Genomic DNA, 113,275 nt, shown 5'->3' with positions numbered 1-113,275 from the left:
CTTCGAAATGCCCTTCAGTTCAAGACGATGCGCCATGGAGCTCCGACCGGCGAGAAACCGGGATCCGTTATTGCACCGAGTTTACGCAGGCGCAAAGCCTGCGCAATCCTGGTTCATGTTTTGCCCAAGAAGTTGAACGACGAGCTCGGCCGCGACCATCGCGGCGATCACCGCCGGCCGCTTGTCGCGCACCGCCGAGCCGCCGATCGGCAGGACGAGCCGCCCGATCCGCTCCCCTTCCCCGCGCTCGGCCAGGAAGCGGCGGAACTTCTCGCGCTTGGTGGCCGAGCCGATCATGCCGACATAGGCCGCGTCCGCGCGCGCGAGCGCGGCCGCCGCGATCAGGAAGTCCAGCCCGTGGTCGTGGGTCATCACCACGAAGGCGGAGGCCGGCGGCGCGCCGGCGACCTCGGTCTCCGGCAGCGCGGCGCGGCGAGGCTCCACCCCGCCCGGCAGCTCGGCCAGGCGCTCGGCGCGCGTGTCGACCACCAGGGTGCGCAGCGGCAGGGGCTCCAGTGCGCGCGCGGTCGCCTGTCCGGTATGGCCGGCCCCGAAGAGATAGACGTGCGGCCAGGCGCGGCGCGCCGTCGCGTCCGCCCGCTCCAGCCGCTCCAGCATCGCCGACGTGCCCCGCTCGAGGCCGAGCACCACGCGCCCGCCGCAGCACTGGCCGATGGCGGGCCCGAGAGGGATGTCGAGCCGCCCCTCGCGCTCGCCCGCGGCCAGCATCCGGCGCGCCTCGGCGATGCCCTCCATTTCCAGCGCGCCGCCGCCCACCGTGCCGAACACGGCCCCGGCGGTCACCAGCATCGCCGCGCCAGGCTCGCGCGGGGTGGACCCCTCCGCACGCTCGACCCGCACCACGATCGCCGGCTCGCGGGCGGCCAGCGCGGCCCTGAGATCGGACAGCAAACTCAAGGCTCCCGCACCGCCCGCACGGCGGCGAGGATCCGCTCGGGCGTCGCGGGCGCGTCGAGCTCGGGAAAGCGCCGGCCCTCGCCGGCCGCCAGCACGGCGTCGCCGAGCGCCGAGAACACCGACAGCGCCAGCATGAAGGGCGGCTCGCCCACGGCCTTGGAGCGGAAGATCGTGGCGGCGGGGTTCCGGCCCCGGTCCCACAGGCGCACGCGCAGGTCGTCCGGCCGGTCGTTGGCGGTGGGGATCTTGTAGGTGGAGGGCGCGTGGGTGCGCAGCCGCCCGGCCTTGTCCCACCACAGCTCCTCCATGGTCAGCCAGCCCATGCCCTGGATGAAGCCGCCCTCGATCTGCCCGAGGTCTAGCGCGGGGTTCAGCGAGCGGCCGACGTCGTGCAGGATGTCGGCGCGCAGCAGCCGGTTCTCGCCGGTCAGCGTGTCGATCACCACCTCCGAGCAGGCCGCGCCGTAGGCGAAATAGTAGAAGGGCCTGCCGCTGGCGCTCTCGCGGTCGTAGGCGATGCCGGGCGTGGCGTAGAAGCCGGTGGACGACAGCGAGACGCGCGCGAGGTAGGCCTCGCCCACCAGGTCGCGGAAGCGCATCTCCTTCGTCCCCACCCGCACCCGGCCGGGCGCGAACTCCACCGCCTCGCGCGCCACGTCGTAGCGGCCGACGGCGTAGTCGATCAGCCGTTCCTTGATCGTGCGGGCGGCGGCCTGCGCGGCCATTCCGTTGAGGTCGGAGCCGGACGAGGCCGCCGTCGCGGAGGTGTTGGGCACCTTGGCGGTGGTGGTGGCGGTGATCTTCACGTCGGAGACGTCGATCTGGAACTCCTCGGCCACCACCTGGGCGACCTTGGTGAAGAGGCCCTGCCCCATCTCCGTGCCGCCGTGGTTGAGGTGGACCGAGCCGTCCTTGTAGACGTGGACCAGCGCGCCGGCCTGGTTGAGATGCGAGGTGGTGAAGGAGATGCCGAACTTCACCGGCGTCAGCGCCAGCCCCTTCTTGAGGACCGGGCTCGCCGCGTTGAAGGACGCCACCGCCGCGCGCCGCGCCCGGTAGTCGCTGGACGCCTCGAGCTCGTCCACGATCTCGGCGACGACGCAGTCCTCGACGGCCATGTGGTAGGGCGTCGTGCCGGGGGTGGGCGTGCCCATCGCGGCGTAGAAGTTGCGCTTCCTCACGTCCAGCGGATCGAGCCGGAGATCGAAGGCGATGCGGTCCATCGCCCGCTCGATCGCCACCATGCCCTGCGGCCCGCCGAAGCCCCGGAAGGCGGTGTTGGAGACGGTGTTGGTCTTCAGGCGCCGCGAACGGATGCGCACGGCCTTCAGGTCGTAGGCGTTGTCGGCATGGAACATCGCGCGGTCGGCGATGGCGCCGGACAGGTCCTTGGAATAGCCGCAGCGCACAGCCTGGAGGAACTCGGCGCCGAGGATGCGCCCCTCCCCGTCGTGGCCGACGCGGTAGTCGGTCCGCATCTCGTGCCGCTTGCCGGTCATCTCCATGTCGTCGTCGCGGTCGAGCCGGCACTTGGCCGGCCGTCCGGTCCGCACCGCCACCATCGCGCACACGGCGGCGAACAGCGCCGGCTGCGATTCCTTGCCGCCGAAGCCGCCGCCCATGCGGCGCACCTCGATCGTCACCGCGTTGTCGGGCCGTCCAAGCGCCTTGGCGACGTTGTGCTGCACCTCGGAAGGATGCTGCGTCGAGGAGCGCACCAGGACGTCGCCGTCCTCCCCCGGGATCGCATAGGCGATCTGGCCCTCCAGGTAGAAATGGTCCTGCCCACCGGTCTCCACGCGCCCGCGCACGACGTGCGGCGCCGCGTCGATCGCGCCGCCCGCGTCGCCGAGCCGCATCTCGTGGGCGGGAAGAAGGTCCTCGCCGGCCTCGTCGGCGGCCGCCAGCGCCTCATCGATCGAAAGCGCGGGGGCTGCCGCGTCCTCGTAGTCGACCCGCGCGAGCGCCGCGGCGCGGCGCGCGGTGCGAAGGTCGGGCGCGGCCACGGCGAAGATCGGCTGGCCGACGTAATGGACGTGGGTCTCCGCGAAGATCGGATCGTCGCCGAACACCGGAGAGTAGTCGTTGACGCCGGGCACGTCCCCCGCCCCCAGCGCGCAGACCACGCCCGGCGCCGCGCGTACGGACGCGAGGTCGATCCGCAGGATGCGCGCGTTGGCGCGCGGGCTCATGGCGATGAACACCTGCAGCGTGCCCGGCAGCTCGGGCTCGTCGTCGATGTAGCGCGCCTCGCCGGTGACGTGCTTGGGGCCGCTGTCGTGGTGGATCGGCTGGCCGACCCCGCCCTGGAGACGGGCACGCGGGGCGGGGCGCCGCTCGTCCGGCGCCGCCGCCGGGTCCAGCGTCCCCGCCTCGCCGCGGTCCTGGATGCGCGTCTCGTCCATCACGCGACCTCCCCGATGCGCGTCGGAACGCCCGCGAGCTGGAGGCGGAAGCGCTCCAGGCAGGCGGCCGCGGCCGCGAGGCGGTAGTCGGTGGTGGCGCGCATGTCGCTCAACGGCCGGAAGTCGCCGGCGAGGGCTTCGGTCGCGTCCCGCACCGCCGCCGCGTCGAAGGGCCGACCGACCAGCGCCGCTTCGGCGCCCGCGGCCCGCTTCGGCGTGCCCGCCATGCCGCCGAAGGCGAGCCGCGCGCTGGCGACGCGCCCGTCGGCGAAGCCGAGCTTGAACGCGGCCAGCACCGCCGAGATGTCGGAATCCATCCGCTTGGAGATCTTGGAGGCCGAGAACCGGTCGTCCGGCTTCAGGAGCGGCACCTCCACGGCGACCACGAACTCGCCCTCGCGGCGGTCCTGCCGGCCGTATTCCAGGAAATAGTCCTCCAGCGGCAGGCGGCGCACCGCCTCGCCCTGGCGCAGGTACAAGGTGGCGTCGAGCGCGATCAGGGCGGGGGGCAGGTCGCCGATCGGCGAGCCGTTGGCGATGTTGCCGCCCACCGTGCCGGCGTTGCGCACCTGGCAACCGGCGAAGCGGCGCATCACCTCGCCGAGGTCGGGATGCAGCTCGGCCAGCCGTGCGCGCGCCTCCGCATGGGTGACGGCGGCGCCGAAGAACAGGCTTTCCGGCCCTTCCTCGACGTGACGCAGGTCGTGGACGCGCGAGACGTCGATCATCGTCTCGAAGTCGCGGTGCTGCTTGGTGACCCAAAGCCCGACATCGGTGGCGCCGGCGACCAGCGTCGCGGCCGGATGGGCCGCATAGGTGTCGGCGAGCTCGTCGACATGCGAGGGCGCGAGCCATGCGGCGCCGCCCGCCTCGTAGCGAAAGACGCCCGCCCCCCGCAGCGCCGTCAGCGCCTCGGCGCGTGCCGCGTCCTCCCCCCGGGTGTCGGGCGTCGGGCACCCGGCGAGATCGAGCCCCGCGTCCACGATCGGGCCGTAGCCGGTGCAGCGGCAGAGATTGCCCGACACCGCGTCCTTCACGGACTGCCGGTCCGAGAGGGCGCCCATGCGCCAGCCGGCATAGAGCTGCATCGCGAAGCCGGGCGTGCAGAAGCCGCACTGGCTGGCGTGCCGCTCCACCATCGCCCGCTGCACGGGATGGAGCCCTTCGGCGGACGCGAGGTGCTCCACCGTCTCGACCGAACGGCCGTGCAGCGCCGGCAGGAACAGGATGCAGGCGTTCATGGAGCGGCGGCGCAGCCCGCCCGCTCCGTCCGGCTCCTCCACCAGCACCGTGCAGGCGCCGCAATCGCCCTCGGCGCAACCTTCCTTGGTGCCGGTGAGGCACTCGGTGCCGCGCAGGTACTGCAGGACGGTGGTGGTGGGCGCCAGTCCCTCCACGGCGCGCTCCTGCCCGTTCAGGATGAAGCGGATCGGCGCCATCAGCTTCCCCGATAGGTGGAATAGCCGAAGGGCGAGAGCAGCAGCGGCACGTGGTAGTGCCGGTCCTCCGAGATGCCGAAGCGGATCACCACGTCGTCCAGGAACTTCGGCTGGGCCGGGGCGACGCCCTGCGCGTCGAAATAGGGGCCGCAGAAGAAGGTGATCTCGTAGGTCCCGTGGCGGAACGCGGCGCCGTCCAGGAGCGGAGCGTCGCAGCGCCCGTCGTGGTTGGTGCGACCCTCGCCCGCCAGTTCCCGCCGGTCGCCCTCCAGCCGATGCAGGACGAGTTCCAGGTCGCGCGCGGGCACGCCGCGCGCCGTGTCCAGAACATGCGTCGTCAGCCGGCCGGAGCCGGGTTGCGTGTCAGCCATGGGGAGAGGATCCGTTCCGTTTTCGGGCATTCGACTGTCCAGTCTGCACCTGTTCGCGCGGCGACGTCCAGCGGAAAGGTTGGAGGCGTTCCACGCGCGACGCGCTTGGCAAGCGCCGCCCGGAGCGCGTATCGAGACGAACCGAACGCGACGAGCCGAGGCCAGCCCCATGACCACGCCCTACCCTCGCGACATGCGCGGCCACGGCCGCCACGCTCCCGATCCGCAATGGCCCAACCCCGGCGGGTCGGGCCCCGCCAAGATCTGCGTCCAGTTCGTGGTGAACTATGAGGAAGGCGGCGAGAACGCCGTGATCCACGGCGACAAGGCGTCGGAGGCCTTCCTGTCGGAGATCGTGGGCGCCGCGCCCTGGCCCGGCCAGCGCCACATGAACATGGAATCGATCTACGAGTACGGCGCGCGCGCCGGCTTCTGGCGGCTCTGGCGGCTGTTCACCGAGCGCGCCATGCCGGTGACGGTCTACGGCGTCGCCACCGCCCTGGAGCGCAGCCCCGAGCAGGTGGCGGCGATGCGGGAGGCCGGCTGGGAGATCGCCTCGCACGGCTTGAAATGGATCGACTACCGCGACCACGCCTGGGACGCCGAGCGCGCCGACATGGACGAGGCGCTGGCCCTCCACGAGGCGGTGACGGGCGAGGCGCCGCTCGGCTGGTACACCGGCCGCTCCTCCGAGCACACGCTGGAACTCGCCGCCGAACGCGACTTCCTCTACGTGTCCGACACCTATGCCGACGACCTGCCCTACTGGCAGGAAACGCGATCGAAGCCTCTTCTGGTCCTGCCCTACACGCTGGACTCCAACGACATGCGCTTCGCCACGCCGCAGGGGTTCAACACCGGCGAGCACTTCTTCTCCTACCTGAAGGACGCCTTCGACGCGCTCTACCAGGAGGGCGAGGCGGGCGCCGCCAAGATGCTCAATGTCGGCCTCCACTGCCGGCTCGCGGGGCGTCCCGGCCGCTCGGCGGCGCTGGCGCGCTTCCTCGACTACGTCCGGTCGAAGCCGGACGTCTGGGTGGCGACGCGCGCCGACATCGCCCGCCACTGGCGGGCGCGCTTCCCCTATCGCGAGACCATCGCCCCGAGCCGCATGGAGCGCTCCGTGTTCCTCGACCTGTTCGGCGGGATCTACGAGCATTCGCCGTTCCTGGCGCAGCGCGCCTACGACCGGGGCCTCGGCCGCGCGCACGACACGGCCGAAGGGCTCGCGGCGGCGCTCGCGGTGCAGTTCCGACGCGCGACGCGCGAGGAGCGGCTCGGGGTCCTGCGCGCCCATCCCGACCTCGCGGGCCGGCTCGCGCTGGCCGGAGAGCTGACGGCCGAATCCTCGGCCGAGCAGGCCTCGGTCGGGCTCGACCGGCTGACGCCCGACGAGCTCGCCCGCTTCACCGACCTCAACGCCCGCTACCAAGCCCGCTTCGGCTTCCCCTTCATCGTGGCCGTGCGCGGCCTCACGAAGGACGACGTCCTCGCCGCCTTCGAGGATCGGCTCGGCAACGACCAGGAGACCGAGATCCGCACCGCGTGCGCGCAGGTCGAGCGGATCGCCCGGCTGCGCCTCGACGCGATCCTCGGGTCCGGCGCATGAGCGCGCGCACCATCCGCCCCCGGCCGCTGACCGCCGAAGCCTTCCGGGCGTTCGGCGAGGTGATCGAGCCCGACAACTGCACCGAGATCCGCCTCATCAACAACGGCACCACGACCCGCTTCCACGATATCGCGCCGGTGGACGTTTCGGGCGGCGGCGGCCATGCGCTGATTTCGATCTTCCGCGGCAAGCCCTTCGCCCTGCCCTTCCGCGTCGAGATGCTGGAGCGCCATCCGTTGGGCAGCCAGGCCTTCATGCCGCTGGAGGGGCGGCCCTATCTCGTGGTGGTCGCACCCGACGCCGGCGGGCGGCCGGGCGAGCCGGCGGCCTTCCTGGCGAGCGGCTCGCAGGGCGTGTCCTACGCGCGCGGCACCTGGCACCATCCGCTGATCGCGCTGGACGAGCGATCCGACTTCCTGGTGGTCGACCGGGGCGGCTCGGGCAGCAACCTGGCGGAGTTCCTGCTGGACGAGCCGGTGCTGGTGGAGGGCTGACGCGCCGGGACGCTTGACGCCCGGCGGCCGCGCGACATGTCCGCCGTGCCCGGCCAGGGTTCCACGGCGTCGCACGGATGCCGGGCCCCGCGCCCCGGCGAAAGGACGCGCGATGCCGACGAGATCCTCCCGAACCTTCCTGCGCGTGATGACCTGGGTGGTCGGGCTCTGCGGCGTCGCCCTTCTCCTGGGCGGCGGCTGGCTCGTGGCGGTCGGCGGCTCGTTCTACTACGTGGTCGCCGCGCTCCTCTTCCTGACCACGGCCGTGCTCCTCCATCGCGGCCGCCCGGAGGCGCTCAGCGTCTTCGCCGTGCTCGTGGTCGGCACCCTGATCTGGGCGCTCTACGAGGTCGGCTTCGACTGGTGGCCGCTGGCCGCGCGCGGCGACGTGGTGTTCGTGATCGGCGCGCTGCTGCTCCTGCCGTGGGTGGCGCGCCCGCTTGCCCGCCGGACCGTGGCCGACGCGCTGGACGGGCGCGGGGCCGCCCTGTCGCCGGTGGCGGGGCACCGCGCCTTCCTGGCCGCCTCGCTGCTGGCGGCCGTCGCGGTCGCCGCCACGTCCTGGTTCACGGACCTCCATCGCATCCGGGGCGAACTGCCCGGCACGCGGCTCGGGGTCGGCGACGGCGGCGTCGCCGAGGGCGACTGGCTCGCCTACGGCCGCAGCCAGATGGGCCAGCGTTACTCGCCGCTCACCGACGTCACGCCGGACAACGTGTCCTCGCTCCAGGTCGCCTGGCATTTCGAGACCGGCGACGAGCCGCAGCCGGGCGATCCGGAGGAGACCACCTTCCAGGTCACGCCGCTCAAGATCGGCGAGCGCCTCTACCTCTGCACGCCGCACCAGAACGTCATCGCGCTCGACGCCACCACCGGCGCGCAGGTCTGGCGCTACGACCCCGTGATCCAGGGCGAGCTGGCACTCCAGCATCTCACCTGCCGGGGCCTGTCCTACCAGAGCGCCGAGGCGGCCGCGGCGGCCGCGCCGCAGGCCGCCGCACCGGCGGAGCCCGCCTCGCCCAGCCAGCCTGCGGCATCCACGGCGCCGCAGGGCACCGCGAGCGAGCTGGCCGCCGGCGGCGGGCTCACCGCCCCGCAGGAGGACGCGGCGACGCCCGGCGCCTCCGACGGCGCACCGGTGGACGAGACCGGCGGCAGTGCCGATCCCGGCCTGCCGGTGGCCGCCGCCAACGCCCGCACCGCCACCTGCGACGACAAGCTCTTCATGCCCACCGCCGACGGACGGATCGTGATCCTCGACCCCGAGACCGGCGCGGTCTGCGCCAACGCGGGCGGCGGCGACGGACAGATCGACCTCTGGGACCGCATGCCCAACGTCAATCCGGGCTCATACTATTCGACCTCTCCGGTGATCGTGGCCGGCAACAGCGTGATCGTCGGCGGCACGGTGCTCGACAACGTCTCCACCGCCGAGGCCTCAGGCGTGATCCGCGCCTTCGACATCACCACGGGCAACCTCCTGTGGAACTGGGATTCCGGCAAGCCGAACGACACGCAGCCGATCGGGGCCGGCGAGACCTACACGCCCAACAGCCCGAATTCCTGGTCGATCATGAGCGCCGACGAGGCGCTCGGCCTCGTCTACGTGCCGCTCGGCAACCAGCCACCGGACCAGTGGGGTGCCAACCGCTCGCCCGAGGTCGAGGCGTATTCCTCCTCGATCGTCGCGCTCGACATCCGCACCGGCCAGCCGCGCTGGCACTTCCAGACCGTGCACCACGACCTGTGGGACTACGACGTGCCCGCGCAGCCGAGCCTGATCGATCTTCCGATCGGCGACGAGATCGTGCCCGCGCTGGTGCAGCCGACCAAGCAGGGCGAGATCTTCGTGCTCGACCGGCGCACCGGCGAGCCGGTCATGCCCGTGGTCGAGCGGCGCGCGCCGGGCGGCGCCGTCCTCCCCGACCGCGCGGCCCCGACGCAGCCGAAATCGGCGATCTCCTTCGATCCGCCCCCCTTGCGCGAGCGCGACATGTGGGGCGCCACGATGTTCGACCAGCTCGCCTGCCGCATCGCCTTCCACGGGCTGGCGTACGGCGGCCGGTTCACCCCGCCGTCGCTGGACGGGTCGCTGATCTATCCGGGTAATTTCGGCGTCTTCAACTGGGGCTCGGTGGCGGTGGACCCGGCGCGCGGCGTGATGTTCGCGACGCCGACCTACCTCGCCTTCACCTCGCGCCTCGTGCCCCGGCCCGACAGCCGGACCCTGGTGGTGAACGACAGTCAGCCCCAGGGCGCGCTGCCCGCCCTGAACGAGAACTTCGGCGCGCCCTACGCGATCGAGCTCGGCCCCTTCACCTCGGCGCTCGGCCTGCCCTGCCAGCAGCCGCCCTGGGGCTATGTCGCGGGCGTCGACCTGACGACCGGCGAGACCGCGTGGATGCACAAGAACGGCACGACGCGGGATGCCTCGCCGATCCCGCTGCCGTTCCGTATGGGCGTGCCCAATCTCGGCGGTCCGATGATGACGGCCGGCGGCGTGGCGTTCCTGTCGGGCACGATCGACGACTACGTGCGCGGCTACGACGTGACCACGGGCGAGGAGCTCTGGAAGGCGCGTCTGCCGGCCGGCGGCCAGGCGACGCCGATGACCTATCGCGGCGCCGACGGGCGACAGTACGTTCTGGTGGTCGCGGGCGGCCACGGATCGCTCGGCACCAAGCGCGGCGATTCGGTGATCGCCTACGCGCTGCCCTGAGCGCGGCCTTCGATGAGCGTGCACCGCGCGGCCGGCGAGGGGTTCAACCGGACCGCGGACACCTACATGCGCGGCCGCCCGGACTATCCGCCGGCGTTGGACGAATGGCTCGCCGCCTCGCTCGGGCCGGGTCGCATCGCGGCGGAGATCGGGGCGGGCACGGGCAAGTTCACCCCGCATCTGGCGCGAACGGGCTGCGAGGTCGTCGCGGTGGAGCCGGTGGAGGCGATGCGCGCGGCGTTCTGCGCACATCACCCCGGCATCCGCGCGATCGAGGCGGTGGCGGCCGACCTTCCCTTCCCGGATGGCTCGATCGACGCCGTGTGCTGCGCGCAGTCCTTCCACTGGTTCGCGACGCCGGAGGCGATGGGCGAGTTCCGACGGGTGCTGAAGCCCGGCGGTTCGCTTCTGCTGGTCTGGAACGTGCGGGACGAGACGGTGCCGTGGGTACGCGCGCTCGGCGAAGTGGTCGACGCGTGGGCCGACGACGCGCCGCGCTACGGATCGGGCGCGTGGCGGGCGATGTTCCCGGCGCACGGGTTCGCGCCGCTCGAGGAAACGCGTTTCGCCCACGCGCATCGCGGCGCGGCCGAGCACGTGATCCTCGACCGGTTCCTGTCGGTGAGCTTCGTCGCCGCGCTGCCGGCGCCGGAGCGCGAGACGGTCGCAGACCGCCTCCAGGCCGTGATCGACGCGACCCCGGATCTCGCGGGCAAGAGCGAGGTGACGATGCCCTACGTCACCAGCGCCTTTCGCTGCCGGCGCCTCTAGCGTTTCTCAGGCGAAGCGGCGCGCGGCTTCGCCGTGCTCGCGGCGCAGCCGCGCGAGATCGAGGCCGACCGGCATCCCGTCCACGACGCGCCAGCGCCCTGCCACCATCACGCGGTCGGCCCGCGTGGCCCCGCACAGCACGAGCGCGGCGATCGGGTCGTGCGCCCCGGAGAAGCGAAGCTCGTCCAGCGTGAACAGGGCAAGGTCCGCCTGGGAGCCCACGGCGATCCGCCCGATGTCCGTGCGTCCGAGGCAGGCGGCCGAGCCCTCGCTCGCCCAGCGGATGGCGTCGCGCGCGGTGACGGCGGAGGCGGAGCCGCGCCGCAGGCGATTGACCATCAGCGCGTGGCGGACCGCCTCCATCATGTTGGAACTGTCGTTGGAGGCCGAGCCGTCGACCCCGAGGCCGACCGGGCTTCCGGCCGCCTCCAGCTCCGCCGTGGGACAGAAACCCGAGGCGAGCACCGCGTTGGAGGTCGGGCAATGGCAGACGCCGACGCGATGCCGGCCGAGCCGTCGGCATTCCTCCGTGGTGAGATGGATGCCGTGGGCGAGCCAGGTGCGAGGCCCGAGCCAGCCGACCTCCTCCAGGTAGTCCACCGGCCGGCAGCCGAAGCGTTCCTCGCAGAAGCGGTTCTCGTCCTCGGTCTCGCCGAGATGGGTGTGGAGCCGGCAGTCGAACCGCTCCGCAAGCCCGGCGCTCTTCTCCATCAGGCTCTTGGTCACGGAAAAGGGCGAACAGGGCGCCAGCGCCACCTGCACCATCGCGCCCTCGCCCGGCTCGTGGAGCGTCGTCAGCAGCCGTTCCGAATCGGCGAGAATCTCGTCCTCGTCCTGCACCACGGAATCGGGCGGCAGGCCACCGTCCTTCTGCGACAGGTTCATGGAGCCGCGCGTCAGCGTCACGCGGATGCCGAGGGCCCGCGCCTCCTCGGCCTCGACGTCGATCGCATCGCCGAGCCCCTGTGGGAAGAGGTAGTGGTGGTCGGCCGCCGTGGTGCAGCCGGACAGGAGCAGCTCGGTCAGCGCCAGGCGCACCGACAGGCGGAAGCTGTGCGGATCGAGCCTCGCCCAGATCGGATACAACGCCTGGAGCCAGGGAAACAGCTCCTTGTCCACCGCCGCGGGATGGGCGCGGGTCAGCGTCTGGTAGAAGTGGTGGTGCGTGTTGACGAGGCCCGGCAGCACCACGTGGGCGAAGGCGTCGAAGGTCTCGTCCACGGGCGCGGCGGGCGCGCCGCCCGACGCCACCAGCTCCGCGATCCGGCCGTCCTCCACCACGAGCCCGCCCTCGGCGCCCGGCGCGTGGACGGCGAGCGGCGATTTCAGGAACAGGCGCGCCATCGCTCAGGCCGCCACGTGGCGCGCCGGGAGGCCGCCGGTGGCCGCCAGGAAATCGAGGATGTCGTCGAGGCCGACGCGCCGCGACAGGTCCGCGAACACGGTGGGCAGCCCCTTGCGGCCGCGCTCGGCATCCGCCGCCATGCGCGCGAGATCGGCCCCGACATGGGGCGCGAGGTCGGTCTTGTTCACCACCAGGAGGTCCGAACGCGTGATCGCCGGGCCGCCCTTGCGCGGAATGTCGTCGCCCTGGCACACGGAGATGACGTAGATCGACAGGTCCACGAGGTCGGGCGAGAAGGTCGCGGCGAGGTTGTCGCCCCCCGATTCCACCAGCACGAGATCGAGGTCGGGGTGGCGCGCGCGCAGGTCCGCGATGGCGCGAAGGTTCAACGAGGCGTCCTCGCGGATCGCCGTGTGCGGGCAGCCGCCGGTCTCGACGCCGACGATCCGGTCGGCCGGCAGCGCCTGCCGGCGCACCAGCGCCTCGGCGTCCTCCACCGTGTAGATGTCGTTGGTGACCACGCCGATCGACCAGCGTTCGCGCGCCGCCAAGCAGATCTTCTCGCAGAGCGTCGTCTTGCCCGAGCCCACCGGGCCGCCGATCCCCACCCGCAAGGGCCCGTTGCGGCGAAGCGAGGTCACGGCCGTCTCGATCGTGGTCATGTGCGAAATAGCCTCGTTTCCAGGGTTTCGTGTCGCATCGCCTGAATGTCCGACAGGATCGCCGCCGAGCCGAGGTCGTCCGGCGTCGAGGCGCCGGCGCATCGGGCCACCCGCTCCAGCACGGGCTCGAACGCATGCAGGATCGCCACCGCCTCGCGCTGGCCGAGCGGCACGAGGCGCACGCAGACGCTGAGGAGATTGGCGGCGAACGCGTGGGCGAAGGCCGCGCAGGCGGCTTCGAGCGGCACGCGCTGTTGCGCGGCAAGGGCGCCGACCCCCACCGGATAGGGCATCGCCGCCCCCCGTCCCGAGCCCCAGGGCGCGGCCGCCGCAGCGAAGGCCGCCCCGAGGTCCGCGGTTTCGCGGCGGCGCTCGGCCGAGCCGGACAAGGCGGCCGCAAGGTCCGCGAGCTCGGTGAGGTCCTCGTCCCGCCCCGCCGCCGCCGCGCGGTGGGCCGCCGCGAGAAGCACCAGGTCGTTCCAGCCGCTGCCGTATTCCAGCAGCGTCGCGATCCAGTCGTGACAGCCGGGCGAATCGCGCAGGAGCCCGCCCGCGATCGCCGCCTCCAGCCCGTGCGAATAGCCGAAGGCGCCAACGGGGAAGGCCGGCGACAGCCAGGTCTGAAGCTTCACCAGCGCCGCGAGATCGCAGGTCCCCGCCGGCGGCGGACCGTCAGTCATGCGCGTGGTGATGGCCGCCCGCATAGGCGCCCCCCACGGGGTCGAACGCCGCCTCGACCTCGTGGACATCGGCGCCCAGCCCGCGCAGCATGTCGGCGATCACGTGGTCGCGGCGCAGGAGGATGCGCCCGTCGCGGATCTGGCAGGGCAGATGCCGATTGCCGATCTGCCAGGCGATCTGGAGAAGGTGGTCGGCGTCGCGTCCCCGGACGCTGAGCAGCGGTTCGGGCTTCGCCCGCACCTCGACCAGGCGCCCGTCCGACAGGACGATCGCGTCGCCCTCCACCAGGAGACGCGCCTCGGGCAGATCGAGCAGGAAGGCGATGCCGCCGTCCGACACCATGGCCATCCGGCGCCGATGGCGCTGCGCCTCGTCCAGCGTGATCGTGTCGTCGGCCGGAGCGTCCCAACGGCCCCGCTCGCGGATCTGTCCTGCCTCGATCAACCGCGCGGCCCTTTCCTGGATTGTTGGCATTCGGCGACCGGCGCATCGCCCTTGGTGACGTCGAGGAGGCTGGCTTCGGTCCCCTTGGACCACCAGACCTGCGCGCCGGCCGCGTATTTCGCCCCCGATGCGGAGATGACGCCGACGAAGAGGCGCCGGCTGGGCCCCGCCTCGACCAGCGCGAGGTCGTTGTCGGGAAGGTTCACGTATTCCACCTCGCGGCGCACGCCGTCGGAGCACTCGTAGGCGAAGCGCATGCGCTCGGGCGCGCCGGGCAGGTCGAGCGTCAGCGGGTCGGCCTTGGCGCCGGCAACCAGCGCGGTCAGCGCCGCGGGCAGGATCAGGGCAGTCTTCATTCGCCGTCAGGGTAGAAATCGGGAAGGAGGATGTCTTCCAGCCGAAAGGGGCAGGATTGCGGGAAGGCGTCTCCGGGAAGATCGGCCCCGGACGCAGCGAGGGTCCCGGCGCGCGCGAATTCTTCCGCCAACACCTCGTCGGGATAGATTTTCAGGCTCGGGCTCCCGGTCATTCGCCGATGCAGCCGACGGCGCTGCTCGGCGATCGCGCCCTTCCGACCGCCGGACCTGAGGGACGGCTGGCAGGTCCCTTTCGGGAAATGCGGAAGCGGGACGTTCCTCCGGCTTTCGATCTCGCCGCGCCGGAGGGCGCCGAGGCTCTCGAGTTCCTCGGCCGTGTCGCGCCGGTCGATCGAAGCGTACGTCCGCGCGCGCGGCTTCGCCGCCTGGTTCTGCGTCCAGACGTTGGCGTCGCGTTCGTGAAGCGGGGCGTCGGCGACGTGCGGCTTGGCCATGCAGCGACCCTAGAACAGGAAGTACCGCTGCGCCATCGGAAGGACCTTGGCGGGCTCGCAGGTGAGAAGCTCGCCGTCGGCGCGCACCTCGTAGGTTTCCGGATTCACCTCGATGTGCGGCGTCCGGTCGTTGAGGATCATGGAGGCCTTGGAGATGCCCGACCGGGTGTTCTCCACCGCCAGGAACGTCTTCTCGCAGCCGAGCTTCTCGCGCAGCCCGTCGGCCATCGCCGCGCCCGACACGAAGGTCACGCCGCTGGCGCCCACGGCCTTGCCGAAGGCACCGAACATTGGCCGGTAGTGCATCGGCTGCGGCGTCGGGATCGAGGCGTTGGGATCGCCCATCGGGGCGGCCGCGATCGTGCCGCCGAGCAGCACCATGGCCGGCTTCACGCCGAAGAAGGCCGGATCCCAGAGAACGAGATCGGCGCGCTTGCCGACCTCCACCGAGCCGATCTCCCGCGACAGGCCATGCGCGATGGCCGGGTTGATCGTGTATTTCGCCACGTAGCGTCGGGCGCGCAGGTTGTCGTTGTCGCCGGTTTCGCCCGGCAACGCGCCGCGCTGCCGCTTCATCTTGTCGGCGGTCTGCCAGGTGCGGATCACCACCTCGCCGACCCGGCCCATCGCCTGGCTGTCGGAGGCGATGATGGAGAAGGCGCCGATGTCGTGGAGGATGTCCTCCGCAGCGATCGTCTCCTTGCGGATGCGCGATTCGGCGAAGGCGATGTCCTCGGGGATCGAGGCGTCGAGATGGTGGCACACCATGAGCATGTCGAGATGCTCCTCCAGCGTGTTCACCGTGTAGGGCCGGGTCGGGTTGGTGGACCCCGGCAGGACGTTGGGCAGGCCGCAGACGCGGATGATGTCGGGCGCGTGGCCGCCGCCCGCGCCCTCGGTGTGGAAGGCGTGGATGGTGCGCCCCCGGAAGGCGTCCACCGTGTTCTCCACGAAGCCGGATTCGTTCAGCGTGTCGGTGTGGATCATCACCTGCACGTCGTGGTCGTCGGCCACCGAGAGGCAGCAGTCGATGGCGGCGGGCGTGGTGCCCCAGTCCTCGTGCAGCTTGAGCGCGGCGGCACCCGCCTTGACCATCTCCACCAGCGCCTGCGGCTGGGAGGCGTTGCCCTTGCCCGACAGCGCGAAGTTCATCGGAAAGGCGTCGAGCGACTGGATCATGCGGGCCAGGTGCCAGGGGCCGGGCGTGCAGGTGGTGGCGAGCGTGCCGTGGGCGGGGCCGGTGCCGCCGCCGATCATGGTGGTGACGCCGGAATACAGCGCCTCGTCGATCTGCTGCGGGCAGATGAAGTGGATGTGGCTGTCGATGCCGCCGGCGGTGAGGATCTTGCCCTCGCCGGCGATCGCCTCCGTGCCCGGGCCGACCACGATGGTGACGTCCGGCTGCGTGTCCGGGTTGCCCGCCTTGCCGATCGCCGCGATGCGCCCGCCCCGCAGGCCGACGTCGGCCTTGTAGATCCCCGAATGGTCGAGGATCAGCGCGTTGGTGATCACCGTGTCGACCGCCCCTTCGGCGCGCGAGCGCTGCGACTGGCCCAAGCCGTCGCGGATCACCTTGCCGCCCCCGAACTTGACCTCCTCGCCGTAGGTGGTCAGATCCCGTTCCACCTCGATCAGGAGATCGGTGTCGGCCAGCCGCACGCGGTCCCCGGTGGTCGGCCCGTACATGGCGGCGTAGGCGGGACGAGAGATCGAAGTGGACACGGCTCCTCCGGCGACTTGCGGTTGCGCCGCACAAGACTAGGCCGCGCGCGCCGGCTTGTCTGCCTCCCGCCGCGGGGTCACCGAGCTTTTTTGCGCGCCGCGCGTTGCCCTTCGGAAACCGGGAGAACACGATGCCATTCCGTCCGCACGCCGCCGCCGTCGCCCTGGCGGCCTCGCTCGCCGCCGAGGCCGGCGCCCAGCCCTTCGATCCGGGGCCGCCGGGCATCTCGGTCGGCCAGTCCATGTCGGGGGCGCCGATCGCCGGCTATCGGCCGCCGTCGCCCCCGCTCGCGATCCCCAACGCTCCGGTGTTCGGCGACACGGTTCAGGAGCGGGCCTACGGGCGCGACTACGACGATTCGTACCTGCACCCGCGCATCGTGCGCCCGGATGCCGACGGCACGTCGTCCCGGCTCCGCGCCGCCGAAGGGCGCTCCACCATCGAGCCGGACACGGCCGGGGACTTCGCCCGCTCGGACGGATCGGTGATCAACCGGAGCGGCGTGACGCGGCCGATCTCGCCACCGCGCCGGGCCCGGATCGTGCGGGAGGCGCGCTGATGCAACTTAAGCCTCCGCTCAGACATTTGCCCCTATAGCGGACGGGATGTCTGCTCCCGTTTCACGGCTGCGCGCGCCCGACCCGGCGCGGTCGCTCAACCGAAAGGCCCGCCCCATGCGCCGCGCTCCGCTGTTCCTCCTTGGCCTCGCCGCCCTTCTGGGCCCGTCCCTCGCGGTGCCCGCCGGGGCGCAGTCGCTCGGCGGCGCATCGAACTCGGTCGGCTCGTCGGGCAGTTCCAGCACAAGCAGCAGCTCCACCAGCACGCCGAGCCTCGGCGGGGCGAGCAACGCGATCGATTCCTCGGGCGGCGTCGGCTCCAGCGCCACCAGCACGCAGCAGCGCGCCACGGCGGGCTCGGGCACGCTCAACTCGATCAACGCCGACGCGGCCGCACGCACCGGCGACGTCGGCTCGGCCACCACGATCGGAAACGCCGGCACGACCGGCGACACGGTGGGTGGAACCACCTACGGGCAGTCGGGTGCGGGATCGGCCGCGCTCTACAACATCCCCCGCGCGCGCGTGAACGTCGATCTCGGCGCCATCCGGGCCGCCTTGCGCATGGGCCCCAACGCGACCCCCGACGCTCGCGGATACTGACGGCGCAAGCGGGCGGGACCTTAGCCCTCCAGCGGCCCCGAAACCCGCGCGTTGAACCCATGAACGCGCCGGTCGCCCGCGAAGGCGATCAGCCGCACGTCGCGGGACTGGCCGGGCTCGAAGCGCACGGCGGTGCCGGCGGCGATGTCGAGCCGCATGCCGCGCGCGGCGGCACGGTCGAAGTCGAGCGCCGGGTTGGTCTCGGCGAAATGGTAATGCGAGCCGACCTGGATCGGCCGATCGCCCGTGTTGGCGACGCGCAGGCTGAGGGCGTCGCGCCCCTCGTTCAGGACGATCTCGCCCTCGCGCGTCAGGATCTCGCCTGGAATCATCGGTACCGGCCCGTCTGGATGCTTCGCCTCGGCCCGGGATCATGGAGCCGCGACACGGCCCTGTCAAAGTCGGTGCCTCGCTCGCAACGGGCGCGCAACACCGAGCACCGGCGACGACACCGGATCGAAACCCGCGCCTGCTAGTTTCCGGTCCCAGACAAGCTGGTCATCGGCGGCGGGCAAGCGCCGACCGACAACAGAACCGGCGGCACAGGGACCGACGAACGATGAGACCCAAGCTGACGGGAGCGGCCATCCTGGCCGTGGCGCTGCTGGCGACGGCGGGCACGGCGATACCGGCCGGCGCGCCGGAACCCTTCCAGGTGCGCACCGTGACCATGAACGGCACCAGCGGGCCGGCCTACTACTCGCACATGTCGCGCAGCTACCGGTTCGTGGTCGGCGCGCCCGCCGGCGAGATCGTCGCCATGGCGCCGGCGGATCCGCTCAGCGAATCGGCTCGTGCACGGTGACGAGCTTGGTGCCATCGGGAAAGGTCGCCTCGACCTGGATGTCGTGGATCATCTCGGCGATGCCCTCCATCACCTGATCGCGGGTCACGACATGGGCGCCGGCCTCTATGAGGTCGGCCACCGAGCGCCCGTCCCGCGCGCCCTCCACCACGAAATCGGTGATCAGGGCGATCGCTTCCGGGTGGTTGAGCTTGACGCCCCGGTCCAGGCGCTTGCGCGCGACCGTCGCCGCCATGGCCACCAGGAGCTTGTCCTTCTCGCGCGGGGTCAGGTTCATGAGGATCGGTTCCGATTGGGGACTGCGGTCAGACGGACCATACAAGCGGCAGTGGGGATTGCGCCAGCAGCGCGACGGCCGGCCAGAGACGTTTTCTGAGCGCGTAGCCGTCGGCCGCCACGAGGCGCGCGACCACGAGCCCGTCCACGAGGCTGGCCCCCTCCCCCTCCCGCAGCTCCCCGCGCAGTCGCCGCAGCATGGCGCCGGGTTCCGGTCCCTGCCAGACCAGGGTCGAGAAGGCGCGCGCGCCGCCGAGCGTGCAGCCCCGCGCGGTCAGGGCGCCGATCGCGCCGCCGAGCCTCAGGTTCTCCGCCAGGACGAGCCGGCCGTCCCGGCGGATCCGCCACCGGTCGACGATCTCGCCTTCCGTCACGGTCTCGCCCATCGCCGCGCGCCCGAGGATCACGCTTTCCAGAAGCAGGAAGCGGCTATCGGCCGCCGCGTCGAGCGTCAGCCGGCGCGCGAGGCGCCCGCCGTCGAAGAGGATGGTTTCCTGCGGCAGGTAGGACAGCGTGCCCCCCTGCCCCAGCCGCATCGTCAGTTCGACCTCCGCCGCGCCGCCGCTCGACCGGTAGATCCGCTCGCAGGCCTGGGTGGTCACCGTCAGCGCCGCGCCGGCCTCCAGCTCGAAGCCGAGCGCCAGCCGGTCGCCGCCGGTGAGGCCACCGGCGGTGTTGATGACCACGGCCTGGCACTCGTCGGACGGCAGGCGCGGAAAGCGCAGCTTCAGGCATCCGGCCTGATGGAGGCGACGGATGCCGCTGCGGGCCCGCTGGCCGCGTCGCGACGCCCCGACGAGGGCGCTCGCCTCGCCTCGGGCACGCTGGAGCGGCGGCGTCGCGGCGCTCGACGCGCCCGTGGGACGCGCGGTCTCGATGACGGCGTCGCCCGCGCCGTGGCTGGACGGCGTCACTGGGCGGCTTCGACGAATCCGGCCTGTTTCTCGTGCGCCACCTCGCGCCCCGGCACCGTGCCTTCGGCAAGCCGGCGGCCGGCCACGGCGAGGTCGGACGGCCCGGCCACGAAAACGCGCGTCGCGGGATGCAGGAGGCCGACGAAGCCGGGGTCCACGACGCCCGCGGCGGACACCGCCTCGATGGTGGAGCCCGTCGGCAGGTCGATCTGCTTGATGAGGCAGAGCGAGGCGGCCTCGATCCGCCCGGCGAGCCAGGCCGCGAGACTGTCGGACGTGGTGCTCCAGGTGTGTTCGATCTCGTCGGCGCGGAACACCAGCTTGGCCGGCATCCAGACCGGGATCATCCCGTCGGCGTGCGCGGCGGCGATGGCCTCGATCGTCGCGGCGGGACGAAGCCGCGTTCCCAGGCTCGTCAGCGCGTGGCCGAACTGCTCCATGCCGAGGAGCGCCATGCGGTGCGCGGCGTCGTCGTCGTAGCCGATGCGCGTCTGGTACTGGCGCACGAGCTTGGCGAAGGGACCGCCGCCCGGCACCACCACGAGGCGACGCGTCGACTTCTCGATCGCCTCGACCCACTTGCGCAGGTCCGTGGAGGCGATCGAGCTGCCGCCGAACTTGACGACCAGGACGTCCTTCATTTCCGGCGACTCCCAACTCTGCATTTCGGCACGCTTCGGACCAGGGTCCGTTGCGCCCCATTTTGAACAAGTTTTCTCCCGCTTGCAAAGTTCCCCGTCACACGCGCGTGAAAACCGCGATCAGGCCGAGTGCACCGCACCCTTGGCGCGTCGGATCTCGATGCCCACCGCTTCCGGGCCGAGATCGAGCTTCTCCACGCGGACCATCACCTCGACCAGACGCGGGTCGGCCAGGAGTTCGCCCGCCAGTTCCTCGGCCAGCGTCTCCACCAGGTCGGTGTGCCCGCGCTCGCAGAGGCGGCGCGCGGCATCCATCACGATGTCGTAGGAATAGACCTCGCCGATCGCGCGCGGGACCCCGGCGCTCGGACGCCGGACCGCCGCCTCCACGCTGAACCGGAGGCGCTGGGCACGGTCGCGCTCGAAGCCGTAGGCGCCGACGCGGGCCGAGAGCACGAGGTTGGTCATGCGGATCAGGTCGGTCGGGGCGCCCGGCGACGGCTCGGGCGGCGGCTCGAGCATCCGGCGCGCCTCGGCGAGCGCCTCGGCGTCGAACCCTTCCACCACCAGCGCGTCGGGGTTCAGTGCGGTGAGGCGCGGCAGGTCCGGCAGCTCCAGCGCCCCGCCGAACCAGCACTCGACGCCGGCCGCGTGGCAGGCCGCGACCTGGTTGGCGAGAACCTCCAGCGACAGGGCCCGCAGCAGCGGCCGGCCCGGATCGAGAAGGAGGATGGCGACGCCCTCGCGCCGGAAGTCGGCCGGGTCGGCGGGCGCCTCCACGCTGCGGACGCGGCGCGGCTCGGCCGGCAGCGCCTCGTCGGCCGCCACCGCGAACAGCGTCTGCTCGCCCGTCTCGCGCAGGCGGTCCGGCACGCCCAGGGCGGGTCGGTCACGCCGGGCCGGGGCGAGCACGTAGTCCGCGCCTCCTTCGAGGGCGCGGCGGGCCTCGTCCGGCGAGGACACGAGGGCCGCCAGGCGGCACGAGGCGCGAGCGCTCATTCAGCCGCGCCCGAAGGCCTTGAAGGCTACCGTGGTGAACGTGTCGGACACGCCGTCCAGCACCTGGAGCCGCTCGGTGACGAAGTGGCCGATGTCGCGGCCGGCGTCCAGGTAGAACTTGGCGATGAGGTCGTACTGGCCGGAGGTGGAGAACACCTCCGAGATTTCCTCCACCGTCTCCACAAGGGCGCAGGCGACGGCGTAGGCCTTGCCGGGCCGACACTTGAACTGGACGAAGATGGCTTGCATGGGGACCTCCGGCTCGTGCCTATCAGAGCGACGCGCCGCGCGTCAAAGCGCGACGCGCCGGACGCGAGTTCGTCAGGCGCTCACCAGGCGCGCCAGGCGCCCCGAGGCGTCCGCGAGGCTGGCGACCACGTCGAAATGGTGCGTCCCCGCGATCTCGCTCGCGGCGATGCGGGCGCCGAGCCCCGCCCAGGCGGAAGCCAGCGCATGGGTCTGGCGCCGCAGCTCGGGCAGTTCGTCCGCCCCCACCACGGCCTCGATACGGCAGTCGTGGACGGGCTCCAGCAGCGCCGGGCTTTCCGCCTGCGCCTCGCGCGCGTCGATGCGCAGGATGTCGTTCATGCGGGTGCGGCGGATCGGCCGCAGGTCCGACAGACCGCTGACGGGTACCACGAGGTCGATGCGCGACATCGCCGACGCCGGCAACGGAGAATCGCTCGCGATCATGCGCGCCACAAGATGGCCGCCGGCCGAATGTCCGACGAGGCGGATCGGCCCGTCCACCGCCTGGCTCGCGTGGAGGACGGCGCGCGCCACGTCCTCGGCGATCTCGGCAAGGCGCGCGGCGGGCGCCAGCCGGTAGCTCGGCACCGCCACGGCATAACCGTTGTCGCGCGCGCCGCGCGCCAGGTGCGACCAGACGGACTTGTCAAGCGCCTTCCAGTAGCCGCCGTGCACGAAGACCACGAGCCCCTGTGGCCGGTCCCGGTCGGGCCGGAAGAGGTCGAGCCTGTGCCGCGCGTCGGTTCCGTAGACGATGTCGAGCTCGGCCCGGCCCCGCGCCCCGGCCGCCTCGCGGAACGCGGCGGCCTGCGCCCCGAACTCGCCGATGAAGGCCGAGGACCCGGCGACCGCGGCCGAATTGTCGTAGGCGGCGTCGAAATCGGCGACCGGCGTCCAGAATGTCGTCATCGGGCACTCCGATCCTCGGGCGGGCTGGGCACCCGTTCTAGCGGAGACGGGCGCCGGCCAGAAGGCCCGGCGCCCCCGCCGTCAATCGACGAAGGCGCGTTCCACCACGTAGGTGCCCGGATTCGCGTTGGAGCCCTCGGCGAGGCCGAAGCGCTCGCACATGGCGGCCGTGTCCTTGAGCATGGCCATCGAGCCGCAGATCATGGCGCGGTCCTCGGCCGGGTCGATCGGCGGCACGCCGAGATCGGTGAACAGCTTGCCCGTCTCCATCAGCGTGGTGATGCGCTCGCCCTTGTGCTCGCCCTCGCGGGTGGCCGAGCCATGGTACAGGAGCTTGCCGCCGGAAATCTCCGAGAGAATCTCGTCCGTGCGCAGCGCCTCGACCAGTTCCTCGCCGTAGTGCAGTTCGGCCAGCGTGCGCGTGGTGTGGGTGAGGATGACCTGGTCGAACTTCTCGTAGGTCTCCGGGTCGCGGATCGTGCCCGCGAAGGGGGCGATGCCGGTGCCGGTCGAGAACAGGTAGAGCCGCTTGCCGGGCAGAAGCGCGTCGAGCACCAGCGTGCCGGTCGGCTTCTTGCGCATCAGCACCGTGTCGCCCGGCCGGATCTTCTGGAGGTGCTCGGTCAGCGGACCGTCGGGCACCTTGATCGAGAAGAACTCGAGCTCCTCGTCCCAGGACGGGCTGGCGATCGAATAGGCGCGGAACACCGGCTTCTCGGCGTTGGGCAGGCCGATCATCGCGAACTCGCCGGTGCGGAAGCGGAAGCTCGCCGGGCGCGTCATGCGGAACTTGAACAGGCTGTCCGTGTAGTGCTTCACCTCCGTCACCGTCTCGGCGAAGACGTTGGCGGGGATCGGAAAGCTCGGCGCGCCGGAAGCCGGGGCCGCGGTCTCGGCGGTGGCAGTCATGATCGGACCTTCGGGCAAGAGGACGAAATTCGCTCGGGAGATAGAGCCTGACGCGGCGCAGCAAAAGCCCCGCGATGGTGGTCGGCCCCGGTTTGCACGACGGGCGCCCCCGGTTGAAGGGACGAATTTCTCAAACCGTGACTTCGCGCGGAATTTTCGCCGCCGTGCCGAACACCCGGCGGTAGCGCTCGATGTCCTCCGGCCTGCCGGTGGCCTTGGCCGGATTGTCCGACAGCTTCACCGCCGGGCGCCCGTTCGCCTCCATCACCTTGCAGACCAGCGAGATCGGATGGAGGCCGAGGTTCTCCTCCGGCGCCACGCCCCGGAAGTCGTTGGTGAGGTTCGTGCCCCAGCCGAAGCTCATGCGCACGCGCCCGTCGAAATGGCGGTAGGTCTCCTCGATAGTGCCGATGTCCATGCCGTCCGAGAAGACCAGCAGCTTGTCGCGCGGGTCGATGCCCTTGGAGCGCCACCAGTCCATGATCGCCTCGCCGCCCTCGATCGGCGGGGCCGAATCGGGGCGGAAGCCCGTCCAGTCGCCCACCCAGTCGGGCGCGCGCTCCAGGAAGGAGGCCGTGCCGAAGGCGTCGGGCAGCACCACCAGGAGGTTGCCGCCGTACCAGCTCTGCCATTCCTTCAGCACGCGGTAGGGCGCCTCGCGCAGGTCCGCCTCCGTCTCGGCGAGGGCGGCGGCCACCATGGGCAGCTCGTGCGCGTTGGTGCCGATCGCCTCGAGGTCGGCCTCCATCGCCAGAAGCACGTTGGATGAGCCGATGAAGCGGCTGCCCAGCTTCTCCTTCAGCGCCTCCACGCACCAGCGCTGCCACAGGAAGGAGTGGCGGCGGCGCGTGCCGAAGTCGGAGATGCGGATCGCCGGCAGCTTGTCCAGCCGCTCCACCTTCTCCCACATCTTGGCCTTGGCGCGGGCATAGAGGACGTCGAGCTCGAAGCGGCGATAGCTCTTCATGGCCGAGCGCGAGCGCAGCTCGTTGATGATGGCGAGCGCCGGGATCTCCCACATCATCGTGTCGGTCCAGCGACCGCGGAACATCAGCTCGTACTGCCCGTCGCGCTTGGCCAGCTCGTAGGGCGGGAGCTGGAAGTCCTTCAGCCACTCCAGGAAGGCGGGGCGGAAGATCTGCCGTTCGCCGTAGAACGTGTTGCCCGCCAGCCAGATCATCTCGCGCTTCGAGAAGCGGATCGAGCGCGCGTGGTCGAGCTGGGCGCGCAGCTCCCCCTCGTCGACCTCGTCGGCGACGCGCACCGTCCGGGTGCGGTTGATGAGGCGGAAGGTGACGTCCGTCTCGCCGTGCAGGCCCCAGATCATCTGGAGCATCAGGAGCTTGTAGAAGTCCGTGTCGAGCAGCGAGCGGACGATGGGATCGAGCTTGAACGTGTGGTTCCAGACCCGGGTGGCGATGTCGATGGCGACCATGATTCGTCTGGCGTCCGCTGGCGGTCGTGTGGCGACCGACCCTTAACCGAACGGCGGTCCGCAACACAAATTCTCGCTATCCCTCTCGGCGATGCCGCGAACTTCGGCATGCCCTGTTTTTCATCGCCACGACTCGTGCTCTAGTCTCCGGAACGGCACGAGGGGAAGGGGCGACGGCAATGGACGGGACAGGAGCGGCAGTCCATCCGGTGGACCGGCGACCGGAGGCGCGCCGCCTGTGGCCGCTGGCCGCGCAGCACGTGCTGGTGATGTATGCGGGCGCGGTCGCCGTGCCGCTGATCGTCGGCCGCGCGCTGCAGCTCTCGCCCGAGGACGTCGCCTTCCTGATCTCGGCCGACCTCTTCGCCTGCGGGATCGCGACGCTGATCCAGAGCCTCGGCATGCCGGGCGCCGGCATCCGCCTGCCGGTGATGATGGGCGTCACCTTCGCTTCCGTCGGGCCGATGCTGGCGATGGGCGCCGCGCCCGAGGTCGGGCTTCTCGGCATCTACGGCTCGGTGATCGCCGCCGGCGTCTTCGGCATCCTCGCCGCGCCGCTGATCGGGCGGGTCCTGCCGCTGTTCCCACCGGTGGTCACCGGCACGATCATCCTGGTGATCGGCATCTCGCTGATGCGCGTCGGCATCAACTGGGCGGGCGGCGGCCAGCCCTTCCTGACCCAGGTGATCGAGGGGCAGCGCGTGCAGGTGCCCAATCCCGACTACGGGGCGCCCGGCGGCCTCGCGCTGTCGGTCTTCGTGCTGGCCGTGATCCTGGCGCTCCTGCGCTGGGGGCGCGGCTTCGTCGCCAACGTCGCGGTGCTCCTCGGCATCGTCGCCGGCGCCGCCGTGGCGACACTGACCGGGCGCATGCGCTTCGACAAGGTGGCGGAGGCCGAGTGGTTCGGCCTGATCCTACCCTTCCATTTCGGCATGCCGCAGTTCCACCTCGTCCCGATCCTGACCATGTGCCTGGTGATGATCGTCGTGATGATCGAATCGCTCGGCATGTTCCTGGCGCTCGGCGAGATGACCGGCCGCGCGCCGGACCGCCGCGCGATCGTGCGCGGGCTGCGGGCGGACGGCGTCGGCACGCTGATCGGGGGCGTCTTCAACACCTTCCCCTATACGTCCTTCTCGCAGAACGTCGGGCTGGTGGGCGTGACCGGCGTCAAGTCGCGCCATGTCACGGCGGCGGGCGGGCTTATTCTCCTGGTGCTCGGCCTGACGCCGAAGATGGCGGCCGTGGTGGAGGCGGTGCCGACCGTGGTGCTGGGCGGCGCGGGCATCGTGATGTTCGGCATGGTGGCGGCCACCGGCATCCGCATCCTGTCCGGCGTGGACTTCCACGCCCGGCGGCAGAACCTCTTCGTGATCGCCGTCTCGGTCGGCATCGGGATGATTCCGCTCGTGGCGCCGGGGTTCTTCCACCACATGCCGCGCGCGCTCCAGCCGCTTCTGGAATCGGGCATCCTCCTGGCCGCGATCGCGGCGGTTCTCCTGAACCTCCTGTTCAACCGCGTTTTCACGCAGGCCGAGGCGCGCGCCCATTCGGCGGGCACGGCGGGGGCCGCCGAGCACGTCTGACCCTTCGTCATCGCCTCGCCCGATTTGCGGCCGACCCCCTCTCCTCGCCGCGCAACGGAAGGGGAGCGACGCACGCATGAGGTTCGACGCCATCACCGCCGCCCTGGCGCTCACGCTCCTCGGAGCGGGGGCTCCACCGGCGCGAGCCGAGTTCCGCCTCGGCCTGCCCGTGACCTGCACGATCGGAACGGACTGCTTCGTCCAGCAATGGCCGGACATGGACGCCGGTCCCGGCGCAAGCGACCCGTTCTGCGGCATGGCCGCCTATGACGGGCACGACGGCCTCGACATCCGCCTGCGCTCCATGGCCGACGTCGCGCGCGGCGTCGCCGTCGTGGCGCCGGCGGCCGGCACGGTGAAGGGCGTGCGCGACGCCATGCCCGACCGCCTGATCGGCCCGACCCAGGCAGGGCGCGACAGCGTGAAGGGCGTCGAGTGCGGCAACGGCGTGGTGATCGACCACGGCGACGGCTGGGAAACCCAGGTCTGCCACCTCCGGCGCGGCAGCGTGGGCGTGAAGACGGGCGACAGGGTGGAGACCGGCGCCCGGCTCGGCGAGATCGGCGCGTCGGGCGCCGCCGAGTTTCCGCACGTGCACCTGTCGGTGCGCCGCAACGGCGAGAAGATCGATCCGGCCACGGGCCACGCGGTGGGATCGGGCTGCTCCACCGGACCCGCCTTCGCGGGCACGCTGTTCCAGCCCGAAGCCGTGGCCGCCCTGGAGAAAGGGCCGACCGGCGTCCTCGGCCTCGGCCTCGCCGGCGCCCCGGTGGACTACGGCCGGCTCGTGGTGGACGGCGCGCCGCCGGCTCCGCCGGCGGGCGGGGACGCCGCCATCGTCTGGGCCTGGGTCACCAACCTCCGGAAGGGCGACGCGCTCGCCTTTCGCATGGTGGCGCCCGACGGCACGCCCTTCTTCGAGGGATCGAGCGCGCCGCTGGAGCGCAACCAGGCCGTCTACTCCGCCTTCGCGGGACGCAAGCGACCGCTCCTGCCCGGCCGCTGGACCGTGTCGGTCGAGGTGATCCGCAACGGCGAGGCCATCGCCTCGCAGCGGCGCGAGGTCGAGGTCGCCGGCTGAACGTACAGGTGGCGGCCGGCCGTTGCGTCGCTTTCGCTTCGACACGGCTCCCGTCCTGTTGCATCCTCGGCGTGGGCCAACCACCGGAGGGACCGCCGATGTCCGCGCAACGCTTTTCGAGGGCCGGCCGCGCCGGCGTCCTGACGCTCTGCGTCCTGCAGACGGCGGCCGCGCTCGCGGCCTCTCCAGCGCCCGTGGCGGGCGAGAACGGCATGGTCGTCACCGCCCAGCGGCTGGCCAGCGAGGTCGGCGTCGAGGTGCTGAAGGGCGGCGGCAACGCCGTGGATGCGGCGGTGGCGGTGGGCTACGCGCTGGCCGTCACCTATCCGACCGCCGGCAATCTCGGCGGCGGCGGCTTCATGACCATCCGCCTGCGGGACGGACGATCCACCTTCATCGACTTCCGCGAGCGCGCGCCGGGCCGGGCGACCCGCGACATGTATCTCGACGCGAACGGCGATCCGGTGGAGGGCCTGTCCACGGACGGCTATCTCGCGGTCGGCGTGCCGGGCTCGGTGGCCGGCTTCGAGCACGCGCGCGAGCACTACGGCACGCGCGAGCGCGCGGCGCTGATCGCACCGGCGATCCGGCTCGCCTCCGAGGGCTTCGCGCTCACGCAGGGCGACGTCGCGAGCTTCGCGGACGCCAACGCCGACCTCGCCGAGGACCCGGCGGCCGCCGCGATCTTCCTGAAACCCGGCGGCGTCCCGTTCCGGGCGGGCGAGCGGCTGGTGCAGGCGGACCTTGCCGGGGTGCTGCGCGCCGTGTCCGAGCGCGGACCGGACGGCTTCTACCGGGGTCTGGCCGCGCAGGCGATCGTCGAGGCGAGCCGCGCCAACGGCGGCATCCTCGAGGCGTCGGACTTCGAGGGCTACAAGGTGCGCGAGCTGGAGCCGATCCGCTGCGACTACAAGGGCTACGAGATCGTGTCGTCGCCGCCGCCGAGTTCGGGCGGGGTGATCATCTGCGAGATCCTGAACATCCTGAAGGCCTATCCGATCGCCTATACCGGCTTCGGGTCCGCCGCCACGGTGCACCTGATGGCCGAGGCCATGCGCCACGCCTATGTCGACCGCAACTCGGCGCTGGGCGACCCGGACTTCGTGGACAATCCGGTCGAGATGCTCCTGTCGGAGGAGCACGCCGCCGAGATCCGCGCCCGGATCGACCCGAACCGCGCCGGCGTCTCGGCCGACCTCAAGCCCGCCGGCATGGGGGAAAGCCACGAGACGACGCACTATTCGATCGTGGACCGGGACGGCAACGCGGTGGCCGTGACCTACACGCTGAACGGCTCCTTCGGGGCGCGCGTGGTGGCGCCGGGCACGGGCGTCCTTCTCAACAACGAAATGGACGACTTCACCCAGAAGCCGGGCGTGCCGAACCTCTACGGGCTGGTGCAGGGCGCGGCCAACGCCATCGAGCCGGGCAAGTCGCCTCTGTCCTCCATGAGCCCGACCGTCGTGTCGCGCGACGGCGAGCCGCTGATGGTGATCGGCAGCCCCGGCGGCTCGCGCATCATCACCATCACGCTGGAGGCCATCCTCAACGTCGTGGAGCACGGGATGGACATCCAGGAGGCGATCGACGCGCCGCGCATCCACCATCAGTGGCAGCCCGACCGCATCACGATCGAGCCGCACGCCCTGTCGCCCGACACGATCGCCCTTCTGGCAGCCAAGGGGCACAAGGTCGCCGAGGATCCCGACTGGCCCGTCTGGGGCCAGGCCGCCGGCATCCTGATCGGCGGTCCGAGCCTTGCGGAGCGCGACCCCGACCGGCCGGAACGCTTCTTCGGGGCGATCGACAGCCGCGCCGGCGCGGGCGCGGCGATCGGCTACTGAGCCCGGCCGGGCCGCCGGGCGCTCAGGCGCCTCGCGAAGGACATCCGAGCGGCGCGGCGCCGCCGGCCACCGGTCCCTGCGCCGCCCCGTCCTCGGCGCGCGCGCGCGCCAGCACCCAACCGGCCGCCACCGCCAGGACGGTGTAGCCGAGAAGCTCCGCCGTCTCCTCCAGGAAGGTGCTGAGATGGGCGACGCCGCCGAGGCTCGGCACGCCGTCGAAGACGGCGCCCGTTCCCACGAGGAGTGCCGCCAGCGCGAAGGGCCAGCCGCGCAGGCTGAGGCCATAGGACAGGATGGCCGGCCAGAAGCGGAACCGAAGGGCCGCATAGGGCAGGACCAGGACCGCCAGCACCAGCGTCTCGTGCCAGCGGAACATGCCGGAAGCGAGATAGCGGGTGATCGGGCCCGTCACCGGCAACTCGAGCTCGCGCAGGAGGAAAACCGCATAGAGCAGCGTCGCCAGGAAGGCGGCCAAGCGCTCCGGCCCCCGCAGTCCGAGCGCGGCGGCACCCGAGAACACGACGGCCGCCATCAGCATCGCCTCCTGCGTCCATTCCAGCGGGCCGTTCTCGCCGGAAGCGAGGTCGAGGCCGAGAAACGGCACGGTCGCGAGCGCACAAGCGAGCACGAAAAGGAGGAGCCCCGCCAGCAGCCCGGCGAAGCTCTTGGGAAAGTCCAGATGGTTCATGTCACCCCCGCATCGTGGGCGCCACGCTAGGGGCACGGCGGTCGAATGTCATCCCGTATGACAGATCGATGAATAGCCGCCCATGCGCCTTCCCGGCCGATGCCGCCGAACGCGGTCGTCGCAGACCTCTACCGCAATGCAGCCATGCGTTTTTTGCACTACAGCAATCGGGCGGACGGGTCTATGTTTCAACCATCGGAGCACCGGACGAAGCGTCTACGAGACGCCGGCCAGCCACTCCAGAGTTTCGCGGCGGCCAACCTCCTCCCAACGGCCGCAGCGGATCGAAGTCCGCGATCCTCCTCCCACGCGGACTTTACCCATGACGCCCTGCCGGTCCTCCCCCGGCAGGGCGTTTTTTTTGGCCTGTTCGTGCTCGGGCGATCGGCGGCGGAAACCCCAACGACGAAAACGGGGAGGCGACCGGACCGGCCCCTCCCCCTCACTTATCAGCCGCTTCGTCGCGCGGGTCAGCTCAGGCGCGCCTTCGCCCCTTCCGCGAGCGTGTCGAGGATCATCGCGCAGGAGGTGGCGCCGGCGTCCAGCACGCCGCGCGAGCGCTCGCCGAGCCGGCTGGCGCGGCCGATCCTCGCCACGAGGTCGATCGTGGAATCGCGCCCCCGTTCGGCGGCAGCGCGCAGCGCGTCCAGCGCCTCGGCGAAGGATCGCCCGTCCGCGGTCGCGGCGTCGAAGGCCTCCACGGCCGGCACGAACGTGTCGAGCAGCGTCTTGTCGCCCACCTCGGCCGAGCCGATCGAGCGGACCCCGTCGAGCCCCTTGCGGAGCATGGCCGAGAACAGGGCAGCGTCGATCCGCTCCTGCCCCTCGATGCCTTCGGCGAACTCGGTGAAGGTCATGCCGTAGAGCGGCCCCATGGAGCCGCCGATCTCGCCCATCAGCACCTCGCCGAGCAGCGCCAGCGCCTCGGCGAGCGAGGCGTCGCGACCGGCCAGGCGCTCGGCCGCCATGCCGAACCCCTTGGCCATGTTCACGCCGTGGTCGCCGTCGCCGATCCGCCCGTCGATCTCGGACAGATAGGCCTTGTTCTCGATGATCCGGGCGGCCATCGCCTCGACGATGGCGCCGCCGCCGGCATTGGGAAAGCTCTGCATGCTCGGGTGCTCCTCTCAGGCCCGGAAACCGGGCGCGCGCGCCTCGGCGTCCAGAAGACGCTTGAGCTCGTCGTCCAGCGCCAGGATCGTCAGCGTCGCACCCACCATCTCCAGCGAGGTGAAGTAGTTGCCGACATAGGTCCGGTACACGGACAGGCCGCGGTCCTCGATCTCCGACGCGATCATGTCGTTGAGGATGTAGAGCTCGTTGAGCGGCGTCGCGCCGAGGCCGGAAACCAGGACGGCGACCTCGGTGCCGGCGGCCAGCGCGTGGTCGTCCAGCACGATCCGCGCCATCTCGCGCGCCACCTCGGCGGCCGGCTTCAGCGGCTCGACGCGGATGCCGGGCTCCCCATGGTGGCCGATGCCGACCTCCATCGTGCCCGGCTCAATCTGGAAGTTCGGATGGCCGACGGCGGGCAGCGTGCAGGGGCCGAGGCCGACGCCGATCGAGCGGCAGTTGTCAATGGCCTTCTGCGCGGTGGCGCGCACGTCCTCGAGGCTCGCGCCTTCGGCCGCCCTGGCGCCGCCGATCTTCCACATGAAGATCTCGCCCGCCACGCCGCGGCGCTTGGCCCGCTCCTCGGCCGGCGCCGAGCACACGTCGTCGTTGGCAACCACCACGGCGACCTCGATCCCGTCCTTGGCGGCCAGCTTCTGCGCCATCTTCACGTTCATGTTGTCGCCGGCGTAGTTGCCGTAGAGACAGACGACGCCGGCCCCGCCGCTCGCCTCCCGGATCGCGTCGTGAAAGCTCTTGGCCGTTGGCGAGGAGAACAGCTCGCCCACGGCGACCGCGTCCACCAGCCCCGCCCCGGCATAGCCGATGAAGGCCGGCTCGTGGCCCGACCCGCCGCCGGTGACGACGCCCACGCGCCCGCTTCTCGGCGCGCCGGCCGCCACCACCACGCGCCGGTTCGTCTCCGACAGGCGCACGAGGTCGCGATGGGCCTTCACGAAGCCGCGGACGGTGTCGTCCACCACCTGGTCGGGGTCGTTGATGAAGCGCTGCATGGGCGTGGTCCGTTCTGAAGGGGAAGCGGGAAGGTGGGGAACGTCAGAGGATCGTGTAGCCGCCGTCGACCACGAGGTCCGCGCCGTTGACCATGGCCGCCGCGCCCGAGGCGAGGAACACGGCCGCCGCCGCGATCTCGTCCGGATAGGCGAAGCGACCGGTCGGGATGCGGCGCTTGGCAGCCTCGCCCTTCTCGCCGGCCCAGGCGGCCTTGCCGAGCTCGGTGAGAACGACCGTGGGCGAGATCGTGTTGGCGGTGATGCCGTGGCGGCCCCATTCGGCGGCAAGCGTCTTGGTGAGGCCGATGACGCCGAACTTCGAGGCGCAATAGGCGACGTGCTCCTCGATCGCGACCGTGCCGGCCTGCGAGGCGAGGTTGACGATGCGCCCGCCGCGCCCGGCCGCGATCATGCGCCGCCCGGCGGCCTGCGACACCAGGAACGTGCCCTTGAGGTTGATCGCGATGGTGCGGTCCCACTGGTCGAGCGTCAGGCTCTCGGCCGGCGCGAGCGCCACGATGCCGGCGCTGTTGACCACGATGTCGATCGCGCCGAAGGCCGCCTCCGCGGCGCCCACGGCCTCCTCCACCGAGGCGGGGTCGGCCACGTTGCAGAGAAAGGCCCGGGCGTCGGGCAGTTCGGCGGCGGTCGCCTCGGCGGCCGGCAGGTTGTTGTCGAGAAGCGCGAGGCGCGCGCCCTTGGCGGCGAGAGCGCGTGCGATGGCCTGGCCGATGCCGGAGCCGCCGCCCGTGACGAGCGCGACCTTGGCCGCCAGCGAGAAGTCGAGATCGATGGAAGGGGCGTCGCTCACCGGACGGGCTCCTGGAACGGGGGAAGGGAATGGGGGGGCGGCGGCAGGCGATGCGGCCGCCGCCCCCGTCGCGACTACTGGCGCGACTTCAGGAGCTCGTCGGCGTTGTCCGTGGTCACCGGCGTCCAGGGCACGAGATAGGTCTTGGCCTTGCCGTCTTCCCAGCCCATCGACGGATACTGCTGCCAGATCGGCGACTGCGGCTCGTAGTCGGCCTTGACCGCCTTGATGGCGATGTCGAGCGCCCCTTGGGCCTGCGCGTTGGCATCCTGGAGGATCGAGGCCATCTCGCCGGCCTTCACGGCGTTGATCGCGTCGGTCACGCCGTCGATGCCGGCGATGGCGAAGTCGCCGACATCGAGGCCGGCGGCCTTGATCGCCTCGATCGCGCCGAGCGCCATCTCGTCGTTCTGGCCGATCACGCCGTTGATCTGGCCCGGATGCGAGGTCAGCCAGTTCTCCATGAGGGTCTGCGCCTCGGCGCGCGACCAGTTGCCGGTCTGCTGCTCCAGCACCTTGACGTCGGGGCAGGCGGCGAGCGCCTTCTCGTTGCCCTCGAGGCGCTGGATCTGGCCGCTCTGGCCGATCGGGCCCTCGATGATCACGAGGTTGCCCTTGCAGCCCATCTTGTCGAGCACAGCCTTGGCCTCCAGCTCGCCCGCCTCGACGTCGTTGGAGCCGACGTAGGAGGTCAGGAGATCGGAGTTGACGCGGGCGTTGGAGCCGACCACCGGGATGCCGGCGTCGACCGCGGCCTGCACGGGCGCCGCGCCCGCCTCGATGTCCATCGGCACGAAGATGATCGCGTCGTACTGCTGCGTGATCATCGTGTTGAACTGCTCCTGCTGGACCAGCGCGTCGTAGCGGCCGTCGAACACGGTCACCTCGACCTCGCCGTTCTGCACGGCCGGGTGCTTCTGCAGCGCCGCGGTCCAGATCTGCATGAATTCGGCGTTGAGGCCGTAGACGGTCGCGCCGATCTTCAGCTTCTCCTGCGCCATCGCGGGCGCGGAAAGGGCCGTGGCGAGCCCGAGGGCGAGCAATAGGGTCTTCATCGAAGTCTCCTCCCGTTTGGAACCTGTCGGAGCGCGCCGGAATGGCGTCGCCCCGTTCGGCCCGGCGCGAGCGGCCGGGCGGAATTGGCGGCGGTCAGCCGGCGTGGCTGCGCTTCTGGTCCAGCATCACCGCGCCCACGATCAGGGCGCCCTTGAGGATCTGCTGGTAGTAGGACTGGATGCCCATGAGATCGAGGCCGTTGTTCATCACGCCGATGATCAGCGCGCCGATCAGCGTTCCGGTGACGCGGCCGACGCCCCCGGAGAGCGACGTGCCGCCGATCACCACGGCGGCGATCGCGTCGAGCTCGTAGGCGACGCCCGCCTGGGGCAGCGCCGAGCCGGTGCGCGCCGACAGGATCATGCCGGCGAGGCCCGCGAGCGCGCCCGAGATGACGTAGACCAGGAAGCGGATGCGGGCGACGTTGATGCCGGACGTCTTGGCGGCGTGCGGGTTGCCGCCCACGGCGTAGATGTAGCGGCCGAAGCGGGTGGACGAGAGCAGCCACCAGGACACGGCGAAGACCGCGGCCAGGATCACCACCGGCAGGGGCACGCCCAGGATGTTGCCGGTGCCGATCCAGCGGAACTCCGGGATCAGGCCGGGCACCGGGCGGCCGCCGCCGTAGATCAGCGTCATGCCGCGCGCGGCCGAGAGCATGCCGAGGGTCGCCACGAAGGCCGGCACGTTGAACCGCGAGACGATGAACCCGACGATGGCGCCGCTCGCCACGCCCACCGCGATGCCGACCGCGAGCGCCAGCACCATCGGATAGGGGCCGCCCGCCACGCTGGCATTGGCGGTCGTGGTGACGAAGCTCGCGCTGACGATGCCCGCCAGCGCCACCACCGAGCCGACCGACAGGTCGATGCCGCGCGTCAGGATGACGAAGGTCATGCCGATGGCGAGGATGCCGTTGATCGAGGTCTGGAGCAGGACGTTGGAGATGTTGCCGGCCGTCAGGAAGTAGGGGCTGGAGACGGCCAGCACCCCGACCAGGATCAGGAAGGCAATGAAGATGCCGTATTCCTGGATCAGGAGGCGCCGGCGTTCGGCGCCCGCGCTCGGATCGGCGGCTTTTGCGTTGATGTCGGTCACGGGAACGGCTCCCTCAGTGGACTGCGCGGGCTCGGACCCCGGCGGACGGGTTCAGGTGGAAAGGTGGACGAGCGACTGCGCGCTGGCCTCGCCGCGCGCCAGGATGCCGGCCGAGCGCCCGCCCCGCATCACCATGACGCGGTCGGAAAGTCCCAGCACCTCGTCGATCTCGGAGGAGATCATCGCCACCGTTCCGCCGGCGGCGGCGAACTCGCAGATGATGCGGTAGATCTCGCGCTTGGCGCCGACGTCGACGCCGCGGGTGGGCTCGTCCAGGAGCAGGACGCGCGGCTTGCGCAGGAACCACTTGCCGAGCACCACCTTCTGCTGGTTGCCGCCCGAAAGGCCCGACACCGGCATCGTGTCGCGCGCCGCCTTGATGGCGAAGCGGTCGATCATGGCGCGGCTGGCCGTGGCCTCCTCGCGCCGGCGCATGGCGAAGGCGGGGCTCATCTCGGGCAGGCTGGCGAGGGCGATGTTGCCGCGCACCGAATCGTGGAGGTTGAGCCCGGTCTGCTTGCGGTCCTCGGTGACGAAGGCGATCCCTTCGGCCATCGCGTCGGCCGGCCGGCGGACGTCGACCGGCTGCCCGTCCAGCGCGATGCGCCCCCGCGCCTTGGGGTCGAGGCCGAACAGGGCGTCGAAGATCTCCGTGCGGCCGGAGCCCATCAGTCCGTAGATGCCGAAGATCTCGCCCTTGCGCACGTCGAACGAGATGTCGGCGATGCGGCCGGGGCTGGCGAGCCCCGCCACCGAGAGGCCGACCGTCTCCGAAGGCGTGTTGGTCTTGATGTATTCCTCGCCGAGCTCGCGCCCGACGATCATGCGGATCAGCCCCGGTCGGTCGGTCTCGGCCAGCCGGCCGCTCGACACGTAGGCCCCGTCGCGGAACACGGTGTAGCTGTCGGCGATCTGGAAGATCTCGGACAGGCGGTGCGAGACGTAGACGATGCCGCGCCCCTGCGCCTTGAGCCGCTCGATGGCCGCGAACAGGTGCTGCGCCTCGCGCTCGCCGATGGCCGAGGTCGGCTCGTCCATGAAGATGACCTCGGCGTCGTGGCTGAGCGCCTTGGCGATCTCGACGAGCTGCATCTGGGCCACCGACAGCGTCGCCATGGCCTGCCGCGCGTCGATCGCGAAGCCCAGCCCGTCCAGGAGCGACTGCGCCTCGCGGTTCATGCTGCGGAAGTCGATGCCGCCGAAGCGGCCCGAAGGCTCGCGCCCGAGATAGATGTTCTCGGCCACGCTCATGTGCGGGACCGGGCTCAGCTCCTGCTCGATGATGGCGATGCCCTGCCTCAGGGCGTCCGCGGGGCTGGAGAACTCCACCGGCCGGCCGTTCCGCCAGATCGTGCCGCCGTCGCGCTTCTGAATGCCCATGACGATGGTGAGGAAGGTGGACTTGCCCGCGCCGTTGCCGCCGCACAGGGCGTGCACCGAACCGGCCTCCAGCTCGAAGCGGCCGTCGCGCAGCGCGGCGACGCCGCCGAAGGACTTGCGCAGCCCTTCCACCTTGAGAAGCGGAACCGTCATCCATCGTCCTCCCGGAGCCCCCTCGCAGGGCTCCACCGCCGATTCCCCCGATCGGCAGCTCCTTTTCGACAATGTTCAATTCAGCGACGACAAATGTCAATCCGGTTGTCGCGGGGGAACGATGCCTCGCTTGCCGAATCGCCGCCGCGCCCCGACTATGCGGCCATGACCCGCATCGCCGCCGAGCAGTTCGTCGAGATCCTGCGCATCGTCTCCGCACGGATCGACGAGGCGCGCGAACACCTGGCAGAGCTCGACGGGGCGATCGGCGACGCGGACCACGGCCGCACCATGTCGGAAGGGTTCGCGGCCGTGGTGCGAGACGCGCACGAGGCCGCGCGGCGCGGGGCTGGGGCGGCCGAGCTCCTGCCGATCGCGGCCCGATCCTTCCTCAACGCCGTGGGGGCCACCGCCGGGCCGCTCTATGCCGGGGGCTTCGCCGAGGCCGGTCGCCGCCTCGCCGGCCGTGCCGCGCTCGCCGACGCCGATCTCCTGGTTCTCCTCGCGGGCCTTGGCGAGGGGATCGCCCGGCGCGGCCGGGCCGTTCCGGGCGACAAGACCATGATGGACGCGTACGGCCCGGCGATCCGCGCCGCGTCGGCGGCGGAGGCCGACGGCGCGGGCGTCGGCGAGGCGCTGCGGGCGGCCGCGCGGGCCGCCGCCGAGGGGCGGGAGGCGACGCGCACCATGATCGCCTCCAAGGGCCGGGCGGCGCGGCTCGGCACCCGCAGCCTCGGCCATGTCGATCCCGGTGCCGCGTCCGCCGCCGTGGTGGTCGACGCGTTGCGCGAGGGCTACGAGGCGGTGCTCGCCCGCCGCCGGACGGACCGCTGATGGCACGCCCCTCCCCCCGCTCGGTCGGCGAGCCGACGATCCCGCTGCGCTTCGGCGACGACGCGCTGCTCTGGGCTTCCTGGCTCTACCACGAGGAGGGCATGACCCAGGGCGACATCGCCGCCGAGATGGGCGTCTCGCGCGCTTCGGTGAACGCGTATCTCGCGGAGGCGCGCACGCGCGGCCTCGTGGCGATCGAGATCGAGCCCCGCCAGTTCCGCGCGCTGACGCTCGCCGAGGCGCTGCGCGCACGCTTCGACCTGGAGGACTGCCTGGTGGTGCCGGCCAGCGGCGGCGACCGATCGCTGACCGCCCGGCTCGGCGCGGCCGGCGCGCAGGCGCTCGCCCGCTTCGCTCGCTCGGGCGACACGCTGGCCGTCACCTGGGGGCGCACGGTGCTGGCGCTGGCCGAGGCGCTGCGCGTCGCGCCGCTCAGCGACCTGCGCGTCGTCCAGGCGACGGGCGGCACCACGGCCAAGATCCCGTGGACGCCGGAGGCCTGCGCCTCGCGCCTCGCCGAGGCGCTGGGCGGACGCTGCATCCCCCTGTCGGCGCCGGCGATCGTCTCGAGCGCGGCCATGCGCGACATGCTCCTCGCCGAGCCCGTGCTGGCTGAGCAGATGGCGGTGCTGGGAGAGGCCGGGCGCATCCTCTTCGGCATCTCCTCGCTGCGGCCCGAAAGCACGATCCACACGAGCGGCTTCCTGGAAGGGCCCGAGCGCCACGACTACGAGCAGGTGGCCATCGGCAGCATCGCCGGTCGCTTCATCTCGGCATCGGGCGCGCCGGTGCCGGGGCCGCTGGACGGGCGCACGATCGGCATCGAGCTGGCCGCCCTGCGCGCCGTGCCGCAGCGCATCGCGGTGGCGGGCGGTCCGGACAAGGTGCCGGCGATCCTCGGGGCGCTGCGCGGGGGGTTCGCCAGCGTCCTCGTCACCGACACCCAGACCGGCTGGGGCGTGCTCACGGCCGACGGCTGGACGGAGCCGGCGCGCCGCGCCCCCGCCGCCGCGCCGAGCACCGCGCCCGTCGGACGGACCCACACCAAGAAGCTCCTGAACGACCCGCACGCCGCCGTGGACGAGGTCCTGGAAGGCGCGGTCGCCGCCCATGCCGGCCTGATCACCCCGGTCGCCGGCGCGCCGCGCGCGATCCGCTCGGTGGCGGGGGCGCGGCCGGGCAAGGTCGGCCTCGTGATCGGCGGCGGCTCGGGCCACGAGCCCGCCTTCTGGGGCTATGTCGGGCCGGGCCTCGCGGACGCGGCGGCGATCGGCAACCTCTTCGCCGCCCCGCCGCCGGCGCCGATCCTCGCCTGCACCCGGGCGGCCGACGGCGGCGCCGGCGTGCTCTACGTCCACGGCAACTTCTCCGGCGACGTCCTCAACTTCGAGATGGCGGCCGAGGAACTGGCCGAACGGGGCATCGCGACCCGCTCCGTGGTCACCGTGGACGACATCGCCTCGGCGCCCGCCGACGCGGTGGGGTCGCGGCGCGGCGTCGCCGGCAACGTGTTCGTCTTCAAGATCGCGGGCGCGGCCGCCGACCGGATGATGTCGCTCGAGGATTGCGAGGCCGTGACGCGGCGCGCGGCGGCGCGCACCTTCTCGATGGGCGTCGCGCTGGAGCCCGGCACGATGCCCGACACGCGACGGCCGAGCTTCGCGCTCGGGCCCGCCGACATGGAGATCGGCGTCGGCGTCCACGGCGAGCCGGGCGTCGCCCGCGAGCCTCTGGCCAGCGCCGACGCGGTGACCGACCTCCTGCTCGACCGCCTGTTCTCCGAGATGCGCCTCCAGCCGGGCGACCGGGTGGCGGCGCTGGTGAACTCGCTCGGCGGGACGCCGGCGATGGAGCTCTACGTGGTCCACCGGCGGCTCGCCCAGCGCCTGCGGGCCCGGCGCGTCGAGGTGGTCGGCGCCTGGGTCGGCCCCTACTACACCTCGCTCGACATGGCCGGCGTCTCGCTGTCGCTGCTTCATGTCGACGACGAACTGCTCGATCTCCTGCGCCATCCCTGCCGCAGCGCCGCACTCACCGTGGTGCGCTGAGGCGAATTTCGCGGGGCCACGGTCGAACCAATCGGCGCCCGGCGGCTTATAGTTGGCGAAAGCGGCTCGGCCGCGCGTCGATCAGGGAGTTTGGAACCCATGGACAGCAACCGTCTCGAAGGCAGCGCCAAGGAAATGGGCGGAAAGCTGCAAGGGGCGCTGGGTGACGCCTTCGGCTCCGACAAGGATTCGGCGGAAGGCCGCCGCCGCGAGTTCGAGGGCAGCGCGCAGAACCTCTACGGCCAGGGCCGCGACGCCCTGCGCGAAGCGACCAACGACGCCACGCGCTATGCGAGCGACCTCTACGAGAACGCGGGCGCCTACGCCGATCGGAGCGGGCGCGTGGTGCGTCAGACGGTGCACGACAACCCGCTGTCGTCCCTGCTGGTGGCCGGCGCCATCGGCTTCGTGCTGGGCCTTCTCGCCCGCGACCGCGACTGAGCACGGCGCGTCAAGATTATCCCCGCGCGGCGACACCGGTGCGCGGGGGTCTTTCGTTCGCGCCGTCCTATTCCGCCGCCGAGCGGAAGCCGTCGATGCCCCGATGGTCGGGATTGAGCCGGGCGAGCGCCTGCTTGGCGGTCTCGCCGGGATACTCGGTGTCAATATAGACCGCCCTTCCGTCCATCGACTTGTTGATCAGGACGATGGTGTCGAGCACCTCGGTGAAGGTGGCGCGCTTGTCCTCCGGCCCGGCGATCAGGAGCTGGAGCCCCATGTCGCGGAAGAAGCGCAGCAGCGCCTGCGTGTTGGGCACGTCCAGCTTGTTGAACGCCTCGTCGAACAGCGCGAGCCCCATGCCGACCGGCCGCCCCGCGATGTGCCCCGGGAAGTAGGCCAGCGCCAGCGAGGCCGCGATCGCCACGTAGAACGGCACCTGCGCCTCGCCGCCCGAGCCCTTCATGGCGCGTGACGACAGGGTCGTCCGGTTGCCCTCCGCGTCGCTCATCACGATCTCGAACGTGTAGTACTGGCGGTAGTCGGCGAGCAGCGCCGCGTCCTCGGCGCCCTCAATCATCGCCTCCACCTCGCCCATCGACGTCGCGAAGGCCTCGTCGGTGAGTTGGCCCTCGGCGGCCCGCTGGGCGAGGTCGTGCATGCCCTCGAACCGGCCGTTCACGGCGTAGGAGAAGGCATAGGTCTGGCCGGTGAAACGATGGCGCTTGAGGAGCCGGTTGATGCCGGCGAGGCGGTAGCCGACCCGCGCGAGCTTCTCCGACAGGCGCGCCAGGAGGTCCTCGCGCATCATCCGGCGCATCTCGGCGGCCGCGCGCACGCAGGCGTCGCGGTGGCCGCGCAGCTCGTGCGTCTCCAGGCGCGAGGCTTCCTCCAGCACCCAGGCGAGCGCCGCCCGCATCGTCTCGCCGTCGAAGGCGGGCACCGGCGCGCTCCAGCGGCCGGCATATTCGGTGAGCTCGCGCAGGCCGGACAGTTGCTCGCGCCGGGCGGCACCCTCGGCGGCCTCGGCTGCGCTCTCGGCCTCGTTGCGCGCGGCCGCGAGCCAGGCGGCGGCGTCGCGCCGCTCCGCCTCGCCGGCGACAATCTCCGCCCGAAGCTCCTGCCCGAGGCGAGCCGGCGTGACCGGCTCCGCCTCGCCCTCGCGGGTGAGCGCCAGCAGCTCGGCGGCGGCCTCGGTCGCCAGGATGTCCCAGGCGCGTCGGCGGCGCAGCACCGCCGAACGGTGGCGCTCGGCCGCCATGTCGCCGCGCGCCTTGAGGTTGGCCACCGTCTGGCGCAGGGTCTCGACCTTGGGCTCCACCTCCTCGGCAAGCTCGGCGGCATAGGTGTCGCGTTCGGCGCGGATGTCCTCGATCTCGGCCTTCAGCGCCGCGGCCTCGCCGTCCTCGAGCGCACGCCGGTCTCGCATGAGCTCCTCGCCGCGCTGGCGCACGCCCATGGCGCGCCGCTCCAGCTCGGCCGGCCCCGCCTCGGGCGACAGCGCGGCGAGAACGGAGCCGAGCGCCCGGGCCCCCTCGCGCGCTTCGCGCAGGCGGGCGCGCACGGCCGCGAGCTCCGCCTCCAGCCGCGCGCGCTCGGCCTCCAGTCCGGCGCCGCCGTCGCCCTCGCCGCCGCGACCGAGCAGCAGGTCGCCGAGATCGCGCTGAACCGAAAGGCCCATGCCCGACGAGGTCTTGCCGTTGCGCATCACGCCGCGGTCCAGCCGGTCGAGCTCGGCGTCGGTCTCGGCCTTGCGGAAGGCGCCGATGCGCACGTTGAGGAAGGCACGGGCGTGCGGGTCGGCCGTGTCCAGCGCCTCGAGGATGCTGCCGGCGGGAGCGCGCGCATGGGTGGAGCGCGTCGCGCTGGTCTTGACGAGCGTGCAGCCGGCGAAGGCGTTCCGATCGCGCCACATGAGGTCGAAGGCGCGCCCGAGCAGCGCCGGCTCGACGATCAGCGCCTCGCGCCCGCGTCCGAGCAGCGCCTCCGCCGCGTATTGCCAGCTCGGATCGAGCACCTCCACCACGTCGCAGAGCGGCACCGCCGGGATACCAGCGGCGCCCAGGGTCGACAGGAGCCGCGAGGCCTCGCGCGACAGGACGCCGCCCGCGCCCCGCGGCCGCGACAGGGCGCCGCGCAGGCGGTCCAATTCGCCTTCGAGGGCATGGGCGCGCGCGCCGAGCCGTTCGGTCGCGCCGTCGAGGGCCGCCTCGAACCCGTCGAGCCGGCGCGCCGCGGCCACCAGGTCCTCCAGCCGGTCGCCCTGGCCGCGCGCGCTGTCGAGGAAGGAGTCCCCGTCACGCACCAGCGTCAGCGCCTCGGCCGCCGCGCGGCCCGCTTCCACGGCGCCGGGCGGCAGGTCCTCGGCATGGCGCAGCACCAGGCGGGCCAGCGTGCCGAGCCCGTCGGCGATGCGCCCCCAGCCCTGCTCGATCTCGCGGATGTCGCGTTCGTTGAGCCGCGTCTCGGCCGCGATCTCGCGCAGGCGCCCCTCGCCGCCGGCCGCCGCCAGCCGGGCGCTCTTGTCGCGGATCTCCTCGTCCCAGGCGCGGATCCACTCGCGCCGCGTGGTCAGGACGCCCTGCTCCAGCGCCAGCTCGGCCTCGCGCTCGCGCAGCGTGCGGCGGATGCCGAGCCATTCCATGCCGGTGCGCCGCGCCTGGAAAGCGCCCGCCCGCCAGCGGCCGAGATCGGCGGCCAGCCGCTCGCGCCCCCAGCCGAGGAAGCGGCCGGCGATGCGCGAGACATGCCGGTGCTTGGCCTCGGCCTCTTCGATCAGGCCCTCCAGCTCGCGCCAGGTGGCGATCGAGGCGCGTACGCGCTCGACGTCCAGCGGGTCTGGCTCCAGCACGAAGTCGCGCACGAACACGGTGGGATCGAAGATCGGCCGGAAGGCCAAAGCGTTGGAGAAGGCACGCAGGAAATGGCGCGCGTTGGGCGCGGAGGCGGGCCCGCGCATGGCCGACAGCATCTCGGCGGTGAACTTCTCGGCGGATGCCTTGTATTCGGCGAAGGCCGGGCAGCTCCCGCGCAAGGTCGCCGCGATCTCGGCCCAGGGCGCCACGGTCTCGACGCCGCCCTCGCGCCGCCGCACCGCCTCCAGCGAGAAGGCGTGGCCGGGCGCGATGAAGCGCGACAGGATCTCCTCGCGCCCTTCGCCATGGCGCGCGGCCATGGCGATGCCGACCGCGATCGGCTCGCCCGTCTGGTCGTTGGCGAAGGTGAGCACCAGCAGCGTCTCGCAGGACTGGCGCAGCGGCCGGCCGTTCTCGGCCGGGTCGCCCGTCATGCCGAGGCAGTATTCCAGCACCGAGCGCGAGGAGCGGCCCGAGGCGCTGGCGTTGAGATTGAGCCGGTTCTGGCTGGCCCCGGTGATGACGGTCTGGATCGCGTCCTGGATCGAGGTCTTGCCGGCGCCGGTCGGGCCGATCAGCGCGGCCTCGCCCCGGATGTCGATGTCCTTGGCGTCGATCAGGTACCAGTTGGAGAGCGAGATCCGCCTGAGGCTATACATTCGGCTCGGTTCCGGACGGTGCGGCTGCTTCGTTGTCGGCGATCGCGCCCCCTGTGGGAAGGGTCGCGGGGGCGCCCGCCCACAGGATCAGTTCCTTCACATAGGAATCGGGCACGAGGATGCCGATGCCCGGCAGGATCGTCAGCGGCGACACCCGCCGCGCGCGGTCGCGTTCGCCGAGGCGCAGCGCGCCGTGGCGCGCGAAGCCGCGCAGGATGTCGAGGAGCCGCGTCTCCTCGGGCGGCGGCACCTGCGCGACGCCCGCGATCCGATCCACGAGATCGTCGGTGGTCGCGTCCACCACGCCCGCCTCGCCCGCCTCGTGGGCGCGCAGCGCCTCCTCCCAGACGAGACGCAGCGCCAGGAGCACGATCGTCTCGTCCTTGCGCAGGCGCTCGAACAGCCCGTCGTAGCGGGGCCCCTCCGCCGGCACGGCGAGCGCCACCATCTGGTCGCGCGGGGCCACCACCAGCCGATAGCCGAGCGAGCCGAAGTAGCGCTCGAAGAAGGTCGGATAGGCCCGCACGAGGTCGTAGGTGCGCCCGATGTTGGCGGTGTGGGAATAGACGCACTGGCGCGTCATCATCACCTGGAGGGCGCGCGTCATCTCCTCGGCCGTCGGGCGCCGGCCGGCGATGTGGCCGCCCGCCCAGTCGCCCTCCACGATGTCTCGGAACTCGTCGGTCTCAGGGGGCATCGACTTGGGCTCCCGGCCGTCGGCGGATCACGAAGTCCTGGCAGGCGATCCAGCGGTTGGCGCAGCGGTCTTCCAGGAACTCGATCTCGTAGCGCCGGGCCAGCACGCCGCCGAAGATCGAGGGCAGCTCGCGCAGGCGCTGGAAGGCGACGAAATCGTCCACCGACGACAGCATGACGTCGCGCGCGCGCACCTCGCCGCGCGGGCCCAGGACGCGCTCGACATAAGCCGCCAGCACCGGCGCTGTGACGCGCGTGCGGCGCACGTATTCCTCCTTGGCGCGCGCGTAGCGCAGGGCGGCCGGATCGGGCGCCGTGTCGCGCAGCGGCACGGCCGCCACGGGCGGCCGGTCGCGCCGGGGCGCGGGCACGTGGGGCGGCCCGAGCGGCAGGACGCGCGGCAGGAGCATGGGCGCCACCGCGACCTCGCCCTCCCCGCCCCGCGCGCCGACGAGACGCAGCGCCTCGGCAAGGTCCGCGTTGGAGCCGCCGGCGATCCGGTCCATGTGGCGAGCGGCGTTGACCATGCGCCGCTCGATGCGGGCGACGGTCGCGTTGATCGCGTCGAGGTGCCGCTCGGCCGCCTCGAAGACCTGGACGATCCGGGCGAGCTCGTCGCGGATCTCCTCCTCGCCGTCGCGCCCCGGATCGAGCCGCCCTTCGCGCCCGTAGGCCTCGCCGAGCGTCGACAGGAGGGCGCGGTTCTCGATCATCTCGGTCGCCTGCCGGATGATCGCGGTGCGGAAGCGGAACGGATTGTCCACCGTCTGGAGCGTCTTGAAGTCGCGGATCAGGTGCCGCTCCACGAAGTCGCCGAAGAACTGCCGGAAGATCGCGCGGAGCGAGGGCTGGCGCAGGATCCGCTCCTCCGCCTGGCGCAGCGACACGGCGACCGTGCGCATGTGGCCCATGAAGTCCTCGGCGCCGCGCAGGGCGTTGCGAAGCGCCTCGGAACGCTCGTCCGGGTGGGCGGCCGCCCCCTCCAGCCCCGACAGCACCTCCAGCACCGCACCGCCGTAGGAGCGCGTCTCGCCGCGCTCGATGCGCGACAGGAGATGCAGGAGCCCCGCCGCCTCCGGGTCGAGATCGACGAGGCGCAGGTATCGGTCGCGGTGCTCCACCATCCAACCGGTCTCCACCAGCCGGTCGTAGAGGGCGCGGGCGCGCTCCTCCGGCCGGCCGGCCGGCATGTCCGCGTCCTCGCCCGCCCCTTCGCGCGCCGCCAGGAAGGCGTCGATCGCGCGCAGGACGTCGCCCCGCCTCGGCGCCTCGGCGGAGGGCTCGAACGTCTCGTGGAAGATGTGCAGCAGAAGGTCGGAATAGAGCCGCTTCGCCGGCGCCGCCAGGGGCTTGAACAGATCCGGCGGCAGGACGTCGAAGAGCGGCATTCCGGTCCGGGGTCAGGTTGAACGGGGCGGGGCGCGGCGGCCCGAGGGTCCGGCGCCGGGCCGGGCGACCGCCCGGCAGGACCTTGCGCGAACCTGTCCCCCGCTCTTAACCCTCGGACGACGCCGGATCAACCGGCGTCGGGCGCCTCCGGGGCGCCCGCCACCTTGGCGGCGGACTTGCGGCGACGCGCCCGGTCGAGCTTCAGGAAGCGTCGGACCTCGTCCTGGCCGAGCAGGCGCAGGAACAACTGGCCGAGGTCGGGCTCCTGCACCAGATCGGCCGCCGCCACGATGCTGAACCACCGGCGCTCGCGCTGATCCTTTTCCTTCCAGCTCTTCAGAACCTTCTCGACCCGCAGAAGGAACACGTCGACCTGGAGGAAACGGATTTCCACCCGGCCGCGCTGCCAATAGGCGTAGCGTCCGATCGACGCCGGCAGGAGCTTGCCCTTGACGCCGGCCTCCTCGCGCGCCTCCACCCCGGCCGCCTCGTCGTCGGAGCGCCCCTGCATCGGCCATCCCTTCGGGATGATCCAGCGACGGGTCTCGCGCGAGGTGACGAGCAGCACCTCCAGCCCGCCATCCTCGCTCATGCGGACGGGAAGCGCGGCGATCTGGTCGCGCGGGGTGGCCAGCGCATCGGTGTGGTGTGTCTGCATCGCAGTCTGGGTCATGGGCGTCTCGGGTGCGCCCCCTTCAACCACAACCCTAGAGCGGAAGACACACGTTTGCGTGCGGTTTCTCGCGGACCGGATGCGGATTGCTTGGGCGGCTGAACGTTCCGGCGCAGCGAAGCGTGCGGAACGACGAGACGGGAGATACGCTCATTTCCCGCCGGCGTCGCGGACTTTCTCGTCCGCCGTGTCCGGCGAAGGCGGATAGGCATGGGAGCGACCCCAGGGATCGGTCACGCGGTGGCCCTCCCCCGCACGTTCCACGAAGTCCGGCCCGATCGGCACCTTGCCGTGGCCGCCGGGGATGTCGAGCACATAGGTCGGCTGGCAGAGCCCGGACACTCGACCGCGCATCTCCCGCAGAAGGCCCTGCCCCGCCTCGATCGAGGTGCGCAGATGGGCGGTGCCGGGCGCGAGGTCGCCCTGGTGGAGGTAGTAGGGCTTGATCCGGTTCTCCACGAAGCAGCGCATGAGTTGCGACAGCGTGTCCGCGTCGTCGTTGACGCCAGCGAGCAGCACCGACTGGCTGACCATCGGCACGCCCGCGTCGACCAGCCGGGCGATCGCGGCGCGCGCCCGCGGCGTGAACTCGCGCGGGTGGTTGGCGTGGAGGGCCACGAAGGTGGCGCCGGGAAAGACCCGCAGGGCCGAGACCAGCGCCTCGCTCACCCGCTCGGGCTCGACCACGGGAACGCGGGTATGGAACCGCATGACGCGCACGTGCGGCGCCGCGCCCAGCGTCCGGCCGATCGCCGCCATGCGGCGGGGCGACAGCAGGAACGGGTCGCCCCCGGTGACCACGACCTCCCAGATCTCCGGCGCGCCGGCCACGTAGGCGAGCGCGGCGTCGAGCTCGGCCTCCGTCAGGCTGCCGTTCCCTTCCGGCCCGACCATCTCGCGGCGGAAGCAGAAGCGGCAGTAGACAGGGCAGACGTGCAGCGGCTTCAGGAGCACGCGGTCGGGGTAGCGGTGCACGATGCCGGGCAGCGGCGAATGGGCCTTGTCGCCGATCGGGTCGGCGCGCTCCTCCGGCCGCGCGTCGAGCTCGGCGGCCGAGGGCACGAACTGGCGCGCGATCGGATCGTCGGGCGCCTCGATCAGCGCGGCCATGTCCGGCGTCACCGCCACGGCGTAGCGCGCCGCCACCCGCTCCAGCTCGGAAAGGCGCTCGGGCGGCACGAGCCCGGCCTCCGCCAGCGCGCCGGCGCTGCGCAGCGCGCGCGTCACGCCCGGATATCCGCGACGGGCGTCCACAGGACGTCCTCGATGCGCGTGGCGCCGGTCGCCAGCATCACCAGCCGGTCGAAGCCGAGCGCGATGCCGCTGGCCTCCGGCATCCGTCCGAGCGCGGCCAGGAAGTCCTCGTCCAGCGGGTAGCGCTCGCCGTAGACGCGCTCGCGCTCGTCCATCTCGGCCTCGAAGCGGCGTCGCTGCTCGGCCGCGTCGGTCAGCTCGCCGAAGGCGTTGGCCAGCTCCACGCCGCAGCAGTAGAGCTCGAACCGCTCGGCGACGCGCCCGTCGCGCGGGCTCGGCCGAGCCAGCGCGGCCTCGGGGATCGGATAGTCGTGGAGGATCGTCGCCCTGCCCTGGCCGAGCCGCGGCTCGACCTTGTCGGTCAGGACGCGGCTGAACAGGTCGGCCCAGGTGTCGTCCGGCGCGGTGCGCAGGCCCGCGGCCCGCACATCGGCCTCCAGCCGCCCGCGATCCGTCTCCCCGCCCGGCGCCACGCTGGCCAGAAGGTCGATGCCGGCGAAGAGCCGGAACGCCTCCGCGACGCTGAGCCGCTCGGGCGGGAAGAACGGGTCGGCCTTGCGGTCGCGGAACTGGAACCGCTTGACGCCGGCCGTCTCGGCGGCGAGCGCGAGGATGGCGGCGCAGTCGTCCATCAGCGCCTCGTAGGTCTCGCCCGCGCGATACCATTCGAGCATGGTGAAGCACGGGTGGTGCAACGCGCTGCGCTCGCCGTTGCGATACACCGGGGCGGCGCAGAACAGACGCGGCTCGCCGGCCGCCAGCAGCTTCTTGCAGGCGAATTCGGGCGAGGTATGGAGGTACAGCGGCTGGTGCGTTCCGTCGGCGCGGCGCTCCCGCGTTGCGAAGGCCGCCAGGTGCGCCTCGTTGCCGGGCGAGACCTGCAGCGCCGCCGCGTCCACCTCCACGAAGCCGCGTCCGGCGAACCAGGCGCGCAGCGCGGCCATGAGCGCGTTGCGCAGGAGGAGGCGCGGCCGGCGGTCGGCATGGACGTGGGGGGCCCACCAGGGCGAAGGGTCGGTCATGGCGATTCGGAAGGTCGTGCTCGGCGGTAGGGCGGCTCTTGTCGAAACGGACCCGCCCGACTGGCGGCGGACCGTCAGATGCGCTAGGGCCCAGGATCGAGGCTCGGACGAGCTCCCTTACAACACAAGACCGAAATCAGGAACAAAGCCCGTGAAGGTGATCGCCAGTTCGCTCCGCAAAGGCAACGTCGTGGAACGGGAGGACGGCAAGCTCTACGTGATCCTGTCGGCCGAGAACATCCATCCCGGCAAGGGCACGCCCGTCACCCAGCTCGACATGCGCCGCATCTCGGACGGGGTGAAGGTGTCGGACCGCTACCGCACCACCGAGCAGGTCGAGCGGGCCTTCGTTGAGGAGCGCGAGCACACGTTCCTGTATTCGGACGACGAAGGCTTCCACTTCATGAACCCGGAGAGCTTCGACCAGGTCGCGGTTCCCGAGAGCGTAGTGGGCGATTCCGCGCCCTATCTCCAGGAAGGCATGGCGGTGCAGGTCGCCATCTACAACGACCTCGCGATCTCGATCGAGCTGCCGCAGCGCGCGATCTACGAGGTCACCGACACCGAGCCCACCACCAAGGGCCAGACGGCGTCCTCGTCCTACAAGCCGGCCGTCCTGTCCAACGGCGTGCGCACCCTGGTTCCCCCGCACATCGCGCCCGGCACCCGCATCGTGGTGATGACCGCCGACGGCTCCTACGTGGAGCGCGCCAAGGACTGACGGCGCCACGGGGCGGCGTTCCGGCGAACCAAACCCGGCCGTCGCGCGTTCAGCGCCACGGACCGGCGGCCGCAAGGCCGCCGTCCGGACGGGACATTCGGGAGACTTGGCATCGCATGGCGCTCCAACTCGAGGAACTCGGCGCCATCGGTGCGCTGATCGGCTCGCGAAACTGGAGCGACGGCCCGCTCGGTCCCCCGACCGCATGGCCGCCCGTGCTGCGCACCACGATCGATCTCGTGGTCTCGTCCCACGCCCAGGTCGTGCTGTTCTGGGGGCCCGACTACCTCGCCTTCTACAACGAGGCCTATGCGCCGACCATCGGCAGCAAGCATCCGCGCGCCTTCGGCCGGCCGGCGCGAGAGAACTGGGCCGAACTCTGGGACGACCTGGAACCGCTCCTGTCGCGCGTGAGGCTCGGGGGCGAGACGGTGTCGGCCAGGGACCGGCCGTTCCGCATCGAGCGGCACGGCTACCTGGAGGACGTCTGGTTCGACATCAGCTACTCGCCCGTGCGCGACGAGGCGGGGCTTGTGGCGGGCGTCCTGTGCATCGTGTCGGAGACGACGGGGCGCGTGGCCGGCGAGCGGCGGCTGGCGGAAAGCGAGAGCCGCTTCCGCAACATGGCCGACAACGCGCCGGTGATGCTGCGGGTCACCGACCCGGACGGCTCGTGCACCTATCTCAGCCGATCCTGGTACGACACCACGGGCCAGACGCACGAAAGCGCCGAGGGTTTCGGCTGGCTCGACGCGATGCATCCCGACGACGCGGAGGAGACCGCCCGGACCGTCCGCGAGGCCCACGGCTCGCGCACCGCCTTCCGGCTGGAATACCGGCTGCGCCACGCCGACGGGCAGTACCGCTGGGCGATCGACGCGGCTTCGCCCCGCTTCGACGGCACGGGCGCCTTTCTCGGCTTCGTCGGCTCGGTGATCGACATCGACGAACGGCGCGCTGGCGAGGATCGGCTGCGAGCCAGCGAGGCCGGGTTCCAGGCGATCGCCAACACGATCGACCAGATGGTCTGGACGACGCTGCCGGACGGCTTCCACGACTACTACAACGACCGCTGGTACGAATTCACCGGCGTCCCGCAGGGCTCCACCGACGGCGAGGGCTGGAACGGCATGTTCCACCCGGACGACCAGGAGCGCGCCTGGGCGGTCTGGCGCCGATGCCTCGCCAGCGGCGAGCCCTACCACATCGAGTACCGGCTGCGGCACCACACGGGGCTGTACCGCTGGGTGCTGGGCCGTGCCCAGGCGATGCGCGACCGGTCGGGGCGCATCATCCGCTGGTTCGGCACCTGCACCGACATCCACGACTTCAAGCTGGCGGAGGAGCGGCGCGAGTTCCTGCTGCTGCTCAACGATACGCTGATCGTCCATCCCGACCCGGCGACCCTCGAAGCGGCGGCCACGCAGCTTCTCGGCCGACGCGTGCGCGCGGCCCGCTGCGGCTACGGCGAGATCGACGCGAGCGGCGAGATGGTGCGCGTCTCGCGCGACTGGACCAGCACGCCGGACACGGCGAGCCTTGCCGGTGAAAGCCGGATCCTGGACGCGTTCGGGCCCGCCGCGATCGGGGAGCTGCGCGCCGGCCGCACGCTGGTGGTCGCCGACGCGCGCGCCGACGCACGCGTCGGCGAGGCCTTCGCCCAGGCCTGGGACGGCATCGGCTGCCTGTCGCTCGTCGTGGTTCCGCTGCTGCGCGACGGAACGCTCCGCTCCGTCCTCTACCTGCACGAGCCCCGGCCGCGTGCATGGACCCCAGCCGAGATACAGCTCTGCGAGGACGTGGCGGCGCGCACGCGCGAGGCGCTGGAGCGCGCACGCGCCGAGGCGGCGCTGATCGAGCTGAACGCGACCCTGGAGGAGCGGGTGCGCGAGCGCACCGCCGAGCTGGAGCGCACCTCCGAGGTGCTGCGCCAGGCGCAGAAGATGGAGGCCGTCGGCCAGCTCACCGGCGGCATCGCGCACGACTTCAACAACATGCTGTCGGTGGTGATTGGCTCGCTCGATCTCCTGGGACGCCGGCTGCCGGACGGCGACGCGCGGCTGCGCCGCTATGCCGACAACGCGATGGAGGGCGCGCGCCGGGCTGCGACGCTGACGCACCGGCTCCTCGCCTTCTCGCGCCAGCAGCCGCTGAACCCGCAGGCGGTGGACCTTAACAGGCTGGTGTCCGGCATGTCCGAGCTCCTGCGCCGGACGCTGAGCGGCAACATCCGACTGGAAACCGTGCTCGGCGGCGGTCTCTGGTCCTGCTCGGTGGACGCCAACCAGCTCGAGAACGTGATCGTCAACCTCGCGGTGAACGCGCGCGACGCCATGCCCGAAGGCGGCCGCCTCACCATCGAGACGCAGAACGCCCACCTCGACGACCGCTACGTGGCGGCCGATCTCGGCATCCTCGCCGGACAGTACGTGCTGGTGGCGGTGACCGACACGGGGACGGGCATGGCGCCGGACGTGATGGCCAAGGCCTTCGACCCGTTCTTCACCACCAAGGAGATCGGCAAGGGCACGGGCCTCGGCCTCAGCCAGGTCTACGGCTTCGTGAAGCAGTCCGACGGGCACGTGAAGATCTATTCGGAGCCCGGCCGCGGCACCAGCGTGAAGATCTACCTGCCAAGGCTGGTGGGCGAGCACGAGCCGGCCGAGCGCGCGGAGCCGCCGCCTCCCGAGCTGATCGACCCGTCCGCCGAGCTGGTCCTGGTGGTCGAGGACGACGACGGCGTGCGCCGCGTGACGATCGAGGCGGTGCAGGAGCTCGGCTACCGCACCCTGGAGGCGGACGGCGCCGCCGAAGCGCTTCGCCTCCTGGCGCAGCGCCCGGACATCGACCTCCTGTTCACCGACGTGGTGATGCCGGACATCGACGGGCGGCAGCTCGCCGAGGAGGCGCGCCGCCAGCGGCCCGACCTCAAGGTCGTGTTCACCACCGGCTACACGCGCAACGCCATCGTGCACCACGGCGTGCTGGACGCCGGCGTGCGCCTTCTCACCAAGCCGTTCTCGCTGGAGGACCTGGCGACCAAGCTGCGGGACGCGCTGGACGACGCCTGAGGGTGCAAGGCTCGCCGCGGGGCGTGGCCCGCGATGGCGCCCGCCCCCGCATGTTCACGTCGAAGCGCCGGGCGGGCGCCCAAACGCGAAAAGCCCGGCCGGGTGCCTCGCGGCGCCCCGGTCCGGGCCTCGAACGACGGCCCCGGCGGGGCGTCGGCGGGGGCCGCTCAGGCGGCGGGGGCGATGTCGCCCGCGACCTTGCGCAGCGAGTTGGCGTCGTAGGGCTTGGGCAGCAGGGGCCAGTCGAGCTTCTGAACGTTGACGTAGCCCGAAACCAGCACGATGCGCACCTGCGGATACTGCTCGGCGACGATCCGGGCGAGCTCGGGGCCCGAGAGCCCCGGCATCCGGCAGTCGCTGAACAGGAGCGCCACCTCGGGCCGCCGCTCGAGCACGCGCAGCGCGGCGGCGCCGTCGGCGGCCTCCAGCACCTCGAAGCCCATCTCCTCGAACATGTCGACGGCGTTCAGCCGTACCAGGGGCTCGTCGTCGACGACCAGCACCACCTTCCGCGACCCTGCCTGCATTTCCTCGTGCATTCCGATGCCTGTCCATCCGATCGGGCCCAAGTGGGCCTCACGATCTCATGAAGGTGTTTCCATCCCGGCCTAGCATAGCCGGACCCGCGCTTTGGAAGAGTTAAATGGTGCGCGGGATACGGATGGAAACCCCCGGACCGGCGCTCAGCCGAGCCCGATGCCGGTGCCCGGCGTCTCCATGCGCGGAAGCGGCCTCGGGCGGCGCGTCGGCAGCGCCCGGCCCCGCGGGCGCGGCACGACCGCCGGGCGCCCGCGCAGCCCGCCCGCCAGCGTCTCGGCGTCCGGCCATGGACCGAAGCCGCTCGCGATGTTGACGTGCCCTGCCTCGCCCAGATCGAACAGCGCGGAGCCCCAGGTCGCGGCGCAGCGCCGCGCGCCGTCGAAGGACATGTAGGGATCGTTGCGGCTGGCGACGAGGATGGAGGCGAAGGGCAGGCGCGCGCCCACCGTGTCGGCGAAGGGCGCGACGCTCGGCACCGTGCGCGCGAGGGCGCCGAGATCGGCGGGCGCCACCAGGAGCGCGCCCCCGACATGCGAGGCGGCCGGGCGCCCGGCGAGCGCCGCCACCAGCGCGCAGCCGAGGCTGTGGGCGACCAGGATCACGCCCGGCCGGCTGGCCATGATCGCCGCCTCCAGCGCGTGGAGCCAGTCGGCCTGCACCGGCTCGGCCCAGTCGGACTGCTCCACCAGGGCGGCCCGAGGATCGCTCTCCAGCCAGTGGTGCTGCCAGTGTCCGGCGGGGGAGCCGTTGAGGCCCGGGACGATCAGGGTCTCGGTCATGAGCCATGGCCTTTCGTCGGCTTTCAATGTCACGCCGAGGTTAAGGTCGGGCGCGCGGGGCGCACACGCAAACCATGCTCTTTTTCGCGGCGGAGGCGGAAAGGCGATCCGCCGCCCGGCGGCTCAGGCGCCCATGGCGAGCTCGCGTACCGCGCGCTCGAGCGCTTCGGGCGCGCCGGCGGCCTCGGCCAGCGTCCGCTCGTCCAGCACCGCCGACACCGCGTTGCGCACGTCCAGCATGATCCGGCGCACCGCGCAGGACCGCTCGTCGCGGCAGTCCTCGCAGCGGCGATAGGCGGTGCGGCTGGCGCAGGGAATGGGCGCCAAAGGACCGTCGAGAACCCGCAGGATGTGGCCGACGCGGATCTCGGCGGGCGGCCGGGCCAGCGCGTAGCCGCCGCCGCGTCCCTTGCGGGCGTGGATCATGCCCGCGACGCGCAGTTCGCCCAGGATGGTGTCGAGGAACTTCTTGGAGATGCCGTGGGCCCTTGCGATCTCCTCGGAGAGCGCACGCTCGCCCTCGGGCAGTTCGGCGAGATGCAGCATGGCCTTGAGGCCGTACTTGCCCTTCATGGTCAGCATGGATGAAGACTTCGCTGGTCGGACGCGCAGGACGATGGGCCGACAGGTAGACCGCCGCGCGCGCGATTGCCAGCGCGCGGGGCGGATCGACGGGGCGCGGCGGCCGGCACCGCCGCGCCGCGCCGCTCAGAAGGGCGAATCGGGGTAGTAGAACTCCTGCGCGTTGTCCTTGGTGACCAGCGTCGCGTCGAGCACGTAGCTGCCGCGCACCGGGTTCTGGTCGAAGAGGCCAGCCGCCGTCAGGTCCATCGCGGTGGCGATCATCGCCGGCGGATAGAGCACGTCGACCGGCACCATCGCGTCGCCCTCCGCCACCTTCCGGATCATCTCCTTCATGCCGGCGCCGCCGACCACGAACTGGATGTCCTTGCGGTCGCTCTGGGCGATCGCCTCCAGGATGCCGACCACCATGTCGTCGTCCTGCGCCCAGACCGCGTCGATCTTCGGATACTTGGCGAGATAGTCCTGCATGACGCGGAAGGCGTCGTCGCGCGACCAGTTGCCGAACTGGCGGTCGAGGACGTTGATCTTCGACCCGGCGATGCCGTCGTCGAAGCCCTTCTGCCGCTCCTCGTCGATCACGATCGGCAGGCCGCGCACCACCACGACGTCGCCGCCCTGCGCCATGCGCTGCTTCATGTATTCGCCCGCCGCCTTGCCGAGGCCGTGATTGTCTCCCGCGACGTAGAGGTCCTGGATGGTGGGGTCGGACAGGGCGCGGTCCACCACGGTGACGAAGACGCCGCCCTGCTTGACCTGGCGGATCGGGTCGGTCAGCTCGTCGGAATTGTGCGGCAGGGTGACCAGGGCGTCGATGCCCTGCGCCGTCAGGTCCTCCAGCGCGTTGGCCTGCGAGGCGCCGTCCGGCGAGGTCTTCACCACGACGTCGAGGCCGGGATAGCGCGCCTCCAGGAGCTTGGCCTCGCGTTCGGCATGGTAGACGACGCCGCCCGTCCAGCCGTGGTCGGCGGCGGGGATGGAGACGGCCATGGTGCGCGTCTTGTCCTGCGCCGACGCGAGGCCGGCGGCGGACAGGACGGCCAGGGCGGCAAGCCCCGCGACGATGCGTTTCATGATGGTTCCTCCCGAAGCCGGAGCCCTTTCTCGCGGGCGGGCGGCGCGCCCCGGCAGGGCGCCGCCCGCGCCCTCACCGCCGCGCCAGGGAACGCTGGATCAGCATCGCCAGGATGATGATCGCCCCCTGCACCGCGCCGATGAGATATTCGCTGACGAGGTCCGACAGGACCATGATGTTGCCGACGAGCTCCAGGATCAGCGCGCCGCAGACCGTGCCCCAGACACGGCCGACGCCGCCGCGCAGCGCCGTGCCGCCGATGACGACGGCCGTGATCGCCTGGAGTTCCCAGAGAAGACCCGTGGTCGCCGTCGCGGCGCCGAGGCGCGGCACGTAGACCAGGACGGCCAGCGCCACGCACAGGCCCTGGATGACGTAGGTGACCGTGCGCACGCGGTCGACGCGGATGCCGGAATAGCGCGCCACGTCCTCGCTGGAGCCCACCGCCATGACGTGCCGCCCGAAGCGCGTGCGATAGAGCACGAAGGCGCCGAGCGCGGCGACGGCGAGGAAGGCGACCACCGGCACCGGCACGCCAAGGACGCTGCCGAAATAGATCGGCCGGTAGGCGGCGCGCAGTTCCTGCGAGCGCAGGGCGATCGAGCCGCCTTCGGCCAGCCAGATGGTGAGCGCCCGGAAGATGCCCATCGTGCCGAGGGTGACGATGAAGGGCTCGATGCGACCGAGCGTCGTGACGAGCCCGTTGGCGAGGCCGCACAGGGCGCCGACGCCGAGCGCGGCGAGCATGCCGAGCGCGATGGTCGGCACCGCGCCCTCCAGCGGCGCCGCGTTCAGGATCAGGATCATGGTGCCGGCCACGAAGGCCGCCATGGAGCCGACCGAGAGGTCCAGCCCGCCCGCCGATATCACGAAGGTCGCGCCCACCGCGACGATGGCGATGAAGGCCGAGCGGGTGACCACGTTGGACAGGTTGTCGAGGCCGAGGAAGTTCGGGTTCACCAGCGCCCCGAAGACGAGCAGCGCGGCGAGCGCCACGAAGGGCGCGACCGCCCGAAGGTCGATCTCGCGGGTCCGCGCGGGCGGCTTGGCGGGCGAAGCGGCGTCGGTCATGCGGGTTCGGCTCCCTCCACCGCCATCGCGGCCTCGTCGTCTGCCGCACCCGTCGCCAGCATCACCATGTTCCGTTCGGTCATCGCCTCGCCCGACAGCTCGCCCGCCAGCGCCCCCTCGCGCATCACCAGGATGCGGTCGCACAGGCCGATCAGCTCGGGCATCTCGGACGAGATCACGATCACCGCGCGCCCCTCGCCGGCGAGCCCCGCCAGGAAGCGGTAGATCTGCTGCTTGGTGCCGATGTCGATGCCGCGCGTCGGCTCGTCCACCACCACGACGCGCGGGTCGAGCAGCATCATCTTGGCGAGCAGCAGCTTCTGCTGGTTGCCGCCCGAAAGCTGCCCGGCCAGGAGGTCGCGCCGCCGGGCGCGGATGTCGAAATCGCCGATGGCGCGGGTGAGGGCGGCGTCCTCGCGCGCGGGGCGCAGCAGCGGGCCGCTGGCGAAGCGGTCGAGCGCCGCGAGCGTGAGGTTGGTGCGCAGCGTCTGGCCGAGCAGCAGGCCTTTCCCCTTGCGGTCCTCGCTCAGGTAGACGATGCCCGCGTCCAGGCTGTCGCGCGCGTCGCGAAAGCGCACAGGCGCGCCGTCCAGGAAGACCCGCCCCTCGGCCGGACGAAGGCCCAGCACGCCCTCCATGAGTTCGGTGCGCCCCGCGCCCACGAGTCCCGCGAAGCCGAGGATCTCGCCCCGCGAGACGGCGAAGGCGGCCGACCGGACATGGCCCGGAACGCGCATCGCCTCGACGCGCAGGATCGGCGCCCCCACCGGCGGCGGAACCCGGTCGGGATAGAGCTTGGCGACGTCCCGCCCGACCATCAGCCGCGCCATGTCGGCGGGCCGAAGCTCGCCCGCCTCGCGCGTCGCGACCCGCCGACCGTCGCGCAGCACGGTGACGCGGTCGGCGAGGCGCTCGACCTCGGGCAGTCGATGCGAGATGTAGAGGACGCCGACGCCGCGTGCGCGGATCGCGGCGATCACGCGCAGGAGCGATTCCGTCTCGTGGGGCGTCAGCGAGGCGGTGGGCTCGTCGAAGATCACCACATCGTGCGGCACCAGGAGGGCGCGGGCGATCTGCACGAGCTGGCGCTGGGCGATCGACAGGGCGCCGACCCGCGCGCGGGGATCGATCGAGGCGCCGAGCCCCGCCAGCGCCGCGGCGGCCGAAGCGTCCATCGCGCGATCGTCGAGCACGAGGCCGCGCCGGAGCTCGCGGCCGAGATGGATGTTCTGAGCCACGGTGAGGTCGGGCGCCAGCAGGATCTCCTGGTGCACCAGGACCACGCCGCGCCGCTCGGCCTCCGCCGGCCCGGAAAAGCGCACCGGCTCGCCCTTGAGCAGGAGCCTGCCGCCGCTCGGCCGGAGATGGCCGGCCAGGATCTTCATCAGCGTGGACTTGCCGGCGCCGTTCTCGCCGATGATGGCGTGCACCTCACCCGCGCGGAGCTCGAAGCCGACGTCGCTCAGGACCTCCACCGGCCCGAAGGACTTGGATACGCCCTCGGCCGCGATCGCGACGGGCGCGCCGCGACCGGCTCCCTGCCCGGAACCCGACATCCTGCCTTCCTCCCCGGACGCCGGCGGGGGATCCTCCCAGATCCCTAGGCCCGCCACAGCGCCTCGTTCACGCAAGCTTGTCGATTTGTCGGACCAAATCAATCGTCCTGCGCGAGTTCGCACAACCCGCAGAACGTGGCCGTCAACCGACCGGCGTCCAGACGCTGCCGGCGCGCGAGGAGGCGACCGCCGCCTCGATGAAGCGCATGCCGGCCAGCCCGTCCTCCACGGTCGGAAAGGTGACGGCGTCGTCGGGGGCCCGGCCCTCGCGCGCGGCGAGGATCGCCTCGGCCACCTCGCCGTAGATGTTGGCGAAGCCCTCGAGGTAGCCCTCCGGGTGGCCCGGCGGGATGCGGCAGACACGGGCGGCTGCCGGCAGGGTGCCCGCACCGTTGCGCGTCAGGAGCTGGCGGGGCTCGCCGAAGCGCGAGAACCAGAGCTGGTTGGGGTTTTCCTGGCACCATTCCAGGCCGCCCCTCGTGCCGAACACCTGGAGCCGCAGGGCGTTCTCCTTGCCCACGGCGACCTGGCTCGCCCACAGCACGCCCTTGGCGCCCCCGTGGTAGCGCAGCAGCACGCGCACGTCGTCGTCCAGGGCCCGGCCCTCCACGAAGGTGGTGAGCTCGGCCAGGAGTTCGCGCGTGGCGAGGCCGGATACGAAGGCGCCGAGGTTGTAGGCATGGGTGCCGATGTCGCCGATGCATCCGCCGGCGCCCGAGCGCTGCGGATCGGTGCGCCATTCGGCCTGCTTGGAGCCGCCGGCCTCGACGCGCTCGGCGAGCCAGTCCTGCGCGTATTCCATCTGCACGAGGCGGATGTCGCCGAGCTCACACGCCTCCACCAGCGCCCGGGCCTGCCGGATCAGCGGATAGCCGGTGTAGTTGTGGGTGAGCGCGAAGATGCGCCCGCTGCGCTCGCGCAACGCCACGAGTTCCTCCGCCTCGGCCACGGAGACCGCCAGCGGCTTGTCGCAGATGACGTGGATGCCCGCTTCCAGGAAGGCGCGGGCGGCGGGCGCGTGCATGTGGTTGGGGGTGACGATCGACACGACCTCGACACCGTCGGGACGCGCCGCTTCCGCCCGCGCCATCTCGGCGAAGCTCTCGTAGGAACGGTCGGCGGCCAGCCCCAGTGCCGCGCCCGAGGCGCGCGCGCGCTCCGCGTCGGACGACAGGGCGCCCGCCACGAGCTCGTAGCGGTCGTCGAGCCGGGCGGCGATGCGGTGCACCGCGCCGATGAAGGCGCCCTGCCCGCCGCCCACCATGCCGAGCCGGATGCGGCGCGCGCCGCCCTCGGATCCTCTGCCTGCCTCGATGGCCATCGGTGCCTCCCTTAGCGTTCCAGGCCGAGCATGCGGCGGTTGGCGGCCTCGTCGGTGCCGGCGCCCGCGAAGTCGTCGAAGGCACGCTCGGTCACGCGGATGATGTGGGCGGCGATGAAGGGCGCGCCCTCGGCGGCCCCCTGCTCCGGGTGCTTGAGGGCGCATTCCCACTCCAGCACCGCCCAGCCGTCGAAGCCGGCCTCCGTCAACTTGGAGAACACGGCGCCGAAATCCACCTGCCCGTCGCCCAGCGAGCGGAAGCGGCCGGCACGGTCCGCCCAGGACTGGAAGCCGCCGTAGACACCCTGCCGCCCGGTCGGGTTGAATTCGGCGTCCTTGGCGTGAAAGGCGCGGATGCGGTCGGCGTAGATGTCGATGAAGGCGAGGTAGTCGAGCGCCTGCAGCACGAAATGCGACGGATCGTAGAGAAGGTTCGCCCGCGCGTGGCCGCCGACGCGCTCCAGGAACATCTCGTAGGACGCCCCGTCGTGAAGATCCTCGCCCGGATGGATCTCGTAGGCGATGTCGACGCCCTCGCTCTCCGCGTGGTCGAGGATCGGGCGCCACCGGCGCGCCAGCTCGTCGAAGGCCGTCTCCACGAGGCCCGCCGGGCGCTGCGGCCAGGGGTACACGTAGGGCCAGGCTAGCGCGCCCGAGAAGGTGGCGTGCGCCCGCAGGCCGAGATGGCGCGAGGCGGTCAGCGCGCGCCGCACCTGGTCCGCCGCCCATTCCTGACGGGCGGCCGGTCGGCCGCGGACCTCGGGCGCCGCGAAGCCGTCGAACGCCTCGTCGTAGGCGGGATGGACGGCGACGAGCTGGCCCTGGAGATGCGTCGAGAGTTCGGTGATCGCGAGGCCGTGGCCGGCCACGACGCCGGCGATCTCGTCGCAGTAGTCCTTGGATTCGGACGCCTTGCGAAGGTCGAAGAGGCGCGCGTCCCAGGTCGGGATCTGCACACCCCGGTAGCCGTGGCCGGCGGCCCAGCCGCAGATGGCGTCGAGCGAATCGAAGGGCGCCTCGTCGCCTGCGAACTGCGCCAGGAAGATCCCCGGCCCCTTGATGGTCCTCATCGCGCTTCTCCTCCCTGCTTTCGAGGCGGCGGCCGGGTCCATTGGGTTGCACGCCCGCATCGGGACGCTGCCCGGCGGGCCGACGGCGCCGCGCGGCCGTCTCCTCCCGGCGCGCGCCGGCGGACGATGGCACGTTTCGCCCCGACCTCCCACCCGCCTGCCGCGAGACCCCCATGCCATTCCGGCAGCCGCCAACCGATCGCATGGCCCGGCCGTCAGGGGATACGGCGAGAAAGGCCTTCCAAAAAAAACTTGCACGCGACTGGAACGCGGAAGGGGTGGAACCGCTTCATGGGGCAACACGAAAGGATTGAACCATGAAGCTCACTATTCTCGCTGCAGTTTCGGCCCTGGCCCTCTCGGGCGGCGCGGCCCTCGCACAGTCCGCCCCGTCCGTCGACACCCCGCAGAACTCCAGCGGGGTCCCGGTTCCGGGCACCAGCGCGGGCATGGACAGCGTCATCCCGGCGGATCAGGCCTCCCAGGTGGTGACCGGCACCGACGCGCCGCCGGCCTCGACCGACGCGGCGACGAGCTCGATCCCGGTTCCGGGCAACACGTCCGGTATCGGGTCGGCCATCCCGGCCGGCGCCGCGAGCACCGTGGTGGTGCCGAACGACGCGACCCCGGTTCCCCGCGACACGTCGGTTCCGGTGCCGGGCACCAGCGCCGGCGACGACACGGTCGCCCCCGTCCAGTAAGCGACGCGCAACCGATACAACCGAAACGGCCGCCGCATCTCGATGCGGCGGCCGTTTCGCTTTCCTGTCCTCGACGCGACGCGACGCGATCAGGGCCGGATGCGCCAGCCGGTGCGGAAGATCCACCAGATCCCCACGATGCACAGGAGCATGAAGCCGATCGTCGCCGCCAGGCTGATGCCGACGCCGACGTCCGACGTGCCGTAGAAGCTCCAGCGGAAGCCGCTCACCAGGTAGACCACCGGATTGAACAGCGTCACCGTGCGCCACACGGGCGGAAGCATCGAGATGGAATAGAAGCTGCCGCCCAGGAAGGTCAGCGGCGTTACGATCAGGAGCGGCACGATCTGCAGCTTCTCGAACCCCTCCGCCCAAATGCCGATGATGAAGCCGAGGAGGCTGAAGGTCACGGCCGTGAGCACCAGGAAGGCGAGCATGAAGCCCGGATGCTCGATGCGCAGCGGCACGAAGAGCGAGGCCGTCGCCAGGATGATCAGCCCCAGGATCACCGACTTGGTCGCCGCCGCCCCCACATAGGCGAGCGCGATCTCGATGGCCGAGACGGGGGCCGACAAGATCTCGTAGATCGTGCCGGTGAACTTCGGGAAATAGATGCCGAAGGAGGCGTTGGAGATGCTCTGCGTGAGCAGCGAGAGCATGATCAGGCCGGGCACGATGAAGGCGCCGTAGGACACGCCCTCGATCGCCTCCATGCGCGAGCCGATGGCCGAGCCGAAGACCACGAAATACAGCGACGTCGAGATCACCGGGGCGACGAGGCTCTGGAGCAGGGTGCGCCAGGCGCGCGCCATCTCGAAGAGGTAGATGGACCGGATCGCGTGGAAGTTCATGCGCGCGTCTCCACGAGGCTGACGAAGATGTCCTCCAGCGTGCTCTGGCGCGTTGTCACGTCGCGCAGCCGGATGCCCGCGGCCGAAAGGTCCTCCAGAAGCCGACTGATGCCCGGCCGTTCGCTCTGGCTGTCGTAGGCATAGGTGAGCTCGGTCCCGTCGCCCGACAGCGACAGGTCGTAGGCCGCCAAGGCGGGCGGCACGGCGCCGAGCGGCGACTGCAGGCTCAGCACCAGCTCCTTGCGGCCGAGCTTGCGCATCAGTGCCGTCTTCTCCTCGACCAGGACGATGCGCCCGCCCCGGATCACGCCGACCCGGTCGGCCATCTCCTCCGCCTCCTCGATGTAATGGGTGGTGAGGATCACGGTGACGCCGCCCGCGCGAAGGCCGCGGACCACCTGCCACATGTCCTGCCGCAGCCGCACGTCGACGCCCGCCGTCGGCTCGTCCAGGAACAGGACGCGCGGCTCGTGCGACAATGCCTTGGCGATCAGCACGCGCCGCTTCATGCCGCCCGACAGCGTGAGGATACGGGCGTCCCGCTTGTCCCAGAGCGAGAGCTGCCGGAGGATCGTCTCGATATGGGCCGGGTTCGGCGGCAGGCCGAACAGGCCGCGGCTGAAGCTGACCGTCGCCCAGACCGTCTCGAAGGCGTCGGTGGTCAGTTCCTGCGGCACCAGCCCGATCAGCGCGCGCGTCTTGCGGTAGTCGCGGACGATGTCGTGGCCCCCGACGCGCACCTCGCCCTCGCTCGGGTTGACGATGCCGCACACGATGCTGATCAGCGTCGTCTTGCCCGCGCCGTTCGGTCCGAGCAGCGCGAAGATCTCGCCCGGCGCGATCGCGAGGTTGATGTCGTCGAGGACACGCGCCCCGTTGCGGTAGGACTTGGACAGGCCTCGGATCGAGAGGATCGGCGGCGGCGCGGCACCCGGCGACGCGGGCGCGGCGGATAGGGTGGCGGGGTTCGGCATGGGCTCTCCGTCCGGCGCGTCAGGCACCGATCGCTCGGACAATTCGGGCGGCCCGCGGTTTGGGCAAGGCCTTGCCGGGGCGGGCGGGCATCCGGCGCGCTCCCTTGCCCCGATGTAACTTGCGCGGCGGCGGGTTCGGGCGTTCCCTCCCGCCACTCGCCACGAGCTACTCGGAGGCTCCCTTGCGCGCACCCGCCCGCCGGCATCCCTTGCCGACCTCGCTTCGCGGTCCGGGAGCGCCGGACGCGGCGCTCCTGGTCGTGGGCGTGCTGCTGGCTTCGGTCCATCCGGCGGCGGCCCATATCGTCGGCCAGGCGGGCGGCTTCTCCAGCGGCATCGCCCATCCGCTCACCGGGCCGGACCATTTCCTGGCCATGCTCGCCGTCGGCATCTGGGGCGCGCAGATGGGCGGCCGGGCCGTCTGGACGCTGCCGGTGACCTTTCCGCTCATCATGACCCTCGGCGGCATCGCCGGCATGATGGGACTGCCCATGCCCAGCATCGAACTGGGGATCGCCGTCTCGATCGTGGCGCTCGGCACCGCCATCGCCGCCGCGTGGCGACCGCCCGAAGCGGTGGCGCTGCTGATGGTCGCCGTGTTCGCCCTGTTCCACGGCTACGCGCACGGCGCCGAACTGCCGCGCGCCGCCGATCCCGCCAACTACGCCGCCGGCTTCGTGATCGCCACCGGGGCCATCCACCTGCTCGGCATCGCGATCGGCCTCGTCGCCACCAGGCCCTTCGGCGGGGTTCCGGCGCGCCTGATCGGCGCGGCCATCGCCCTTTCCGGCGTCTGGTTCCTGGCCGCCTGAGGCGAACGCCGGATGCGCCGCCTCCCCGCCCTCGACACCGCAGGCTCGGGCGCCATCGCCGCCGCGTGCGCGGCCTTGCTGTGGATCGCGGCGCTTCCGGCGGACTGGCAAGGCGAGGCGGCCCGCGCGGGGGCGCTGTTCTTGGCGCAAGGCCCCGACCGCTGGCTGGCGCTCGCCGCGCTCGGCCTCGGTCTCGGCGCGTCGCCGCGCCCGGACGCCCGGGCGGCCTGCGCCGCCTGGGTCGCCCTTGCGGCGGGAACCTCGCTCGGCCTGGCCGCGCCCGCCTCGATCCTGTGGCCCTGGCTGACCAGCCCGGCCGTCTTCGCGCTTCGCTCGAGTCTCGGCCCCGCCGCCTGCGTCCTCGCCGGTCTGGCGCTCCTGGCGCCGCGGCGCTGGCGGATCGGCCTGCTTGCGCCCGCTTCGTTCGCCGTCACGCTCGCCCTGTCGCTTGCCGCCGCGGTCAACGATCCGACGACCGGCGGCCGGGCGTTTTCCGGCGGGGCTGCCCTGGCCATGCTCGCGATCCCGCTCGCGGCAACCGGTCTCGGCCGTCTGGTGCCCGGTCGTGCGGCCCCGATCGGCGCGCGCATTGCGGGCAGCTGGGTGCTGACGATCGGCCTCCTCCTGGCGGCGCTTCGGCTGGCACCCGCGCCCCGGCCGGAGATCGACCTCGCAGCCCCCGTGGCGTCACCCCTCTGGAACACGCCGGACGTCCCCGGCTTCGCGCCCCCCATAAGGCCTGGCGAAACGCCCTATCCCGGTCTCGCCGGACGAAGCGGGCTTCCGGCGGGCACCAACTGACACGCGGACACCACAGTCCCGGGACCAAACGAGATCGGCTCGAACCAAAGGCATGCAGGGAAAGACGCGGCCGTGCCGCAAAGGCACCATCGGCCGACCTTGCCATCGGGCAAGGCATCATAGGCAAGGGGGAAATCGGTGGTACGGTTGAGTGGGTTCGAACCACCGACCTTCGGAGCCACAATCCGACGCTCTAACCAGCTGAGCTACAACCGCATGCCGATGGGCCCGCAATAGAAAACTTTGCGGGCAAAGGCAAGCCCCGGCCGCATGATCGGCCCGCGCGCCCCTCGCTCAGAAACGATCCTGCCCGGTCGCCTTCTGCGCCGCGTCGCGCGCCGGACGGATCACGTCCTGCGCCACGCTCTGCGACAGCGTCTGCATCTCCTTCGCCTGGTCGGCCACGAGCTCGACCTGACGGCGCAGATAGCTGGTCTGGAGCTCCATGAACTCGGCCATGGATTTGGCCGAGGCGAGCTTCTCCATGTGAGCGAAGTTCATCTCCGCCTGGGCCCGCATGCCCTCGATGGCGCGCTTGGTGAGGTTGAGCGAGCCCGAATGGGCGTTCTCCACCGTCGCCTCCAGCGTCTGCGTCGCCTGGTCGGCGGCAGACTTCATGCGCGCATAGGCTTCCTTGGACTGCTCGATCGACTTCTGGGTCATGGTCCGGAAGGCCTCGCCCATCTTGGACGGGTCGAGCCCCATGGCGGCCTGCGCGCGCTGAGCGCTGTCGAAGGCGTCGCGCGCCGGATCCCCGGAGTTGAAGTTCTCGGTATCGGACATGTCGGCGTTCTCCTCGGCCGGACGATGGCGGATCCATAGCCCGCGCAACACAAACTAGGGGCGAGGATCGGCGAGGGAACAGGCCCCGGCGCGCAATCGGCCGGCCGTGTTAACCTTGCCCCGGCTTTGAACCGCCGAACCCGGTCGAGGTTCTGGATTTGATCTCGCGGGGGCCTTATTAACGGATCGGTAACCGATCGACGTTCCTGGGAGCCGAGCCCATTCCGTCCGCCCTCGACATCATGGCGCTGAAGTCCGTCCGTGCCGCCGCTTCGGCCGGCTCGGCCGTGGCGGTGCTGGACGCCGGCCTGGCGGACGTCCTGTGGTGCAACAGCGCCGGCGCCCGGCTGCTCGGGCGCGCCGACGCGGCCGGCGACGACGACGTCATGCGCCAGATCCGTTCGGCGCGCCAGGCCTTCGCAGGGAAGGGCCGCACGCAGCTCCTCCTGCGCCCGCCCGAAGGCAGCGGGCTGGGACGGGCGCTCCTGGCGCGGCTGGAGGCGATCACCGCCGACGGCGCCCATCTGGCGCTCCTCTCGGTGAAGCTCGGAACCGTGGCGTCGCCCGTCGAGGAGCAGGCGGCCGATCTCCTGCGCGATGCCGGCCTGTCGGAGGCGCTGGCCTGCGTCGTCGGGCGAGACGGCATCGTGGCCGCGACGCCGCGCCTGCCCGAGGACGAGCATTCGCTTCTCGCCGTGCAGGGGCGCGAGTTCCTGGCGGCGGACGAGGACCGCCTGGTGGTCGAGGACGAGGCGGGCGCCCTGTCCTTCGCGCGCGTCGGCGACGGGCTGGTGCTGATCCATATCGACATGCCGGGCGCGGCGCCCGGCGAGAGCGACCCCGCGGCCGGACCTGCGAAGGCCCCGCAGGTCGCCGATCCGGCGGCAGAGCGGGTCGCGGGGCCGGAAGCAACGGTCGCCGAGGCCCCGCCCGCGCAGCGCGAAGCCCCGCTCGCGGATAGCCTGCCGGACGATGCGGCTCCGGCCGCCGCGAACGAGACCGGGCACGAGATCCCCGAGGCCGACGAGCCGGCCGCGCCCGCTCCCGCGCCGGCGGAAGGCTCCACCGCCCCGTCCTCCCCCCTGCCTGGCGCCTCCCCCGCCGCCGCCTCGACCCCGGTGGCCCTGGCCGAACCGTTCCGCGCCACACTGGACGCCGAGCCGGTGCGCTTCGTCTGGCAGACCGACGCCGAGGCCTGCTTCTCGCAGATGTCGCCGGAATTCGCCGCGGCCGTCGGCCCGCGAGCCGCCGACGTGATCGGCCGCCCCTTCGCCGACGTCGCCCGCGTCTTCGGCTTCGACGAGAGCGGCGAGATCGAGCGCCTGCTCCTGCGCCGCGACACCTGGTCGGGCCGCACCATCCTCTGGCCGCTGGAGGGCACCGACCAACGGGCGCCGATCGACCTGGCGGGCCTGCCGATCTACAGTCGCGAGCGCGAATTCCTGGGCTTCAGGGGCTTCGGCGTGGTGCGCCCGGGCGAGCACGAGAGCGACCCGGCGGCGATCGGCCTCGCCCTCGCCCTGCCCGAGCGTGCGCTGCGCGCCGAGGCGAGCGTTGGGGCGGTGACCGACGAGGCGGCCGAAGGGACGGACGGCGACGTCGCGCCGGCCTTCGGGCGTCGTGCGTCTCCCCCGGCTCCCACCGACGAGACGGCGGCGGAACGGCGGCGGCGCGAGGCCAACTTGTCGAACGCCGAGGCCGCCGCGTTCCGGGCGATCGGGGCCGAACTCGGCCTGCGCGCGCCGGCCGAGCGGCCCGAGCCCGTGGCGCCGCCCGCGTCCGAGCCGGACGTCCACGCGGCGGACGACGGCGCGACGCTCCTCCTGCCGGTGCAGGAGCTGGAGGACATGCTCGACGCGCTGCCGCTCGCCGTCCTCGTGCAGATGCAGGAGCGGCTGATCTTCGCTAACCGCCGCTTCTTCGCCCTGACGCGCTACGACGATCTCGACGCGCTGGAGGCCGCCGGCGGCCTCGGGCACCTCGTGCAGACCTCCGGCTCTGAGACCGGCGACGACGATGCGGTGATCCTGTGCGCCGACGGCACGTTCGAGCGCGCGCGCCTGCATCTCCAGCGCATCAGCGTCGCGGGCCGGTCCTGCCTCCTGATGTCCTTTCCGCCCGTGGAGGCGAAGCCGGACGAGGACATGACCCCGATCCTGGTCGACCTCCAGGGCGAGGTGGAGGAGCTGCAGGCGGTGCTCGACACCGCCACCGACGGCATCCTCCTGCTCGACGAGGGCGAACGCCTGCGCAAGATGAACGGGGCGGCCGAGGCGCTGTTCGGCCTGCGTCCCGAATCCTATGCCGGCATGCCGCTGCACGACCTGCTCGCGCCGGACAGCCGCCAGAGCCTCAGCGACTACATCGGCACGCTGCGCGACAACGGTCTCGCCTCGATCCTCAACGACGGGCGCGAGGTGGAGGCGCGGGTCGCCGGAAACGAGGGCACGATCCCGCTCTTCATGACGCTCGGCCGCCTCAGCCAAGGCCGCGGCTGGTGCGTCGTGATCCGCGACATCGCCCAGTGGAAGAGCGCCGAGGCCGAACTGATCGAGGCGCGGCGGCTGGCCGAGGACGCCAGCCTGCACAAGAGCCGCTTCCTCGCCAATATCAGCCACGAGCTGCGCACGCCGCTCAACGCCATCATCGGCTTCGCCGACGTCATGGCCTCCGAGTGCTTCGGCCCGATCGGCCACGAGCGGTACTTGGAGTATCTCGGTGACATCAAGCGGTCGGGGCACCACGTGCTCGACCTCGTCAACGACCTCCTCGACATCTCCAAGATCGAGGCGGGCAAGGTGGACCTCGCCTTCGAGGCGGTCTCGCTGAACGAGGTGGTGGCCGAGGTCGTCTCGCTGATGCAGCCGCAGGCGAACCGCGAGCGCGTGATCGTGCGCTCCGTGTTGCCGCCCACCGTTCCCAGCGTGGTCGCGGACCGCCGCTCCGTGCGCCAGATCGCCCTCAACCTCATCGCCAACGCCGTGCGCTTCACGCCGGCCGGCGGCCAGATCGTCGCCTCGACCCACTACGGCGCGGGCGGCGAGGTGGCTCTGCGCTTCCGTGATTCGGGCATCGGGATGACCGAGCGCGAGATCGAGATCGCGCTGACGCCGTTCCAGCAGGTCAATGCCACCCGCGACGAGCGGGGCGGCGGCACCGGCCTGGGCCTGCCCCTGACCAAGGCGATGGCCGAAGCGAACCGGGCGCAGTTCTCGATCGCCTCGACGCCCGGCGAGGGAACCGCCGTGGAGATCGTGTTCCCCCCGCCGCGCGTGCTGGCGGACTGACGGGTCGGCCGATCGTTCGCATTGGTTATTATTATCCGTTACTTGTAGAACCGTTCCAAACAAGAAGTTGAACGAAACGTTACTGCCGGATCGTCTTGATTCGTGAAATCGCGTCGGGCATCAAAACCGGACTGCGGACCGCAGGTTTCGCAGTCCCGCCCGGCGGAGCGTCGGCTTCGCCGCCCTTCCCGCGACCGCCGCCCGAGGCGGACGCCGCCCCGAGGATCCGACGATGACCATGCTTCTTTCGAGCCGTGCCGCCTTCGGACTGGGTGCCTGCGCCCTCGCGCTCGGGGCGCCCTCCCTCGCCCGGGCGGCGGACGTCAACATCTACTCCTCGCGCCAGCCCGCGCTGATCCAGCCGCTTCTCGACGCCTTCACGCGCGAGACCGGCCTGTCCACGGCGACGATCTTCATCGAACGGGGCCTGGAGGAGCGCATCAAGGCGGAAGGGGCGAACTCGCCGGCCGACGTCGTGCTCACCGTCGACATCGGGCGCCTCGACGCCGCCAAGCAGGCCGACGTGCTCCAGCCGCTGGAGGACGCGGCGATCGAAGCGGACATCCCGGCCGCCTATCGCGACGCAGGCCGGGAATGGTCGGGCGTCACCGCCCGCGCGCGCGTCCTCTACGCGTCCAAGGAGCGCGTCGCCGACGAGGCCATCACCTACGAGAGCCTCGCCGACCCGAAGTGGAAGGGTCGGATCTGCATCCGCTCCGGCCAGCACCAGTACAACGTCGCTCTGGTCGCCGCCTATCTCGCCCATCACGGCGAGGAGGAGACCCGCACCTGGCTCACGGGCCTGCGCGACAACCTGGCCAGCGCCCCGGAGGGCGGCGACCGCGACCAGGCGCGCAACGTCGCCGCCGGCCAGTGCGACATCGCCGTCGGCAACACCTATTACGTCGGACTGATGCGCAACAACGAGAAGGAGCCCGAGCAGAAGGAGTGGGCGGAGGCGATCAAGGTGATCCTGCCGACCTTCGAGACAGGCGGCACCCACGTCAACATCTCCGGCATGGGCCTGGCACGGCACGCGCCCAACCGCGACAACGCGGTCCGCTTCATGGAATTCCTCGCCACGGACGAGGCCCAGCGCATCTATGCCGAGGTTAACTACGAGTACCCGCTGAAGCCGGGCGTCGCGCTGTCGGAGACGGTCGCGAGCTTCGGCGAGCTGAAGGCCGACGCGCTGCCGCTGAGCGACATCGCATCCCATCGCGCCCGAGCCTCGGAACTGATCGACGAGGTCGGCTTCGACGGCGGCCCGAAGTCCTGACCGCGGGTTCGCATCCGGCCGGGGCACGGGCGGGCGACCTGTCGCCCGTGCCCCGGCGCCGACCGCAGGCGCGGCGGTGAGCGAACTGCGGCTGGAGACCCAGACGCCGGCGCTGCGCCGGAGCGCCGGGTCGGAACGTCTGTTTCTGGCCGCGGCGGGCGCGCTGGCCCTGCTCGTGGCCCTGCCGGTCCTGTCGCTCGTCGCCATCGCGCTCACCGGCACGGCCGACAACTGGAGCCATCTCGCCCGCACCGTGCTCCCGCGCGCCACGGTCACGACGCTGGCGCTGATGGCGGGCGTCGGCCTCGTCACGGCGCTGGTGGGCACGTTCACCGCCTGGCTGGTGACGAGCTTCCGCTTTCCCGGCCGGGGCGTCTTCGCCTGGGCGCTGGTGCTGCCGCTGGCGGTGCCGACCTATATCGCCGCCTACTGCTTCAACGAGCTGCTGCACTATGTCGGCCCGGTCCAGTCGGGCCTGCGCGCGGCGTTCGGATGGACCGGGCGCACCGACTACTGGTTCCCCGACATCCGCTCCCCCGGCGGGGCGGTGCTGGTCCTGTCCAGCGTCCTCTACCCCTACGTCTTCCTGACCGTGCGCCTCGTGCTCCTGATGCAGGGGCGCAAGGCGGCGGACGTGGCGCGCACGCTGGGGGCCGGGCCGTGGCGCGTCCTGTTCACCGTGCTGCTTCCGATGGCCCGGCCGGCGGTGGCGGTCGGCGTCGCGCTGGTGCTGATGGAGACCGTCAACGACATCGGGGCCGTGGAATTCTTGGGCGTGCAGACGCTGACCTTCGCCGTGTACTCGACCTGGCTCAACCGGGGCGACCTCGCGGGCGCGACGCAGATCGCGCTCCTGATGCTCGGCGTGATCCTGGCGCTGCTCTGGGCCGAACGCTTCGCCCGCCGGCACCAGCGGTTCTCGGCCGCGCGGGGCGACGCGGTGCGCGCCGGAGCCGAGCCGCTGCAGGGCCTGCGGGGTTGGGGCGCCGCCCTCGCCTGTCTCCTTCCGATCGCCGCAGGCTTCGGCGTCCCCTTCGTCGTGCTCGTAGGCCATGCGTGGCGGCGACCCGGCGACTTCGCCGATCCGCGGCTCTGGCGGGCCCTGGAGAACACGGTGGCGGTCGCCGCCTCGACGGCGGTCCTGACGGTCGCGATCGGCTTCCTGGTCGCCTACGGCATCCGCCTCACCAACGCGCGGCCCTTGCGCGTCCTGTCGCGGCTCGCCGCGTTCGGCTACGCCGTTCCGGGGACGATCCTCGCCATGGGCATCCTGGTTCCCTTCGCAGCCTTCGACAACGCGCTGGACGCGCGGATGCGGGACTGGTTCGGACTGTCCACCGGGCTCCTCCTGTCGGGCTCGGGCTTTGCCATCGTCTTCGCCTGCACGGCGCGCTTCATGGCCATGGGCCACGGCTCGCTCGACAACGGCTTCGCCAAGCTCTCGCCCCATCTCGACATGGCCTCGCGCGCGCTGGGGCGCGGGCCGGGCGGCACGCTGCGGCGGGTGCTGCTGCCGCTGATGCGCCCGGCCTTGCTGACCGCCGGGCTGCTCGTCTTCGTGGAGGCGGCCAAGGAACTCTCGGCGACGATCCTGCTCCGCCCCTTCGACTTCGATACGCTGGCGACCTTCGTCTACGCGCAGGCTTCGCGCGCCGCCTTCGAGGACGGTGCCGTCGCCGCGCTCCTGATCGTGGCGACCGGCATCCTGCCGGTGATCGTGCTGACACGCAGCCTGGCGGGCGAGGACGTTGGGCGCGCGCCCTGACGGGCCTCGTGCGACCCGGCGTCGGGCACGCCTTGGCTCCGGCACAATTCGGTGCGAAACAAGCAGGATGCGCGCGGGTCCCTCCGGAACCGTCGACCCCTGATTCCGCCACCCGAAAGGCCGTTCTTGACCTCAGCGCGCGATCCGTCCCCCGGTGCCCCGACGCACGGGGTCCCGCGCCGTGCCCGGAAGCGGCCGCTCGCGATCGCAGGAGCCGTGGCGCTGGTCGGGGCGGGCGGACTGGCCGCCGCTTTCTCCACGTTTCCGCTGACCCTGCCCGCGGCCCAGGCCGAGATCGAGGCGCGGCTCGGCCGGCTCGTCGGCGCGCCGGTGAGCGTCGTCGGCTCGGCCGAGTTCGCGCTGCTGCCGCGCCCCAGCGTAATCCTGTCAGACGTGCGCGCGCTGACCGTGTCGGACGGCGCGGCCATGCAGCTCGACATCGACCGTCTGGAGGCCGACTTCAACCTTCTGGACGCCCTGACCGGCAAGGCCGAGATCCGGCGCGTCACCCTGGTGCGGCCGGAGCTCGGCCCCGCCGAGCCGCCCGTCGCCTCCGCCAGCCCCGCCGCCGGCCCGGCCCCGGCGACGGCGCCGGCACCGCCTCCCTCGGGTCCGTCCGAAGACGGGCGAGCGACGCTGCGCGCCTTGCTCGCACGGTTCGAGGGCCTCGGCGAGCTGCGGCTGCGCGACGGCCTGGTTCGCCTGCCCGGCATGGCGGGCGCGGTGTCCAGCGCCGATCTCGATTTCCGCTGGGCGGGCGCCGGGTCCCCCGCCAGCCTGTCGGGTAGCTTCGTTTGGAACGGCCAGCCCGCGAAGGTGCAGGGGCAGATCGACCGGCCGGTGCCGTTCTTCCGCGGCGAGGCGAGCCCGCTGCGCGTCGTCATGTCGGGCCCGTCCGGCGAGATCGGCTTTTCCGGCGAGGGCACGGGCGCCGATCCCCTGCGCCTGTCGGGCGTCCTGAAGCTGTCGACGCCGTCGCTGTCGCGCGCGGCGCGCTGGCTGGGCGAACCATCGGTTCCCGATCTCGGCGCCCTGGCGCTGGAAACGCGGATCGAGCTGTCGGGCGAGCGGCTGAACCTCGGCGCCGTGCAGCTCGATCTCGGCGGCAACACCGCACGTGGCGCCATGGAGGCAGACCTGTCCGGCGCCAAGGGGCGACGCTCCCTGTCGGGGACGCTCGCCTTCGCCCATCTCGATCTCGGACGTGCCTTCCAGGCCGTCGCGCCCGTTCCCCGCAATGTCCTGGACCTCCAGCGGCCCGTGCGCTTCGAGCTCGGCCGCGACCTCGACATCGACCTTCGCCTGTCGGCCGAGCGCGCCCAGATCGGACCCGTGGCCGCGGCCGAGCTCGCGGCCGCGATCAAGGTCGCCGGCGGGTCCGCCACGCTCGACATCGGCGACATGGCCGCGCTCGGCGGCCGAGGCGGCCTTCGGCTGCGCTTCGCCGCCGTGGACGGGCATCCGGCCCTCGACGCCAGCCTGCGCCTGTCGGCCGTCAACATGGCGGAGCTCGACGCCCTGTCGGGCGTTCCGCTCCCCGTCTCCATGGGTTCCGCCGATCTGGACGTGACGCTCGCCGGCCCCGCCTCCAGCTGGGGCGAACTCCTGGCCGGCGGGCGCTCGACGCTGTCGCTGCGTGTCGCCGACGGCCGGTTGCGCGGCTTCCCGGCCGAGCTGATGCGCACCGCGGGCCGGCACGAGATCGAGGCCACCAAGGCCGCGCCGGCGCAGAGTTTCCGCACTCTCACCGCCTCCATGCAAGGCTCGGGCACGCGCGTGCGTCTCGACGCCCTCGCCATGACCACGAACGAGGGGACCAGCGAAGCGCGGGGCGTCATCGACGCCCACACGCGTCGCCTGATCCTTTCGGGGACGTCGCAATCCAGGATAGTCGAGGCGTCGGGCTCGGGTTCGGCGTTCACCTCCTCTCAACCCATTCCGTTTACGATACGGGGAGAATGGCCCCGCCCGGTCATGACCGTCGATGCGCCGGAGGCGCCGATCTGATCCGGCGGGCGGGGTGCCTCCTTGCCGGGAACCGGACGCCCATGGCCCCAACACCCCTTCGCCGCTCCAGCGCCGCACGCGCCCTGCCCCTCGCCCTCGTCGCACTGGCCGGCCTTGCCGGCCCCGCCGCCGCCTCCTCCGTGCTGGTGGTCGGGGGCGAGACGCGCACGCCGAGCGTTGCCGTCGCCGGCCACGCGGGCGCCGCGCGCCGGACGCCGGCCGAATGCGCCACCGCCTTCCACGCCCGGTTCGCAGCGATCCGCGACGGCGAGTTCGCCGCCTTGAAGGCGGCGGCCGGCACCGAAGCGGGTGCGGCGGACGCCGCGCTGCCGGGCGGCCTCCTGTTTCCCCCGGCCGGCCGCGCCCAAGCCGGCGACAACGCGGCGGCGCTGCGCGCGGCGGGGGAGCTTGCCAAGGCGCGCGGCCGCAGCGCCGGGCCGCTCGACGCCAATGCGCGCTGGATCGCCGCGCGCATCCGCGAGGATCTCGGCGACTTCCTGTCCCAGAAGGAAACCCCCTTCCTGTGCAGCGGGATCGCGGACTATCTGGAGACGCTGCGCGCCCAGGCCGCCCGGATCGAGCCCTCGCCCGCCCGGCTGACGGCCCAGGTCGCGGCGCAGCGCGAGGCCGCGCGCGCCAGCCTTGTGGCCGCGCGCGCCGCGCTCCGCCCCGCGCCGCTGCCGCGCTTCGCCCCCGCCGACCGGCCCGGCGAGGCTCTGGTCGCCTCGCATCTGCGCTCCAGCGTGGGGCTTGGCGACGGCGAGGTCTACGGTCCGGTGATGCGGGTCGCCAACCGGCAGGACGTGCGCGTGTCGGAAGGCAGCTCCGACCCCGACCTGCCGCCCCTCAAGGCGTCGGCGGCCCTGGCCAGCGAGCAGGACGTCGCGCGCACGATCCGCGATCTGGCGAACCGCGCGGAGGCGGCCGGCGCGCTGGACGCTCCGGCTCAGACCGATCCGATGCGCACGGGAGCCATCCCGCTGGTCGGCCCGGTCCGCCCCGATCCCCGGCCGGCACTGGGTCTTCTGGCGGAGCTGCGCCCGCGCCTTCTCGGCCCGGCGGCGCCCCCGGCGGCGGACGCGAACCGCCGCGCCGACCTCGTGCGCGCGCTGTCCGATCTCGAGGCCCTGGACTATCTCCTGGCCGCCGAGCGCGAGCCGCCCCACCCGCTGCCGGCGGCGCTGGAGGCGACCTTCGCGGCGATCGCCGCGGCGCATGCCGACGCCTGCGCCTGCGAGCCCTGACGGTCAGCCGCCGGCGGCCAGCCGCTCGTCCCGCAGCCGGCGGACCTCCTGCCGCTTGGTGAGCAGCGAGGCCGCCACGACGCCCACCGCCACCACCGCGATCAGGATCGTGGAGATCGCGTTGATCTCGGGCGTCACGCCGAGGCGCACCTGGCTGTAGATGCGCATCGGCAAGGTGGTCGCGCCCGGCCCGGAGGTGAAGCTGGCGATCACCAGGTCGTCCAGCGACAGGGTGAAGGCCAGCATCCAGCCGGCCGCCACCGCCGGCCAGATCACCGGCAGCGTGACCAGGACGAAGGCCCGCCACGGCGGGCAGCCGAGATCCTGCGCCGCCTCCTCCAGCGACAGGTCGAACGAGACGAGCCGCGACTGCACGACCACGGCCACGAAGCACATGGTCAGCGTCGTGTGGGCGAGCGTCACGGTCCAGAACCCCCGGTCGAAGTCGACGGCCACGAACAGAAGCAGCAGCGACAGGCCGGTGATGACCTCGGGCATCACCAACGGCGCGAACACCATGCCCGAGAACAGGAGCCGCCCCCGGAAGCGCTTGTGGCGCACGAGCGCGAGCGCGGCGAGCGTGCCGAGGATCGTCGCCAGCGTCGCCGACACGACTCCCACCCGCAGCGTCACGAAGGCGGCGTCCAGGAACAGCCGGTTGCCCGCGAGCGCCGTGTACCAGCGCGTCGAGAACCCGCCCCAGACGGTCACGAGCTGCGAAGCGTTGAACGAGTAGACCACCAGGAGCAGGATCGGCAGGTAGAGGAAGGCGAAGCCCGCCACCAGCGACACGACGTTGAAGGCAGAGAGGCCGCGCCGCATCAGTCGATCCTCGCCTGGACGCGCTGGAACAGCATGATCGGCACCACGAGCACCAGAAGCAGCAGCACCGCCACCGCCGAGGCCACCGGCCAGTCGCGGTTGGTGAAGAACTCGTCCCACAGGGTCTTGCCGATCATCAGCGTCTGCGAGCCGCCCAGGAGGTCGGGGATCACGAACTCGCCCACCGCCGGGATGAACACCAGGAACGCGCCCGCCAGCACACCCGGCAGCGACAGGGGGAAGGTGACCCGCCAGAACGCGCGCAGCGGCGTGCAGCCGAGATCGCTCGCCGCCTCCAGAAGCCGGCCGTCGAGCCGCTCCAGGCTGGCGTAGATCGGCAGCACCATGAAAGGCAGGTAGGAGTAGACGATGCCGATGAACACGGCGGTCTCGGTGTTGAGGATGTCGAGCGGCGTCGAGACGAGACCGGTCCAGAGCAGCACCTGGTTGAGGTAGCCCTCCCCCCGCAGGATGCCGATCCAGGCGTAGACGCGGATCAGGAAGCTCGTCCAGAAGGGCAGGATCACGAGCATCACCAGGACGCGCCGCATCGCGCTCGAGGCGCGCGACATGGCGTAGGCGAGCGGATAGGCGACCAGGAGTGCCAGACCGGTCGAGATCGCGGCGATCCGCAGCGACGAGAGATAGGCGTCGAGATAGAGCGGGTCGTTGGCGAGCCAGACGTAGTTGTCGAAGCTCAGCGCCTTCAGGTTGTCGAGGAAGTCCGGCCAGTTCTCCAGCGCGAAGGCCGGCAGGTAGGGCGGCATCGCGATCGTCGTCTCCGACAGCGAGATCTTGAAGACGATCGCGAAGGGCACGAGGAACAGGAGGACGAGCCAGAGATAGGGCACGCCGATCACCCCGGCGCGCCACCATCCGCCCCCTGTGCCGGACCGGTCCGTCATCGCCCTACTCCGCCAGGACCACGCCGGCGTCGCGCTCGAAGGTGAGGGTGACCTCCTCCTCCCAGCCGATCTGCTCGGGCGCGTGGCGCGCGGTGTTGAAGAGGGTCGAGCGGACGGTCTCGCCGCTCGCCAGCTTGATGTTAAACAGCGTGACGTCGCCGAGATAGCCGATGTCCCAGACCGTGCCGGACAGGGTGTTGGGCGCCTCCGCCCGAGGGGCGCCGCGAGACAGGCGCAGCTTCTCGGGCCGGATCGCGAAGACCACCGCCTGGCCGGGCGACAGGGCGGCGGGGGTCTCGGCCTCGATGCGCCCGGCCGGCGAGCGCAGCGTGGCGATCCCGTCCGACAGGCTCTCCACCTCGGCCTCGATCAGGGAGACGTTGCCGACGAAGTCCGCGACGTAGCGCGAGGCCGGCGCCTCGTAGACCACGGCCGGGGGCGCCACCTGGCAGATCCGTCCGGCCCGCATCACGGCCATCCGGTCAGCCATGGTCATCGCCTCCTCCTGGTCGTGCGTCACGATCACGAAAGTCAGCCCCAGTTCCTGCTGGAGGTCCATCAGCTCGAACTGCGTTTCCTCGCGCAGCTTCTTGTCGAGCGCGCCGAGCGGCTCGTCCAGAAGCAGGACCTTCGGCCGCTTGGCGAGCGAGCGGGCCAGCGCGACACGCTGCTGCTGGCCGCCCGAAAGCTGGCTCGGCTTGCGGCGGCGAAAGGGCTCGAGCTTGACGAGCCGCAGCATCTCCTCGACGCGCGCCTCGATCTCCGATCGCGCCATGCCGTCCTGGCGCAGGCCGAAGGCGACGTTCTTCTCCACGCTCATGTGCGGAAACAGCGCGTAGGATTGGAACATCATGTTGAGCGGGCGTCGATACGGCGGCACGCCCCGCAGGCTCTGGCCGCCCAGCCGGATGTCGCCGCCCGTCGGCTCCTCGAAGCCGGCAAGCATGCGCAGGAGCGTGGACTTACCGCAGCCGGACGGCCCGAGCAGGGCGAAGAACTCGCGCGTGTAGATGCCGAGCGACAGGTCGTCCACGGCCACCGCCGCGCCGAACCGCTTGGTGACGTGGTCGAACTCGATCAGGGGCTTGGCGTCGGGGTCGTTCCAGGGTTCGAAGCTGCGGCGGATGTTGCCGAGGGATTTCTGTGCGCCCGCCATGCCGGTCCTTCGTGTCGCGATCGTCCGCTCGCCGGGCGCCCTGCGCCCGGCTCTCGCGCCCTCAGCGGCCCGTCTTCACCGAGGTGAAGGCGCGGGTCGCCAGCCGCTGCGCCCGCGAGTCGTAGGGGCGCTTGATGAAGAGCTTCTGCAGGGTCGCCTCGTCGGGATAGATCGCCGGATCGTCGAGGATCGCCTTGTCCACCAGCGGCTGCGAGGCGAGGTTGCCGTTGGCGTAGGAGACGTAGTTCGTCGCCTTGGCGATCACTTCCGGGCGCATCATGTAGTTGATGAACGTGTGCGCCTCCTCGACATGCGGCGCATCGGCGGGGATCGCCATCTGGTCGAACCACATCATCGCGCCTTCCTTGGGGATGACGTAGCTGACCTCGACGCCGCGGCCGGCCTCCTCGGCGCGGTCGCGGGCCTGGAACACGTCGCCCGAGAAGCCGACCGCGACGCAGATGTCGCCGTTCGCCAGGGCGTTGATGTATTCGGAGGAGTGGAACTTGCGGATGAAGGGGCGCACGGCGGTCAGGAGCGCCTGCGCCTTGCCGATGGACTCCGCGTCGCTGGCGTTGGGATCGAGGCCGAGATACTGGAGCGCCGCAGGCAGGATCTCGCCCGGCGCATCCAGCATGTCGATGCCGCATTTCGCCAGCGCCTCGGCGTTCTTCGGATCGAACACCAGGGCCCAGGAATCGAGCGGGGCGTCGGGCAGGAGTTCCTGCACCTTGGCCGCGTTGTAGCCGATGCCCGTGGTGCCCCACATGTAGTTGACCGAGTGGGCGTTGCCCGGGTCGTAGACGGCGACGCGCTCGGAGACCAGCGGCCACATGTTCTTGAGGTTGGGCAGCTTGGACGGGTCGAGGGTCTGGAAGACGCCGGCCTCGATCTGGCGCGACAGGTACTCGGCCGAAGGCACCACCACGTCGTAGCCGCTGCCGCCGGCCAGGAGGCGCGTTTCCAGGATCTCGTTCGAATCGTAGGTGTCGTAGACGACCCGGATTCCCGTCTCCTTGGTGAACTCGTCGATGATCGAGGTGTCGATGTAGTCCGACCAGTTGAAGACGTTGAGCACCTTCTCCTGGGCCGCGGCCGCGTGGGGAACGAGGCTCGCGACGACGCCGGCCAGGAGGAAGGGGGTCATGCGCATCGGACGGGCACCTTTCTCGGGTCGCTCTATTGCGAGGCAATATCGCCAAACCACCCGGCCTTGCCTAGGGCCGGCGGGCGTTTTTCATCCGCCCTCGGTCGTTTCGCGCAGCATGAACACCGCGTCCGCGCCGTAGCTCGCGAGCTTGGGCGCGAGGGCCGGGTCGTCCACGCGGCGAAAACCGAAGCGCGCCCAGAAGGGCCACGTGCCGTAGACGGAGACGAGCGTCGCCGCGCCGAGGGGCGCCGCCGCGGCGAGGAGGCGCCGGATCGCCGGCTCGGCCAGCCCGCGGCCGCGCCATTCCGGCGCCAACGCGACGTCGTGGATGTAGAGCGCGTCGGCGTCCGGCGGCAGCGCGCCGAGCACCGTGTCGAGCGGCGGCGGCGCGAAGCGCCTCACCGGGTAGGCGACGGCATAGGCGGCGAGCGTGCCGGCGGGGCCCGGCAGCACCAGCGAGCCGGCGGGAAACAGCCGCTGCCGGTCCACGAACACCGCCGCGTCCTCGTGGAAGGTCGGGTGGACCCGGTCGGCCAGCGCCACCACGGCCGGGGCGTCGCCCGCCGCCATCGGCCGCCAGCCCGCCGGGGACGGCGCGGACGGTGCCGTCATCGGTGCTGGCGCCCTTCGCCGTAGAACATCTTCTCCCACGCCTTGTGCGCCTTGTAGCCCTCGCGGATGAAGGGCGTGAACACGGCAAGGTTCAACACCGCCTTGTTGGCGAGGCTGGCGGGAAAGCGAAGCGGCTTCTCGAAGTCCACGAACAGGACGACCCGCACCTCGTCCGAATGGTTCCAGGCCTCGTGCTCGTAGGCGTCGTCGAAGATCAGCGCCTCGCCCTCGCGCCAGTGGCGCGTCTCCTGCGCGATGCGGATGCCGACCTGGTCGGGCCGGTCGGGGACGATCAGGCCGAGATGGAAGCGCAGGACGCCGTTGTAGGGGCCGCGATGGGGCGGCAGGTGCTTGCCCGGCTCGAAGATCGAGAACATCGCCGACTTGAGGCCCGGGATCTTCTGCAGGATCCGCCAGGTCTCGGGGCACTGGCGGATCGCCTCCTCCGACCGGATGCCGTAGCCACAGAGGAAGAAGGTCTTCCAGTTCTTGTCCGACGAGATCGAGCGGACCTCGGACGAGATCTCGTGGAAGGCCGGCAGGTCGCCCTTGCGGACCAGGATCTTGTCGAGCTCGGCGCGGATGAGGCGCCACTCCGCCTCCACCTCGCGCGCCCACGGAAAGTCGTCGGTGGGATAGACCGGCGGGTTGCCCACCGCCGAGTACCGGAGGTTCAGCGCCTCCGCCTTGTCCACGAGGCCCTGCACCACGCGGGCGGCGGCGCCCTGCCGGCTCATCGTGTCCTGGAGGCCTTGCGTCTTGCCAGTCTGTTTGGGGGCCGTGTCCGTCATCGTCGTTCCACTTCTCGCCCGGCCGCACGGCCGATAGCACCTGCATGTCGCTCTTTGCGGCGGGGTTTCAACGGAAATCGTAAGGGGTCAGGCCCGAAACCCATTCGTCCAGCGCCAGGGGCCGCGTCAGCGGCGGCTCGGCGCGCGAGGCGCAGGCCTCCCGCTCGCAGTGCCGGCAGGCCGGTCCGATGCCGACGGGGCGCCCGGTTCCCAGCGCGCGCGCATAGACCGTGCCCGCCGCCGCCTCCCACTCGCAGCCGAGGAGCACGCGCGTGCGCCGCCCCGGCTCCGGCCAGTCGCCGCCGAGCCCCGTCTCGGCCCGCGCCACCAGGAGGTAGGCGGTTCCGTCCGGCATCTCGGCCCGTTCCGCCAGCACCGTCTCGCCCGCTCGCGCATGCGGCAGGCGCGCGCACAGGCCGCCGAACAGGGCGGCCGGAAATCCGCGCGCGCCCGAGCGCCGGAGCACGTGGCCGACCGGATCGGCCTCCAGGAAGAAGAAGGGCGGCCCCGGCGCGGCGCGGCGCCGGAGGCTGGTGAGCCGCTCGGCGGCATCGGCGAAGCCTGCGCCGAAGCGGGCCGACAGGCGCTCGACGTCGAAGCCGAGCGCCTCGGCCGCCTCGCCGAACGGGCCGTAGGGCATGACCGTCGCCAGCGCGCCGTAGCGCGTCAGCTCGCGCATGGCGATGCGCCGCGCCTCGTCGCCGGAGAAGCCGAAGCTCGCGACCTCGCTCTCCACGACCGCGCCGAAGGCGAGGCGCACCGCCTCGGCCGCCATCTCGCGCAGCCGGCCCGCAGCGTCGAGGCGCTCGGACAGGAACAGGCGGCGCGAGTGCCGGTCGAAGCGGCGGCGCCAGAGCGGCATGGTCTCCACCGGCAGGACGCGCACCGCGATGTCGTGGCGCTCGCGAAGCCATCGACGCAAAGCCCCGCCGAAGTCGTCGCTGCCCGCGCCGATCTCGGCCCGCAGCGCCTCCGCCGCCGTCTCCAGCGACGCGTGGTGGTGGGCACGCCCTTCCAGCGTCTCGCGCACCTCGTCGAGCGGCAGGCGCGAGAGCGCCGGCATCGGCCCCTCGCCCCGGCCCATGGCGGCCGACAGATCGGACAGGCGCCCCTGCGTCTCGCCGTAGGCGCGATGCAGCTTGGCGAGGGCCGCCGCGACGTTGGGCGCGGCGTCGGCGAGCTCCACCAGTTCCCCTTCGCCCGGCAGTTCGCCGGCGATCAGCGGATCGGCGAAGATGCGGCGCAGCTCGGCCACTGTCTTGTCCCGGTCGCCGCCCTGCCATTCGGCGAGGTCCACCGAGAAGGCCTGCGCCATCTTCAGGAGGATCTGGACGGTGAGCGGGCGCTGGTCGCGCTCGATCAGGTTGAGATAGGACGGCGAGATGCCGAGCGTGCCGGCCATCGCGGTCTGGGTGAGGCCGAGCGAGTTGCGCAGGCGGCGCACCTTGGGGCCGGCGAACACCTTGTTGTCGGCCATGCCCCTCTCCTTCACACGCTGTGACAAACCCACGGCCGCGCTTGTCGAAATCGCGACAGACCGACACGAATCCAAGACCGTGGCGCGAGAACCACCGTCGCCGCGGCGGCCCGTCCCTGTCAATTTCTTTCCACGGACGCCGAGACCAAACGGCGTCGCAGACAGGACAACGGAGGGCCAGCCGCCATGACCGATTTTTACACGCTCGTTCCCAGCGCCCCCGAGGGCCGCTTCGATGGAGTGGAGCGCCCCTACGCGGTGGCCGATGTCGAGCGGCTGCGCGGCTCGGTCGCGATCCGCCACACGCTGGCCGAGAACGGCGCCAACCGGCTGTGGCGGCTCCTGCACGAGGAGGACTTTGTCAACGCGCTGGGCGCCATGACCGGCAACCAGGCGATGCAGCAGGTGCGCGCCGGGCTGAAGGCGATCTACCTGTCGGGCTGGCAGGTCGCGGCCGATGCCAACACGGCCGGCGCGATGTATCCCGACCAGTCGCTCTATCCGGCCAACGCGGCGCCCGAGCTGTGCCGGCGCATCCACCGCACCCTCCAGCGCGCCGACCAGATCGAGACGGCGGAGGGCCGCCATTCGGTGGACACCTGGTTCGCGCCGATCGTCGCCGACGCCGAGGCCGGGTTCGGCGGGCCGCTCAACGCCTTCGAGATCACCAAGGCCTTCATCGAGGCGGGCGCGGCCGGCGTCCATTTCGAGGATCAGCTCGCCTCCGAGAAGAAGTGCGGGCACCTCGGCGGCAAGGTCCTGATCCCGACCGGCGCCCATATCCGCAACCTCACGGCGGCGCGGCTCGCAGCCGACACGATGGGCGTGCCGACGCTCGTGATCGCCCGCACGGACGCGGAGGCCGCCACGCTCCTGACCTCCGACATCGACGAGCGGGACCGGCCCTTCGTGGACCGCGACCGCGACCGCACGCCCGAGGGCTTCTTCCACGTCAGGAACGGCCTGGAGCCCTGCATCGCGCGGGCGCTCGCCTATGCCCCGCACGCGGACCTCATCTGGTGCGAGACCTCCAAGCCCGACCTCGACCAGGCCCGCCGCTTCGCGGAAGCCGTGAGGCGCGAGCATCCCGACCAGATGCTGGCCTACAACTGCTCGCCCTCGTTCAACTGGCGCCAGAACCTCGACGAGGCGACCATCGCAAGGTTCCAGCGCGAGCTCGGCGCCATGGGCTACAAGTTCCAGTTCATCACGCTGGCCGGCTTCCACCAGCTCAACTTCGGCATGTTCGAACTCGCCCGCGGCTATCGCGACCGCCAGATGGCCGCCTACGCGGCGCTGCAGGAGGCCGAGTTCGCGGCGGAAGCGGACGGCTACACCGCCACGCGCCACCAGCGCGAGGTGGGCACCGGCTACTTCGATGCCGTGGCCACCGTGATCGGCGGCGGGGCTTCGTCCACCACCGCCATGCACGGCTCCACCGAGGCGGACCAGTTCCGCCACGCGGCCGAATGATCCCCCGTCGAACCCTTCAACGAAAGGAGACACCCGTCATGAGCAATGTCAGTCCGATCGAGCGTCCCCGCACCCACGTGCGCGAGCGCGCCGAGGCCCAGACGAGCGCCTTGTCGGAGGAGGCGCAGAACGCCGTGCGCATCCTCGCCAACGACCTGCATCGCCTCAACCAGTCGGTGATGCGGGCGGTCGAGGCGGGCGTCTCGGTGGAGCTCGTGCGCTCCGCCCGCCATCACGGCGGCGACGGAAGCTGGGGCGACCTCATGATCCCCGTGGTCCTGGCCGCGCGCGACTGAACCGTCCGATCGGTGAAGCGGAGGCTCCGGCGCGCGCGGCGGAGCCTTCCCGCCCGATGGCCGAGCGGCTATGCTCGGCCAACCGTCCCTTGCGCGCAGGACCGCATGCACGACCGCACCAGACCGCCCAAATCCGACGCCGGCGCCTTGTCCAAGATCAAGCGCGACAAGCCCAAGCGGCGCGGAGCCGCCGACGGAGCGGCGATCGGCAAGGCGGCGCGCGCGGTGGGCGAGCGGCCGCGCCTCGCCCCGGCGGCCCCCGCCTCCGCCTCCGAGCGAGCCCTGTTCCTGGATTCCCGGCGCGGCGTGCGCTCCATGGCGGAAGCCGCCGAATGGCTGCGCGTGCGCGGCATCGAGGACATCGAGTGCATCACGCCCGACCTGGCGGGCGTGGCGCGCGGCAAGATGATGCCGGCCAAGAAGTTCACCGGCAACACCTCGCTCGCCCTCCCCTCGGCCCTGTTCATGCACACGATCTCGGGCGAATACCCGGAGGAGACCGGCGCCTTCCGCTACTCGCCCAACGACGGCGACCTGAAGCTCGTGCCGGACCTTTCCACGCTGTCGGCCGTGCCCTGGGAGAGCGATCCCACGGCGCAGGTGATCTGCGATCTGGTGGACACGGCGGGCGAGGCGGTCGGCTACACGCCGCGCAACGTGCTCAAGCGCGTCATGAAGCTCTACGAGGATCGGGGCTGGCGCCCCGTGGTGGCGCCCGAGATCGAGTTCTATCTCGTCTCCCGCAACGTCGACCCGGACTATCCGCTGACGCCGCCGATCGGGCGCTCGGGTCGGCAGATCCAGGGCGGCCAGGCCTATTCGATCGGCGGCATCAACGAGTTCGACGAGCTGATCGACGACATCTACCACTTCTCCGACGGCCAGGGCCTGGAGATCGACACGCTGATCCACGAGGACGGCGCGGCCCAGCTCGAGATCAACCTGCGCCACGGCGACCCGGTGGAACTGGCCGACCAGGTCTTCATGTTCAAGCGCACGATCCGCGAGGCGGCGCTCAAGCACGACATCTACGCCACGTTCATGGCCAAGCCGATCCAGGGCCAGCCGGGCTCGGCCATGCACATCCACCAGTCGGTGACGGACCGGGAGACCGGCCGCAACGTCTTCTCGAACGCCGACGGTTCGCCCTCGCCGCTGTTCCACCACTTCATCGGCGGCATGCAGCGCTTCGTGCCGGCGGCGCTGGTGATGATGGCGCCCTACGTGAACTCCTATCGCCGGCTGACCTACGGCATGTCGGCGCCGACCAACAACGCCTGGGGCTTCGACAACCGCACCACGGCCTTCCGCGTGCCGGCCTCCGACGCGGCCGCGCGGCGCGTCGAGAACCGCCTGCCCTCCTCCGACGCCAATCCCTATCTGGCGCTCGCCGCCTCGCTCGCCTGCGGCTGGCTCGGCATGGTCAACGCGGTGGAGCCGGACCAGCCGACGGACCGCACCGTCAACGAGGACGGCGTCATCTCGCTGCCGCGCGGCCTCCTCGAGGCGGTGGCCGCGTTCGAGGCCGAGGAGGCGTTCCAGGAGGTCCTGTCCAAGGAGTTCGTGGGCACCTATGCCGGCATCAAGCGCGGCGAGCACGAGACCTTCATGCAGGTCATCAGCCCGTGGGAGCGCGAGTTCCTGCTCCTGAATGTCTGAGCCGCACCAGTCCCCGATCTCGCCGGGACGCTCCTGGTACGAGGATACCTGCGGCGAGCGGCCGCGCTACCCTGCCCTCGACGGCTCGACCCGCGCCGACGTCCTGATCGTCGGCGGAGGCTTCACCGGCCTGTCGGCCGCGCTGCATCTCGCGCGCGCCGGCGTCGACGTGGTGCTCTGCGAGGCCGCCTGGCTCGGCGACGGGGCCTCCGGGCGCAACGGCGGCCAGTTCGGTACCGGCCAGCGCCTGTGGCCAGAGGAGATGGAGGACCGCTACGGGCTCGATCGCGCCCGCCGCCTCTTCGCCATGGCCGAGGACGCCAAGGCGGGCCTGCGCGAGACCATGCTGCGCGAGGGGATCGAGGCCGACTTCCGGCCCGGCCAGATCTCGCTCGCCCACAAGCCGCGCTACGTCGACGAGTTCCGCCGGCATGCCGATGCCATGGCCGAGCGGTTCGGCTATCTGAACCTGCGCTTCATGGACCGGGCGGAGACCGCCGAGCGCCTCGGCTCGCCGGTCTACCACGCGGGCCTGCGCGACGCGGGCACGGGCCATCTCCATCCGATGAAGCTTGTGATCGGCCTCGGGCGCGCGGCGCGGCGGGCGGGCGCGCGCCTCTTCGAGGACACTCCGATCGAGGCACTGACGCGCGGGCCGGGCGGGCTCTGGCAGGCGAGGACGGCGCGCGGCACCGTGTCGGCGGCGCGCGTGCTCCTCGCCACCAACGCCCATGGCGGGCGGCTCGAGCCGGCGAGCGCCGCCCATGTGATGCCGATCCGCTCGTTCATCGCCGCCACGGAGCCGCTGGCCGAGCCGGCCCGCGTCCTGCCGGGCGAGGAGGCGGCCGACGATTCCCGCTTCGTGGTGCGCTACTTCCGCAAGAGCGCCGACGGGCGGCTGCTGTTCGGCGGGCGCGAGGCCTACACCTCGGCTTCGGGCGATGTCGCCGGCCAGATCGGCCGCCAGGTCGCCTCCATCTGGCCGCACCTCGCGGACGTTCGCTTCACCCATGCCTGGGGCGGCTCGGTCGCCGTGACCATGCCGCGCATGCCCTATGTCGCGCAGCCCGAGCCCGGCCTCGACGTGATCGCCGGCTTCTCCGGCCACGGCGTGATGATGACGCACTGGACCGGCCGGCTCTACGCCGAAGGCGTCACCGGGTCGGGCGAGACGCTGGACGATCTGCGCGGGCTCGAGGTGCCCGCCTTTCCCGGCGGCACGTGGCTGCGCGCGCCGCTCCTGTTCCTCGCCATGACCTGGTACGCCTTGCGTGATCGGCTTTGATGGACGAAAAGGGCCCGAGGCGCGTCGCGCCTCCCTTCCCCCGATCCGTTTCGAAGTTCCGCCCGTGAGCGCATCCCCCTCCCCCCGCCGGCCCGCCCCTTCGCTGCGAGACCGCCTGCGGGCGGATACGCGCGAGGCGCACGAGGCGCTGGACGCGTCGTTCGAGGGCATGTTCGGCGACGCGACGGGCCAACTCTACCGCCGCTTCATCGCCATGAACCTGGCGGCCCACGAGGCGATCGAGCCGGTGCTGGCAGCGAGCCCGCTCGGACCGGCGGAGGCCGGCGAAGCCTCGGCCGACCGGCTCGATGCCGCCCGGCGCGACGCGCGCGCGCTGGGCATCGAGGCCCCCGCGGCGCCGGACTTCCCCCTGCCGAGCCCCGATCTCTTCGAGGCCTTCGGCATCGCCTATGTGCTGGAAGGTTCGCGGCTCGGCGCTAAATATATGTCGCGTGCCATCAAACGTGATGAGCGCGGCGACGACGCACGCTGGCCGACCGACTATCTGGACGTGTCGGGCGACGTGCGGCCCTTCACCCGGCTGCTCGAGCGCATGGCGGCCGAGCCGACGGGCGAGGCGGACGTGCGTCGGGCGGTGCAGGCGGCGGACGTGACGTTCCGCTTCTTCCGCGCGATGAGCGGAGACGATCAGAAGAGGACCACCCGCGCTTGACGATCCAGTCCCAGCCGTTCGGCGACGTCGACATCACCAACTGCGAGCGCGAGCCGATCCAGTTCCTGGGGCGCATCCAGAATTTCGGCTACCTCCTGGCGGTGTCCACCGACTGGCTGATCGAACGCGTGTCGACCAATATCGGCGACGTGGTGGGCCGCGAGCCGGCGAGCCTCCTGGGCGAACCGGTCCTGTCGATCGTCTCGGAGGGCGCGCTCCACTCCATCCGGGGCCGGCTGCAGATCCTGTCGGGCGATGGCGGCAGCGAGCGGATCGTCGGGCTGGACCTGTTCGGCACCGGCATGCGCTTCGACGTGGCGATCCACGTCTCGGCCGGCTCCATCGTCATCGAGGCCGAGCCGCAGGCCGAGCGTGCCTCCACCAACCCGGGCGCGCTGGTCAAGAGCATGATCAACCGCGTCCAGAAGACGCAAGGGCTGGAGGGGCTCTACAAGGAGAGCGTGCGCCAGTTGCGCGGCATCACCGGCTTCGACCGCGTGATGCTCTACCGCTTCGCCGAGAGCGGTGCCGGCGCGGTGATCGCGGAAGCCTCGCGGTCGGGCATCGGCTCGTTCCTCGGCCTGAACTACCCAGCCACCGACATCCCGCCCCAGGCGCGCCTGCTCTACGTGCGCAATCAGGTGCGCCTGATCGCCGACGTCGGCTCCGAGACCGTGCCGGTGATCCCCGAGCTCGACCCGCACGGCAAGCCGATCGACCTGTCGCTGTCGGTGCTGCGTTCCGTCTCGCCGATCCATATCGAGTACCTGACCAACATGGGCGTGGCGGCCTCCATGTCGGTGTCGATCGTGATCGACGGCCAGCTCTGGGGCCTGTTCGCCCTCCACAACTACGCGCCGCGCCACCTGGCGATGGACGTGCGCGCGGCGGCCGAACTGTTCGGCCAGATGGTGTCGCTGATCATCGAGGGACGCCTGGCGAAGGAGCAGCGCCAGCTCGAGGAAGCCGGGCGCATCCTGCACGACCGCTTCGTCTCGCGCATCGTCGCCGCCTCCTCCACCTTGGACACGATCGGCGAGTTCGCCGACGACCTTCGCGAGATCATTCCCGCCGACGGGTTCGCGGTCTTCGTCCGGGGCGAGGCGCAGTGCTACGGCCATTGCCCGTCCGGCGAGGAGATCGCCAGCCTCGCGCGGTTCCTGAACCGGGCGGGCTCCGGCCGGATCTACGCGACCGACGAGATCTCCGCCAACCATCCGCCCGGCGTCGACTACATCGACCGGGCGGCCGGGGTCCTCGCCATCCCGATCTCGCGCTCCCCGCGCGACTACCTCCTGTTCTTCCGTCGCGAGATCATCCAGACCGTCACCTGGGCCGGCGATCCTAAGACCAAGGAGCGCACGATCGGGCCGAACGGCGTTCGCCTGACCCCGCGCAAGAGCTTCGACGCCTGGAAGGAGACGGTCCACGGCCGCAGCCACCCCTGGACCTTGAGCGAGACCAAGGCGGCCGAGGGCCTGCGCGTCTCGATCCTGGAAGTGCTTCTGCGGTTCAACGAGGAATCGCAGCGGCAGCAGTCGCTCGCCACCCAGCGCCAGGAACTCCTGATCGCCGAGCTGAACCACCGCGTGCGCAACATCCTCAGCCTGATCCGCGCGCTGGTGGTGCAGAGCAAGCCGGGCGCCGCGACGGTGGACGACTTCGCGGGGATCATCGGCGGCCGCATTCAGGCGCTGGCCCGCGCGCACGACCAGATCACCAGCGCCGACGCCGGCGCGGTGACGCTGCACGACATCGTGCGCACGGAGGTCTCGGCCTATATCGGCGACAAGGCGGGCCGGGTGTCGCTGACGGGCCCCGACATCTTCGTCGAGGCGATGACCTTCTCCACGCTGGCGCTCGTCTTCCACGAACTCGTGACCAACTCGGCCAAGTACGGCGCCCTGTCCGATTCGTCGGGCAGCGTCGACGTGCGCTGGCGGATCGACGAGAACGACGCCTGCCGCATCGACTGGATCGAAAGCGGCGGACCGCCGGTGGCCGCCCCCCGGCGGCGCGGCTTCGGCTCCACCATCATCGAGCGCTCGATCCCGCACGACCTGTCGGGCGAGGCGCGCATCGACTATCACCTGGCGGGCGTGCGCGCCCACTTCACCCTGCCCGGCAACGTCTTCCACCTGGAAGGCAAGCGCGCTCCCGCACCGGCGGTGGAGGCGCGGCCCGACGCGTCGGCCCTCGCGGCGCCGGCAGCGGCGCTCGCCGGGCTGCGCGGTCTGGTGGTCGAGGACAACCTCATCATCTCGCTGGATGCCGAGCAGATGCTGATCGACCACGGCATGGTCGAGGTCTTCACGGCGGCCAGCGTCGGCGAGGCGCGCAAGGTGATCGACGCGCAGGCGATCGACGTGGCGCTGCTCGACGTCAATCTCGGCTCCGAGACCTCGTTCCCCCTGGTGCGCGACCTCAACGCCCGGCACATCCCCTTCGTGTTCGTCACGGGCTATGGCGAGAACATCGAGCTGCCCGTCGAGGCGGGCGAGGCCGACGCGGTCAAGAAGCCCTTCGTCAGCGACCTTCTGGTGAGCGCGATCGCGCGGGCGGCGGCGCGCCGAACCGCGGCGCGATGAGCCGGACATGGGTTCGGGCCTCGGCCCGGCCCGATCGCCCTTCCCATTTTCAATCGATTGAATTATCCACGGTCCGATGACCGGGCCGGGCTTCGCCCGGCTTCCTGCTGAACGGAGATGGTACCGCGTGTCCAGTCAGATCATTCCCGTCGAATGCTTCGACTACATCGTCTTCGGCGGCAACGGGGACCTTGCTGAGCGCAAGCTGCTTCCCGCGCTGTTCCACCGCGACCTCGACGGCCAGATCCCGCCCGGCGCGCGCATCATCGGCGCCTCGCGCACGCCCTTCTCCGACGAGCAGTACCGCGCCTTCGGCCGCGAGGCGCTGACCGCCTTCGTCGCCGAGAGCCATCGCTCGGAGGAGGCCGTCGATCGGTTCCTGTCGCGCCTGCACTACCGGCAGGTGGACGCGCGGAGCGAGACCGGCTGGCCCGAGCTCAAGAGCCTCCTGGACGAGGCGGGACAGGACCGCATCCGCGCGTTCTACCTCGCCGTGAGCCCCAGCCTGTTCGGCGACCTCGCCTCCAGCGTGAAGCGCCACGGGCTGGCGCACGAGAAGACGCGCATCGTGGTCGAGAAGCCGGTCGGGCGCGACCTCGCCTCCGCCCGCGCGCTGAACGCGCTGATCGGCGAGCACTTCGAGGAGAGCCAGGTCTTCCGCATCGACCACTATCTCGGCAAGGAGACGGTGCAGAACCTGATGGCGCTGCGCTTCGCCAACATGCTCTACGAGCCGCTCTGGAACTCGGCCTTCGTGGATCACGTCCAGATCACGGTGGCCGAGAGCGTCGGGCTGGAAGGGCGCGCAGGCTACTACGACAAGGCCGGCGCGCTGCGCGACATGGTGCAGAACCACATCCTCCAGCTCGTCTGCCTCGTGGCGCTGGAGCCGCCGGCGGCCATGGATGCCGACGCGCTGCGCGACGAGAAGCTGAAGATCCTGCGCTCTTTGAAGCGCATCGACGAGAGCAATATCGAGCACCTCACCGTGCGCGGCCAGTACAAGGCGGGCGCCTCCAACGGCGGCGCGGTGAAGGGCTATCTCGAGGACCTCGGCGAGCCGACCAGCGACACAGAGACCTTCGTCGCCATCAAGGCCGAGATCAACAACTGGCGCTGGGCGGGCGTGCCCTTCTACATCCGCACGGGCAAGCGCCTGTCGGAGCGCATGAGCGAGATCGTCGTCACCTTCCGCCCCATCCCGCATTCGATCTTCGACGACGCCGCCGGACACGTCCAGCAGAACCAGCTCGTGATGCGCCTGCAGCCCGACGAGGGCGTGAAGCAGTGGCTGATGATCAAGGATCCCGGCCCCGGCGGCATGCGCCTGCGCCACGTCCCCTTGGACATGAGCTTCGCCGAGAGCTTCCACGTGCGCAACCCGGACGCCTACGAGCGTCTCCTGATGGACGTGATCCGCGGCAACCAGACGCTGTTCATGCGCCGCGACGAGGTCGAGGCCGCGTGGGAATGGGTGGACCCGATCCTCAAGGCCTGGGAAGGTCGCACCGTGCGCCCGCAGGGCTACACGTCCGGCACCTGGGGCCCCTCCTCCTCCATCGCGCTGATCGAGCGCGACGGGCGGACCTGGCACGAACCCGATTGAGGCGAGGATGACGATCCGCGAGCATCCCTATCCGACCCGCGAGGCGCTGGCAGAGGCGCTGGCGACGGGCGTCGCCGCCGTGCTATGCGGGGGCATCGCGACGCGCGGCGAGGCAGTGCTGGCCGTCTCGGGCGGCTCGACGCCCCGCCTGTTCTTCCGCACCCTGTCCGGCGCCGACATCGACTGGGCGCGCGTCACCGTGTGCCTGGTGGACGAGCGCTGGGTCCCTGAGACCAGCGAGCGCTCCAACACGCGCCTGGTGCGCGAGAACCTTCTCGTCGGCCGCGCCGCGGCCGCCCGGCTCGAGCCCCTGTTCGAGGCGGGCCCCACGGCGCACGAGGCGGAAGGCGAGGTGTCGCGCCGCCTGTCGGCCCTGCCCCGGCCGTTCGACGCGGTGATCCTCGGGATGGGCAACGACGGCCACACCGCCTCGTTCTTTCCCGGCGGCGACCGGCTGGCCGAGGCGATCGACCCGGACGCCGGCCATCGGGTCCTCGCGATCGAGGCTCCCGGCGCCGGCGAGCCGCGCATCACCCTGGCCCTGCCGTTCCTTCTGGAAGCGCGCTTTCTGGCGCTCCATATCGAAGGGCAAGACAAGCGCGACACGCTGACCAAGGCGCTGGAGGACGGCCCGACCGAGGCCATGCCCGTGCGCTCCGTGCTGCGTGGCCGCCGCGAGGAGCCGCTGCAAGTCTTCTGGGCGCCCTGAGGCGCCCGCTACACCCGCCCTACGACCCGAAGGGGTGACGCCATGGCCGCCGACCGCCGCATCGAAGAGATCACAGCCCGGATCCGCGAACGCTCCGCCGCGACGCGCGAGCCCTATCTCGACCGCATCCGTCAGAAGGCGGGCGAGACGCCCAAGCGCTCCGCCCTCAACTGCGGCAATCTCGCCCACGGCTTCGCCGCCTGCGGCCCGGTCGACAAGGAGCGCCTCACCGGCGACCGGACGCTGAACCTCGGCATCATCACGTCCTACAACGACATGCTGTCGGCCCATCAGCCGTTCGAGACCTATCCCGAGATCATCCGCCAGACGGCGCGCGAGGCGGGCGCCACGGCCCAGGTGGCCGGCGGCGTGCCGGCCATGTGCGACGGCGTCACCCAAGGGCAGGTCGGCATGGAGCTGTCCCTGTTCTCGCGCGACGTGATCGCCATGTCGGCCGCCGTCGGCCTCAGCCACGACATGTACGACGCGGCCGTGTATCTGGGCGTCTGCGACAAGATCGTGCCCGGCCTCGTGATCGCGGCGCTCTCCTTCGGCCACCTGCCGGCGATCTTCGTGCCGGCCGGGCCGATGACCACGGGCCTGCCCAACGACGAGAAGGCGCGCATCCGCCAGCTCTACGCGGAAGGCAAGGTCGGGCGCGACGCGCTGCTCGAAGCCGAGTCCAAGAGCTATCACGGGCCGGGCACCTGCACCTTCTACGGCACGGCGAACTCCAACCAGATGCTGATGGAGATCATGGGCCTGCACACGCCCGGCTCCTCCTTCGTGAACCCCAACACGCCGCTCCGCGACGCGCTGACCCGCGAGGCGACGCGCCGGGCGCTGTCGATCACGGCGCTCGGCAACGAATACACGCCGGCGGGCCTCGTGGTCGACGAGCGCGCCGTGGTCAACGGGGTCGTGGGCCTCCACGCCACGGGCGGCTCCACCAACCACACGCTGCACCTCGTGGCGATGGCGGCGGCGGCCGGCATCCGGCTGACCTGGGCCGACATTTCCGAGCTGTCGGAGGTCACCCCGCTTCTGGCGCGCGTCTACCCCAACGGCCTCGCCGACGTGAACCACTTCCAGGCGGCGGGCGGCATGGGCTTCCTGATCCGCGAGCTCTTGTCGCGCGGGCTCCTGCACGACGACGTGCGCACCGCCTGGGGCACGGGCCTCGGCGCCTACACGGTGGAGGCCCGGCTCGGGGCCGACGGCCAGGTCCTGCGCGTTCCCGCCCCAGAGACCAGCGGCGACCCCAAGGTCCTAACCACCGCCGACCAGCCGTTCTCCTCCAACGGCGGCCTGCGCGTCCTGAACGGCAATGTCGGCAAGGCGGTGATCAAGGTCTCGGCGGTGAAGCCGGAGAAGCGCGTCGTGGAGGCGCCCGCCCGCGTGTTCCACGACCAGGACGCCCTCCAGCGCGCCTTCAAGGCCGGCGAGCTGACGGGCGACTTCGTCGCCGTGGTGCGCTTCCAGGGGCCGAAGTCCAACGGCATGCCCGAGCTCCACAAGCTCACCCCCTCGCTCGGCGTCCTGCAGGACCGGGGCCAGAAGGTGGCCCTGGTCACCGACGGGCGCATGTCGGGCGCCTCGGGCAAGGTGCCCGCCGCGATCCACGTGACGCCGGAGGCCCTCGACGGGGGGCCGATCGGCAAGATCCGCGACGGCGACCTGATCCGCCTGGACGGCGAAACCGGCACGCTGGAGGTGCTGGTGGACCCGGCCGAGTTCGCCCGCCGCCCCAATGCGGAGGCCGACCTGTCGGCCAACGAGACGGGGCTCGGGCGCGAGCTCTTCGCCGTGTTCCGCCGCGCCGTCGGCACCGCCGACACCGGCGCCAGCGTGTTCTGACGGGGCGGAGGCCCGGCCTCCCCGCGTGACATTTCGCGCCGTTCGGTTAGAGGTGCCCCCAACGGGGCCGCCCTCGGCGGCTCCGCCACGCCCCTGCCGCGGAATTGCCGATGCTGTCTCGCCTTCCCTCCCGCCTGCCCCGCGGCTCGTTCCGCTCGCTCGGCGTCGTCCACGACGTCGTGGTGGCAGCGGTGGCCATCTCGCTGGCGCTCGGCCTCGCCTTCGGCTTCCGCATCACCTTCAACAACTGGCAGATCTGGTCGCTGATCGTCGCCTTCACGGCGCTTTCGGCGGCGATGTTCCCCCTGTTCTCGCTCAACAGCGGCGCTTGGCGCTACGCCTCGCTGCTCGACGTCCTGTCGATCGTGAAGGCCGTGACGGCGATCAACGTCGTGTTCCTGGCCGGACACTTCATCCTGTTCCGCGGCATCTACCTGCCCCGGTCTTCTCTGGTCATGACGTGGTTCATCATGATCGTCGGCCTCGGCGGACCGCGGCTGGCCTACCGGCTCTGGAAGGAGCGCGGGCTGTCGGCCCGCTTCTTCGACACGAGCGGGATCCGCGTGCCGGTCGAGAACGTCGTGATCTACGGCTTCACCGACAATGCCGACCTCTTCATTCGTGACGCGCGCCGCTCCCACCACGGCGTGCACATCCTCGGCCTTGTGGACGACAAGGCCAAGAACCAGGGACGCCAGCTCCACGGGGTGAAGGTGCTGGGCGCCCTCGCCGACCTGCCCGAGATCGCGCGGCGGGCCGAGCTCGGGGCGACGCCCATCAACCAGCTCATCGTGGCCAAGGCCCAGGTGCCGCCTGCCGAACTGTCGGCCGTGGTCGAGGTCGCCGCGCCGCTCAAGATCGCCGTGAAGCGCCTGCCCGACATCTCGCGCGCCGGCGACCTCGGCGAAACGCCGATCGAGGTCCTGCCCGTGTCGCTGGAGGACCTTCTCGGACGGCGCGAGATCCGGCTCGACATCGAAGAGGTGGCGCGGCTGATCCGGAGCCGCTGCATCGCGGTGACGGGCGCGGGCGGCTCCATCGGCTCCGAGCTGGTGCAGCAGATCGCGTCCTTCGGACCGAAGCGGCTCGTGCTGATCGACGCGGGCGAATTCAACCTCTACACGGTCGGCCGCCGCATGGCCGACAACCACCCGGACGTGGAGACGGTGGAACGCGTGGCCGACGTGCGCCAGCGCGAGCGGATCATGGCGCTCTTCGCCGAATGGCGGCCGGAGGTGATCTTCCACGCGGCGGCGCTGAAGCACGTGCCGATCGTGGAGGAGAACCCGCTCGAGGGCATCGAGACCAACCTCCTGGGCTCGCGCAACGTGGCGGACGCCGCGCTCGCGTGCGGCGCGCTCGCCTTCGTCATGGTGTCGACCGACAAGGCGGTGAACCCGACCAACGTGATGGGAGCAACCAAGCGCGCCGCCGAGGCCTATTGCCAGGCGCTGGACCTCGGCCAGGCCGGCACGCGCTTCATGACCGTGCGCTTCGGCAACGTCATGGGCTCCGCCGGCTCGGTGATCCCGCTGTTCCAGGGCCAACTCGCGCGCGGCGGTCCGCTGACGGTCACCGATCCCGACATCACCCGCTTCTTCATGACGATCCCGGAAGCCTCGCGGCTGATCCTGCACGCCGCCGGCCACGGCATCGCCGACCGCGCGGCGGAGGGGCAGATCTTCGTGCTCGACATGGGCGAGCCGATCCGCATCACCGAGCTCGCCGAGCGGCTGATCCAGCTCGCCGGACTGCGGCCCCACACCGATATCCGCATCGAATACACCGGGCTGCGCAAGGGCGAGAAGCTCTACGAGGAACTCTTCGGCGACGGCGAGACGCGCGAGGACACCGGGCTTCCCGGCCTTCTGATCGCACGTTCGCGCGTGTCCGACGTCGCGTTCCTGCGCGCCCGCTTCGAGGCGATCGCCGCGGCGCTGGCAGCGGGCGACGCCGCGCGCGCGATCGCGCTCCTGGCGGAAGTCGTGCCCGAGTTCGGACGCCTGCGCCTGTCCAACGCGGCCGCGATCAGCCCGTCCCTGTCCGCCCCGCAGCCCGGGGCCTGACGCTCCGCGCGGGGGCCGCCTGTCAGGACGGGGTCGGGACGCCCTCGCCGCGACGGTTGCGCGCGGCCGCCAGGCGCAGGCTGATACGCTCGCGCCGTTCCTCCGCCGACACGCCGTCCTCGTCCCGGGAGACGAGTTCGGGCGGCGTCGACGCGCGGCCGACGCGGCGCGCGCCGAGCTCGCGGATGCGCTGGCGCAGCGCCTCGCGGCGGGCCTCGATCTCCGTGACGCCGTCCGAGGTCGCGGCGGGCGGCGCCGCTTCTTCCATGCGCTCGGCGTTGCCGGCCCCGTCCGCGAGCGCGTGGTCCGTCGCCTCGGCCGTGGGACGGCTCGCCGCCTCGCCGTCATCGACCGACGCGTCTGCTGCCTCGGGGGCGGCCACCGTCTCGTTCGGCGCGGCAACGTCCTCGGGCATCGCACGGGCGGGCTGCGGCACCCGCTCGGCCGCGTTCCCGGCCGGCTGGCCGGTCTCCACGGGGTCGAACGATCCGCCGCGCAGCGACCAGTCGCCCTCGCCCGTGCGCAGAACCGGCGCCGGCGCCGGCGCGACGACGGCAGGCTCGGGCCCAGGTTCGGGCACGGCGTATGCGGCGGGCGCCGGCGGCGCGGCCGTGGCGGGAGCGAACCGCGCTTCGCCGGCCATGCGTCCGGCGGCGACCCGGGCGGGGCTCGCGGTTCCGCGCAGCGCCCGCACCACGGCCACCAGGAGCGCGAGGGCGATGCCGAGGCCGATGCCGCCCACGAAGCCGAGCGCCACCACCAGCTTGCGCGAGAGGCTCGACGGGTGGAACGGCACCGTGGCGTCGGAGATCACGCGCACGTTGGTGGTGTTCAGGCTTTCCTGCTCGCTGGTCTGGCGCGCGCGCAGGAGATAGGCCTCGTAGACCGCGCGCGAGGCGTCGACCTCGCGCTCCAGCTCGCGCAGACGGACGAAGGCGCCGCTCGTCTCGATCTGGCGCGAACGCAGCGTGTCGATCTGGCCGGTCAGGTCGCGCTCGGTCGCCTGCGCCCGCGCCAGCTCGGTCTGGGCCGATGCGACGATGCGCGACAGTTCCGTCTCGATCGCGCGCCGGGCAGTCGCCACGGCCTGATCGGCGGCGATGCGCTGCGGATGCCTCGGCCCGAGGCGCGAGGCGAGGATCGCCTGGTTCTGGGCGGCCTCCGAATAGACCTGGCGCAGGCGCAGGAGCGCCTCGGAGTTCAGCCCTTCGGGAAACGAACCGGCGGCGATGGTCTCGACGCTGGCCTCGCGCAGCGAGCGGGCGCGCACGTTGAGCGCGGTGATCTGCGAGCGCACGTCGGCGAGCTGGTTGTTCACGCGGGTGATGTAGTCGTCGTCGATCAGCCGTCCGCCGACGCCCACCAGCCGGTTCTGCGCCTTGTAGGCTTCGGCCGCGTCCTCCGCCTCGACCACGCGCGCGCGCAGCTCGGCGAGGCGCGAGGACAGCGCGGTGGTGGCGCGCCGGGCGAGGTCGGACTGCGCCCGGCCCTGCTCGGCGATGAAGGTCTGGGTGGTCAGGTTGGCGAGATGGGCGGCCTTCTGCGGGTCCTCGCTGGTGACCGACACGTTGATCACGAAGCTGTTGGCGTTGCGCACGGCCGAGATGTGGCGCCACAGGTTGGTGACGGTGCGCAGCTCGCGCGTGTCGGCGGCGGCCACCGGATCGTCCGAGAGAAGCGCGGCGAGGGTCGCCGACAGGCCGCCGAGCCAGCTCTGCCGCAGTCCGTTGAATTCGGTGTCGGCGGTGAGGTCCGCCTCGCGCACGACGCGCAGGAGCACGCTGTTGGACGTCATCACCGCGATCTGGCTCTCCACCAGCGCGAGAGCGGCGTCGGTGTTGAGGCCGTTCGCCGTCGGCGTCAGCTCGTTCTGGACGAGATTGAGCTCGCGCGGATCCAGCACGATCTGCGCGGTGGCCGTGTACTGCTTGGGCTGCGACAGGGCGAACGCCCCCGCCGCGATCGCGCCCGCGACGCCCAGGAACAGGATCGCGCGCCGCGCCCTCCACACGGCACCGGCGAGATAGGCCGGGTCGAGGAAGCTCTGCTGGCGGCGCTCGGCTTCCTGCGCGGGAACCGGGTCCCAGCGGGAAGCGGGGCGGGATGCGGCATCCTCGGCATAGAACATGGACGGGCCCTGGGCAGGAATAGCGCGGGTTGCGGCCCCTACCTTTCGCCCGTCATGGCAAAGAATTGGTTAAGACGATGGAGCGGGGCGGTCGAGATCAGCCCCGTGCCAGCCTTCGGCGCAGCTCGGCGTACCAGGGTTTGGGCCGCAACTCCCGGTCGAACGGCAGCGGGCGGCAGGGCTGGCCGTCGCCGCGCGGCATCACGTCCTCGACCCAGTTGTAGCGGTCGGTCAGGCCCCAGGTGATGACGGTCTGCGGGCGCTGGCCGCCCAGAAGGCCGTCCAGGAAATCGCCCACCACCTTGCCGGCCGCCGCGTCGATCTCCTCAGGCCCCCCCGGAACCTGGAAGTCGATGACGTCGAGTTCGGTCGCCAGGAGCGCGACGCCGACCGCCTTGAGGTCGGCGCCGAAGCGCGCGAGCGCCTCCACGTCGATCGCCTGGTGGGCGTAGAGATGGCCCTGGATCCCCACCGCGTCGATGCGGATGCCGGCCCCCTGGAGCTGGCGGACGATCGACAGGACGATGGCGCGGCGCCGGTCGAAGCGGGGGCCGCGGAATTCGAGGTCGTAGTCGTTGAGCACCAGCCGCGCTCCGGGATCGGCGCGGGCGGCCGCCGCGAAGGCGATCGGGATGTGGCGCGGTCCCAGCCGGCGCAGCCAGAACGTGTCGCGCAAGGGGCCGCAGTTCTCGTCCGGATCGTGGGCGATCACCTCGTTCACGACGTCCCAGCTCGCCAGCCGCCCCTTGCAGTGGTCGGCCACGCGCTCGATGTGCTCCACCAGGGCGCGCTCCAGGTCGACCGGGTCGGCGATCGCCTCCAGCCACGGCGGGTTGGTGGACCACCAGACGAAGGTGGTGCCGCGCGCGCTCTGGCCGTTGGCCCCGGCGAAGTCGAGCAGCCGGTCCGCGCGGTCGAAGTCGAACCGGCCGCGCTCGGGCTGGACCAGGGCGAACTTCAGCTCGTTCATCGGCATCACGAAGTCGCATTCGCGCCGGAACAGGTCGCGGTAGCCGGTGTCCTCGAAATACTCGGCCTGGATCGCCGCGCCGAAGGGAATGCCATTCGCCGCGGCCCGCGCCGGGCCGGGCGCGCCGGCGGCCAGCGCGGCGCCGCCCGCAAGAAACGAACGACGCGTTAAGATCGGGCCGCTATGAAGGGCCACGGCCGGCACGGCGCGACCAGCGTCGGACTGCTGCCTCGTCATCCGCCCACGCCCTCCCAAGGTTCCTCATGCGACGCCCCGGATTCCTGACAGGAAGTCTTGAAGCAAAGCTGAAGATGGGTCGCGACTACGCCAAGCTGCTGGGCGGCTCGGGCGGCCGTCTCGTCCTGTCGCTCGCCTATTTCACCGCCATCGCCAACGTCCTCACCGTGTCGGACTTCGGCCTCTTCGCCACCGCCTCGGCCACCGGCATCGTCCTGTCGCGCATCGCGGGCCTCGGCTTCGTCTCGCCGCTCTATCGCGCGGCGACGCGCAAGCCCCATCTCGTGGGCATCTACACGGCCGGCCTCCTGGCCGCCTTCGCCCTGTCGCTGCCGCTGGTCGCGCTCGGCGGCGCGCTGTTCTTCCTCGGCGTCTTCGCCGGCGACATGGGCGCCGCGCCCTTCGCCGCCATCGTCGCGGCCGAGGTGGTCTGCTGGCGGGCGCTGGAGGTCGTGTGCATCGTCAACAATGGCATGAACCGCTTCGGGCGCGCCTCGGTCCTGGTGGTGGCGGGAACGGGCGCCAAGGCGCTGGCCGCGCTCCTGTTCGCCGCCACGGCGGGGCGCGAGGGCGGCCTCGCTGCCTGGAGCCTGTTCTACCTCGCGGCCAACGGCACGGCGGCGCTCGGCGGCATCGCCCTCCTGTATCCCCGCCAGCGCCTGCGCTGGCGCCCCGCGCTCTACCGCCGCCGGGCGGCCGACAGCTTCGCGGTGGCGGGGGCGGAGGTGCTCTTCTATCTCCAGTCCGAGCTCGACAAGCTGCTCGTCCTGTCGCTCGGCGGGCCGCACGTCGCCGGTCTCTACGCCATGCTGATGCGCCTCGTGGACCTGACCGCCCTGCCCGTGCGCTCCTTCAACATGATGGCGGTGCAGGCGCTGATGCGCCGGCCGGACCGGCTGGATTCCTGGCGCGTGCGCTGGGGCGTCGAGGCGGGGATCGCGCTGGTCTCGGCCGGCGGGCTCGCCGCGCTCGGCCTCGTGCTGCATGTCCGCCCGACGCTGCTCGGCGCCAACGTGGCCGACGCCGCGCCGCTGGTGCTGATGGCGCTCCTGGTGCCGGCCTTCCGCAACCTCGTGGAGTACGAGGGTGAGCTCCTCTACGCGCGCGGCCGCACGGGCGTGCGCGCCACGGTCCTCGCCTTCCTGACGGTGATGAAGGGCGGGCTCCTGACGCTGGTGCTGCAGGGCGGCGAGGCGGCGGGGGACACGGCCTGGGTGCTCGGGCTCAACGGCGTGTTCGCCGCCCTCTGGCTGGCCTCGGCGATGTCGACCTACATGGCGCTCGACATGCGCCGCGCCCCGGTCGCCCGTCCCGCCTGAGGCGCGCTCAGAGCCCGGCGGCGCGCCGGATCAGGGCGGGGTCGGTGCCGGTGAAGGACTGGAGGCCGATCGCCACCTGGTGCGGCTCCAGCGCCGCCAGGAATGCGTCGAGCCCCGCCGCGTCGAGCGGGGGCCCGTCCCAGTAGACCGCGCAGCGCTGCCGCGCTTCCGGCAGGTGGCGCTCGGGATGGCCCTCCACCTCGTCCACGAAACGGCCGTAGACGGTGCATTCCGACAGCGCGCGCGAGGCGCACAGCGCGGCCATGGCCGGGCGCCGGGCCAACGAAGCGATCCGCGCCAGGAGGTCGCGGACCGTGTCGCGCCGCCAGGCGATCAGCGTGCCGATATAGGCGGCTTCGGTGGGCGGCGTCGGCGGCGCGCCGACGAGCCGCCCGGCCCGGCGGGCCCAGGTCCCGTGCTCGGCCTGCAGATGGTCCAGCACCCGCGTCATCCCGTCCGGGACGCGGTAGAAGGCGACGCGACCGTCCTGTTCCATCGTGCGCGCGTCGAACGGCTTCACGAACACGACGTCCGAATCCAGCGAGATCATCGCCTCCTCGTCCATCCGCGCCGCCATCGCGAAGCGGCGGAGCTGCTGGACGTGCCAGCCGTGGAACGGAAGGCCGAAGGGCGACAGCCACAGACGGGCCCCCGCCCTCACCGGATGGTTCACCGGACGCAGCCACCAGGGCAGGAGGTCGCGCTCCGACACGATCCGGCGCTTCGCCCCCGCCAGGGGCCGGAACATCTCGAGGTCCCTCGCCTCCACCAGGATGTAGTGGACCTCGTGGCCGGTGACGAAGCGGTCGATGCTGTCGCACAGGAGGCGGCACCGCTCCAGATCGCCGCGATAGCTGGAGGTCACGAGCGCGAAGCGCATGGGCGCTACTTGCGGATGCGCTGGCGCGCGATGCGCGCCAGGAAGGCCGGGTTGCCCGCCAGATAGCGCTTGGCCAGGCGTCGCGGCTCCATCAGGAGGCGCCAGACCCACTCGATGCGCAGGCGCCGCACCCAGGCCGGCGCGCGAGCCACCTTTCCGGCCGTGAAGTCGAGCAGCGCCCCGACGCCGAAGGCGACCGGCGCCTCTCGCGCGCCCACATGGAGGGCGAGGAACTGTTCCTGGCGCGGCACGCCGATGCCGACCAGGAGCACGTCGAGCCGCGCGAGGCGGATCCAGTGCAGGAGCTGCTCCGTCTCCTGACCTTCGGAGAAGAAGCCGTGCGAGATGGCCAGGAAGCGATGGCGCGGAAAGCGTTCGCCGAACCGCGCGGCGGCGCGGTCCACGACGCCGGGAACGCCGCCCACCAGGCCGACGCGCAGCTCGAAGCGCGTTTCGGCGAAGAAGCGGGGCAGGAAGTCGGTGCCGTTGAGGTTCTCCGGGAAGGGCTCGCCGAACAGCATGCGCGAGCCGACGTCGACGCCGATGCCGTCCGGGAGGCAGAGCATGTCGGCCATCACCGCGCCGTAGGCCGGATCGCTCACCGAGACGTTGACGCAGTGCGCGTTGACGAAGGCGACGTGCAGCGGCTTGCGCTCGGCGAGCGCCGCGTCGATGCGCGCGACCGCGTCGGCGCCGGTGATCACGGCGACGTCGAGGCCGCCGAGCCGGCGCACCGTCAGCGCGACACCGGCTCGGCGACGAGCCTTGGCGGGCGTATCGGTCGAGGGAAGGGCGGGTGCGGGATCGGTCACGACGCAAGAGCCTCCAGCACGGGGACGGGCACGGCGTTCGGCCCGCCGACGGCGAGCGCGAGGCCGGCGCGCACCCCTCGTTCCAGGTCCGCGCGCTGGCGCTCGGCGAAGGGCCGGCCGTCCAGGCGCAGCGTCTCGCCGCCCCGCTCGCGCCGCACGAGGTCGACGAGAGCTTGCGCGAAGCCGCGCGGGTCGTCGGCGACGCGCAGGTTGGCGGGAAGCGCGGCGCCGATGCCGCGCAAGGCGGAGGGGGTCGCCACGGCCGGCATCCCCTCCTCCAGGGTTTCGATGGTCTTGAGCTGGACGCCGGTGCCGCCGCGCGTCGCCAGCGCCACCACGCGCCCCGCGCGCACGAAGCCTTGAGCGTCCGGCACGCGGCCCAGGAACGAGACCTGGGCGGGCGCGGCCGGGGGCGCGCCGTCCAGGCGGCCGGCGATGCCGATCCGGATATCGGACGGAAGCAGGGGCGCGACGGATTCGAGGAACCAGTCGAGCCCGAGCCGGTTGGGCGCCCAGCTCCAGGTCCCGATCATCACCACGTCGAAGCGCCGCTCGCCGTCGTCCGCGGGCGCGGTGCCCCGGCCGATCGCAAGACTGAGCGGAAGCGAGCGCGGATCGCCGCCTAGGCCGAGGCGCTCGGCATCGGCAAGCGCCAGGCTGTGGACGACGCGTGCCTGCGCGCACAGCCGCGTCTCGGCGGTCCGAAGCAGGCGCGCCTCGCGACGATAGAGGAGGCGCGACACGATGCCGCGTGCGCTCTCGCCCATCTCGGCCGCCGAGAGATGCTCGACATTGTGCGCGACGAAGATGAAGGGCGCGAGGGATGCGAGCCCCGGAAAGGCGATCGGAAGCTGCGCCGCCGAAAGCACCACGGCATCGAACGGCCCGGCGCGGCAGAGGCGCTCCAGAAGCGCGGGCTCGGGCATCGCCCGGAGCTTGGCCGCCCCGATCGGCAGGCCGGACCGCAGCGCCTCGGCGACCCATCCGGCCTTGCGCAAGGCGCCCGCGCCCGCGTTCTCGATCGCCAGTTCGCCGAAATCCACGTGCGGCTCGGGGGGAGGTGCGACGCCGGGGCGCCGGAAGCCTGCCACCGTCACCCGCGCGCCGGCCGCCCGATAGGCATCCGCGATCGCCCTGTTGGCGATCTCGAAGCCCGTCGTCGGCTCCGGCTCCGGCAGGAGAGACGTGGTGAAGAGGATATGCATCGGCGGTCCGGTTCCGTCCTGTTCGGAAGGCAGCCTGCACCACCGGCCGTTGCGATTTCGTCAAAGTCCCGCTTTTTCCGTGCGTCACGTTCGCGGGATATTCAGCACTGGGCGGTTATCGTCGCTCCCATGATCGAACAGCGCCCCGCCTCCCCTTCCGTCACCATCGAGGCCCGCTCGTCCCACCCGGCGGACGGCTTCGACCGCGTGGCCATCGTTCCGACCTTCCGCCGGCCGGAGGGCCTCCTGCGCACGCTCGCCTCCCTGGCGGCGCAGGAGACGTCGCGGCCGCTCGCCGTGATCGTGATGGAGAACGACGCGGCGGGGCGCGAGGGCCTGTCGGCGGCGCGCGCCCTGTTCGAGACGGGCGCGCTGGCGGGTCTCGTGCTCGTCGCGCACGATCGGGGCAACTGCTCGGCCTACAATGCCGGCGTCCGGACGGCGCTGCGCGAGTTCCCGGCCATGCGCCATTGCCTGGTGATCGATGACGACGAGGCGGCCGCGCCGGACTGGGCCGAGCGCATGGCGGGCACGCTGGAACGGCTGGAGGTCGACGTCGTCGGCGGGCCGCAGGTTCCCGTGTTCGAGGGCGGGGCGCCGGCCGCGCTCGCCCGGCATCCGGTGTTCCGCCCGCCCTTCCGCCGGACCGGCCGGGTTCCGATGCTCTACTCGTCGGGCAACCTGTGCGCGAGCCGCGCGCTTCTGGAACGCATGGGAGATCCGCTGTTCGACACGGCCTTCAACTTCACCGGCGGGGGGGACTCGGACTTCTTCTCGCGGGCGGCGCTTCGGGGCGCGCGCTTCGGCTGGTGCGCCGAGGCGCCGGTCAGCGAGAGCGTGCCGGCGCGTCGCACGCAGTGGTCCTGGATCCATGCGCGCGCGCTGCGCAATGGCGCGCTGTCGAGCGCGATCCAGCGTCGGCGCCAGGGCCGCTGGCGCTCGGGGCTGAAGACCGCGGCGCTGCTCGCGGCCGCCCCGCCCCGTGCCGTGCTGCAGGCCGTGCTCCAGCGATCCGTGCTGATCGGCCTCTATCCGATCCAGGTCGCCCTCGGCCGCCTCCAGGGCGAGTTCGGCCGGATCGGCGAGCAGTATCGCGAGCCGGAAGCCAACTGACCGGCGGCGCGAGGGTGAGGGTATGGGGAATGGGGCGCGGCGCCCCTTTCCTCGCGCGGATCGATGGGCTAGAGGGACCGCCCCGCCCCCTCCTTCCGTCCCGACGCCCCGCCCAAGCGGTGGCGGCGACGCCGTTCCTCCCGCGAGCCTTTCCATGCCCCGCAGCTACGCCGGCCTCGATTTCGGCACCACCAACTCCACGCTCGCGCTCTGCGCGCCGGGCGGTGCGCCGCGGCTCCTGGCCGTGGAGGCGGAGCACCTGACGATCCCGTCCGCGCTGTTCTTCTCGCTCGAGGACGGGCAGACCTATTTCGGCCGGCGCGCCGTGTTCGAGTATGTGGACGGTGCCGAGGGGCGCTTCATGCGCGCGCTGAAGAGCATCCTCGGCTCATCGCTGATGCGGGAGACGACGCAGGTCGGGCGCCAGCGCATGAGCTTCGAGGCGCTGATCGGGCGCTTCCTCGCCCACCTTCGCGAAACCCTGGAACGCGAGACCGACGAGCCGGTGGACCGGATCGTGCTCGGCCGCCCCGTGCGCTTCGTGGACGAAAGCGAGGCCGCCGACAGGGAAGCGGCCGAGCAGTTGGCCTCGGCGGCGCGGGCGCAGGGCTTCCGGCACGTGGAGTTCCAGTTCGAGCCGGTGGCCGCCGCGCTCTACTTCGAGAGCGGCATGAACGCCGAGCAAGTCGCGCTGGTGGTCGACATCGGCGGCGGCACGTCGGACTTCTCCATCCTCCGGCTCGGCCCCGACCGCGCCCGGTTGCCCGACCGGAGCGGCGACATCCTCGGCACCACGGGCGTCCATGTCGGCGGCACCGACTTCGACCGCCTCCTCAACATCGCCCGCATGCAGCCGCTGCTCGGCCTCGGCTCGGCCACGGCCGACGGCAAGCGCTCCATGCCGGTCTGGTACTTCAACGACCTGGCGACCTGGCACCGGATCAACACCCTCTACACGCCCAAGGTGCTGGCCGACATCCGCGCGCTGGGCAAGGAGGCCGCCGAGCCCGAGAAGCTGAAGCGCATGGAGCACGTCCTGTCCCACCGCTCCGGCCACCGGCTGGCCGGCGCGGTGGAGAAGGCCAAGATCGCGCTGACGCGAGAGGACGCCGCCGCGATCGTGCTGCGCGAGCCGGGCCTCGCCCTGGAGGCGCCGGTGACGCGGGGCGAGTTCGAGGCGGCCACGGCCGAACTGGTGGAGCGCATCGGCGGCGCGATCGAGGCGGCGCTGCGGCTGGCCGGTCTCGAGGCCGAAGCGGTGCAGACCGTGATCCTCACCGGTGGCGGCGCGCAGGTCCCGGCCGTCGCGCAGGCCGCGACGGCCCGTTTCCCCGGCGCCCGCGTCGCGCTGTCCGACGCGTTCGGCTCGGTCGGCCTCGGGCTCGGGCTGGACGCCGCGCGCCGCTTCGCCTGAGGCGCTCGCCCGTCGGTTTGCTAAGGGTCGGGCCGGCGCGCTAGGGAGGGGCCCCGAACCGGAGGAACATGCCCATGACCGCCCTTTCGCTCGAAACCGCCCGCCGCATCGTCGCGGCCGCCCGCGCCAAGGCCCGCGAGCTCGGCCTGAAGCCGCTGACCGTCGCGGTGCTCGACGCGGGCGGCGACCTCCTGGTGCTGGAGCGCGAGGACGGAGGCTCGCCGATGCGCCCGGCCGTGGCCATCGGCAAGGCCAACGGCGCCGTGCAGATGGGCGTCGGCTCGCGCGCGCTCTGGAAGCGGGCGGAGGAGCAGCCCTACTTCATCAACGCCATGAACACGCTGGCCGGCGGCTCGCTGGTGCCGGTGCCCGGCGGCGTGCTGATCCGCGACGGCGGCCGCGTGGTCGGGGCCGTGGGCATCACCGGCGATACGTCGGACAACGACGAGGCGGCGGCCGTCGCCGGCATCGCGGCCGTGGGCCTCGCCGCCGACGGCGGCTGATCGCCCCCTTCGCACCGCAACAAGGGCGGTGCCCGACATATTGCGCCGCCCTCGCTCCTTTGCCACTCTGCGCCCATGGAACCCCGTCCCGCCCTTGCCGTCCTGATCGTCGACGAGAACCGGGCGCGGGCCGCGATCATCGAGGAGGGCCTGCGCGAGGCCGGGCACGCGCGCGTCCACGTCGTGGCCGACGCGCTGGGGCTGGTGCGCGAGATCGAGGCCTTCCGGCCAGATGTCGTGGTGGTGGATCTCGAGAATCCCAACCGCGACCGGCTGGAGGCCTTCTTCCAGGTCTCGCGCTCGGTGCGCCGGCCGATCGCCATGTTCGTGGACCGGTCGGACGCCGATTCGATGGAGGCGGCGATCGCCGCGGGGGTTTCGGCCTACGTCGTGGACGGATTGAAGAAGGAGCGGGTCCGGTCGATCCTCGACACCGCCGTGCTGCGCTTCGAAGCCTATTCGCGGCTGGAGCGCGAGTTGCAGGAAGCGCGTTCGGAGCTTGCCGACCGCAAGGTGGTGGAGCGCGCCAAGGGTCTGCTGATGCGGATGCGGGGCCTTTCGGAAGAGGAGGCCTACCGGCTGATGCGCCAGACCGCCATGAACGAGAAGAAGAAGCTCGTGGACATCGCCCGATCGCTGGTCACCGCCGCAAGTCTCCTGGGCGGGGAGACGCCGCCATGAGCGCGCGGGGCGCGGCGGACGCACGGGTGGTCCGGGCCGGCTTCATCCCGCTTCTGGACGCCGCGGTGCTGATCGCGGCCGCCGCACTCGGGCTCGACCGGCGCGAGGGCATCCGCCTGGAGCTGACGCGAGACGTCTCCTGGTCCAACATCCGCGATCGCCTCGCCTTCCGCCAGTTCGACGTGGCGCACATGCTGGGGCCGATGGCGGTGGCGGGCGAGCTCGGCCTCGGCTCCAACCCGCACCCGGTGATCGCGCCCTTCGCGCTGGCCGAGGGCGGCAACGCCATCACGCTCTCGGTGGAACTGGTGGCGCGCATGCGCGAGGCGATGGGCGACGCGCCCTATCCCGACACCGCCGCCGCGCACGCCACGGCGCTGGCACGCGAGGTGGCGCGGCGGCGCGCTGCGAACGAGCCGCCGCCGGTGTTCGGCGTGACCTACCCGTTCTCCTCGCACAACTACGAATTCCGGCTCTGGATGGCACAGGCCGGCATCGATCCCGACCGCGACGTCACGCTCACGGTGGTGCCGCCGCCGATGACCGCCGACGCGCTGCGCGCGCGCCTGATCGACGGGTTCTGCGTCAACGCGCCGTGGAACGTCCTGGCGGTGGAGGAGGGCATCGGACGCATCGTGGCGGTGAAGCTCGACGTCTGGCCCGGCTCGCCCGAGAAGGTCCTCGGCCTGCGCCCTGACTGGTGGCGCGAGAACCGCGACACCGCCGAGCGGCTCCTGGCCGTGCTGGACGCGGGCGCCCGCTGGTGCGCCGCGCCCGAAAACCGGCGCGAGCTCGCCGCGATCCTGGCCGAGCCCGCCCATGTCGGCGGGCAGGCCGGCCTGTTCGAGCCGATCCTGAACGGCGACCTCCTGGTGGACCCGGACGGCACGCGCCGCGCGATCCCGACCTATCTCGACTTTCGACCGGACGGCGCCAACCTGCCGCGCCGCTCGCAGGCACTCTGGATCTACGCGCAGATGGTGCGTTGGGGCCAGACGCCGTTCGACGCGGACGCGGCGGAGCGCGCCGCCGAGGCGTTCCGCCCCGACGTATATCGCGCCGCCCTGCCGGGGCGCGCCGACGCGCTGCCCGACGCCCGGATCGAGCGGGCGCCGCCCGGCGGCGGACCCGACTTCGATCCCGAACGGATCGAGGCCTATCTCTCCGCCGCCCCGATGGGTGGCGGCGGTTCGCCCGCAGGGGACTGAGCGGCGGGTCGAGCGGCACCGCCGCTTCGTGCGGGTCGACCCGGCACGTTGCGCTGCGGCGAGCCGATGCCCGATATTTGCGCGTCGCGATCACGGATTAATCTCCGGCTCCGGGCAGCGCGAAGCCTCGGCCGCCCGCCACTTTGGAACGGTTCTGCCGAAGTTTTGAGCATGCCGCTCTGATAAACATTTGTGCTTTGCAAAACGCCCGTTCTGCGATTGGATAGATCAACGGCCCGTCAAGGACGACTGGGCCCCGAGCTTCCCACAAGCCTCGACGACATCGACGTCGCGTCGCCCCTGCCCTCCGCGCCGGCCGCCAGGCCCGACGTGGACGCATCGGCCTCGCGGCGTCGTCTTCGTTTGGCCCGCATCCACCCCATCCGAGGACCGCCATGACCGTTTTCGACGTCCCCGCCCTGAACCGTCGCCGCTTCCTGGCCGGCACGGCCGCGTCCGCCGGCACCGCCGCGCTGTTCTCGGCGATCGGCGCGAGCTTTCCCGGCGGCGCCTTCGCGCAAGGGGCGGGACCGGAGACGACCAAGGCCGTCCTCGGCTTCATCGCCCTGACCGACGCCGCGCCGCTCTTCGTCGCCAAGGAGAAGGGCCTCTTCGACAAGTACGGCATGACCGACGTCGAGGTCACCAAGCAGTCGTCCTGGGGCACGACGCGCGACAACATCGTGCTCGGCTCGGCGGGCTCGGGCATCGACGGCGGCCATATCCTGACGCCCATGCCCTACCTGATCTCGTCGGGCGCGATGACGCAGAACAACCAGCCGACGCCGATGTACATCCTGGCGCGCCTCAACCTCGGCGGCCAGTGCATCTCGGTCGGCTCCGAATATGCCGACCTCAAGCTTTCGCTCGACACCGCGCCCTTCAAGACGGCGCTGGCGGCCAAGAAGGCGAGCGGCAAGGAGGTGAAGGCCGCCATGACCTTCCCCGGCGGCACGCACGACCTCTGGATCCGCTACTGGCTGGCCGCCGGCGGCATCCACCCCAACCAGGACATCTCGACCATCGTCGTGCCGCCCGCCCAGATGGTGGCCAACATGAAGGTCGGCACGATGGACTGCTTCTGCGTCTGCGAGCCCTGGAACGAGCAACTCAAGAACCAGGAGATCGGCTACACGGCGATCACCACCAGCGAGCTCTGGATGAACCACCCGGAAAAGGCTTTCGCGCTGCGCGCCGACTATGTCGACGCCAATCCGCGCGCCGCCAAGGCGCTGCTGATGGCGGTGCAGGAGGCCCAGATGTGGTGCGAGGACACGGCCAACAAGGAGGAGATGGCCGAGATCTGCGCCAAGCGCCAGTGGATCAACGCCCCCTTCAAGGACGTCGTGGACCGCATGAAGGGCCGCTTCGACTACGGCAACGGCAAGGTGGTCGAAAACTCCCCCTTCCAAATGCGCTACTGGGCCGACAACGCCTCCTATCCCTACAAGAGCCACGACCTGTGGTTCCTGACCGAGGACCAGCGCTGGGGCTACCTGCCGATGGACCTCGACCGGACCGCGCTGGTCGACAAGGTCAACCGCGAGGACCTATGGCGCGAGGCCGCCAAGGATCTCGGCGTGGCGGCGGCCGACATCCCCGCCTCCACCTCGCGCGGCATCGAGACCTTCTTCGACGGCAAGACCTTCGATCCCGCCAATCCCGACGCCTATCTCGAAAGCCAGTCGATCAAGACCGTGAGCTGACGCGAACGGGGCCGGCACGCGCCGGCCCCGTGCCGCCCCTCCCTTCCGCCTCCTCCGGCAAGGTCCCGTCCCGATGTCCCAGACCGTCGCGAAACTTCCCGTCTCCGGCCCCACCTCCGGCACCGCAGCCCTTGGCACCACGGCCGCCGCAGCGAACGTGGTGGCCCTGCCCCGGACGCGCGCGCCGCGCGCCGCGCGCGGCGCCGCCATGGCCCGCGAAGCCGCGGCCAACATCGTGCCGCCGCTGGTCGCGCTGGCGGCGCTGCTGACGCTGTGGGAGGTCCTGTGCTCGCATGCCGGCTCGGCGCTGCCGCCGCCGACCCAGGTCGTGTCCGACACCTGGGAGCTGATCGCCCACCCGTTCTACGTCGCCGGCGGCAACGACGTCGGCCTCGGCTGGCAGATCTGGGCGAGCCTCCAGCGCGTGGCGATCGGCTATGCGCTGGCGGTGGTCGCCGGCATCTCGCTCGGCGTCCTGGTCGGCCAGTCGACGCTCGCCATGCGCGGTCTCGACCCGATCTTCCAGGTGCTGCGCACCGTGCCCCCGCTCGCCTGGCTGCCGCTGTCGCTCGCCGCCTTCCAGAACGGCGAGCCCGCCGCGATCTTCGTGATCTTCATCACCGCGATCTGGCCGATCATCATCAACACCGCGGTCGGCATCCGCAACATCCCGTCGGACTACCGCAACGTGGCGAGCGTGCTGCGCCTGAACGGCCTGGAATTCTTCACCAAGATCATGCTGCCGGCCGCCGCCCCCTACATCTTCACCGGGCTTCGCATCGGCGTCGGCCTCTCCTGGCTCGCCATCGTGGCGGCCGAGATGCTGATCGGCGGCGTGGGCATCGGCTTCTTCATCTGGGACGCTTGGAACTCGTCCCTGATCTCCGACATCATCCTCGCCCTCGCCTATGTCGGCCTCGTCGGCTTCGTGCTCGACCGGATCGTGGCCTTCGTCGGCCGCCTCGTCACTCGCGGCACTGCGGCCGCCTGATCCCTTCCCGACACCGGAGCGAACCCGCCATGACCACCAAGCCGTTCCTGTCGATCGAAGGCGTCGACATGACCTTCCGCCGGGGCACCACCGCGACCAACGTCCTCAAGGGCATCGACCTGACGGTAGACAAGGGCGAGTACATCTCGATCATCGGCCATTCGGGCTGCGGCAAGTCCACCCTCCTCAACATCGTCGCGGGCCTCACCCGGGCCAGCGCCGGCGTGGTTCTCCTGGAGGACAAGGTGGTGGACCAGCCGGGCCCGGACCGGGGCGTGGTGTTCCAGAACCATTCGCTCCTGCCCTGGCTCACGGTCTACGAGAACGTCGCGCTGGCCGTCGACAAGGTCTTCGGACGGACGAAGTCGGCCGCCGAGCGCCGCGAATGGGTGGTGCGCAACCTCGAGCTCGTCCACATGGGCCATGCCCGGGACAAGCGCCCGAACGAGATCTCGGGCGGCATGAAGCAGCGCGTCGGCATCGCCCGCGCCCTCGCCATGGAGCCCAAGATCCTGCTCCTCGACGAGCCCTTCGGCGCGCTGGACGCCCTGACGCGCGCCCATCTCCAGGACCAGGTGATGCAGATCCAGGCCGACCTCGGCACCACGGTGATGATGATCACCCACGACGTGGACGAGGCGGTGCTCCTGTCGGACCGGATCGTGATGCTGACCAACGGCCCCTCGGCCCGGATCGGCGAGATCCTCGCCGTGCCGCTCGCCCGCCCGCGCGACCGGCTCAAGCTGGCGGCCGACCCGACCTACCTGAAGTGCCGCCAGGCGGTGCTGAAGTTCCTCTACGAACGCAACCGCTTCGTGGAAGCGGCCTGACACGGGCGTCGGGCCGTCCCGCGCGCCACCGACGCCGCGCCGGAAGCCCGCCCTCGCCCTTCGACCCTTCGTTTCGGGATGAGACCCATGACCTCCAAACTCGTCGTCGTCGGCAACGGCATGGCCCCCGGCCGGATGCTGGAACACCTCTTCGAACTCGCGCCCGGCGCCTTCGAGGTGACGATCTTCAACGCCGAGCCGCGCGTGAACTACGACCGCATCATGCTGTCGCCCGTCCTCTCCGGCGAGAAGAGCTTCGACGACATCGTGATCCACGGCGACGCCTGGTACGAACGGCACGGCGTCACGCTGCACAAGGGCCAGCGCGTCGTCGCGATCGACCGCGAGGCCCGGACCGTGACCTCGGACCGGGGCGTTACGGCGCCCTACGACCATCTGGTGATCGCCACGGGCTCCACGCCCTTCGTGCCGCCGGTGCCCGGCCACGACCTGCCGGGCGTCCTCGCCTATCGCGACCTCGACGACGTAGACGCGATGATCCTCGCCGCGCAGTCGCGCGCCAAGGCCGTGGTGATCGGCGGCGGCCTTCTCGGCCTCGAGGCCGCGGCCGGCCTGCGTGCCCAAGGTCTGGAGGTCACCGTCCTCCATCTCATGCCGACGCTGATGGAGCGCCAGCTCGACCCCGCCGCCGGCTTCCTGCTCCAGCGTGCCCTGGAAGGGCGCGGCATCGAGGTGATCTGCAACGCCAACACGGAGGAAGTGCTCGGCACCGGCAAGGTCGAGGGCGTCCGGCTGAAGGACGGGCGCGTCATCCCGGCGAGCCTCGTGGTCATGGCGGTCGGCATCCGTCCGTCGCTCGGCCTCGCGAGGGAGGCGGGCCTCGCCTGCGGGCGCGGCGTCCACGTGAACGACCAGCTCCTGACCTCCGACCCGGCCGTCTCGGCGCTCGGCGAATGCGTCGAGCTCGACGGGCGGGTCTACGGCCTCGTCGCCCCGCTCTACCAGATGGCCGAGGTCGCCGCGCGCCGCCTCGCCGGCCAGCCGGCGGAAGGCTTCCGCCACGCCGACACGCCGACCAAGCTCAAGGTCACTGGCATCAACCTCTATTCGGTCGGCGACTTCGCCGACGCGCCGGACCGCGAGGAGATCGTGCTGCGCGACGCCTCGGCCGGCGTCTACAAGCGCCTGGTGCTCCAGGACAACCGCATCCTCGGAGCCGTTCTCTACGGCGAGACGGCGGACGGCGGATGGTTCGCGGACCTCATGAAGAAGGGCACCGACATCGCCGAGATGCGCGACACGCTGATCTTCGGCCAGAGCTACGGCGGAGGGTCGCCGCTGGACCCTATGGCGGCCGTTGCAGCCTTGGGCGATGACGCCGAGATCTGTGGCTGCAACGGCGTGTGCAAGGGCAAGATCACGAGCGCCATCGCGGAGAAGGGCCTCTCCACGCTGGACGACGTGCGCGCCCACACCAAGGCCTCGGCCTCCTGCGGCTCGTGCACCGGGCTGGTGGAGCAGC

General features: G+C 71.6%; 100 protein-coding genes and 1 tRNA gene (2 of these 101 running past the window's edge). 43 read left to right on the top strand and 58 right to left on the bottom strand.

Annotation, left to right across the window (positions count from 1 at the left end; genetic code table 11):
- The 5 genes in view from D3218_RS12590 to uraH are tightly spaced (at most 45 nt apart) and all read right to left on the bottom strand, a layout consistent with a single transcriptional unit that may run on beyond the window.
- A protein-coding gene (locus D3218_RS12590; RefSeq protein ID WP_119540437.1) for an ABC transporter ATP-binding protein crosses the window boundary here: on the bottom strand, positions 1–36 show its beginning. It extends 1,494 nt beyond the left edge of the window; 36 of the gene's 1,530 nt are visible here — the first part of the coding sequence; its start codon is at positions 34–36; its stop codon lies off the left edge, out of view.
- A gap of 45 nt (positions 37–81) precedes the next feature.
- On the bottom strand, positions 82–909 hold the full coding sequence (gene xdhC / locus D3218_RS12585; protein ID WP_210209680.1) for a xanthine dehydrogenase accessory protein XdhC: 828 nt from the start codon (positions 907–909) through the stop codon (positions 82–84).
- A gap of 5 nt (positions 910–914) precedes the next feature.
- Positions 915–3,323, bottom strand: a complete 2,409-nt coding sequence (xdhB, locus tag D3218_RS12580) for a xanthine dehydrogenase molybdopterin binding subunit (RefSeq protein WP_119540435.1) — start codon at positions 3,321–3,323, stop codon at positions 915–917.
- Complete coding sequence (gene xdhA, locus D3218_RS12575; protein ID WP_168990503.1) at positions 3,323–4,762, bottom strand: xanthine dehydrogenase small subunit; 1,440 nt, start codon at positions 4,760–4,762, stop codon at positions 3,323–3,325. Before xdhA ends, xdhB begins: the two co-directional genes overlap by 1 nt.
- A complete protein-coding gene (gene uraH, locus D3218_RS12570; protein ID WP_119540433.1) occupies positions 4,762–5,133 on the bottom strand; it encodes a hydroxyisourate hydrolase in 372 nt (123 codons plus the stop codon). Before uraH ends, xdhA begins: the two co-directional genes overlap by 1 nt.
- Before the next feature lie 169 nt (positions 5,134–5,302).
- Between uraH and puuE the strand changes: the two genes are divergently transcribed.
- From puuE to D3218_RS12550, 4 genes are all read left to right on the top strand, one after another.
- Complete coding sequence (gene puuE, locus D3218_RS12565; RefSeq protein WP_119540432.1) at positions 5,303–6,742, top strand: allantoinase PuuE; 1,440 nt, start codon at positions 5,303–5,305, stop codon at positions 6,740–6,742.
- Entirely contained in the window at positions 6,739–7,236 is a 498-nt protein-coding gene (locus D3218_RS12560) for an ureidoglycolate lyase (RefSeq protein WP_119540431.1), read from the top strand. The genes puuE and D3218_RS12560 overlap by 4 nt, the downstream gene beginning before the upstream one ends.
- A 112-nt stretch (positions 7,237–7,348) precedes the next feature.
- A complete protein-coding gene (locus D3218_RS12555) occupies positions 7,349–9,955 on the top strand; it encodes a membrane-bound PQQ-dependent dehydrogenase, glucose/quinate/shikimate family (RefSeq protein ID WP_119540430.1) in 2,607 nt (868 codons plus the stop codon).
- 12 nt (positions 9,956–9,967) lie between these two features.
- Entirely contained in the window at positions 9,968–10,726 is a 759-nt protein-coding gene (locus D3218_RS12550; protein ID WP_119540429.1) for a class I SAM-dependent methyltransferase, read from the top strand.
- Between the two features lie 6 nt (positions 10,727–10,732).
- On the opposite strand, the gene D3218_RS12545 is transcribed toward D3218_RS12550, so the two are convergent.
- From D3218_RS12545 to ureC, 7 genes are read right to left on the bottom strand one after another with little or no spacing between them, the layout of a single operon-like run.
- On the bottom strand, positions 10,733–12,070 hold the full coding sequence (locus D3218_RS12545) for an 8-oxoguanine deaminase (RefSeq protein WP_119540428.1): 1,338 nt from the start codon (positions 12,068–12,070) through the stop codon (positions 10,733–10,735).
- A gap of 3 nt (positions 12,071–12,073) precedes the next feature.
- Positions 12,074–12,733: an urease accessory protein UreG gene (gene ureG / locus D3218_RS12540; protein ID WP_119540427.1), complete on the bottom strand. Its 660-nt coding sequence runs from the start codon at positions 12,731–12,733 to the stop codon at positions 12,074–12,076.
- Positions 12,730–13,413 (bottom strand): urease accessory protein UreF, encoded by a 684-nt coding sequence (locus tag D3218_RS12535; protein WP_119540426.1) that lies wholly within the window; start codon positions 13,411–13,413, stop codon positions 12,730–12,732. The genes ureG and D3218_RS12535 overlap by 4 nt, the downstream gene beginning before the upstream one ends.
- On the bottom strand, positions 13,406–13,858 hold the full coding sequence (locus tag D3218_RS12530) for an urease accessory protein UreE (RefSeq protein WP_245415033.1): 453 nt from the start codon (positions 13,856–13,858) through the stop codon (positions 13,406–13,408). Before D3218_RS12530 ends, D3218_RS12535 begins: the two co-directional genes overlap by 8 nt.
- Entirely contained in the window at positions 13,855–14,214 is a 360-nt protein-coding gene (locus D3218_RS12525) for an MliC family protein (protein WP_119540424.1), read from the bottom strand. Before D3218_RS12525 ends, D3218_RS12530 begins: the two co-directional genes overlap by 4 nt.
- Positions 14,211–14,669, bottom strand: coding sequence for a DUF29 domain-containing protein (locus D3218_RS12520; RefSeq protein ID WP_119540423.1), 459 nt, complete (start codon positions 14,667–14,669; stop codon positions 14,211–14,213). The genes D3218_RS12525 and D3218_RS12520 overlap by 4 nt, the downstream gene beginning before the upstream one ends.
- Positions 14,670–14,678: 9 nt before the next feature.
- Positions 14,679–16,391, bottom strand: coding sequence for an urease subunit alpha (gene ureC, locus D3218_RS12515; protein ID WP_119540422.1), 1,713 nt, complete (start codon positions 16,389–16,391; stop codon positions 14,679–14,681).
- Positions 16,392–16,522: 131 nt separating this feature from the next.
- On the opposite strand from ureC, the gene D3218_RS12510 reads away from it, so the two are divergent.
- On the top strand, positions 16,523–16,951 hold the full coding sequence (locus tag D3218_RS12510) for a hypothetical protein (protein ID WP_119540421.1): 429 nt from the start codon (positions 16,523–16,525) through the stop codon (positions 16,949–16,951).
- A gap of 115 nt (positions 16,952–17,066) precedes the next feature.
- Positions 17,067–17,552, top strand: a complete 486-nt coding sequence (locus tag D3218_RS12505; RefSeq protein ID WP_119540420.1) for a hypothetical protein — start codon at positions 17,067–17,069, stop codon at positions 17,550–17,552.
- 20 nt (positions 17,553–17,572) lie between these two features.
- Here the strand turns inward: D3218_RS12505 and D3218_RS12500 are convergent, their stop codons facing one another.
- Positions 17,573–17,884, bottom strand: coding sequence for an urease subunit beta (locus D3218_RS12500; protein ID WP_119540419.1), 312 nt, complete (start codon positions 17,882–17,884; stop codon positions 17,573–17,575).
- Between the two features lie 227 nt (positions 17,885–18,111).
- Here D3218_RS12500 and D3218_RS12495 point away from each other — a divergent pair, with 227 nt between their 5' ends.
- Positions 18,112–18,357: a hypothetical protein gene (locus D3218_RS12495; protein ID WP_119540418.1), complete on the top strand. Its 246-nt coding sequence runs from the start codon at positions 18,112–18,114 to the stop codon at positions 18,355–18,357.
- Here D3218_RS12495 and D3218_RS12490 read toward each other — a convergent pair.
- The 8 genes from D3218_RS12490 to pncB form a co-directional block, all read right to left on the bottom strand.
- The gene (locus D3218_RS12490) at positions 18,332–18,634 is read right to left on the bottom strand and encodes an urease subunit gamma (RefSeq protein ID WP_119540417.1); all 303 of its coding nucleotides are present in this window, start codon (positions 18,632–18,634) and stop codon (positions 18,332–18,334) included. The two genes, D3218_RS12495 and D3218_RS12490, sit on opposite strands and share 26 nt — an antisense overlap.
- A gap of 28 nt (positions 18,635–18,662) precedes the next feature.
- Complete coding sequence (locus tag D3218_RS12485) at positions 18,663–19,547, bottom strand: urease accessory protein UreD (RefSeq protein ID WP_245415032.1); 885 nt, start codon at positions 19,545–19,547, stop codon at positions 18,663–18,665.
- Positions 19,544–20,188: an amino acid kinase family protein gene (locus tag D3218_RS12480; protein WP_119540416.1), complete on the bottom strand. Its 645-nt coding sequence runs from the start codon at positions 20,186–20,188 to the stop codon at positions 19,544–19,546. Before D3218_RS12480 ends, D3218_RS12485 begins: the two co-directional genes overlap by 4 nt.
- Before the next feature lie 120 nt (positions 20,189–20,308).
- Complete coding sequence (locus D3218_RS12475; protein WP_119540415.1) at positions 20,309–21,187, bottom strand: dihydroneopterin aldolase; 879 nt, start codon at positions 21,185–21,187, stop codon at positions 20,309–20,311.
- Entirely contained in the window at positions 21,188–21,436 is a 249-nt protein-coding gene (locus tag D3218_RS12470; protein WP_119540414.1) for an Lrp/AsnC ligand binding domain-containing protein, read from the bottom strand.
- Positions 21,437–21,508: 72 nt separating this feature from the next.
- Complete coding sequence (locus D3218_RS12465; protein WP_119540413.1) at positions 21,509–22,345, bottom strand: alpha/beta hydrolase; 837 nt, start codon at positions 22,343–22,345, stop codon at positions 21,509–21,511.
- Between the two features lie 81 nt (positions 22,346–22,426).
- Positions 22,427–23,254: a ferredoxin--NADP reductase gene (locus tag D3218_RS12460; RefSeq protein WP_119540412.1), complete on the bottom strand. Its 828-nt coding sequence runs from the start codon at positions 23,252–23,254 to the stop codon at positions 22,427–22,429.
- Positions 23,255–23,384: 130 nt separating this feature from the next.
- Positions 23,385–24,689 carry a nicotinate phosphoribosyltransferase gene (pncB, locus tag D3218_RS12455; protein ID WP_119540411.1) on the bottom strand — a complete coding sequence of 435 codons (1,305 nt, stop codon included), beginning with the start codon at positions 24,687–24,689 and terminating at the stop codon, positions 23,385–23,387.
- 179 nt (positions 24,690–24,868) lie between these two features.
- Here pncB and D3218_RS12450 point away from each other — a divergent pair, with 179 nt between their 5' ends.
- The 3 genes from D3218_RS12450 to ggt all read left to right on the top strand — a co-directional run bounded on the left by D3218_RS12450 (position 24,869) and on the right by ggt (position 29,200).
- Positions 24,869–26,275 carry a nucleobase:cation symporter-2 family protein gene (locus D3218_RS12450; RefSeq protein WP_119540410.1) on the top strand — a complete coding sequence of 469 codons (1,407 nt, stop codon included), beginning with the start codon at positions 24,869–24,871 and terminating at the stop codon, positions 26,273–26,275.
- Positions 26,276–26,351: 76 nt separating this feature from the next.
- A complete protein-coding gene (locus D3218_RS12445; RefSeq protein WP_119540409.1) occupies positions 26,352–27,356 on the top strand; it encodes a M23 family metallopeptidase in 1,005 nt (334 codons plus the stop codon).
- A gap of 98 nt (positions 27,357–27,454) precedes the next feature.
- Positions 27,455–29,200: a gamma-glutamyltransferase gene (ggt, locus tag D3218_RS12440; RefSeq protein ID WP_119540408.1), complete on the top strand. Its 1,746-nt coding sequence runs from the start codon at positions 27,455–27,457 to the stop codon at positions 29,198–29,200.
- A 22-nt stretch (positions 29,201–29,222) separates the two neighbouring features.
- Here the strand turns inward: ggt and D3218_RS12435 are convergent, their stop codons facing one another.
- From D3218_RS12435 to D3218_RS12405, 7 genes are all read right to left on the bottom strand, one after another.
- Positions 29,223–29,888, bottom strand: coding sequence for a hypothetical protein (locus D3218_RS12435; protein WP_119540407.1), 666 nt, complete (start codon positions 29,886–29,888; stop codon positions 29,223–29,225).
- Positions 29,889–30,358: 470 nt separating this feature from the next.
- The gene (gene dhaL / locus D3218_RS12430; RefSeq protein ID WP_119540406.1) at positions 30,359–31,000 is read right to left on the bottom strand and encodes a dihydroxyacetone kinase subunit DhaL; all 642 of its coding nucleotides are present in this window, start codon (positions 30,998–31,000) and stop codon (positions 30,359–30,361) included.
- A gap of 15 nt (positions 31,001–31,015) precedes the next feature.
- On the bottom strand, positions 31,016–32,014 hold the full coding sequence (locus tag D3218_RS12425; protein ID WP_119540405.1) for a dihydroxyacetone kinase subunit DhaK: 999 nt from the start codon (positions 32,012–32,014) through the stop codon (positions 31,016–31,018).
- Positions 32,015–32,057: 43 nt separating this feature from the next.
- Positions 32,058–32,825, bottom strand: a complete 768-nt coding sequence (locus tag D3218_RS12420) for a GolD/DthD family dehydrogenase (protein WP_119540404.1) — start codon at positions 32,823–32,825, stop codon at positions 32,058–32,060.
- A 74-nt stretch (positions 32,826–32,899) separates the two neighbouring features.
- Positions 32,900–33,880, bottom strand: coding sequence for a substrate-binding domain-containing protein (locus D3218_RS12415; protein WP_119540403.1), 981 nt, complete (start codon positions 33,878–33,880; stop codon positions 32,900–32,902).
- Positions 33,881–33,974: 94 nt separating this feature from the next.
- A complete protein-coding gene (locus tag D3218_RS12410; RefSeq protein WP_119540402.1) occupies positions 33,975–34,979 on the bottom strand; it encodes an ABC transporter permease in 1,005 nt (334 codons plus the stop codon).
- Between the two features lie 51 nt (positions 34,980–35,030).
- Positions 35,031–36,512, bottom strand: coding sequence for a sugar ABC transporter ATP-binding protein (locus D3218_RS12405; protein WP_119540401.1), 1,482 nt, complete (start codon positions 36,510–36,512; stop codon positions 35,031–35,033).
- A gap of 165 nt (positions 36,513–36,677) precedes the next feature.
- Between D3218_RS12405 and dhaL (D3218_RS12400) the strand changes: the two genes are divergently transcribed.
- From dhaL (D3218_RS12400) to D3218_RS12390, 3 genes are all read left to right on the top strand, one after another.
- A complete protein-coding gene (dhaL, locus tag D3218_RS12400; RefSeq protein WP_119540617.1) occupies positions 36,678–37,346 on the top strand; it encodes a dihydroxyacetone kinase subunit DhaL in 669 nt (222 codons plus the stop codon).
- Entirely contained in the window at positions 37,346–39,394 is a 2,049-nt protein-coding gene (locus D3218_RS12395) for a bifunctional sugar-binding transcriptional regulator/dihydroxyacetone kinase subunit DhaK (RefSeq protein ID WP_119540400.1), read from the top strand. Before dhaL (D3218_RS12400) ends, D3218_RS12395 begins: the two co-directional genes overlap by 1 nt.
- A gap of 99 nt (positions 39,395–39,493) precedes the next feature.
- Entirely contained in the window at positions 39,494–39,835 is a 342-nt protein-coding gene (locus D3218_RS12390; protein WP_119540399.1) for a CsbD family protein, read from the top strand.
- Between the two features lie 67 nt (positions 39,836–39,902).
- On the opposite strand, the gene D3218_RS12385 is transcribed toward D3218_RS12390, so the two are convergent.
- The 6 genes from D3218_RS12385 to epmA all read right to left on the bottom strand — a co-directional run bounded on the left by D3218_RS12385 (position 39,903) and on the right by epmA (position 48,380).
- The gene (locus tag D3218_RS12385; RefSeq protein ID WP_119540398.1) at positions 39,903–43,346 is read right to left on the bottom strand and encodes an SbcC/MukB-like Walker B domain-containing protein; all 3,444 of its coding nucleotides are present in this window, start codon (positions 43,344–43,346) and stop codon (positions 39,903–39,905) included.
- The gene (locus D3218_RS12380) at positions 43,339–44,043 is read right to left on the bottom strand and encodes a DUF4194 domain-containing protein (RefSeq protein WP_119540397.1); all 705 of its coding nucleotides are present in this window, start codon (positions 44,041–44,043) and stop codon (positions 43,339–43,341) included. Before D3218_RS12380 ends, D3218_RS12385 begins: the two co-directional genes overlap by 8 nt.
- On the bottom strand, positions 44,033–45,430 hold the full coding sequence (locus D3218_RS12375) for a Wadjet anti-phage system protein JetA family protein (RefSeq protein ID WP_119540396.1): 1,398 nt from the start codon (positions 45,428–45,430) through the stop codon (positions 44,033–44,035). The genes D3218_RS12380 and D3218_RS12375 overlap by 11 nt, the downstream gene beginning before the upstream one ends.
- A gap of 128 nt (positions 45,431–45,558) precedes the next feature.
- Positions 45,559–46,104, bottom strand: coding sequence for an NUDIX hydrolase (locus tag D3218_RS12370; RefSeq protein ID WP_168990502.1), 546 nt, complete (start codon positions 46,102–46,104; stop codon positions 45,559–45,561).
- 150 nt (positions 46,105–46,254) lie between these two features.
- On the bottom strand, positions 46,255–47,331 hold the full coding sequence (locus tag D3218_RS12365) for a lysine-2,3-aminomutase-like protein (RefSeq protein ID WP_119540616.1): 1,077 nt from the start codon (positions 47,329–47,331) through the stop codon (positions 46,255–46,257).
- Positions 47,328–48,380 carry an EF-P lysine aminoacylase EpmA gene (epmA, locus tag D3218_RS12360; RefSeq protein ID WP_119540395.1) on the bottom strand — a complete coding sequence of 351 codons (1,053 nt, stop codon included), beginning with the start codon at positions 48,378–48,380 and terminating at the stop codon, positions 47,328–47,330. Before epmA ends, D3218_RS12365 begins: the two co-directional genes overlap by 4 nt.
- A 151-nt stretch (positions 48,381–48,531) precedes the next feature.
- Here epmA and efp point away from each other — a divergent pair, with 151 nt between their 5' ends.
- Both efp and D3218_RS12350 read left to right on the top strand, forming a co-directional pair.
- Positions 48,532–49,101, top strand: a complete 570-nt coding sequence (gene efp / locus D3218_RS12355) for an elongation factor P (protein WP_168990501.1) — start codon at positions 48,532–48,534, stop codon at positions 49,099–49,101.
- Positions 49,102–49,217: 116 nt separating this feature from the next.
- A complete protein-coding gene (locus D3218_RS12350; protein WP_119540393.1) occupies positions 49,218–52,172 on the top strand; it encodes a PAS domain S-box protein in 2,955 nt (984 codons plus the stop codon).
- Positions 52,173–52,339: 167 nt separating this feature from the next.
- Here the strand turns inward: D3218_RS12350 and D3218_RS12345 are convergent, their stop codons facing one another.
- The 8 genes from D3218_RS12345 to D3218_RS12310 all read right to left on the bottom strand — a co-directional run bounded on the left by D3218_RS12345 (position 52,340) and on the right by D3218_RS12310 (position 60,166).
- Positions 52,340–52,711 carry a response regulator gene (locus D3218_RS12345; RefSeq protein WP_119540392.1) on the bottom strand — a complete coding sequence of 124 codons (372 nt, stop codon included), beginning with the start codon at positions 52,709–52,711 and terminating at the stop codon, positions 52,340–52,342.
- A gap of 144 nt (positions 52,712–52,855) precedes the next feature.
- Positions 52,856–53,491: an RBBP9/YdeN family alpha/beta hydrolase gene (locus tag D3218_RS12340; RefSeq protein ID WP_119540391.1), complete on the bottom strand. Its 636-nt coding sequence runs from the start codon at positions 53,489–53,491 to the stop codon at positions 52,856–52,858.
- A 123-nt stretch (positions 53,492–53,614) separates the two neighbouring features.
- Positions 53,615–54,073, bottom strand: coding sequence for an RrF2 family transcriptional regulator (locus D3218_RS12335; protein ID WP_119540390.1), 459 nt, complete (start codon positions 54,071–54,073; stop codon positions 53,615–53,617).
- Between the two features lie 126 nt (positions 54,074–54,199).
- A complete protein-coding gene (locus D3218_RS12330; protein WP_119540389.1) occupies positions 54,200–55,147 on the bottom strand; it encodes a substrate-binding domain-containing protein in 948 nt (315 codons plus the stop codon).
- Positions 55,148–55,220: 73 nt separating this feature from the next.
- Entirely contained in the window at positions 55,221–56,219 is a 999-nt protein-coding gene (locus D3218_RS12325) for an ABC transporter permease (protein ID WP_119540388.1), read from the bottom strand.
- Complete coding sequence (locus tag D3218_RS12320; RefSeq protein WP_119540387.1) at positions 56,216–57,775, bottom strand: sugar ABC transporter ATP-binding protein; 1,560 nt, start codon at positions 57,773–57,775, stop codon at positions 56,216–56,218. The genes D3218_RS12325 and D3218_RS12320 overlap by 4 nt, the downstream gene beginning before the upstream one ends.
- 142 nt (positions 57,776–57,917) lie before the next feature.
- The gene (locus tag D3218_RS12315; RefSeq protein WP_119540386.1) at positions 57,918–59,096 is read right to left on the bottom strand and encodes a Gfo/Idh/MocA family protein; all 1,179 of its coding nucleotides are present in this window, start codon (positions 59,094–59,096) and stop codon (positions 57,918–57,920) included.
- Between the two features lie 11 nt (positions 59,097–59,107).
- Complete coding sequence (locus D3218_RS12310) at positions 59,108–60,166, bottom strand: sugar phosphate isomerase/epimerase family protein (protein WP_119540385.1); 1,059 nt, start codon at positions 60,164–60,166, stop codon at positions 59,108–59,110.
- Between the two features lie 317 nt (positions 60,167–60,483).
- On the opposite strand from D3218_RS12310, the gene D3218_RS12305 reads away from it, so the two are divergent.
- A complete protein-coding gene (locus D3218_RS12305; RefSeq protein WP_119540384.1) occupies positions 60,484–60,867 on the top strand; it encodes a hypothetical protein in 384 nt (127 codons plus the stop codon).
- Positions 60,868–60,956: 89 nt separating this feature from the next.
- On the opposite strand, the gene D3218_RS12300 is transcribed toward D3218_RS12305, so the two are convergent.
- Together D3218_RS12300 and D3218_RS12295 are read right to left on the bottom strand one after the other, a co-directional pair.
- Entirely contained in the window at positions 60,957–61,718 is a 762-nt protein-coding gene (locus tag D3218_RS12300) for an ABC transporter permease (RefSeq protein ID WP_119540383.1), read from the bottom strand.
- Positions 61,715–62,692, bottom strand: a complete 978-nt coding sequence (locus D3218_RS12295) for an ABC transporter ATP-binding protein (protein WP_119540382.1) — start codon at positions 62,690–62,692, stop codon at positions 61,715–61,717. Before D3218_RS12295 ends, D3218_RS12300 begins: the two co-directional genes overlap by 4 nt.
- Positions 62,693–62,874: 182 nt before the next feature.
- On the opposite strand from D3218_RS12295, the gene D3218_RS12290 reads away from it, so the two are divergent.
- Complete coding sequence (locus tag D3218_RS12290; RefSeq protein WP_245415031.1) at positions 62,875–63,504, top strand: HupE/UreJ family protein; 630 nt, start codon at positions 62,875–62,877, stop codon at positions 63,502–63,504.
- A 12-nt stretch (positions 63,505–63,516) separates the two neighbouring features.
- Positions 63,517–64,305, top strand: a complete 789-nt coding sequence (locus D3218_RS12285; protein WP_119540381.1) for a hypothetical protein — start codon at positions 63,517–63,519, stop codon at positions 64,303–64,305.
- 139 nt (positions 64,306–64,444) lie between these two features.
- On the opposite strand, the gene D3218_RS12280 is transcribed toward D3218_RS12285, so the two are convergent.
- Together D3218_RS12280 and D3218_RS12275 are read right to left on the bottom strand one after the other, a co-directional pair.
- Positions 64,445–64,521: transfer RNA gene (locus tag D3218_RS12280), tRNA-His, on the bottom strand.
- A gap of 78 nt (positions 64,522–64,599) precedes the next feature.
- Entirely contained in the window at positions 64,600–65,088 is a 489-nt protein-coding gene (locus D3218_RS12275) for a phasin family protein (protein WP_119540614.1), read from the bottom strand.
- Positions 65,089–65,330: 242 nt separating this feature from the next.
- On the opposite strand from D3218_RS12275, the gene D3218_RS12270 reads away from it, so the two are divergent.
- The 5 genes from D3218_RS12270 to D3218_RS12250 all read left to right on the top strand — a co-directional run bounded on the left by D3218_RS12270 (position 65,331) and on the right by D3218_RS12250 (position 74,670).
- Complete coding sequence (locus tag D3218_RS12270) at positions 65,331–68,375, top strand: ATP-binding protein (protein ID WP_119540380.1); 3,045 nt, start codon at positions 65,331–65,333, stop codon at positions 68,373–68,375.
- 232 nt (positions 68,376–68,607) lie between these two features.
- Positions 68,608–69,654, top strand: a complete 1,047-nt coding sequence (locus tag D3218_RS12265; protein ID WP_425359307.1) for a Fe(3+) ABC transporter substrate-binding protein — start codon at positions 68,608–68,610, stop codon at positions 69,652–69,654.
- A gap of 76 nt (positions 69,655–69,730) precedes the next feature.
- Positions 69,731–71,419: an ABC transporter permease gene (locus D3218_RS12260; RefSeq protein WP_119540379.1), complete on the top strand. Its 1,689-nt coding sequence runs from the start codon at positions 69,731–69,733 to the stop codon at positions 71,417–71,419.
- Between the two features lie 216 nt (positions 71,420–71,635).
- Positions 71,636–73,426, top strand: coding sequence for an AsmA family protein (locus D3218_RS12255; RefSeq protein ID WP_119540378.1), 1,791 nt, complete (start codon positions 71,636–71,638; stop codon positions 73,424–73,426).
- A gap of 41 nt (positions 73,427–73,467) precedes the next feature.
- Positions 73,468–74,670 (top strand): hypothetical protein, encoded by a 1,203-nt coding sequence (locus tag D3218_RS12250; RefSeq protein ID WP_119540377.1) that lies wholly within the window; start codon positions 73,468–73,470, stop codon positions 74,668–74,670.
- A gap of 3 nt (positions 74,671–74,673) precedes the next feature.
- On the opposite strand, the gene D3218_RS12245 is transcribed toward D3218_RS12250, so the two are convergent.
- The 7 genes from D3218_RS12245 to D3218_RS12215 form a co-directional block, all read right to left on the bottom strand.
- Positions 74,674–75,492 (bottom strand): ABC transporter permease, encoded by an 819-nt coding sequence (locus tag D3218_RS12245; protein ID WP_119540376.1) that lies wholly within the window; start codon positions 75,490–75,492, stop codon positions 74,674–74,676.
- Positions 75,492–76,397, bottom strand: a complete 906-nt coding sequence (locus D3218_RS12240) for an ABC transporter permease subunit (RefSeq protein WP_119540375.1) — start codon at positions 76,395–76,397, stop codon at positions 75,492–75,494. The genes D3218_RS12245 and D3218_RS12240 overlap by 1 nt, the downstream gene beginning before the upstream one ends.
- Positions 76,398–76,401: 4 nt before the next feature.
- Positions 76,402–77,553, bottom strand: coding sequence for an ABC transporter ATP-binding protein (locus tag D3218_RS12235; RefSeq protein ID WP_119540374.1), 1,152 nt, complete (start codon positions 77,551–77,553; stop codon positions 76,402–76,404).
- A gap of 61 nt (positions 77,554–77,614) precedes the next feature.
- Positions 77,615–78,706 (bottom strand): polyamine ABC transporter substrate-binding protein, encoded by a 1,092-nt coding sequence (locus D3218_RS12230; protein WP_119540373.1) that lies wholly within the window; start codon positions 78,704–78,706, stop codon positions 77,615–77,617.
- An 84-nt stretch (positions 78,707–78,790) separates the two neighbouring features.
- On the bottom strand, positions 78,791–79,315 hold the full coding sequence (locus D3218_RS12225) for a GNAT family N-acetyltransferase (protein ID WP_210209673.1): 525 nt from the start codon (positions 79,313–79,315) through the stop codon (positions 78,791–78,793).
- On the bottom strand, positions 79,312–80,106 hold the full coding sequence (locus D3218_RS12220; RefSeq protein ID WP_119540372.1) for an aspartyl/asparaginyl beta-hydroxylase domain-containing protein: 795 nt from the start codon (positions 80,104–80,106) through the stop codon (positions 79,312–79,314). The genes D3218_RS12225 and D3218_RS12220 overlap by 4 nt, the downstream gene beginning before the upstream one ends.
- A gap of 67 nt (positions 80,107–80,173) precedes the next feature.
- Positions 80,174–81,583 carry a helix-turn-helix domain-containing protein gene (locus D3218_RS12215; RefSeq protein WP_119540371.1) on the bottom strand — a complete coding sequence of 470 codons (1,410 nt, stop codon included), beginning with the start codon at positions 81,581–81,583 and terminating at the stop codon, positions 80,174–80,176.
- Positions 81,584–81,769: 186 nt separating this feature from the next.
- On the opposite strand from D3218_RS12215, the gene aceA reads away from it, so the two are divergent.
- The 10 genes from aceA to D3218_RS12165 all read left to right on the top strand — a co-directional run bounded on the left by aceA (position 81,770) and on the right by D3218_RS12165 (position 95,795).
- A complete protein-coding gene (gene aceA, locus D3218_RS12210) occupies positions 81,770–83,056 on the top strand; it encodes an isocitrate lyase (RefSeq protein ID WP_119540370.1) in 1,287 nt (428 codons plus the stop codon).
- A 38-nt stretch (positions 83,057–83,094) separates the two neighbouring features.
- Positions 83,095–83,352: an SMc00767 family acetate metabolism repressor gene (locus D3218_RS12205; protein ID WP_119540369.1), complete on the top strand. Its 258-nt coding sequence runs from the start codon at positions 83,095–83,097 to the stop codon at positions 83,350–83,352.
- A gap of 147 nt (positions 83,353–83,499) precedes the next feature.
- Positions 83,500–85,011 carry a glutamine synthetase family protein gene (locus D3218_RS12200; RefSeq protein WP_425359306.1) on the top strand — a complete coding sequence of 504 codons (1,512 nt, stop codon included), beginning with the start codon at positions 83,500–83,502 and terminating at the stop codon, positions 85,009–85,011.
- Positions 85,004–86,296 carry an NAD(P)/FAD-dependent oxidoreductase gene (locus D3218_RS12195; RefSeq protein WP_119540367.1) on the top strand — a complete coding sequence of 431 codons (1,293 nt, stop codon included), beginning with the start codon at positions 85,004–85,006 and terminating at the stop codon, positions 86,294–86,296. The genes D3218_RS12200 and D3218_RS12195 overlap by 8 nt, the downstream gene beginning before the upstream one ends.
- 64 nt (positions 86,297–86,360) lie before the next feature.
- Entirely contained in the window at positions 86,361–86,969 is a 609-nt protein-coding gene (locus tag D3218_RS19745; RefSeq protein ID WP_168990500.1) for a biliverdin-producing heme oxygenase, read from the top strand.
- Positions 86,966–89,557, top strand: coding sequence for an HWE histidine kinase domain-containing protein (locus tag D3218_RS12185; protein ID WP_119540365.1), 2,592 nt, complete (start codon positions 86,966–86,968; stop codon positions 89,555–89,557). The genes D3218_RS19745 and D3218_RS12185 overlap by 4 nt, the downstream gene beginning before the upstream one ends.
- Positions 89,558–89,684: 127 nt before the next feature.
- Positions 89,685–91,163, top strand: a complete 1,479-nt coding sequence (gene zwf, locus D3218_RS12180) for a glucose-6-phosphate dehydrogenase (protein ID WP_119540364.1) — start codon at positions 89,685–89,687, stop codon at positions 91,161–91,163.
- Positions 91,164–91,170: 7 nt separating this feature from the next.
- The gene (gene pgl / locus D3218_RS12175; RefSeq protein ID WP_119540363.1) at positions 91,171–91,872 is read left to right on the top strand and encodes a 6-phosphogluconolactonase; all 702 of its coding nucleotides are present in this window, start codon (positions 91,171–91,173) and stop codon (positions 91,870–91,872) included.
- A 42-nt stretch (positions 91,873–91,914) separates the two neighbouring features.
- Positions 91,915–93,729 carry a phosphogluconate dehydratase gene (gene edd, locus D3218_RS12170; RefSeq protein ID WP_119540362.1) on the top strand — a complete coding sequence of 605 codons (1,815 nt, stop codon included), beginning with the start codon at positions 91,915–91,917 and terminating at the stop codon, positions 93,727–93,729.
- Between the two features lie 110 nt (positions 93,730–93,839).
- Positions 93,840–95,795 (top strand): polysaccharide biosynthesis protein, encoded by a 1,956-nt coding sequence (locus tag D3218_RS12165; protein WP_168990499.1) that lies wholly within the window; start codon positions 93,840–93,842, stop codon positions 95,793–95,795.
- A gap of 22 nt (positions 95,796–95,817) precedes the next feature.
- On the opposite strand, the gene D3218_RS12160 is transcribed toward D3218_RS12165, so the two are convergent.
- Together D3218_RS12160 and D3218_RS12155 are read right to left on the bottom strand one after the other, a co-directional pair.
- Positions 95,818–97,923 carry a GumC family protein gene (locus tag D3218_RS12160; protein WP_119540360.1) on the bottom strand — a complete coding sequence of 702 codons (2,106 nt, stop codon included), beginning with the start codon at positions 97,921–97,923 and terminating at the stop codon, positions 95,818–95,820.
- Between the two features lie 97 nt (positions 97,924–98,020).
- Positions 98,021–99,130: an endo-1,4-beta-xylanase gene (locus D3218_RS12155; protein ID WP_119540359.1), complete on the bottom strand. Its 1,110-nt coding sequence runs from the start codon at positions 99,128–99,130 to the stop codon at positions 98,021–98,023.
- 74 nt (positions 99,131–99,204) lie between these two features.
- Here D3218_RS12155 and D3218_RS12150 point away from each other — a divergent pair, with 74 nt between their 5' ends.
- Entirely contained in the window at positions 99,205–100,449 is a 1,245-nt protein-coding gene (locus tag D3218_RS12150) for a lipopolysaccharide biosynthesis protein (protein ID WP_245415030.1), read from the top strand.
- Between the two features lie 7 nt (positions 100,450–100,456).
- On the opposite strand, the gene D3218_RS12145 is transcribed toward D3218_RS12150, so the two are convergent.
- From D3218_RS12145 to D3218_RS12135, 3 genes are read right to left on the bottom strand one after another with little or no spacing between them, the layout of a single operon-like run.
- Positions 100,457–101,329 carry a DUF6492 family protein gene (locus D3218_RS12145; protein WP_119540357.1) on the bottom strand — a complete coding sequence of 291 codons (873 nt, stop codon included), beginning with the start codon at positions 101,327–101,329 and terminating at the stop codon, positions 100,457–100,459.
- 5 nt (positions 101,330–101,334) lie between these two features.
- Positions 101,335–102,141 carry a WecB/TagA/CpsF family glycosyltransferase gene (locus D3218_RS12140; RefSeq protein WP_119540356.1) on the bottom strand — a complete coding sequence of 269 codons (807 nt, stop codon included), beginning with the start codon at positions 102,139–102,141 and terminating at the stop codon, positions 101,335–101,337.
- The gene (locus D3218_RS12135) at positions 102,138–103,346 is read right to left on the bottom strand and encodes a glycosyltransferase (RefSeq protein ID WP_119540355.1); all 1,209 of its coding nucleotides are present in this window, start codon (positions 103,344–103,346) and stop codon (positions 102,138–102,140) included. The genes D3218_RS12140 and D3218_RS12135 overlap by 4 nt, the downstream gene beginning before the upstream one ends.
- Before the next feature lie 129 nt (positions 103,347–103,475).
- On the opposite strand from D3218_RS12135, the gene D3218_RS12130 reads away from it, so the two are divergent.
- The 9 genes from D3218_RS12130 to nirB all read left to right on the top strand — a co-directional run.
- Positions 103,476–104,459 (top strand): glycosyltransferase family 2 protein, encoded by a 984-nt coding sequence (locus D3218_RS12130; RefSeq protein ID WP_119540354.1) that lies wholly within the window; start codon positions 103,476–103,478, stop codon positions 104,457–104,459.
- A gap of 154 nt (positions 104,460–104,613) precedes the next feature.
- A complete protein-coding gene (locus D3218_RS12125) occupies positions 104,614–105,873 on the top strand; it encodes an Hsp70 family protein (protein ID WP_119540353.1) in 1,260 nt (419 codons plus the stop codon).
- A gap of 74 nt (positions 105,874–105,947) precedes the next feature.
- On the top strand, positions 105,948–106,376 hold the full coding sequence (locus tag D3218_RS12120; RefSeq protein ID WP_119540352.1) for a GlcG/HbpS family heme-binding protein: 429 nt from the start codon (positions 105,948–105,950) through the stop codon (positions 106,374–106,376).
- 75 nt (positions 106,377–106,451) lie between these two features.
- On the top strand, positions 106,452–107,057 hold the full coding sequence (locus tag D3218_RS12115; protein ID WP_119540351.1) for an ANTAR domain-containing response regulator: 606 nt from the start codon (positions 106,452–106,454) through the stop codon (positions 107,055–107,057).
- Positions 107,054–108,265, top strand: coding sequence for a CmpA/NrtA family ABC transporter substrate-binding protein (locus tag D3218_RS12110; RefSeq protein WP_119540350.1), 1,212 nt, complete (start codon positions 107,054–107,056; stop codon positions 108,263–108,265). The genes D3218_RS12115 and D3218_RS12110 overlap by 4 nt, the downstream gene beginning before the upstream one ends.
- A 395-nt stretch (positions 108,266–108,660) precedes the next feature.
- Positions 108,661–109,971: a CmpA/NrtA family ABC transporter substrate-binding protein gene (locus D3218_RS12105; RefSeq protein WP_119540349.1), complete on the top strand. Its 1,311-nt coding sequence runs from the start codon at positions 108,661–108,663 to the stop codon at positions 109,969–109,971.
- A 73-nt stretch (positions 109,972–110,044) separates the two neighbouring features.
- Entirely contained in the window at positions 110,045–110,962 is a 918-nt protein-coding gene (gene ntrB / locus D3218_RS12100; RefSeq protein WP_119540348.1) for a nitrate ABC transporter permease, read from the top strand.
- 68 nt (positions 110,963–111,030) lie between these two features.
- Positions 111,031–111,792, top strand: coding sequence for an ABC transporter ATP-binding protein (locus D3218_RS12095; RefSeq protein ID WP_425359308.1), 762 nt, complete (start codon positions 111,031–111,033; stop codon positions 111,790–111,792).
- An 87-nt stretch (positions 111,793–111,879) separates the two neighbouring features.
- Positions 111,880–113,275: the 5' portion of a nitrite reductase large subunit NirB gene (nirB, locus tag D3218_RS12090; protein ID WP_119540346.1), read on the top strand. 1,061 nt of this gene lie beyond the right edge of the window; the window shows 1,396 of its 2,457 coding nt (coding positions 1–1,396); it begins with the start codon at positions 111,880–111,882; its stop codon lies beyond the right edge, outside the window.

This window comes from Aureimonas flava, from assembly GCF_003583935.1.
In the GTDB taxonomy this organism is placed as follows: domain Bacteria; phylum Pseudomonadota; class Alphaproteobacteria; order Rhizobiales; family Rhizobiaceae; genus Aureimonas; species Aureimonas flava.
This window is presented reverse-complemented; position numbering and strand designations above follow the sequence as displayed.

Excerpts from the sequence above, each read along its gene's own strand:
- D3218_RS12555 (WP_119540430.1), top strand. The coding sequence starts at position 7,349 with ATGCCGACGAGATCCTCCCGAACCTTCCTGCGCGTGATGACCTGGGTG.
- D3218_RS12520 (WP_119540423.1), bottom strand. The coding sequence starts at position 14,669 with ATGGCCAAGCCGCACGTCGCCGACGCCCCGCTTCACGAACGCGACGCC.
- D3218_RS12390 (WP_119540399.1), top strand. The coding sequence starts at position 39,494 with ATGGACAGCAACCGTCTCGAAGGCAGCGCCAAGGAAATGGGCGGAAAG.
- D3218_RS12380 (WP_119540397.1), bottom strand. The coding sequence starts at position 44,043 with ATGCCCCCTGAGACCGACGAGTTCCGAGACATCGTGGAGGGCGACTGG.
- dhaL (WP_119540617.1), top strand. The coding sequence starts at position 36,678 with ATGACCCGCATCGCCGCCGAGCAGTTCGTCGAGATCCTGCGCATCGTC.
- D3218_RS12215 (WP_119540371.1), bottom strand. The coding sequence starts at position 81,583 with ATGGCCGACAACAAGGTGTTCGCCGGCCCCAAGGTGCGCCGCCTGCGC.
- D3218_RS12265 (WP_425359307.1), top strand. The coding sequence starts at position 68,608 with ATGACCATGCTTCTTTCGAGCCGTGCCGCCTTCGGACTGGGTGCCTGC.
- D3218_RS12105 (WP_119540349.1), top strand. The coding sequence starts at position 108,661 with ATGACCGTTTTCGACGTCCCCGCCCTGAACCGTCGCCGCTTCCTGGCC.
- D3218_RS12475 (WP_119540415.1), bottom strand. The coding sequence starts at position 21,187 with ATGAGCGCTCGCGCCTCGTGCCGCCTGGCGGCCCTCGTGTCCTCGCCG.
- D3218_RS12545 (WP_119540428.1), bottom strand. The coding sequence starts at position 12,070 with ATGGCGCGCCTGTTCCTGAAATCGCCGCTCGCCGTCCACGCGCCGGGC.
- pncB (WP_119540411.1), bottom strand. The coding sequence starts at position 24,689 with ATGGTCGCCATCGACATCGCCACCCGGGTCTGGAACCACACGTTCAAG.
- D3218_RS12535 (WP_119540426.1), bottom strand. The coding sequence starts at position 13,413 with ATGACTGACGGTCCGCCGCCGGCGGGGACCTGCGATCTCGCGGCGCTG.
- D3218_RS12395 (WP_119540400.1), top strand. The coding sequence starts at position 37,346 with ATGGCACGCCCCTCCCCCCGCTCGGTCGGCGAGCCGACGATCCCGCTG.
- edd (WP_119540362.1), top strand. The coding sequence starts at position 91,915 with ATGGCCGCCGACCGCCGCATCGAAGAGATCACAGCCCGGATCCGCGAA.
- D3218_RS12305 (WP_119540384.1), top strand. The coding sequence starts at position 60,484 with ATGAAGCTCACTATTCTCGCTGCAGTTTCGGCCCTGGCCCTCTCGGGC.
- D3218_RS12220 (WP_119540372.1), bottom strand. The coding sequence starts at position 80,106 with ATGACGGACACGGCCCCCAAACAGACTGGCAAGACGCAAGGCCTCCAG.
- D3218_RS12095 (WP_425359308.1), top strand. The coding sequence starts at position 111,031 with ATGACCTTCCGCCGGGGCACCACCGCGACCAACGTCCTCAAGGGCATC.
- D3218_RS12250 (WP_119540377.1), top strand. The coding sequence starts at position 73,468 with ATGGCCCCAACACCCCTTCGCCGCTCCAGCGCCGCACGCGCCCTGCCC.
- D3218_RS12165 (WP_168990499.1), top strand. The coding sequence starts at position 93,840 with ATGCTGTCTCGCCTTCCCTCCCGCCTGCCCCGCGGCTCGTTCCGCTCG.
- ntrB (WP_119540348.1), top strand. The coding sequence starts at position 110,045 with ATGTCCCAGACCGTCGCGAAACTTCCCGTCTCCGGCCCCACCTCCGGC.
- D3218_RS12310 (WP_119540385.1), bottom strand. The coding sequence starts at position 60,166 with ATGAGGACCATCAAGGGGCCGGGGATCTTCCTGGCGCAGTTCGCAGGC.
- D3218_RS12550 (WP_119540429.1), top strand. The coding sequence starts at position 9,968 with ATGAGCGTGCACCGCGCGGCCGGCGAGGGGTTCAACCGGACCGCGGAC.
- D3218_RS12320 (WP_119540387.1), bottom strand. The coding sequence starts at position 57,775 with ATGTCGGGTTCCGGGCAGGGAGCCGGTCGCGGCGCGCCCGTCGCGATC.
- D3218_RS12510 (WP_119540421.1), top strand. The coding sequence starts at position 16,523 with ATGCCATTCCGTCCGCACGCCGCCGCCGTCGCCCTGGCGGCCTCGCTC.
- D3218_RS12270 (WP_119540380.1), top strand. The coding sequence starts at position 65,331 with ATGGCGCTGAAGTCCGTCCGTGCCGCCGCTTCGGCCGGCTCGGCCGTG.
- D3218_RS12160 (WP_119540360.1), bottom strand. The coding sequence starts at position 97,923 with ATGTTCTATGCCGAGGATGCCGCATCCCGCCCCGCTTCCCGCTGGGAC.
- D3218_RS12370 (WP_168990502.1), bottom strand. The coding sequence starts at position 46,104 with ATGACCCAGACTGCGATGCAGACACACCACACCGATGCGCTGGCCACC.
- D3218_RS12560 (WP_119540431.1), top strand. The coding sequence starts at position 6,739 with ATGAGCGCGCGCACCATCCGCCCCCGGCCGCTGACCGCCGAAGCCTTC.
- D3218_RS12155 (WP_119540359.1), bottom strand. The coding sequence starts at position 99,130 with ATGACGAGGCAGCAGTCCGACGCTGGTCGCGCCGTGCCGGCCGTGGCC.
- D3218_RS12300 (WP_119540383.1), bottom strand. The coding sequence starts at position 61,718 with ATGAACTTCCACGCGATCCGGTCCATCTACCTCTTCGAGATGGCGCGC.
- D3218_RS12445 (WP_119540409.1), top strand. The coding sequence starts at position 26,352 with ATGAGGTTCGACGCCATCACCGCCGCCCTGGCGCTCACGCTCCTCGGA.
- D3218_RS12480 (WP_119540416.1), bottom strand. The coding sequence starts at position 20,188 with ATGAAGGACGTCCTGGTCGTCAAGTTCGGCGGCAGCTCGATCGCCTCC.
- D3218_RS12465 (WP_119540413.1), bottom strand. The coding sequence starts at position 22,345 with ATGACGACATTCTGGACGCCGGTCGCCGATTTCGACGCCGCCTACGAC.
- D3218_RS12495 (WP_119540418.1), top strand. The coding sequence starts at position 18,112 with ATGAGACCCAAGCTGACGGGAGCGGCCATCCTGGCCGTGGCGCTGCTG.
- D3218_RS12130 (WP_119540354.1), top strand. The coding sequence starts at position 103,476 with ATGATCGAACAGCGCCCCGCCTCCCCTTCCGTCACCATCGAGGCCCGC.
- D3218_RS12325 (WP_119540388.1), bottom strand. The coding sequence starts at position 56,219 with ATGACCGACGCCGCTTCGCCCGCCAAGCCGCCCGCGCGGACCCGCGAG.
- D3218_RS12285 (WP_119540381.1), top strand. The coding sequence starts at position 63,517 with ATGCGCCGCCTCCCCGCCCTCGACACCGCAGGCTCGGGCGCCATCGCC.
- D3218_RS12135 (WP_119540355.1), bottom strand. The coding sequence starts at position 103,346 with ATGCATATCCTCTTCACCACGTCTCTCCTGCCGGAGCCGGAGCCGACG.
- D3218_RS12195 (WP_119540367.1), top strand. The coding sequence starts at position 85,004 with ATGTCTGAGCCGCACCAGTCCCCGATCTCGCCGGGACGCTCCTGGTAC.
- D3218_RS12125 (WP_119540353.1), top strand. The coding sequence starts at position 104,614 with ATGCCCCGCAGCTACGCCGGCCTCGATTTCGGCACCACCAACTCCACG.
- D3218_RS12230 (WP_119540373.1), bottom strand. The coding sequence starts at position 78,706 with ATGCGCATGACCCCCTTCCTCCTGGCCGGCGTCGTCGCGAGCCTCGTT.
- aceA (WP_119540370.1), top strand. The coding sequence starts at position 81,770 with ATGACCGATTTTTACACGCTCGTTCCCAGCGCCCCCGAGGGCCGCTTC.
- D3218_RS12470 (WP_119540414.1), bottom strand. The coding sequence starts at position 21,436 with ATGCAAGCCATCTTCGTCCAGTTCAAGTGTCGGCCCGGCAAGGCCTAC.
- D3218_RS12150 (WP_245415030.1), top strand. The coding sequence starts at position 99,205 with ATGGGTCGCGACTACGCCAAGCTGCTGGGCGGCTCGGGCGGCCGTCTC.
- D3218_RS12460 (WP_119540412.1), bottom strand. The coding sequence starts at position 23,254 with ATGACTGCCACCGCCGAGACCGCGGCCCCGGCTTCCGGCGCGCCGAGC.
- D3218_RS12205 (WP_119540369.1), top strand. The coding sequence starts at position 83,095 with ATGAGCAATGTCAGTCCGATCGAGCGTCCCCGCACCCACGTGCGCGAG.
- D3218_RS12415 (WP_119540403.1), bottom strand. The coding sequence starts at position 33,880 with ATGAAGACCCTATTGCTCGCCCTCGGGCTCGCCACGGCCCTTTCCGCG.
- D3218_RS12500 (WP_119540419.1), bottom strand. The coding sequence starts at position 17,884 with ATGATTCCAGGCGAGATCCTGACGCGCGAGGGCGAGATCGTCCTGAAC.
- D3218_RS12240 (WP_119540375.1), bottom strand. The coding sequence starts at position 76,397 with ATGACGGACCGGTCCGGCACAGGGGGCGGATGGTGGCGCGCCGGGGTG.
- D3218_RS12405 (WP_119540401.1), bottom strand. The coding sequence starts at position 36,512 with ATGACGGTTCCGCTTCTCAAGGTGGAAGGGCTGCGCAAGTCCTTCGGC.
- D3218_RS12235 (WP_119540374.1), bottom strand. The coding sequence starts at position 77,553 with ATGGCGGGCGCACAGAAATCCCTCGGCAACATCCGCCGCAGCTTCGAA.
- D3218_RS12225 (WP_210209673.1), bottom strand. The coding sequence starts at position 79,315 with ATGACGGCACCGTCCGCGCCGTCCCCGGCGGGCTGGCGGCCGATGGCG.
- D3218_RS12505 (WP_119540420.1), top strand. The coding sequence starts at position 17,067 with ATGCGCCGCGCTCCGCTGTTCCTCCTTGGCCTCGCCGCCCTTCTGGGC.
- D3218_RS12275 (WP_119540614.1), bottom strand. The coding sequence starts at position 65,088 with ATGTCCGATACCGAGAACTTCAACTCCGGGGATCCGGCGCGCGACGCC.
- ureG (WP_119540427.1), bottom strand. The coding sequence starts at position 12,733 with ATGACCACGATCGAGACGGCCGTGACCTCGCTTCGCCGCAACGGGCCC.
- dhaL (WP_119540406.1), bottom strand. The coding sequence starts at position 31,000 with ATGCAGAGCTTTCCCAATGCCGGCGGCGGCGCCATCGTCGAGGCGATG.
- D3218_RS12295 (WP_119540382.1), bottom strand. The coding sequence starts at position 62,692 with ATGCCGAACCCCGCCACCCTATCCGCCGCGCCCGCGTCGCCGGGTGCC.
- D3218_RS12435 (WP_119540407.1), bottom strand. The coding sequence starts at position 29,888 with ATGAACCATCTGGACTTTCCCAAGAGCTTCGCCGGGCTGCTGGCGGGG.
- ggt (WP_119540408.1), top strand. The coding sequence starts at position 27,455 with ATGTCCGCGCAACGCTTTTCGAGGGCCGGCCGCGCCGGCGTCCTGACG.
- D3218_RS12525 (WP_119540424.1), bottom strand. The coding sequence starts at position 14,214 with ATGAAGACTGCCCTGATCCTGCCCGCGGCGCTGACCGCGCTGGTTGCC.
- D3218_RS12145 (WP_119540357.1), bottom strand. The coding sequence starts at position 101,329 with ATGCGCTTCGCGCTCGTGACCTCCAGCTATCGCGGCGATCTGGAGCGG.
- D3218_RS12110 (WP_119540350.1), top strand. The coding sequence starts at position 107,054 with ATGAGCGCGCGGGGCGCGGCGGACGCACGGGTGGTCCGGGCCGGCTTC.
- xdhB (WP_119540435.1), bottom strand. The coding sequence starts at position 3,323 with ATGGACGAGACGCGCATCCAGGACCGCGGCGAGGCGGGGACGCTGGAC.
- D3218_RS12335 (WP_119540390.1), bottom strand. The coding sequence starts at position 54,073 with ATGCTGACCATGAAGGGCAAGTACGGCCTCAAGGCCATGCTGCATCTC.
- D3218_RS12350 (WP_119540393.1), top strand. The coding sequence starts at position 49,218 with ATGGCGCTCCAACTCGAGGAACTCGGCGCCATCGGTGCGCTGATCGGC.
- D3218_RS12385 (WP_119540398.1), bottom strand. The coding sequence starts at position 43,346 with ATGTATAGCCTCAGGCGGATCTCGCTCTCCAACTGGTACCTGATCGAC.
- D3218_RS12490 (WP_119540417.1), bottom strand. The coding sequence starts at position 18,634 with ATGAACCTGACCCCGCGCGAGAAGGACAAGCTCCTGGTGGCCATGGCG.
- D3218_RS12115 (WP_119540351.1), top strand. The coding sequence starts at position 106,452 with ATGGAACCCCGTCCCGCCCTTGCCGTCCTGATCGTCGACGAGAACCGG.
- pgl (WP_119540363.1), top strand. The coding sequence starts at position 91,171 with ATGACGATCCGCGAGCATCCCTATCCGACCCGCGAGGCGCTGGCAGAG.
- D3218_RS12345 (WP_119540392.1), bottom strand. The coding sequence starts at position 52,711 with ATGCACGAGGAAATGCAGGCAGGGTCGCGGAAGGTGGTGCTGGTCGTC.
- xdhA (WP_168990503.1), bottom strand. The coding sequence starts at position 4,762 with ATGGCGCCGATCCGCTTCATCCTGAACGGGCAGGAGCGCGCCGTGGAG.
- D3218_RS12340 (WP_119540391.1), bottom strand. The coding sequence starts at position 53,491 with ATGACCGAGACCCTGATCGTCCCGGGCCTCAACGGCTCCCCCGCCGGA.
- D3218_RS12245 (WP_119540376.1), bottom strand. The coding sequence starts at position 75,492 with ATGCGGCGCGGCCTCTCTGCCTTCAACGTCGTGTCGCTGGTGGCGGGC.
- uraH (WP_119540433.1), bottom strand. The coding sequence starts at position 5,133 with ATGGCTGACACGCAACCCGGCTCCGGCCGGCTGACGACGCATGTTCTG.
- D3218_RS12315 (WP_119540386.1), bottom strand. The coding sequence starts at position 59,096 with ATGGCCATCGAGGCAGGCAGAGGATCCGAGGGCGGCGCGCGCCGCATC.
- D3218_RS12120 (WP_119540352.1), top strand. The coding sequence starts at position 105,948 with ATGACCGCCCTTTCGCTCGAAACCGCCCGCCGCATCGTCGCGGCCGCC.
- D3218_RS12375 (WP_119540396.1), bottom strand. The coding sequence starts at position 45,430 with ATGCCGCTCTTCGACGTCCTGCCGCCGGATCTGTTCAAGCCCCTGGCG.
- D3218_RS12425 (WP_119540405.1), bottom strand. The coding sequence starts at position 32,014 with ATGCAGCGCTTCATCAACGACCCCGACCAGGTGGTGGACGACACCGTC.
- epmA (WP_119540395.1), bottom strand. The coding sequence starts at position 48,380 with ATGACCGACCCTTCGCCCTGGTGGGCCCCCCACGTCCATGCCGACCGC.
- D3218_RS12450 (WP_119540410.1), top strand. The coding sequence starts at position 24,869 with ATGGACGGGACAGGAGCGGCAGTCCATCCGGTGGACCGGCGACCGGAG.
- puuE (WP_119540432.1), top strand. The coding sequence starts at position 5,303 with ATGACCACGCCCTACCCTCGCGACATGCGCGGCCACGGCCGCCACGCT.
- D3218_RS12330 (WP_119540389.1), bottom strand. The coding sequence starts at position 55,147 with ATGAAACGCATCGTCGCGGGGCTTGCCGCCCTGGCCGTCCTGTCCGCC.